Annotated in this window: 110 protein-coding genes and 2 tRNA genes (1 of these 112 only partly in view); 60 read left to right on the forward strand and 52 right to left on the reverse strand. The window is 67.9% G+C overall.

Features of this window, described 5'->3' with window-relative positions:
- A partial coding sequence (locus J2850_RS04920; protein ID WP_209979403.1) for a TRAP transporter large permease occupies positions 1-1017 on the forward strand: 1017 nt, incomplete at its 5' end.
- 198 nt (positions 1018-1215) lie between these two features.
- Here J2850_RS04920 and J2850_RS04925 read toward each other — a convergent pair.
- The 4 genes from J2850_RS04925 to metC form a co-directional block, all read right to left on the reverse strand.
- Positions 1216-1686: a PRC-barrel domain containing protein gene (locus tag J2850_RS04925; protein WP_209979405.1), complete on the reverse strand. Its 471-nt coding sequence runs from the start codon at positions 1684-1686 to the stop codon at positions 1216-1218.
- Between the two features lie 126 nt (positions 1687-1812).
- The gene (locus tag J2850_RS32030) at positions 1813-2493 is read right to left on the reverse strand and encodes a calcium-binding protein (protein ID WP_209979407.1); all 681 of its coding nucleotides are present in this window, start codon (positions 2491-2493) and stop codon (positions 1813-1815) included.
- Positions 2494-3051: 558 nt separating this feature from the next.
- Positions 3052-3546 (reverse strand): phosphoribosyl-AMP cyclohydrolase, encoded by a 495-nt coding sequence (gene hisI / locus J2850_RS04935; RefSeq protein ID WP_209979409.1) that lies wholly within the window; start codon positions 3544-3546, stop codon positions 3052-3054.
- Between the two features lie 29 nt (positions 3547-3575).
- On the reverse strand, positions 3576-4754 hold the full coding sequence (gene metC / locus J2850_RS04940) for a cystathionine beta-lyase (RefSeq protein WP_209979411.1): 1179 nt from the start codon (positions 4752-4754) through the stop codon (positions 3576-3578).
- Between the two features lie 316 nt (positions 4755-5070).
- Between metC and J2850_RS04945 the strand changes: the two genes are divergently transcribed.
- The 5 genes from J2850_RS04945 (at position 5071) to J2850_RS04965 (ending at position 10674) form a co-directional block, all read left to right on the forward strand.
- Entirely contained in the window at positions 5071-6090 is a 1020-nt protein-coding gene (locus tag J2850_RS04945) for an amino acid ABC transporter substrate-binding protein (RefSeq protein WP_209979413.1), read from the forward strand.
- Between the two features lie 207 nt (positions 6091-6297).
- Positions 6298-7497, forward strand: a complete 1200-nt coding sequence (locus J2850_RS04950; RefSeq protein ID WP_209979416.1) for an amino acid ABC transporter permease — start codon at positions 6298-6300, stop codon at positions 7495-7497.
- Between the two features lie 5 nt (positions 7498-7502).
- The gene (locus tag J2850_RS04955; RefSeq protein WP_209979419.1) at positions 7503-8609 is read left to right on the forward strand and encodes an amino acid ABC transporter permease; all 1107 of its coding nucleotides are present in this window, start codon (positions 7503-7505) and stop codon (positions 8607-8609) included.
- Between the two features lie 26 nt (positions 8610-8635).
- Positions 8636-9424: an amino acid ABC transporter ATP-binding protein gene (locus tag J2850_RS04960; protein WP_211113789.1), complete on the forward strand. Its 789-nt coding sequence runs from the start codon at positions 8636-8638 to the stop codon at positions 9422-9424.
- A gap of 164 nt (positions 9425-9588) precedes the next feature.
- Complete coding sequence (locus tag J2850_RS04965) at positions 9589-10674, forward strand: pyridoxal phosphate-dependent aminotransferase (RefSeq protein WP_209979421.1); 1086 nt, start codon at positions 9589-9591, stop codon at positions 10672-10674.
- Between the two features lie 182 nt (positions 10675-10856).
- Here the strand turns inward: J2850_RS04965 and J2850_RS04970 are convergent, their stop codons facing one another.
- The 8 genes from J2850_RS04970 to J2850_RS05005 all read right to left on the reverse strand — a co-directional run bounded on the left by J2850_RS04970 (position 10857) and on the right by J2850_RS05005 (position 16851).
- Complete coding sequence (locus tag J2850_RS04970) at positions 10857-11102, reverse strand: hypothetical protein (protein ID WP_209979423.1); 246 nt, start codon at positions 11100-11102, stop codon at positions 10857-10859.
- Between the two features lie 147 nt (positions 11103-11249).
- Entirely contained in the window at positions 11250-11867 is a 618-nt protein-coding gene (locus J2850_RS04975; protein WP_209979424.1) for a GNAT family N-acetyltransferase, read from the reverse strand.
- Positions 11843-12277: a GNAT family acetyltransferase gene (locus J2850_RS04980; RefSeq protein WP_209979427.1), complete on the reverse strand. Its 435-nt coding sequence runs from the start codon at positions 12275-12277 to the stop codon at positions 11843-11845. The genes J2850_RS04975 and J2850_RS04980 overlap by 25 nt, the downstream gene beginning before the upstream one ends.
- Positions 12274-13203, reverse strand: coding sequence for a sulfurtransferase (locus J2850_RS04985; protein WP_209979429.1), 930 nt, complete (start codon positions 13201-13203; stop codon positions 12274-12276). The genes J2850_RS04980 and J2850_RS04985 overlap by 4 nt, the downstream gene beginning before the upstream one ends.
- A 37-nt stretch (positions 13204-13240) precedes the next feature.
- Positions 13241-13945 (reverse strand): alanyl-tRNA editing protein, encoded by a 705-nt coding sequence (locus J2850_RS04990; protein ID WP_209979431.1) that lies wholly within the window; start codon positions 13943-13945, stop codon positions 13241-13243.
- 18 nt (positions 13946-13963) lie between these two features.
- Complete coding sequence (locus J2850_RS04995) at positions 13964-14965, reverse strand: cysteine synthase A (protein ID WP_209979433.1); 1002 nt, start codon at positions 14963-14965, stop codon at positions 13964-13966.
- A gap of 129 nt (positions 14966-15094) precedes the next feature.
- Positions 15095-15706 carry an NUDIX domain-containing protein gene (locus J2850_RS05000; protein ID WP_209979435.1) on the reverse strand — a complete coding sequence of 204 codons (612 nt, stop codon included), beginning with the start codon at positions 15704-15706 and terminating at the stop codon, positions 15095-15097.
- 122 nt (positions 15707-15828) lie between these two features.
- Complete coding sequence (locus J2850_RS05005) at positions 15829-16851, reverse strand: S1C family serine protease (protein ID WP_209979437.1); 1023 nt, start codon at positions 16849-16851, stop codon at positions 15829-15831.
- A gap of 270 nt (positions 16852-17121) precedes the next feature.
- Here J2850_RS05005 and J2850_RS05010 point away from each other — a divergent pair, with 270 nt between their 5' ends.
- Positions 17122-17298, forward strand: coding sequence for a hypothetical protein (locus J2850_RS05010; RefSeq protein WP_209979439.1), 177 nt, complete (start codon positions 17122-17124; stop codon positions 17296-17298).
- Between the two features lie 73 nt (positions 17299-17371).
- Complete coding sequence (locus tag J2850_RS05015; protein WP_209979441.1) at positions 17372-17614, forward strand: hypothetical protein; 243 nt, start codon at positions 17372-17374, stop codon at positions 17612-17614.
- Positions 17615-17728: 114 nt separating this feature from the next.
- On the opposite strand, the gene J2850_RS05020 is transcribed toward J2850_RS05015, so the two are convergent.
- The 3 genes from J2850_RS05020 to J2850_RS05030 form a co-directional block, all read right to left on the reverse strand.
- A complete protein-coding gene (locus J2850_RS05020) occupies positions 17729-17974 on the reverse strand; it encodes a hypothetical protein (protein ID WP_209979443.1) in 246 nt (81 codons plus the stop codon).
- A gap of 274 nt (positions 17975-18248) precedes the next feature.
- Positions 18249-18324, reverse strand: a tRNA-Asn gene (locus tag J2850_RS05025).
- A 223-nt stretch (positions 18325-18547) separates the two neighbouring features.
- Positions 18548-18621 (reverse strand) — tRNA-Cys (locus tag J2850_RS05030).
- A gap of 374 nt (positions 18622-18995) precedes the next feature.
- On the opposite strand from J2850_RS05030, the gene J2850_RS05035 reads away from it, so the two are divergent.
- The 5 genes from J2850_RS05035 to J2850_RS05055 all read left to right on the forward strand — a co-directional run bounded on the left by J2850_RS05035 (position 18996) and on the right by J2850_RS05055 (position 25062).
- The gene (locus J2850_RS05035) at positions 18996-19652 is read left to right on the forward strand and encodes a protein-L-isoaspartate O-methyltransferase family protein (RefSeq protein WP_209979445.1); all 657 of its coding nucleotides are present in this window, start codon (positions 18996-18998) and stop codon (positions 19650-19652) included.
- Positions 19653-19855: 203 nt separating this feature from the next.
- Complete coding sequence (locus J2850_RS05040) at positions 19856-20182, forward strand: rhodanese-like domain-containing protein (RefSeq protein WP_209979447.1); 327 nt, start codon at positions 19856-19858, stop codon at positions 20180-20182.
- Between the two features lie 2 nt (positions 20183-20184).
- Positions 20185-21585, forward strand: a complete 1401-nt coding sequence (locus J2850_RS05045) for a TolC family outer membrane protein (protein WP_209979448.1) — start codon at positions 20185-20187, stop codon at positions 21583-21585.
- Positions 21586-21681: 96 nt separating this feature from the next.
- On the forward strand, positions 21682-22362 hold the full coding sequence (locus tag J2850_RS05050) for a DUF2497 domain-containing protein (protein WP_209979450.1): 681 nt from the start codon (positions 21682-21684) through the stop codon (positions 22360-22362).
- A gap of 51 nt (positions 22363-22413) precedes the next feature.
- Positions 22414-25062 (forward strand): valine--tRNA ligase, encoded by a 2649-nt coding sequence (locus tag J2850_RS05055; protein WP_209979453.1) that lies wholly within the window; start codon positions 22414-22416, stop codon positions 25060-25062.
- 120 nt (positions 25063-25182) lie between these two features.
- On the opposite strand, the gene J2850_RS05060 is transcribed toward J2850_RS05055, so the two are convergent.
- The 3 genes from J2850_RS05060 to purM all read right to left on the reverse strand — a co-directional run bounded on the left by J2850_RS05060 (position 25183) and on the right by purM (position 27139).
- Complete coding sequence (locus J2850_RS05060; RefSeq protein ID WP_209979455.1) at positions 25183-25326, reverse strand: hypothetical protein; 144 nt, start codon at positions 25324-25326, stop codon at positions 25183-25185.
- Between the two features lie 87 nt (positions 25327-25413).
- Positions 25414-26067 carry a phosphoribosylglycinamide formyltransferase gene (purN, locus tag J2850_RS05065; RefSeq protein ID WP_209979457.1) on the reverse strand — a complete coding sequence of 218 codons (654 nt, stop codon included), beginning with the start codon at positions 26065-26067 and terminating at the stop codon, positions 25414-25416.
- Between the two features lie 10 nt (positions 26068-26077).
- Positions 26078-27139, reverse strand: coding sequence for a phosphoribosylformylglycinamidine cyclo-ligase (gene purM, locus J2850_RS05070; RefSeq protein ID WP_209979459.1), 1062 nt, complete (start codon positions 27137-27139; stop codon positions 26078-26080).
- A 142-nt stretch (positions 27140-27281) separates the two neighbouring features.
- Here purM and J2850_RS05075 point away from each other — a divergent pair, with 142 nt between their 5' ends.
- The 7 genes from J2850_RS05075 (at position 27282) to J2850_RS05105 (ending at position 34541) form a co-directional block, all read left to right on the forward strand.
- Entirely contained in the window at positions 27282-28619 is a 1338-nt protein-coding gene (locus J2850_RS05075) for a DUF2066 domain-containing protein (protein ID WP_246512821.1), read from the forward strand.
- Entirely contained in the window at positions 28616-29176 is a 561-nt protein-coding gene (locus J2850_RS05080; protein WP_209979463.1) for a CDP-alcohol phosphatidyltransferase family protein, read from the forward strand. Before J2850_RS05075 ends, J2850_RS05080 begins: the two co-directional genes overlap by 4 nt.
- Positions 29173-30240 (forward strand): AI-2E family transporter, encoded by a 1068-nt coding sequence (locus J2850_RS05085; RefSeq protein ID WP_209979464.1) that lies wholly within the window; start codon positions 29173-29175, stop codon positions 30238-30240. The genes J2850_RS05080 and J2850_RS05085 overlap by 4 nt, the downstream gene beginning before the upstream one ends.
- A 13-nt stretch (positions 30241-30253) precedes the next feature.
- Positions 30254-30961 (forward strand): HdaA/DnaA family protein, encoded by a 708-nt coding sequence (locus J2850_RS05090; protein WP_209979466.1) that lies wholly within the window; start codon positions 30254-30256, stop codon positions 30959-30961.
- A 35-nt stretch (positions 30962-30996) separates the two neighbouring features.
- A complete protein-coding gene (locus J2850_RS05095) occupies positions 30997-31776 on the forward strand; it encodes an SDR family oxidoreductase (protein ID WP_209979468.1) in 780 nt (259 codons plus the stop codon).
- A gap of 159 nt (positions 31777-31935) precedes the next feature.
- Positions 31936-32424, forward strand: coding sequence for a MarR family transcriptional regulator (locus J2850_RS05100; protein ID WP_209979470.1), 489 nt, complete (start codon positions 31936-31938; stop codon positions 32422-32424).
- A gap of 470 nt (positions 32425-32894) precedes the next feature.
- Positions 32895-34541, forward strand: coding sequence for an AAA family ATPase (locus J2850_RS05105; protein ID WP_246512822.1), 1647 nt, complete (start codon positions 32895-32897; stop codon positions 34539-34541).
- Between the two features lie 243 nt (positions 34542-34784).
- On the opposite strand, the gene hutG is transcribed toward J2850_RS05105, so the two are convergent.
- A complete protein-coding gene (gene hutG, locus J2850_RS05110) occupies positions 34785-35609 on the reverse strand; it encodes an N-formylglutamate deformylase (protein ID WP_209979472.1) in 825 nt (274 codons plus the stop codon).
- Positions 35610-35977: 368 nt separating this feature from the next.
- On the opposite strand from hutG, the gene J2850_RS05115 reads away from it, so the two are divergent.
- From J2850_RS05115 to J2850_RS05135, 5 genes are all read left to right on the forward strand, one after another.
- Positions 35978-36481, forward strand: a complete 504-nt coding sequence (locus J2850_RS05115; protein ID WP_209979474.1) for a hypothetical protein — start codon at positions 35978-35980, stop codon at positions 36479-36481.
- Positions 36482-36566: 85 nt separating this feature from the next.
- On the forward strand, positions 36567-37799 hold the full coding sequence (locus J2850_RS05120; protein WP_246512823.1) for a hypothetical protein: 1233 nt from the start codon (positions 36567-36569) through the stop codon (positions 37797-37799).
- Between the two features lie 42 nt (positions 37800-37841).
- Positions 37842-39080, forward strand: coding sequence for a glycosyltransferase family 4 protein (locus J2850_RS05125; RefSeq protein WP_209979479.1), 1239 nt, complete (start codon positions 37842-37844; stop codon positions 39078-39080).
- Between the two features lie 25 nt (positions 39081-39105).
- On the forward strand, positions 39106-40038 hold the full coding sequence (locus J2850_RS05130) for a hypothetical protein (RefSeq protein ID WP_246512824.1): 933 nt from the start codon (positions 39106-39108) through the stop codon (positions 40036-40038).
- Between the two features lie 19 nt (positions 40039-40057).
- Positions 40058-41023 (forward strand): glycosyltransferase family 2 protein, encoded by a 966-nt coding sequence (locus tag J2850_RS05135; RefSeq protein WP_209979481.1) that lies wholly within the window; start codon positions 40058-40060, stop codon positions 41021-41023.
- On the opposite strand, the gene J2850_RS05140 is transcribed toward J2850_RS05135, so the two are convergent.
- The 3 genes from J2850_RS05140 to J2850_RS05150 form a co-directional block, all read right to left on the reverse strand.
- Positions 40933-41400, reverse strand: coding sequence for a helix-turn-helix domain-containing protein (locus J2850_RS05140; protein ID WP_209979482.1), 468 nt, complete (start codon positions 41398-41400; stop codon positions 40933-40935). The two genes, J2850_RS05135 and J2850_RS05140, sit on opposite strands and share 91 nt — an antisense overlap.
- Before the next feature lie 135 nt (positions 41401-41535).
- Positions 41536-42333, reverse strand: a complete 798-nt coding sequence (locus J2850_RS05145) for a glycosyltransferase (protein ID WP_209979485.1) — start codon at positions 42331-42333, stop codon at positions 41536-41538.
- Positions 42330-45392 carry an SLBB domain-containing protein gene (locus J2850_RS05150; protein WP_209979487.1) on the reverse strand — a complete coding sequence of 1021 codons (3063 nt, stop codon included), beginning with the start codon at positions 45390-45392 and terminating at the stop codon, positions 42330-42332. Before J2850_RS05150 ends, J2850_RS05145 begins: the two co-directional genes overlap by 4 nt.
- 251 nt (positions 45393-45643) lie before the next feature.
- On the opposite strand from J2850_RS05150, the gene J2850_RS05155 reads away from it, so the two are divergent.
- Entirely contained in the window at positions 45644-46678 is a 1035-nt protein-coding gene (locus J2850_RS05155) for a histone deacetylase family protein (RefSeq protein ID WP_209979489.1), read from the forward strand.
- Between the two features lie 245 nt (positions 46679-46923).
- On the forward strand, positions 46924-47409 hold the full coding sequence (locus tag J2850_RS05160) for a putative metalloprotease CJM1_0395 family protein (protein ID WP_209979492.1): 486 nt from the start codon (positions 46924-46926) through the stop codon (positions 47407-47409).
- An 80-nt stretch (positions 47410-47489) separates the two neighbouring features.
- On the opposite strand, the gene aguB is transcribed toward J2850_RS05160, so the two are convergent.
- A complete protein-coding gene (aguB, locus tag J2850_RS05165; protein ID WP_209979494.1) occupies positions 47490-48386 on the reverse strand; it encodes an N-carbamoylputrescine amidase in 897 nt (298 codons plus the stop codon).
- Between the two features lie 541 nt (positions 48387-48927).
- Here aguB and J2850_RS05170 point away from each other — a divergent pair.
- On the forward strand, positions 48928-49467 hold the full coding sequence (locus tag J2850_RS05170; protein WP_209979496.1) for a MarR family winged helix-turn-helix transcriptional regulator: 540 nt from the start codon (positions 48928-48930) through the stop codon (positions 49465-49467).
- Between the two features lie 79 nt (positions 49468-49546).
- Here the strand turns inward: J2850_RS05170 and J2850_RS05175 are convergent, their stop codons facing one another.
- Positions 49547-50863: a pentapeptide repeat-containing protein gene (locus tag J2850_RS05175; protein WP_209979498.1), complete on the reverse strand. Its 1317-nt coding sequence runs from the start codon at positions 50861-50863 to the stop codon at positions 49547-49549.
- 210 nt (positions 50864-51073) lie between these two features.
- Between J2850_RS05175 and phoU the strand changes: the two genes are divergently transcribed.
- Both phoU and J2850_RS05185 read left to right on the forward strand, forming a co-directional pair.
- Positions 51074-51805: a phosphate signaling complex protein PhoU gene (phoU, locus tag J2850_RS05180; protein WP_209979500.1), complete on the forward strand. Its 732-nt coding sequence runs from the start codon at positions 51074-51076 to the stop codon at positions 51803-51805.
- Positions 51806-52062: 257 nt separating this feature from the next.
- On the forward strand, positions 52063-54312 hold the full coding sequence (locus J2850_RS05185; protein ID WP_209979502.1) for an anthranilate synthase: 2250 nt from the start codon (positions 52063-52065) through the stop codon (positions 54310-54312).
- 45 nt (positions 54313-54357) lie between these two features.
- Here J2850_RS05185 and J2850_RS05190 read toward each other — a convergent pair whose 3' ends face one another.
- On the reverse strand, positions 54358-54606 hold the full coding sequence (locus J2850_RS05190) for a DUF2312 domain-containing protein (protein WP_209979504.1): 249 nt from the start codon (positions 54604-54606) through the stop codon (positions 54358-54360).
- 394 nt (positions 54607-55000) lie between these two features.
- On the opposite strand from J2850_RS05190, the gene J2850_RS05195 reads away from it, so the two are divergent.
- The 9 genes from J2850_RS05195 to J2850_RS32195 all read left to right on the forward strand — a co-directional run bounded on the left by J2850_RS05195 (position 55001) and on the right by J2850_RS32195 (position 62271).
- Entirely contained in the window at positions 55001-56149 is a 1149-nt protein-coding gene (locus J2850_RS05195; protein WP_209979506.1) for a Re/Si-specific NAD(P)(+) transhydrogenase subunit alpha, read from the forward strand.
- Between the two features lie 25 nt (positions 56150-56174).
- Positions 56175-56609: an NAD(P) transhydrogenase subunit alpha part 2 gene (locus tag J2850_RS05200; protein WP_209979508.1), complete on the forward strand. Its 435-nt coding sequence runs from the start codon at positions 56175-56177 to the stop codon at positions 56607-56609.
- 4 nt (positions 56610-56613) lie between these two features.
- Positions 56614-58008 carry an NAD(P)(+) transhydrogenase (Re/Si-specific) subunit beta gene (locus J2850_RS05205; protein WP_209979510.1) on the forward strand — a complete coding sequence of 465 codons (1395 nt, stop codon included), beginning with the start codon at positions 56614-56616 and terminating at the stop codon, positions 58006-58008.
- Between the two features lie 108 nt (positions 58009-58116).
- Positions 58117-58404 carry a DUF1330 domain-containing protein gene (locus J2850_RS05210; protein ID WP_209979513.1) on the forward strand — a complete coding sequence of 96 codons (288 nt, stop codon included), beginning with the start codon at positions 58117-58119 and terminating at the stop codon, positions 58402-58404.
- Positions 58405-58554: 150 nt separating this feature from the next.
- Positions 58555-58683 (forward strand): hypothetical protein, encoded by a 129-nt coding sequence (locus tag J2850_RS32035; protein WP_281414954.1) that lies wholly within the window; start codon positions 58555-58557, stop codon positions 58681-58683.
- A gap of 168 nt (positions 58684-58851) precedes the next feature.
- Complete coding sequence (locus J2850_RS05215; protein ID WP_209979515.1) at positions 58852-59883, forward strand: ABC transporter substrate-binding protein; 1032 nt, start codon at positions 58852-58854, stop codon at positions 59881-59883.
- 23 nt (positions 59884-59906) lie between these two features.
- The gene (locus J2850_RS05220; protein WP_209979517.1) at positions 59907-60659 is read left to right on the forward strand and encodes an ABC transporter permease; all 753 of its coding nucleotides are present in this window, start codon (positions 59907-59909) and stop codon (positions 60657-60659) included.
- The gene (locus tag J2850_RS05225) at positions 60647-61414 is read left to right on the forward strand and encodes an ABC transporter ATP-binding protein (RefSeq protein WP_209979519.1); all 768 of its coding nucleotides are present in this window, start codon (positions 60647-60649) and stop codon (positions 61412-61414) included. Before J2850_RS05220 ends, J2850_RS05225 begins: the two co-directional genes overlap by 13 nt.
- Before the next feature lie 305 nt (positions 61415-61719).
- On the forward strand, positions 61720-62271 hold the full coding sequence (locus J2850_RS32195) for an acyloxyacyl hydrolase (RefSeq protein WP_209979521.1): 552 nt from the start codon (positions 61720-61722) through the stop codon (positions 62269-62271).
- A gap of 146 nt (positions 62272-62417) precedes the next feature.
- Here J2850_RS32195 and J2850_RS05235 read toward each other — a convergent pair whose 3' ends face one another.
- The 3 genes from J2850_RS05235 to J2850_RS05245 form a co-directional block, all read right to left on the reverse strand.
- Complete coding sequence (locus J2850_RS05235; protein WP_209979523.1) at positions 62418-63632, reverse strand: threonine ammonia-lyase; 1215 nt, start codon at positions 63630-63632, stop codon at positions 62418-62420.
- Positions 63629-66055: a penicillin acylase family protein gene (locus tag J2850_RS05240; RefSeq protein ID WP_246512825.1), complete on the reverse strand. Its 2427-nt coding sequence runs from the start codon at positions 66053-66055 to the stop codon at positions 63629-63631. Before J2850_RS05240 ends, J2850_RS05235 begins: the two co-directional genes overlap by 4 nt.
- Before the next feature lie 729 nt (positions 66056-66784).
- Positions 66785-69091: a hybrid sensor histidine kinase/response regulator gene (locus tag J2850_RS05245; protein WP_209979525.1), complete on the reverse strand. Its 2307-nt coding sequence runs from the start codon at positions 69089-69091 to the stop codon at positions 66785-66787.
- A gap of 263 nt (positions 69092-69354) precedes the next feature.
- On the opposite strand from J2850_RS05245, the gene J2850_RS05250 reads away from it, so the two are divergent.
- Positions 69355-69819 (forward strand): hypothetical protein, encoded by a 465-nt coding sequence (locus tag J2850_RS05250; protein ID WP_307354160.1) that lies wholly within the window; start codon positions 69355-69357, stop codon positions 69817-69819.
- A gap of 62 nt (positions 69820-69881) precedes the next feature.
- Here J2850_RS05250 and cbiB read toward each other — a convergent pair whose 3' ends face one another.
- Positions 69882-70844: an adenosylcobinamide-phosphate synthase CbiB gene (gene cbiB / locus J2850_RS05255; protein WP_209979529.1), complete on the reverse strand. Its 963-nt coding sequence runs from the start codon at positions 70842-70844 to the stop codon at positions 69882-69884.
- 102 nt (positions 70845-70946) lie between these two features.
- Between cbiB and cobD the strand changes: the two genes are divergently transcribed.
- Both cobD and J2850_RS05265 read left to right on the forward strand, forming a co-directional pair.
- Positions 70947-72023, forward strand: a complete 1077-nt coding sequence (cobD, locus tag J2850_RS05260) for a threonine-phosphate decarboxylase CobD (protein ID WP_209979531.1) — start codon at positions 70947-70949, stop codon at positions 72021-72023.
- Between the two features lie 168 nt (positions 72024-72191).
- Entirely contained in the window at positions 72192-73829 is a 1638-nt protein-coding gene (locus J2850_RS05265; RefSeq protein ID WP_246512826.1) for a sensor domain-containing diguanylate cyclase, read from the forward strand.
- Positions 73830-73921: 92 nt separating this feature from the next.
- Here J2850_RS05265 and J2850_RS05270 read toward each other — a convergent pair whose 3' ends face one another.
- Both J2850_RS05270 and J2850_RS32200 read right to left on the reverse strand, forming a co-directional pair.
- On the reverse strand, positions 73922-74839 hold the full coding sequence (locus J2850_RS05270) for a response regulator (protein ID WP_209979535.1): 918 nt from the start codon (positions 74837-74839) through the stop codon (positions 73922-73924).
- Between the two features lie 135 nt (positions 74840-74974).
- A complete protein-coding gene (locus tag J2850_RS32200) occupies positions 74975-78295 on the reverse strand; it encodes a response regulator (RefSeq protein WP_209979537.1) in 3321 nt (1106 codons plus the stop codon).
- Positions 78296-78829: 534 nt separating this feature from the next.
- Between J2850_RS32200 and J2850_RS05280 the strand changes: the two genes are divergently transcribed.
- On the forward strand, positions 78830-79456 hold the full coding sequence (locus tag J2850_RS05280; RefSeq protein WP_209979539.1) for a glutathione S-transferase family protein: 627 nt from the start codon (positions 78830-78832) through the stop codon (positions 79454-79456).
- 85 nt (positions 79457-79541) lie between these two features.
- Here the strand turns inward: J2850_RS05280 and J2850_RS05285 are convergent, their stop codons facing one another.
- From J2850_RS05285 to J2850_RS05295, 3 genes are read right to left on the reverse strand one after another with little or no spacing between them, the layout of a single operon-like run.
- Positions 79542-79874, reverse strand: coding sequence for a DUF1244 domain-containing protein (locus tag J2850_RS05285; protein WP_209979541.1), 333 nt, complete (start codon positions 79872-79874; stop codon positions 79542-79544).
- A gap of 39 nt (positions 79875-79913) precedes the next feature.
- Positions 79914-81143 (reverse strand): DUF2478 domain-containing protein, encoded by a 1230-nt coding sequence (locus J2850_RS05290; protein WP_209979543.1) that lies wholly within the window; start codon positions 81141-81143, stop codon positions 79914-79916.
- A 55-nt stretch (positions 81144-81198) separates the two neighbouring features.
- Positions 81199-81420: a sulfurtransferase TusA family protein gene (locus J2850_RS05295; RefSeq protein WP_307354156.1), complete on the reverse strand. Its 222-nt coding sequence runs from the start codon at positions 81418-81420 to the stop codon at positions 81199-81201.
- 189 nt (positions 81421-81609) lie between these two features.
- Here J2850_RS05295 and J2850_RS05300 point away from each other — a divergent pair, with 189 nt between their 5' ends.
- Positions 81610-82605 (forward strand): SDR family oxidoreductase, encoded by a 996-nt coding sequence (locus J2850_RS05300; RefSeq protein WP_209979547.1) that lies wholly within the window; start codon positions 81610-81612, stop codon positions 82603-82605.
- Between the two features lie 22 nt (positions 82606-82627).
- On the opposite strand, the gene plsY is transcribed toward J2850_RS05300, so the two are convergent.
- The 4 genes from plsY to J2850_RS05320 form a co-directional block, all read right to left on the reverse strand.
- Positions 82628-83227, reverse strand: coding sequence for a glycerol-3-phosphate 1-O-acyltransferase PlsY (gene plsY, locus J2850_RS05305; RefSeq protein ID WP_209979549.1), 600 nt, complete (start codon positions 83225-83227; stop codon positions 82628-82630).
- A 4-nt stretch (positions 83228-83231) separates the two neighbouring features.
- Positions 83232-84527: a dihydroorotase gene (locus J2850_RS05310; RefSeq protein WP_209979551.1), complete on the reverse strand. Its 1296-nt coding sequence runs from the start codon at positions 84525-84527 to the stop codon at positions 83232-83234.
- Positions 84524-85501 (reverse strand): aspartate carbamoyltransferase catalytic subunit, encoded by a 978-nt coding sequence (locus J2850_RS05315; RefSeq protein WP_209979553.1) that lies wholly within the window; start codon positions 85499-85501, stop codon positions 84524-84526. Before J2850_RS05315 ends, J2850_RS05310 begins: the two co-directional genes overlap by 4 nt.
- A gap of 79 nt (positions 85502-85580) precedes the next feature.
- Positions 85581-86468 carry a transcriptional regulator GcvA gene (locus J2850_RS05320; protein WP_209979555.1) on the reverse strand — a complete coding sequence of 296 codons (888 nt, stop codon included), beginning with the start codon at positions 86466-86468 and terminating at the stop codon, positions 85581-85583.
- Between the two features lie 180 nt (positions 86469-86648).
- On the opposite strand from J2850_RS05320, the gene J2850_RS05325 reads away from it, so the two are divergent.
- From J2850_RS05325 to J2850_RS05335, 3 genes are read left to right on the forward strand one after another with little or no spacing between them, the layout of a single operon-like run.
- Entirely contained in the window at positions 86649-86879 is a 231-nt protein-coding gene (locus tag J2850_RS05325) for a DUF1127 domain-containing protein (RefSeq protein ID WP_209979558.1), read from the forward strand.
- 3 nt (positions 86880-86882) lie between these two features.
- Positions 86883-87341, forward strand: a complete 459-nt coding sequence (locus J2850_RS05330) for a GFA family protein (protein WP_209979560.1) — start codon at positions 86883-86885, stop codon at positions 87339-87341.
- Complete coding sequence (locus J2850_RS05335) at positions 87338-87757, forward strand: GFA family protein (RefSeq protein ID WP_209979562.1); 420 nt, start codon at positions 87338-87340, stop codon at positions 87755-87757. Before J2850_RS05330 ends, J2850_RS05335 begins: the two co-directional genes overlap by 4 nt.
- Positions 87758-87785: 28 nt before the next feature.
- Here J2850_RS05335 and J2850_RS05340 read toward each other — a convergent pair whose 3' ends face one another.
- The 3 genes from J2850_RS05340 to J2850_RS05350 form a co-directional block, all read right to left on the reverse strand.
- Positions 87786-88583 carry an ABC transporter ATP-binding protein gene (locus J2850_RS05340; protein WP_209979564.1) on the reverse strand — a complete coding sequence of 266 codons (798 nt, stop codon included), beginning with the start codon at positions 88581-88583 and terminating at the stop codon, positions 87786-87788.
- On the reverse strand, positions 88580-89488 hold the full coding sequence (locus tag J2850_RS05345) for an ABC transporter permease (RefSeq protein WP_209979566.1): 909 nt from the start codon (positions 89486-89488) through the stop codon (positions 88580-88582). Before J2850_RS05345 ends, J2850_RS05340 begins: the two co-directional genes overlap by 4 nt.
- A gap of 98 nt (positions 89489-89586) precedes the next feature.
- Entirely contained in the window at positions 89587-90567 is a 981-nt protein-coding gene (locus tag J2850_RS05350) for an ABC transporter substrate-binding protein (protein WP_209979569.1), read from the reverse strand.
- A gap of 166 nt (positions 90568-90733) precedes the next feature.
- Here J2850_RS05350 and J2850_RS05355 point away from each other — a divergent pair, with 166 nt between their 5' ends.
- Entirely contained in the window at positions 90734-91117 is a 384-nt protein-coding gene (locus tag J2850_RS05355; RefSeq protein WP_209979571.1) for a DUF983 domain-containing protein, read from the forward strand.
- A gap of 115 nt (positions 91118-91232) precedes the next feature.
- Here the strand turns inward: J2850_RS05355 and J2850_RS05360 are convergent, their stop codons facing one another.
- From J2850_RS05360 to J2850_RS05370, 3 genes are all read right to left on the reverse strand, one after another.
- A complete protein-coding gene (locus J2850_RS05360) occupies positions 91233-91409 on the reverse strand; it encodes an RSP_7527 family protein (protein WP_209979573.1) in 177 nt (58 codons plus the stop codon).
- Positions 91410-91656: 247 nt separating this feature from the next.
- A complete protein-coding gene (locus J2850_RS05365; RefSeq protein ID WP_209979576.1) occupies positions 91657-92022 on the reverse strand; it encodes a hypothetical protein in 366 nt (121 codons plus the stop codon).
- A 66-nt stretch (positions 92023-92088) separates the two neighbouring features.
- The gene (locus J2850_RS05370; protein WP_209979578.1) at positions 92089-92904 is read right to left on the reverse strand and encodes a hypothetical protein; all 816 of its coding nucleotides are present in this window, start codon (positions 92902-92904) and stop codon (positions 92089-92091) included.
- Between the two features lie 62 nt (positions 92905-92966).
- On the opposite strand from J2850_RS05370, the gene J2850_RS05375 reads away from it, so the two are divergent.
- The 4 genes from J2850_RS05375 to mobB all read left to right on the forward strand — a co-directional run bounded on the left by J2850_RS05375 (position 92967) and on the right by mobB (position 97338).
- On the forward strand, positions 92967-93737 hold the full coding sequence (locus tag J2850_RS05375; RefSeq protein ID WP_209979580.1) for an SDR family oxidoreductase: 771 nt from the start codon (positions 92967-92969) through the stop codon (positions 93735-93737).
- Positions 93738-94141: 404 nt separating this feature from the next.
- The gene (gene uvrC / locus J2850_RS05380) at positions 94142-96100 is read left to right on the forward strand and encodes an excinuclease ABC subunit UvrC (protein ID WP_246512827.1); all 1959 of its coding nucleotides are present in this window, start codon (positions 94142-94144) and stop codon (positions 96098-96100) included.
- 105 nt (positions 96101-96205) lie between these two features.
- Entirely contained in the window at positions 96206-96808 is a 603-nt protein-coding gene (gene pgsA, locus J2850_RS05385; RefSeq protein ID WP_209979582.1) for a CDP-diacylglycerol--glycerol-3-phosphate 3-phosphatidyltransferase, read from the forward strand.
- 29 nt (positions 96809-96837) lie between these two features.
- On the forward strand, positions 96838-97338 hold the full coding sequence (mobB, locus tag J2850_RS05390; RefSeq protein ID WP_209979584.1) for a molybdopterin-guanine dinucleotide biosynthesis protein B: 501 nt from the start codon (positions 96838-96840) through the stop codon (positions 97336-97338).
- Positions 97339-97362: 24 nt separating this feature from the next.
- Here the strand turns inward: mobB and J2850_RS05395 are convergent, their stop codons facing one another.
- Positions 97363-98355: an SDR family oxidoreductase gene (locus J2850_RS05395; RefSeq protein WP_209979586.1), complete on the reverse strand. Its 993-nt coding sequence runs from the start codon at positions 98353-98355 to the stop codon at positions 97363-97365.
- A gap of 275 nt (positions 98356-98630) precedes the next feature.
- Between J2850_RS05395 and J2850_RS05400 the strand changes: the two genes are divergently transcribed.
- From J2850_RS05400 to moaE, 5 genes are all read left to right on the forward strand, one after another.
- Complete coding sequence (locus tag J2850_RS05400) at positions 98631-99296, forward strand: HAD hydrolase-like protein (RefSeq protein WP_209979588.1); 666 nt, start codon at positions 98631-98633, stop codon at positions 99294-99296.
- Positions 99297-99371: 75 nt separating this feature from the next.
- A complete protein-coding gene (locus J2850_RS05405) occupies positions 99372-100235 on the forward strand; it encodes a hypothetical protein (RefSeq protein ID WP_246512828.1) in 864 nt (287 codons plus the stop codon).
- Between the two features lie 62 nt (positions 100236-100297).
- On the forward strand, positions 100298-101551 hold the full coding sequence (moeA, locus tag J2850_RS05410) for a molybdopterin molybdotransferase MoeA (RefSeq protein ID WP_209979592.1): 1254 nt from the start codon (positions 100298-100300) through the stop codon (positions 101549-101551).
- 10 nt (positions 101552-101561) lie between these two features.
- The gene (gene moaD, locus J2850_RS05415) at positions 101562-101813 is read left to right on the forward strand and encodes a molybdopterin converting factor subunit 1 (protein ID WP_209979594.1); all 252 of its coding nucleotides are present in this window, start codon (positions 101562-101564) and stop codon (positions 101811-101813) included.
- Between the two features lie 4 nt (positions 101814-101817).
- Complete coding sequence (gene moaE, locus J2850_RS05420; RefSeq protein ID WP_209979597.1) at positions 101818-102270, forward strand: molybdopterin synthase catalytic subunit MoaE; 453 nt, start codon at positions 101818-101820, stop codon at positions 102268-102270.
- A 33-nt stretch (positions 102271-102303) separates the two neighbouring features.
- On the opposite strand, the gene J2850_RS05425 is transcribed toward moaE, so the two are convergent.
- Complete coding sequence (locus J2850_RS05425; protein WP_209979600.1) at positions 102304-102894, reverse strand: YqgE/AlgH family protein; 591 nt, start codon at positions 102892-102894, stop codon at positions 102304-102306.
- A gap of 197 nt (positions 102895-103091) precedes the next feature.
- On the opposite strand from J2850_RS05425, the gene J2850_RS05430 reads away from it, so the two are divergent.
- Positions 103092-105173 carry a protein-disulfide reductase DsbD family protein gene (locus tag J2850_RS05430; RefSeq protein WP_209979602.1) on the forward strand — a complete coding sequence of 694 codons (2082 nt, stop codon included), beginning with the start codon at positions 103092-103094 and terminating at the stop codon, positions 105171-105173.
- A 121-nt stretch (positions 105174-105294) separates the two neighbouring features.
- Entirely contained in the window at positions 105295-105777 is a 483-nt protein-coding gene (locus J2850_RS05435; protein ID WP_209979604.1) for a peroxiredoxin, read from the forward strand.
- 54 nt (positions 105778-105831) lie between these two features.
- Here the strand turns inward: J2850_RS05435 and rnhA are convergent, their stop codons facing one another.
- Genes rnhA through cysQ form a run of 4 tightly spaced genes read right to left on the reverse strand, consistent with a single transcriptional unit; the run spans position 105832 to position 108916 of the window.
- Entirely contained in the window at positions 105832-106308 is a 477-nt protein-coding gene (gene rnhA / locus J2850_RS05440) for a ribonuclease HI (protein ID WP_209979606.1), read from the reverse strand.
- Positions 106309-106312: 4 nt separating this feature from the next.
- Entirely contained in the window at positions 106313-107296 is a 984-nt protein-coding gene (locus J2850_RS05445) for a homoserine kinase (RefSeq protein WP_209979608.1), read from the reverse strand.
- A 13-nt stretch (positions 107297-107309) separates the two neighbouring features.
- On the reverse strand, positions 107310-108143 hold the full coding sequence (locus tag J2850_RS05450; RefSeq protein ID WP_209979610.1) for a ferritin-like domain-containing protein: 834 nt from the start codon (positions 108141-108143) through the stop codon (positions 107310-107312).
- Positions 108140-108916, reverse strand: coding sequence for a 3'(2'),5'-bisphosphate nucleotidase CysQ (gene cysQ / locus J2850_RS05455; RefSeq protein ID WP_209979612.1), 777 nt, complete (start codon positions 108914-108916; stop codon positions 108140-108142). Before cysQ ends, J2850_RS05450 begins: the two co-directional genes overlap by 4 nt.
- 90 nt (positions 108917-109006) lie before the next feature.
- Here cysQ and J2850_RS05460 point away from each other — a divergent pair, with 90 nt between their 5' ends.
- On the forward strand, positions 109007-109651 hold the full coding sequence (locus tag J2850_RS05460; RefSeq protein ID WP_209979614.1) for a GNAT family N-acetyltransferase: 645 nt from the start codon (positions 109007-109009) through the stop codon (positions 109649-109651).
- Here J2850_RS05460 and J2850_RS05465 read toward each other — a convergent pair.
- Positions 109582-110343, reverse strand: a complete 762-nt coding sequence (locus J2850_RS05465; protein ID WP_246512829.1) for an EAL domain-containing protein — start codon at positions 110341-110343, stop codon at positions 109582-109584. The two genes, J2850_RS05460 and J2850_RS05465, sit on opposite strands and share 70 nt — an antisense overlap.
- Before the next feature lie 130 nt (positions 110344-110473).
- Positions 110474-112065, reverse strand: the 3' portion of a protein-coding gene (locus J2850_RS05470) for a xanthine dehydrogenase family protein molybdopterin-binding subunit (RefSeq protein ID WP_209979616.1). It continues 742 nt past the right edge of the window; the window shows 1592 of its 2334 coding nt (coding positions 743-2334); the start codon falls outside the window, past its right edge — the gene reads right to left on this strand; the stop codon is at positions 110474-110476.

Genomic DNA, 112065 nt, shown 5'->3' on the forward strand with positions numbered 1-112065 from the left:
TCGCTGGTCCTGATCGTCCTGGCCGACCAGCTCGGCCGCTCGGTCGGCGACATGTATGCCGGCGCCCTGATCCCCGGCCTCGTGCTGACCGCGCTCTATGCCGGCTACATCCTGGTGACCAGCATCGTCCGCCCCTCGGCGGTTCCGGCCCTGCCGCCGGAGGCCCGCACGCTGCGCGGCTTCAAGCTGCTGCTGCGGGTCTTCACCTCGCTGGTGCCGCCGCTGGTGCTGATCTTCCTGGTGCTGGGCACCATCTTCATCGGCATCGCCACCCCGACCGAGGGCGGCGCCATGGGGGCGGCCGGGGCGCTGCTGCTGGCGCTGGCCAAGCGCCAGCTCAGTTGGTCGCTGATGCGGCAGGCGATGGACTCGACCGCAAAGCTCTCGTCCTTCGTGGTGTTCATCCTGATCGGCTCGACAGTGTTCGGCCTGGTGTTCCGCGCGGTGAACGGCGACCTGTGGGTCGAGCATCTGCTGATCGGCCTGCCGGGCGGCGAGCTGGGCTTCCTGATCGTCTGCAACATCCTGGTCTTCGTGCTGGCCTTCTTCCTCGACTTCTTCGAGCTGGCCTTCATCATCGTGCCGCTGCTGGGACCGGTCGCCGACAAGCTGGGCATCGACCTGATCTGGTTCGGCGTGCTGCTGGGCGTCAACATGCAGACGAGCTTCATGCACCCGCCTTTCGGCTTCGCGCTGTTCTTCCTGCGGTCGGTGGCGCCGAAGACCGACTACATCGACAAGATCACCGGCAAGACGATCGGCAAGATCACCACCGGCCAGATCTACTGGGGTGCCGTGCCGTTCGTCTGCATCCAGATCATCATGGTCGCCCTTGTCATCGCCTTCCCGCAGCTTGTCGATGCCGGCCGCGACAAGGGGCCGTCGATCAACCTGAACGATGTCAAGATCGAGATCCCGGCCTTCGACAACCAGGAGGCGCCGCCGCCCTTCGGCACCCCCAGCCAGCCGGAGGAGAACCCGGCCGACGACATCATGAAGCAGCTCCAGGGCAAGTAACCCCGGGCAGTCGCTTCCTGCCCGGGATTTCCGGGCAGGGGCGGGTGCGGTGGGCGGCACGAAGTGCCGGAGCAAAAGGAAAGGGGCCGGTTGAACCGGCCCCTTTCCGCATTTCAGAGTCTGCCGTGTGAGTCACGTTTCAAGCGATACCGGTTGAAAGGACCAGACGCTAACGATGGTATCCCCGGATATCCGCCGTCAGCGCCGCTGGGTTGCGCCATACCAGTTCGTCGGAGCGGTGCCGACGGATGCCGGGGCACCGCCGCCCATCGACATCATGCGGTCGTTGCCTTCGACGGCGGGCAAGGCGGCAAACTGTTCCGGCGTCATGCCGACCAGGATCACGGCCTGGCGATTGCGGGCATAGCGCAGGTCTGCGGTGTTGATCGTCACCTTATGCTCGGTCGGGAAACGCGGGGCGCCGACGGTGACGATCGCCTGCTCCACCCGGTTGGTCGGACCGATCACGAGATCGCTGACGTTGCCGAGAATGCGCGAGCCGTCGGGCGGCTGTACGGTCAGCCCGACCAGTTCGATCGGCGGCTTGTCCGCCACCTCCGCCGATGGGACGCCGCCCATCTCGGTGTGCGCGCAGCCGCCGAGCGCCAGGAGCGCGCCTGCCGAAAGAACGGTGAGGAATGGCGGGAGGAGGGAGCGGCGATTGTGCATAGGGTGTTTGCCTTCTCTCTGACGACGCACGGGTGACTGCGGCGTCAACAGCGCAACCACGGCTCCGGGTCCGTCGCGCCGATGGGGTGATCCCATCGTCCGCCGCTTCCTCCCCCTCCGGATGGGTCAGGTGAACAGGTAGTCGTGCCCCGCCGTCAGACCGATCTGGTCCACCGTCAGCGACGAGCCGTCATTGAACGAGAAGATGGTCGACGCGCCGTTGGTGGTCATGGCCATCTGCGAGGCCGTGTATCCGTGGAACTCGATCTGGTCGATTCCCTTCTCGAAGTAGTTGATCTGGTCCTGCCCGAAACCGCCGGTCGCCTGTTCCATCAGGAACCTGTCCACCTGACCGTCGTAGTAGCTGACCATGGTGTCGTTGCCGGTCCCCGGCTGGAAGAGGTCAGCGCCGTCGTCGCGGTAGGTGTCGTACAGGATGTCGTTGCCGGCGCCGCCGATCATCGTATCGTTGCCGCGCATGCCCTTCAGGATATCGTCGCCGGTGCCGCCGTCGAGCCAGTCGTTGCCGGCCCCGCCGAAGAGCTGGTCGTTGCCGGCGTCGCCCCACATCTTGTCATCGCCGGCGTCGTTGCCGTACGGGTCGCCGAGCCAATCGTTGCCATCGCCGCCGTGTAGCTGGTCATTGCCGAGGCCGCCGATCAGACTGTCGTTCCCGCGCTCTCCATAAAGCACGTCATTACCGCCGGCGCCGTCGATGCGGTCATCGCCATCGAGACCGTCCAGGCGGTCCTCATAGGCGGTGCCGCTGATGATGTCGTTCTTGGCAGTCCCCCAAAACTGGCGCATGGCGTCTCTCCGTCAGTACGTTAACCGCTCGTTAACGATTAACCAGATGTTAACCATGGGTGGCGGCCCTCCGAAAAGAGATAAAGGAGCAATACAAACGAGATTTGAGGAAATGACACAGATATTCATATATTGATCAAATAGTCGTCCCGATCTGTTTCCGTTTTCGAAGCATTTGTGACTGAAGTGGGAAAGATTTTGTGACAATCTTGGTGTTTTCTCCCCTGACCGTGCAGGTTGAACTGTACGAAGGGGAAAGAGAGGGTCGGTCGAAGGCCGTGTGGCCGGAATGCCACGGTAGACCGCGGGGAGGGCGCTCAGGCCGTAGCGGATCGGTCGAAAGAAGCCGGGTGTCCACCGGGCGCCTTGGCCGCATCACGCCGAATGCGCACAAAAAATTACCGGGCGTTCGAGGAACGCCCGGCACAGTCGTATACAGGGAGGGTTAGAGACAAGCGACTGTCTATTCCCTTCGATGGAGGGGCGCGTTGATGTGGATCAACAATCGGCCGAGGCTGCGCTCATCCTCATCTTCCGCTCCGTTCTTCGGGGAGCCTGTCAATCGTGGCTGTGGCCGGCGTGCCCGCCATAGAGGATTGCCGGGTCGGTTTCGATCTCCTGGATGACCTCCAGGCGACCGTCGCGCCAAGCACGATAGAAGCAGCTTCTGCGACCGGTGTGGCAGGCGACGCCATCCTGCTCGACCACCAGCAGCAGGGTATCGCCGTCGCAGTCGATGCGGAAATCCTTCAGCCGCTGCACCTGGCCGGAGGTCTCGCCCTTGCGCCACAATCCGCCGCGGGAACGCGACCAGTAGCAGACGCGGCCGGTGGCCAGCGTTTCGAGAGCGGCCTCACGGTTCATCCAGGCCATCATCAGGATCTCGCCGGTGCCGTCGGCCTGCGCGATCGCCGGAACCAATCCGTCGGCGTTGAAGCGGATCGCCGCCAGCGCTTCGGCGTAGGGTGACGCGTCGACAGCCGGGGCAGGGGTCCCCGGTCCACCTCCGGTGGGCTTCGGGTCTTTGGAATCGATCTTTGGTGATTGGGGCATGGAATGTCTCTCGAAGCCGTGGGGCCTCGTCAAAGGGCGGCAGCCATCCGGCGGAAGCCGGCATCGAGATCGCGGATGAGATCATCCGGGCTTTCCAGCCCGGCATGCAGGCGCAGCACCTGCCCGGGTTCCGTCCAGCGGGTGGCGGACCGCACGGCGGCCGGCCGCGTCGGCAGGATCAGGCTTTCGAAACCGCCCCAGGAATAGCCCATGCCGAACAGCTCCATTCCGTCCAGCATCGCCGCCAACGCCTGCCGCGGCACCTGGTCGATGATGATGGAGAACAGGCCGCTCGACCCGGTGAAGTCGCGCTTCCACAGCGCGTGTCCGGGGAAATCGGGGCGGGCGGGATGCAGCACGCGACGGACCTCCGGCCGCGCGCCCAGCCAGTCAGCCAGGGCCAGCGCGCTCTCCTGATGCTGCCGCAGCCGGACCGACAGCGTCCGCAGGCCACGCAGGCCGAGATACAGGTCGTCCGGCCCGGCACAGGCGCCGAAACGGGTCGCGGTCTTCTTCACCGCCGTCCACGTCTCCTCGTTGCGGCAGGTGACGACGCCCAGCATCGCATCGGCATGACCCACCATGTATTTGGTGGCGGCATGGATGGAGACGTCGACACCGTGATCGAAGGGGCGGAAGAACAGCGGCGTCGCCCAGGTGTTGTCCATCAGCACGACGGCGCCCGCCTTCCTCGCGGCGGCGGAGATGGCGGCGGTATCCTGGACCTCGAAGGTCAGGGAGCCGGGAGACTCGAGGAACACCACGCTGGTGTTCGGGCGGAGCAGCGACGCGATGCCGGCGCCGACGCAGGGATCGTAGAACTCCACCTCCACCCCATAGGGCGCGAGGGTTTCCCTGGCGAAGCGGCGGGTCGGGCCATAGGCGCTGTCGGTGATCAGCACATGGTCGCCAGCCTTGGTGAAGGCGGACAGGGCGATGGCGATGGCCGCCAAGCCCGAACCGGTGTTCACCGCCCGGTAGCCGCCTTCCAGCGCTGCGGCCGCCTCCTCGAAGGCGAAGGTGGTGGGAGTGCCCATGCGGCCGTAATGCACGCCCTCCAGCGTGTTGCGGTCGCTTTCCTCCAACGCGTCCAGCGTCGGGAACAGCACGGTCGAGCAGTGATAGACCGGCGGATTGACGATGCCGTGGTTGTTCCGCGGATCGCGGCCGGCATGCACGAGAACCGTATCCTGTGTGACGTCCTTCATCGACTGTCCGTTTCGCTGGAGCGGCAACTGCGGCCGCGCCGGCCCTGTCGAGGACCCCCGCGGCGGAGCCGGCTATTGTGGCATCCCGCAAGCCCGGCTGCCATCGCCGTTTGCACGACCGCCCCGGACGGTGCTCGCGGTAATTTGCCAACGCCATCAACGCACAGAGGATTCGACAAGCCGGATCAAGTTGATGCACTCTTGTTACACGCGCATGGCTGCGTCGCGATCCCCACAGGGTTGGTCGGCCGGCGCGAGCGGCGCGTCGTCAGACCGCTCCAATGCGAAGAACGCAAGAACAGGGTGGAGTATAAAAATGAAAACGGGATTCCTGGCCACCGCCGCGGCGGCCGTGGTCGTTACTGCCAGCGTCGCCGCCGGGGCCGCCACGCTTGATACGGTCAAGCAGCGCGGCTTCGTGCAGTGCGGTGTCAATGCCGGCCTGCCGGGCTTTGGCAACCCGGACAGCGCCGGCAACTGGACCGGCCTGGATGTCGATTACTGCCGTGCCGTCGCCGTCGCGATCTTCAACGATCCGAACAAGGTCAAGTTCACGCCGCTGTCGGCGCAGCAGCGCTTCCCCGCCATCCAGTCGGGCGAGGTCGACCTGCTGTCGCGCAACACCACCGCCACGCTGACCCGCGACACCTCGGTCGGCCTCAACTTCGCCCCCGTCACCTATTATGACGGTCAGGGCTTCATGGTGACGAAGAAGCTGGGCGTGAAGAGCGCCAAGGAGCTGAACGGCGCCACCGTCTGCGTGCAGTCCGGCACCACGACCGAACTGAACCTCGCCGACTATTTCCGCTCCAACAACATGAGCTACAACCCGGTCGTCATCGAGTCGAACGACGAGGTGAACGCCGCCTACTTCGCCGGCCGCTGCGACGTGCTGACCACGGACATGTCGGGTCTCGCCGGCACCCGCGCGGGCGTCGCGCCGGTTCCGGACGACCACGTCATCCTGCCGGAGGTCATTTCCAAGGAGCCGCTGGCCCCGGCGGTGCGCCATGGCGACGACCAGTGGTTCGACATCGTCAAGTGGACGGTCTACGCGACCATCCAGGCCGAGGAGTTCGGCATCAACTCCAAGAACATCGACGAGTTCGGCAACTCGCAGAACCCGGACATCCAGCGCTTCCTCGGCACCTCGCCGGGCATGGGAAAGGCGCTCGGGCTGGATGAGAAGTGGGCCTACAACGTCGTGAAGAAGATCGGCAACTACGGCGAGATCTTCGACCGCAACGTCGGTCCGGGCACCCCGCTGAAGCTGGAGCGCGGACTGAACGCCTTGTGGACGAAGGGCGGCCTGATGTACGCCGAGCCGTTCCGGTAAGCAGCCGTGCAAGGGCCGGCCGGCGCCCCTTCGGTGCCGCCCGGCCCTTCGACGACGAGAGTGGCCGTGCAGGACGCCGTCGAAGCGTCCGCGTGACATGCCGCATTCGACACATGTCGCATCCCGACGGTGTGGGAAATTGCCCGGAAGAACGTCCGGGGCGCGTGGGCACCGTTCAGGAGCGCGACGGTTGGGGGAGAGTAGTCCGTGGCGACCCAGACCCGGACCACCCAAGGCGCTCCGCCGCCGGGTGGCGTATCGTTTTCCCTCAGCGACCCGACGTTCCGCAGCATCGTCTACCAGATCCTGGTGGTCGGCGCGGTCATCGCGGTCGGCTGGTTCCTGATCCACAACACGCTCGACAACCTCGCACGGCGGTCGATCGCGACCGGTTATGATTTCCTCGGGCGTGAGGCCTCCTTCGGGATCGGCGAATCGCTGATCGACTATTCGCCGAGGGACACCTATGGCCGGGCCTTCCTGGTCGGCGTGCTGAACACGCTGAAGGTGTCGGTCATCGGCATCATTCTGGCCACCATCATCGGCACGGTCGTCGGCGTCGCGCGCCTGTCCAGCAACTGGCTGATCGCCAAGCTGGCCTCGACCTACGTCGAGATCATCCGCAACATCCCGCCGCTGCTGCAGCTCTTCTTCTGGTACGCGCTGGTGTCGGACAGCATGCCGCCGGTGCGCCAGGCGCTGAACCCGCTGCCGGGCGTGTTCCTGTCGCAGCGCGGCCTTCGCGTGCCGGTGCCTGCCCCCGATCCGGTCTGGACCACCATGGGCATCGCGCTGGTGGTCGGCATCGCCGCCGCCTGGGGCGTGTCGCGCTGGGCGCGGGCGCGGCAGGCGCGCACCGGGCAACCTTTCCCGGCGGGCTGGGCGGGCCTCGGCCTGATCATCGGCCTGCCGATCCTGACCTGGCTCGCCGGCGGCGCCCCGCTGGCGATGGACGTGCCGAAGCTGGCCGGATTCAACTTCACCGGCGGTGCGGCCATCTCGCCGGAATTCTTCGCCATCCTGACCGGACTGACGGTCTATACCGCCGCCTTCATCGCCGAGGTGGTGCGCAGCGGCATCAAGGCGGTCAACTGGGGACAGACCGAGGCGGCCCGCGCGCTCGGGCTGCCGGGCGGCCCGACCCTGCGGCTGGTGATCCTGCCGCAGGCGCTGCGGGTCATCGTGCCGCCGCTGACCAGCCAATACCTGAACCTGATGAAGAACAGCTCGCTGGCGCTGGCCATCGGCTACCCCGACCTGGTGTCGATCGCCAACACCACCCTGAACCAGACCGGCCAGGCGATCGAGGGCGTGACGATGATCATGGGCACCTACCTGGTCATCAGCCTCAGCATCTCGATCTTCATGAACTGGTACAACAAGCGCATCGCGCTGGTGGAGCGGTAACGGCCATGACCGACAACGTGCGAAGCGTCGGACTGCCGGACGAACGTCCGCCGTCCAACACCGTCGGCCCGCTGGCGTGGCTGCGGAACAACCTGTTCAACACCTGGTACAACGCCGTCCTGACCGTTCTGGTGCTGGCGCTCCTGGCGACGGCGATCCCGCCCCTGTTCAACTGGCTGGTCGTCAAGGCGCACGGGTTCGGCGCCGACTCCACCGCCTGCCGCCAGGGTGCCGGCGGCGCCTGCTGGGGCTTCATCGGCGAGAAGCTGCGCTTCATCCTGTTCGGCACCTTCCCCTGGGAGGAGCAGTGGCGTCCGCTCGCCACCATCGCGGTCTTCATCGCGCTCCTGGTGGCGAGCTGCGATCGCCGGCTTTGGAAGCCCTGGTTCGGGCTGGTCTGGGCGGCCGGTCTGGCGGTGGTGGCGATCCTGATGTGGGGCGGCGTCTTCGGCCTGACCTACGTCGAGAACACGCTGTGGGGCGGCCTGCCGCTGACCATCATCCTGTCGGTGATCGGGCTGGCGGTCGCCTTCCCGGCGGCGATCCTGCTGGCGCTCGGGCGGCGGTCGAACATGCCGGCGGTGAAGGTGCTGTGCGTCACCTACATCGAACTGATCCGCGGCGTGCCGCTGATCAGCCTGCTGTTCATGGCCTCGGTCATGCTGCCGCTGTTCCTGCCCAACGGCGTGTCGATCGACAAGCTGCTGCGCGCGCAGATCGCCTTCATCATGTTCGCCGCCGCCTACATGGCCGAAGCCATCCGCGGCGGCCTGCAGGCGATCCCGAAGGGCCAGTACGAGGCGGCCGACGGGCTGGGCCTGACCTACTGGCAGAAGATGCGCAAGATCATCCTGCCGCAGGCGCTGGCCATCTCGATCCCGCCGCTGGTGAATACCTTCATCAGCTTCTTCAAGGATACCTCGCTGGTCATCATCATCGGCCTCTACGACCTGCTCGGCACCGCCAAGGCTGCGCTGTCCGATCCGTCCTGGCGCGGTTTCTATCGAGAGGCCTATCTGTTCATCGGCGTGATCTACTGGATCTTCTGCTTCAGCATGTCGAAGTACAGCCAGAAGCTTGAACGCGATCTGAACCGCGGCCACCGCCGCTAGCCACGCCGTCCGAGGGAGTACCATCCATGTCCCAGGCCGTTTCCCAGGCCCCCAACCAGACCCGGCACTTTCCCGGCGGCGAGGAGATCATCCGCTGCACGGGCGTGAACAAGTGGTATGGCGAATTCCACGTCCTGAAGAACGTGAACCTCACCGTCCAGAAGGGCGAGCGCATCGTCGTCTGCGGCCCGTCGGGGTCCGGCAAGTCGACGATGATCCGCTGCCTCAACCGGCTGGAGGAGCATCAGAAGGGCACGATCGTCATCGACGGGATCGAGCTGACCAACAACCTGAAGAACATCGAGCTTGTCCGGCGCGAGGTCGGCATGGTGTTCCAGCACTTCAACCTGTTCCCGCACCTGACGGTGCTTGAGAACTGCACGCTCGCCCCGATCTGGGTCCGGAAGAAGCCGAAGGCCGAGGCGGAAGAGATGGCGATGAACTACCTGAAGCGGGTGCGCATCGCCGAGCAGGCACACAAGTATCCCGGACAGCTTTCGGGCGGCCAGCAGCAGCGCGTCGCCATCGCCCGCTCGCTGTGCATGAACCCGAAGATCATGCTGTTCGACGAGCCGACCTCGGCGCTCGATCCGGAGATGGTCAAGGAAGTGCTGGACGTCATGATCGGCCTCGCCGAGGACGGCATGACCATGCTGTGCGTCACCCACGAGATGGGCTTCGCCAAGTCGGTGGCCGACCGGGTCATCTTCATGGACCGCGGGGAGATCGTCGAGCAGGACACGCCCGAAGAATTCTTCTCCAATCCGAAGTCGGAGCGTACGCGCCTCTTCCTCAGCCAAATCCTGAACCACTGACCGGCGGCCCGGGACCAGCGGTTCGATCCGGTCTGTCATTCGGAAACAAAACGCCTCCATCTCCGGTGCGCGGCGCAATGTCCTGTGGCGTTGCGCACCGGTTTGAGGTTCAATCGGTCCCGTGACGTGCTGTTCGACCGTTTAGAACCACGGAGACCGAGGTCATGGACGTGCTGAGCCCCCGCCCCAGCGTTGGCCAGATCAAACCTTACCGTCCCCAACGTCCGCCGCGTGACGGCCGCCGATGGATCGACCTGTCGCTCACCCACAACCCGCTCGGCCCCAGCCCGCTGGCGCTCGACGCCTACTGCGAGGCGGCCGGACGGATCCACTGCTATCCCGACTGGGGTCAGGATCCGTTGCGCCATGCCATCGCCCGGCGCCATTCCGTCGATGCCGACCACGTCGTCTGCACGGCGGGGTCGGAGGAACTGATCCATCTGGTCGCCCAGGCGTTTTCCGGTCCCGGTGACGAGGTGCTGTGCCACGAGCGCGGCTATCGCGGCTTCCTCAAGGCGATCCGCGCCAGCGGCGCCACCGCCGTGGTCGCCGCGGAGCGCGACATGGTCGTCGACGTCGAGGCGATGATCGATCGCGCAAGCGAGCGCACGAAGATCTGCTTCCTCGCCAACCCGAACAATCCGACCGGCACCTACATCCCGACCGAGGCGGTGCTGCGCCTGCGGGCCGGTCTGCCGGCGCACACGCTCCTGGTCCTCGACTCGGCCTACGCCGACTATTGCCGGCTGCCCGATTACAGCGATGGTACGGAGATCGTCGAGAACTCCGACAACGTGCTGATGCTTCGCACCTTTTCCAAGATGCACGGCCTCGCCGGGCTGCGGGTGGGATGGGGCTACGGTCCAACGGCGGTGATCGAGGCGGTGAACGCCATCCGCGGCGCCTTCAACGTCTCGCTGCCGGCCCAGTTGACAGCGGCGGCGGCGCTGGCCGACGCCGGGCACGAGGAGGCGACCTACGCCCACAATGCCCAGTGGCTGCCCTGGCTGTCGCGCGAGCTGGAGCGGGTGGGACTGCGCGTCTATCCCAGCGTCTGCAACTTCGTGCTGGCCCGCGTGCCGACCGATCCGTCGCTCGGCATCCAGGCGGTGATCGACCATCTCGCCCACCGCGGCATCCTGGTCAAGCCGGTGGCCGATTACGGGCTGCCGGATTGCCTGCGGATCACCATCGGCCGGGAAGAGGAGAACAAGGCGCTGGTCGCCGCGATGGCCGAGATCCTGGGGTGAGTGCTGAAAGGAAAAGGACGAAGGAGAAGGAAAGAACTCGCGTGCCTTTGATATGGATCAACGAAGGGACAACGAGCGAGGTATAGGGTTCCTCTCGTCTCTAACCCTCCCTGTATCACTGAACCGGGGCATCCACACGGATGGCTCCGGTTTTTTCTTTCAGCCTGGTCGGCAGGGGAGATTCAGGACCGCGGACCGCTTCGCCTCCAGTTCAGGATCAGGGCGATGACGGACAGCGGAACCACCACCACGGCGCCGATCAGGATGTAGGGCAGGGCCCAACTGCCGGCATCGACCAGCAGCGACACGATGTTCTGCACCGTCTGCCAGCTATCGGTCAGGATGCTTGCCGGGTCGATGTGCAGGAACGACAGCGCCAAGCCGACGACGAAGCACAGAAACAGCGTTCGGATGATCCAGCCAACCAAGGCCCCACCTCGCGGTCGCCACGGCGCCGCTTGCGCCGTCGTTGAGAAAACGCGACCGGACCACGACGGGTTCCGGCGCCTGCCGGGGAGATGGGGAGGGGGTAGGGCGGCGGTCAAGGGGCGGGAGCGTCCGTCCGCCGCCGATCGTCACCCGACGATCGGGATGTGCGTACCCGCGCTCCGCGGCAGCACGCCGTCGATACGCGGATCGCGCACCTCGCGGACGACGTGGCGCACCGGGGTGAAGCCCATGCTCTGGTACAGCGGCAGCGCCTTGGGATGGTCGAAGGTGCAGGTGTTGACGGTCAGCCTCTTCGCTCCACCCTCCCATGCCTTGCGGATGGCGCTATCGAGCAGCCAGGGGCCGAGCTTGTGGCCGATGAAGTCCGGGATCAGGCCGAAATAGGACAGATCGGTGTCCGCCATGCGGCGGTCGAGTTCGGCGAAGCCCGCCGGCGTGCCGTCGACGTGCAGCACCCAGACCTCGACCAACGGGTCGAGGATCGAGCGCTCCAGTTCCTTGCGTGGCATCCGCCGCCGCTCGTGCCACAGCCAGGGCTCGCCCACCGTGTCGTAGAGATAGCGGTAGAAGGACCAGGTCGGCGGGTTCGCCCGGACGAGCTCAAGGTTGCCGGGCGGACGGCGCAGCGGTTCGTGGGCCGGCGGTGCCGCCATCTCCAGATAGGTGACGATCACCGACAGGTGGCCGCGCCGCGTCGAGGCGGGCAGGGCGGGACGGGTCAGGGAGAAGGATTGGTCAGCCATTTCTGCATCAGCATCGTGGGGGGCTTGGCATAGCCCAGCCGTTCGTAGAAGGCCAGCACCCGCTCGTTGGTGTTCCGCACCAGGAGTTGCACCTTGGGCATGCCGGCGGCGGCGAGCCAGGATTCCGCCTCCGCCACCATGCGGCGGCCGAAGCCGCGGCCTTGGTGGGTGGGATCGACGGCAAGGTAATAGATCCAGCCGCGGTGGCCATCCTGCCCGACCATGACGCTGGCGACGACGCGTCCGTCAAGGACGCCGGCCAGCACGGCCGAATTGTCCTTCGACAGGGCAAGGACGAAGTCAGCCGCAGGATCGTTCCAGGGCACCACCAGCCCGCAGGCGGACCACAGCGCCACCACGGCGTCGCGGTCCGCATCCACGCAGGGGCGAATGTCGAGGGTGGCGGTCATGCGCTTGCCGCCTTGGAGGTGTGCCGGCCCGTTTCGCGCGGCCCGGTTTCGATGGGCAGGTCGGGGCGGAGTCCCCATTCGGCCCAGGAGCCGTCGTAGATCGCCACATCGGTCTTGCCGGCGCTGGCGAGGCCGAGCGCGATGACGCATGCCGTGATGCCGCTGCCGCAGGAGGCGACGACCGGCCGATCCATGTCGAGCCCGGCCGCGCGCGCCCTGGCGGCGATGGCGTCGGGCGGCAGCAGCGTCCTGGTGTCGGCGTCGATCAGGTCGGTGTGCGGGATGTTGAAACTGCCCGGGATGCGGCCGCTTCGCCGTCCCGGCCAGGGCTCCGCCACCGCGCCCTCGAACCGGGCGGCGGCGCGGGCGTCGGTCACCTGGTCCCTGCCACCATCGATGTTGGCGAGCACCTGGTCGACGCTGCGGATCAGCTCCGGCCGCCTGCGGGCGGTGAACGCGGCCGGCCGTGCGGGCGCTGCCTCCCCCGCCTCGGTCGGCCGACCCTCGGCCGTCCATTTCGGCAAGCCGCCATCCAGAACCGCCACCCGGTCGAAGCCGAACAGGCGGAACAGCCACCAGACCCGCGCGGCCGCGGTCGCCAGCCCGGCGCTGTCATAGGCCACCACCGTGTCGCCGTCGCCGATGCCGAGCGCACCGATCTTCGCGGCGAAGGTCGCTTCGTCCGGCGCCATGTGGGGCAGCGGATGGGTGTCCGGCGCCGCCACCTCGTCGACGTCGCAGAGGCGGGCACCGGGGATGTGCCGTTCGACGAAATCGGCGCGGATGTCGCGCTTCAGGCTGGGCATATGCCAGGAACAGTCGAGGATCCGCAGCCCCGGCCGCCCGAGGTTGCGCGCCAGCCAGTCGGTGGAGACGACAGGTCCGGGCAATGGATCGGGCATGGGGTCGGCAGTGGCGTCCGTCATGATGCGCGTCCTTCCGAAGGAGTCAGTGCCGGGCGGTTCAGTCCTTCAGCGCGATCACCACGCGCCGGTTCTGCTTGCCCTTGTTCTCGATCTTGGTCACTTCGATGCCGCCGATCTCGCCGGTGCGGGCGACATGGGTCCCGCCACAGGGCTGCAGGTCGACGTTCTCGACGCTCAGCAGGCGGACGCGGCCGCTGCCGGTCGGCGGCTTGACCGACATGGTCCGCACCAGTTCCGGCTTGGCCGCCATCTCCTCGTCGGTGATCCACTGCGTGCCGACCGGGGAGTCGGCGGCGATCAGCCGGTTGACCGCCTCGGCGATGGCATCCTTGTCGAGGCTCTCGGCCGGGACATTGAAATCGAGGCGGCTCTTGTCGGCGCCGATCTGGCCGCCGGTCACCGAGCCCGGAACCACCGCGCACAGCAGATGCAGGGCGGTGTGCATGCGCATGTGGCGGTAGCGGCGCTCCCAATCGATCACCGCCTCCACCGCGGTGCCGGGGGCGGGAAGGGGCTGCCCCTCCTCCGGCACGTGGATGATGTCGTCGGCGCCGTCGCCCTTCACGGTGTCCCTGATGCGGACTTCGAGCCCGTCGAACCGCAACGCCCCGCTGTCGCCGGGCTGGCCGCCGCCGGTCGGATAGAAGACGGTGCGGTCGAGCCGGATGCCGCGCTCGTCCACCGCCGTGACGGTGGCGATGCAGTCGCGGGCGTAAGCGTCCTCACGGAATAGCGTGTCCATGTCCCCCCTCGGACGGAATCAGGCCAGCCAGTCTGGCACAGGAAGATTCTTCTCACGGAGGAAGTCCGGATTGAAGAGCTTCGATTGGTAACGCTGCCCCCCGTCGCACAGGATGGTCACAACGGTATGCCCGGGACCGAGGTCGCGGGCCACCCGCATCGCCGCCGCGACGTTGATGCCGCTGGAGCCGCCGAGCACCAGGCCCTGGGTCTTGATCAGGTCGAAGATGACCGGCAGCGCCTCCTCGTCGGGGATCTGGATGGCGTCGTCGATGGGGGCCTTTTCCAGGTTCGCGGTGATGCGGCCCTGGCCGATGCCTTCGGTGATCGAACTGCCTTCCGACTTCAGTTCGCCCTTCGTGTAGTAGCTGAACAGGGCCGCGCCCATCGGATCGGCCAGCGTGATGCGGACATCCGGCTTGCGTTCCTTCAGCGCCATCGCGATGCCGGCGAGGGTGCCGCCGCTGCCGACCGCGCAGGTGAAGGCGTCGATTCTGCCGCCGGTCTGGTCCCAGATCTCCGGGCCGGTGGTGAGGCGATGCCCCTCGCGATTGGCGACATTGTCGAACTGGTTGGCCCAGACCACGCCGTTCGGCTCGGTCTTCGCCAGCTCCTCGGCCAGGCGGCCGGAGTAGCGGACATAGTTATCGGGGTTGGAATAGGGCACGGCCGGCACCAGCCGAAGGTCGGCGCCGATCAGGCGCAGCATGTCCTTCTTTTCCTGGCTCTGCGTTTCGGGCATGACGATGACCGTGCGGTAGCCCAGCGCGTTGCCGACCAGCGCCAGCCCGATGCCGGTGTTGCCGGCCGTTCCCTCCACGATGGTTCCCCCGGGACGCAGCAGGCCGCGCGACTCGGCGTCGCGGACGATCGCGAGCGCCGCGCGGTCCTTGACCGATCCGCCGGGGTTCAGGAACTCCGCCTTGCCCAGGATCTCGCACCCCGTCGCCTTCGAGGGTCCTTCCAGGCGGATCAGCGGCGTATTGCCGATGGCGCCGATGAAGCCGTTGCGGATGTCCAAGGCAGGTACTCCTGACGTCGAATGTGGAATGTCGACGTTACTATCTGGATTGGGTGAAGCGCTTTCAAGGCGACGCTGTGAAATGCTGCATTGAACGGCCGATGATTGTGAAAAACGGCGCCCGCCGCCTCACCGCTTCGCGTGCCAGCGCTCGCGCAGCGAGGCGCGATGGCGGGCGAGCCAGCCGACGGCGATGATGGACACCGAATTGCGCAGGCGGTTCTCGTCCATCATGCGGATCGCCTCGTCGGTGGGCATGACGAGGATGCGGATGTCCTCATGCTCCTCGGCCAGCCCGCCGGTCGCGGCGAGGCCGCGGCTGTCGACCCTGCCGCAGAAGACGTGGACCACCTCGGTGAAGGCGCCCGGGCTGACATAGTAGTCGCAGACCTCGGCGATCTCGCCGATGGCGCAGCCCGCCTCCTCCATGGCCTCGCGGCGCGCCACCTCTTCCGGCGATTCGCCCTCGCCGACCATGCCCGCGACGATCTCCGTCATCCAGGCCGGCCCGCCGGCGGCGGCGGAGCCGACCCGGAACTGCTCGATCATCACCACCGCCTCGCGGTCGGGATCGTACAGCAGCACGCCCACCGCCGGGCCGCGGTCGCAGACCTCGCGCGGCGGCAGCACATCGGTCCAGGTGCCGTCGAACTTCCTGTGGCGCAGGCGGTAGACGTCGACGGTGAGGAAACCTTTGTAGGCGGTCTTCTTGTCGAGGATCTCGATGTCCTGATGGTTCATGGTCGGAGTGGTCCTGCTGGTCGCCGTGTGGCCCGTCCGGCACGGGCCGTGGGCGACAGGGTGCAACGCCGCGGGGCACGCCACAAGCCCGGTGGAGAAAGGGGGGCGGACGCGAGGCGGCTTCACAGGGTCGGGGTGAGCCGGAGGAAGCGCACGCGATCGCCGGAGGTGACCGGCACGGGCGTCAACGCCTCGCCCCGCATGACGTCCAGCGGAACGACCGTCCCAGCCGGACCGAGGCTCCAAAGCTTGCGGTAGAAATCCGCCAGGCCGCCGACACCCTGCCCGCCGACACCGACAATCCAGTCGCCCGGACGCACGCCCGCCGTCTCGGCCGGTCCGCGCGGCGAAACCTTCTCAACCAGGATGCGGCCCGTCTCCTCGCGCAGGGTCACGCCCAGCCACGGCCGCGGCGGTTCCTGACGGCGACCATAGGCCAGGAGGTCGGCCAGGATGGGCTCCAGCGCCGAGACGGGCACGAACATGTTGCCAGGCACGCCGCGTCCCTGCACCGCCTCGCCGACCAGGAGAGAGCCGACACCGACAAGGCGCCCGTCGCCGTTGACGAGGGCAGCCCCATTGAAGGCGCGGATCGGCGGGAAGGTGAACAGCGCCTCGTCCAGCAGGTATTCCCAGTACCCGGCGAACTCGCGCTTGCCCACCACATGGACGGCGGCGGCGCCACGGGCCTCGCCGCCGGTGACCACCAGCAGGGTGTCGCCCTCCTTCACCTGATGCGAATCGGCGAGTCGCAGCCAGGGAGCCTGGAAGCCCAGTCCCGCCCGCAGCAGGCCGAACCCGCTGACCGGGTCGTAGGCGGAGAGCGTTGCCGGGAAGTCCCGCCCGTCCGCCGCGGTGACGGTGATCTGTGAGGCTTCCATCACGGTGTAGCCGATGGTCAGGATCAGACCCGACCCGTCTATGACGACGCCGCTGCCGGTTCGTTCGGTTCCCAGTGTCTGCGAGCTTTGGCTGTCCGGCGGAACCACGGCACGGATGCCGACCACCGAGCGCACGACCCGCTCGGGGTCGATGCGCTCGGCCTCCGCGGCCCTGGCCTGATCGCCGACCGTGACCAGGAGCAGAGCCAGCATGAGGAAGCCGACGGTCCGCCATGATCCGACCGGTGTTGCGACAACGCGCATGACGCCGCCCTCCCGCGCAAGGCATGGGCCGAGGGAACCCCGCGGCCGCACCGCCCTGTCCGGCGCGACTCGGGTGACATGAGGATGAGATTGCGTTCGGGCCGCTTCCCATCAAGTCGTCCGTTCAGGCTGTCCGCGATCGGTGTGCGGCCCCGCAAGCACCCGACGGTTTATCCGGGGGAAACGTGGGGAAACATAGCGGCACCGGCCGGTGTTGTTCGTTCGACAAGTCAGATGCGACCCGTCATACCCGGAAGGAGACGCCGACCCATGCCCATCAACAGTGAAAACGAACTGGAGCGCGCCGTTCAGGAGTTCCAGCGCCTGAGCGACGCACCGGACGATTCGGAGGAGGCGCGGCGCCGCAGCGTTCTGGACGCGGACATCAAGGCGTATTACGCCAGGTGCGCCGACACGCTTCGACCCGCCAAACCGCCCGCGAGCTGATCCTGCGGTACGGGGGCGCCGACCTTCGAAGGTCGGCGCCGGGCGGTCGGGAACGCAAGGGAGACCGGCCGCGATGAAACGACTCGACACCTGCTACACCTGCCGATTCTGGGAGGGGCAGGGACTCCGCCAGCGTGGGCCGAAGGGCACCTGCCGGCGCTATCCGCCGGTGGTGACCGCGCGCAGCCCCGAAGGCGACTTTCCCATCACGCTCTCCACCGACTGGTGCGGTGAATGGAAGCGGGTCGCGGTCGCCTCTGGCGTCGGCGATCCGGCGGATCCCGATGCCACCATCTATGACGATCTTGTGGAATAGACTTAAGCCCGGCCCCGGCCCCGGCCGCTGCCGGTCCGCCAGGCAAGTCCATCGAACCTGCCCTTAGGCGGCAGTCGGGCGGCATTCGCCGGATCCCGCGGCGGAGTGGCGCCGTCAGCGTGGATTCGGCAGGATGACCATGACCGGCGTGTTCTCGTACGCCCGGAGCCTTGATTCCGGTGATGTTTCATTCCAGTTGGCGCTCAACGCCAGCAGGGCCAGCAGAACGGCGGTCACGAACACCAGGATCGCGGTTACGCAGTCCACGGTCCTGACATGATCATCATCGTGCCGTGATGGCGCGTGTCGCTCGACCGACGGGGCTGTGCGCAAGCGTTCGGAGTTGATCGGCAGAAGCACGGCGGTCCTCCATCGGCTGGAGACGCCCGACCGACAGTACGGTCCGGAATTGTCATCAAGTCTACGCCCGTGATGCGCTGCGGGGCATTTCGCTTCCGGCAGGTCTGGATCGTCTTTTGGGTCTAGCCCATCTTTGAAGAACGGACGATTGCTTGCCAAGCCGTCTTAGTCCAGGCGCCGTAAACCGAATTCGGATGCCGATGCGCCACAGTCAAGCTTCAAGATGTCGGAAAGAAGAAAGGCCGGATGCGTGTTGCATCCGGCCTTTCTGATCTGGCTCCCGGTGCTGGACTCGAACCAGCGACAAGCGGATTAACAGTCCGCTGCTCTACCAACTGAGCTAACCGGGATCGGAGGCCAAGCCTAGGGCGGCCGCCGTTGTCGGCGTGGGCGGCTATATAGCGGAACGGTTCGGGACTGCCAAGCACTTTCCGACAAGGAAACCGATTTCCGTTCCCCCTGCGGACCGCCCGGTCTTCGCTCCGGGTTGCGGAGCCGGCGTCCAAATGCAAAAAGCCCCGCGGGAGCGGGGCCGGCAATCGACAGTGCGTCACGCCATATGCATTGTCAGGATGGAGGCACGGGCGGGAATCGAACCCACGTACACGGATTTGCAGTCCGCTGCATCACCACTCTGCCACCGCGCCATCCTGACCGGCTTCGGCGCGCCGTATCCGGTGCGCCGCGGTGTGGAGCGCTGGTATAACGACATGGAACGTGGCGGTCAAGGCGGTTGGTGACGATTTTCGAACATCCTTCGCCAAGCGGCCCGGAGGCGGAGGAAGGGCGGCCGGGCGCGGACGCAGGTGGCGCCGGCGGGCACCCCTTGCGGCACCCCTTGCTGTTGGTCGCGGCAGGCGGTCGTGGCAGGCGCTGGTGAAGGCACAGGGCGCGCCGGTTCCCCCGGTCCCTGTGACGTTGTGTTCACCGGAGCTTTGCGGCTATATACCGCCATGGCAGGAAGCCGTCCGTTGTTCGGCTTGGTGCCGGTGTCGTCACAACACATCAATAAGCGACCGCCATGACCGATTTCGCCGCCGCACGCTATTTCATGGTCGAGGGACAGATCCGCCCCAACAAGGTGACGGACCACCGTCTCGTCGATGTCCTGTCCGAGCTTCCGCGCGAAGCCTTCGTTCCTGAGTCGGCGCGTGGCGTCGCGTATGTCGACGACGATCTTCCCATCGGCAAGGGGCGTTTCCTGCTGGAACCGATGGTCTTCGCCCGCATGCTGCAGGCCGTCGCCGTGCAGGAGACCGACCGCGTCCTCGACGTCGGCGCCGCCGGCGGCTATTCGACGGCCGTGCTGGCCCGGCTGGCGGGTTCGGTGGTGGGGCTGGATTGCGACGAGGACCTCACCGCCGCCGCCGCCGCGGCGCTGGCCGGTCAGGGCATCACCAACGCCAAGCTGGTCACCGGCCCGCTGGCGGAGGGTTACGCCCAAGGCGCCCCTTACGACGTCATCGTCATCGAAGGTACGGTGCCCGAGGTGCCGGCGGCGATTGCCGAACAACTGGCGGAGGAGGGGCGCCTCGTCGCCGTGGTCCAGGGTGGCCGTGGCGTCGGCGAGGTCCGCCTGTTCCAGCGCACGGGTGGCGTCGTGTCGAGCCGGATCCTGTTCGAGGCGCAGCCTCACGGGCTGCCGGGCTTCGAGAAGAAGGCCTCGTTCGTGTTCTGATGGCGGCGGCGCCGTCCCGAACGGCGTGGCCGATGCACGCGGCTGCACCCGGGTGGCGTGCACCGCGAGCGCCGGAAGTGCGTGCGTTCTGGCCGGTCTGCTGACCGGACATGCCTTGAACTGAACCGTGCAGTTCACATCTGGGCGGTTCTGAGTTACCGTCGCCGCCACCCTTGCACGACCTGGCACGAAAGTGAGTTCCCATGGCCGCACCGTTTGAGATCGAGGTGGAGGAGTTGGACCGCCGCCGCAAGGCTGGCGACGATCCGGCCGTTCTCGACGTGCGTGAGCCTTGGGAATTCGCCCTGTGCGCCATCGACGGCAGCATGCACATCCCGATGAACGGTCTTCCCGGCCGGGTGGACGAGCTGCCGACGGACCGCGACCTCGTCGTCGTGTGCCATCACGGCGGCCGCAGCGCGCAGGTCACCATGTGGTTGCGTTCCAAGGGCTTCGACCGCGCCATCAATCTGGACGGCGGTGTGGATGCCTGGGCGCGCCGAATCGACCCGAACATGAAGGTCTACTGAACATGACCGTGCGAAGCCGTTATGCGCACCGTTGGCTGCTGGCGACGGCCCTGACCCTGACCCTGACGGCCGGCGTTGCCGGCGGTTCCGGCGCGGCCCGGGCGCAGTCGCTCGAACAGGCCCTGGCCCAGGCCTACGCCAACAACCCGACCATCGGCGCCCAGCGCGCCCGACTGCGCGCCGTCGATGAAAGCGTGCCGCAGGCGCTGTCCGGCTACCGTCCGACCGCCCGGGTCACCGCCGGGGTGACGCGCTCGATGGGCGAGAGCAAGTTCGACGGCGGCTCGGCGGGGTCGGAAGCAAACGCCAAGAGCGTCGGGATCACCGCCACCCAGCCGATCTACGACGCGACCGTCGCCCCGGCCGTCCGCCGTGCCGAACGCCTGGTGGAGGCGCAGCGCGCCACCCTGATCGCGTCGGAGCAGTCGGTGTTGCTGGGCGCCGCCCAGGCCTATCTGGACATCGTCCAGAACCAGGCGATCCTGCAGCTCCAGACCAACAACGAGCAGGTGCTGCGCCGCCAGCTCGAAGCGGCCCGCGACCGCTTCCGCGTCGGCGAGTACACCCGCACGGACGTCAGTCAGTCCGAGTCCCGCCTGTCGGCCGCCCTTGCCTCGCGCATTTCCGCCGAAGGCACGCTGCGCGCCTCGCGCGCGACCTACGAACGTCTGGTCGGCGCCGCTCCCGGCGAGCTGAAGGCGCCGAAGCCGGCCTTCCGCCTGCCCAAGAACCTGGACGAACTGGTCGAGCTGGCCCGCTCCAACAACCCCAACGTCCTGTCGGCCAGCTATACCGAGGCCGCCCAGCGCGAAGCCGTCGACCAGCAATATGGCCGCCTGCTGCCGTCTGTCGGCGTGTCGGCCAGCGGCACCCGCACCTTCGATCCCGGCCGTTCGTCTGGCGTGGAGCTGAACCGGAGCGACAGTGCGCAGATCACCGCGCAGGTGACCATCCCGCTCTATCAGGCAGGCCTGCCCGAAGCCCAGGTCCGCGAAGCCAAGCAGACCGCCAACCAGGCCCGCCTGCAGATCGAGGAAACCCGCCGTCAGGCGACCGAGGCGGCGGTCAGCGCCTGGCAGTCGCTTCAGACCGCCCGCGCCAGCATCGAGTCCTACAAGGCGCAGATCCAGGCGGCCCAGATCGCCCTGGAAGGCGTGCGCCAGGAGGCTCAGGTCGGATCGCGCACCGTTCTGGACGTGCTGAACCAGGAACAGGAACTGCTGAACGCCCGCGTGTTCCTCGTGCGGGCCCAGCACGACGAAATGGTCGCAGCCTTCAATGTTCTGTCGGCGAGCGGACAATTGACCGCGGACCGGCTCAATCTTCCGGTCCAGAAATACGACCCGCAAGCGAATTACGAAAAGACGCGGGGCAAGTGGTTCGGCACTTCGGTGACCGAATGAACGAAGCGGCCCGCGAAAGCGGGCCGTTTTTGTATTATGGCTTTTTTGCCAGTCCTGCCCTAGGTTTGGGTCAGGTTGACGTCTCGGGTTGCCAAGATGAGCGATAAGGGCCAGCAAGAACCTTCGATGGAGGAAATCCTCGCCTCCATCCGGCGGATCATTTCCGAGGACGGCGATACGCCGAAGGCGGAGGCCCAGGCGCCGTCTCCACCTCCTCCCCCGGCGGCCCCGGTACCGCCCCCGCCGCCTCCGCCGATGGAGGAGGAGGACGACGTACTGGAACTGACGCAGATGGTGGAGGACGAGCCGGCCGACGAGCGTCCCGGCTTCGCCATGCCCGATCCCGAACCCTGGCCCGACGAGCCCGCCTTTCCGGAGCCGTCACCTCCGCCTCCGCCTCCGCCCCGCTGGGAGGAGCCCGAGCCGGAGCCGCCCCCGCCGCCGCGTCCTGCGCGCCGTCCGGCACCGGCTTTCGATTTCGAGGACGAGGAACCGCCGCCGCGCCCCCGGCGCCGCGCCGTCAGCGACGATGACGGGCTGATCTCACGCCGTACGGCGGAGGATGCCTCGCATCACCTGACGCACCTCGCCCGTGAATTGGGCGATGATTTGTCCATCGGCCCGATGCCGATCGGCATCCGCACGGTGGAGGAAGTCGTGCGGGAACTGCTGAAGCCGCTGTTGAAGGAGTGGCTGGACGAGAACCTGCCGACGGTGGTCGAGCGGCTGGTCCAGCAGGAGATCGACCGCATGATCCGGCGGTCGCAGAAGTTCTGATCGCGCGTTCCGTACCCCCGGTTGAGACGTTTTGAGCGAAAGTCCCTGGTGATGTTGGAAAAGACGTACCGGCCCGCCGAGGTCGAGGAGAAGCACTACCGCCTGTGGGAAGAGTCGGGCGCCTTCGCGGCCGATCCGCAGTCGGACGGCAAGCCCTACACCATCATGATGCCGCCGCCGAACGTCACCGGCAGCCTGCACATGGGCCATGCGCTGACCTTCACCATCCAGGACGTGCTGACCCGCTACAACCGGATGCGGGGCCGCGACGCCCTGTGGCAGCCGGGCACCGACCATGCCGGCATCGCCACCCAGATGGTGGTGGAGCGCAATCTGGCGAAGGAGGGCAAGACCCGCCACGATTTCGGCCGCGATGCCTTCATCGACAAGGTCTGGGAATGGAAGGCCGAGTCGGGCGGCACGATCACCCGCCAGCTTCGCCGCCTCGGCGCCTCGCCCGACTGGCCGCGCGAGCGCTTCACCATGGACGAGGGGCTGAGCCGCGCCGTCCGCAAGGTGTTCGTCGAACTGCACCGCCAGGGGCTGATCTACAAGGACAAGCGGCTGGTCAACTGGGACCCGAAGCTGCACACCGCGATCTCCGACCTCGAAGTCGAGCAGAAGGAGATCAAGGGCAATCTCTGGCACTTCCGCTATCCCATCGACGGGGAGGAGGGGCGCTTCATCACCGTCGCCACCACCCGTCCGGAAACCATGCTGGGCGACACCGGTGTCGCGGTGCACCCGGAGGATGACCGCTACAAGGACCTGATCGGCAAGATGGTCCGCCTGCCGCTGGTCGGCCGGCTGATCCCGATCGTCGGCGACGAATATGCCGATCCCGAGACCGGCTCGGGTGCCGTGAAGATCACGCCGGCCCACGACTTCAACGACTTCGAGGTCGGGAAGCGCTGCGGGCTCGAGCAGATCAACATCATGGACCGCGACGCCCGGCTGAACGACAACGTTCCCGAGGCCTATCGCGGGCTCGACCGCTACGAGGCGCGCAAGAAGGTCGTCGCCGAGCTGGAGGCGCTGGAGCTTCTGGAGAAGATCGAGCCGCACACCCACATGGTCCCGCACGGCGACCGCTCCGGCGTCGCCATCGAGCCGTGGCTGACCGACCAGTGGTATGTCGACGCCGCCACGCTGGCCAAGCCGGCGATCGAGGCGGTGGAGGCCGGCAAGACGGTGTTCGTGCCCAAGCAGTGGGAGAACACCTATTTCGAATGGATGCGCAACATCCAGCCCTGGTGCATCAGCCGCCAGATCTGGTGGGGCCATCAGATCCCGGCCTGGTACGGTCCTGACGGCACCTTCTTCGTCGAGGAGAGCGAGGAGGAGGCCCGCGCCGCGGCGACGGCCCATTACGGCAAGGACGTCGAGCTGACGCGCGACCAGGACGTGCTCGACACCTGGTTCTCGTCGGCGCTGTGGCCGTTCTCCACGCTCGGCTGGCCCGACCAGACGCCGGAGCTGGACCGCTATTACCCGACCGACGTGCTGGTGACCGGCTTCGACATCATCTTCTTCTGGGTCGCCCGGATGATGATGATGGGCCTGCACTTCATGAAGGACGTCCCCTTCCGCACCGTCTACATCCACGCCCTCGTCCGTGACGAGAAGGGCCAGAAGATGTCGAAGTCGAAGGGCAACGTCATCGACCCGCTGGAGATCATCGACCAGTACGGCACCGACGCGCTTCGCTTCACGCTGTCGGCGATGGCTGCCCAGGGCCGCGACATCAAGCTGGCGGTGAACCGGGTCGAGGGCTACCGCAACTTCGCCACCAAGCTGTGGAACGCCGCCCGCTACTGCCAGATGAACGGCTGCGAGCCGGTCGCCGGCTACAAGCCGGTCGGCCTGACGCAGACGGTCAACCGCTGGATCGTCGGTGCCCTGGCTGACGCGGCGAAGAAGGTTGCCGAGTCGATCGACGCCTACAAGTTCAACGAGGCCGCCGGCGCCGCCTACCAGTTCACCTGGGGCACCTTCTGCGACTGGTACATGGAGTTCACCAAGCCGATCCTCGCCGGCACGGACGAGGCGGCGAAGGCGGAGACGCGTGCCACCACCGCCTGGGTACTCGACCAGATCCTGCACATCCTGCACCCGCTGATGCCGTTCATCACGGAAGAGCTTTGGGAGCAGCTTTCGCCGGCCCGCGGCAACCGCCTGATCTCGGCGGAATGGCCGGATTTCGCCGACGACATCGTCGACCCGGCGGCCCGCGACGAGATGGACTGGGTGGTGCGGCTGATCTCCTCCGTCCGCTCGATGCGGTCGGAGATGAATGTTCCGCCGGCAGCGCAGATCGAGCTGAAGCTGAAGGATGCCGGCGATGCCAGCCTGCAGCGGCTCGATACCCACCGCGACCTGATCCTGCGCATGGCCCGTCTGGCGAGCGCCGAGCCCTTGCAGGGAGCGGTGCCGAAGAGCAGCGTCCAGGCCGTGCTGGACGAGACCACCCTGGTGCTGCCGCTCGAAGGCATCGTCGACCTCGACAAGGAGAAGGCGCGCCTGTCCAAGGAGATCGACAAGCTCGCGGGCGAGATCAGGAAGATCGACGCCAAGCTGTCGAACGAGCAGTTCGTCGCCAAGGCTCCGGAAGAGGTGATCGAGGAACAGCGCGACCGCCGCGAGGCGGCGGACCTGGCGCGCGACAAGCTGCAGAAGGCGCTTGAGATGCTGGCCGGCTGATAGCCGCCGGGAGGCCTTTGCCTTTGGGGTGGGGACGTCGCGTCTCTCCCCCTCCCAAACCCTCTCCCGCTAAGGCGGGGGAGGGCGGGGGGCAACGCCGCAAGGCGCCGAAGATGCCCTCTACAGCGTGAAGATCGCCAGCAGCACCAGCACGGCGATCACCCCGGCGATGCTGAGTTTCATGAACTTGGTGAAGGCGATCCAGCCCGCCATATGGGCGCGGACGGTTTCTTCACTGACCGGGTTGGGAGTCACGGCCGCCATATCGATGAGCCCTCCAATGGTTTCTTTTGCCCGCAATTTTGACGCAGGCGCACAGAAACGCAACAGATTCCGGGCGGAATAGTCCGTTCAGAATGGCGGGTTCAGCATGGCCGCCAGTTCCGGCGCCGGTCCCTCGATCCGGACCAGATCGCCGTCGATGCGGGCGCGACCTTCGGCGATCAGCCGGACGGCGTGCGGGTAGAGCTTGTGCTCGGCGTCGAGCACGCGCTGGCCAAGGCGAGCGGCGTCGTCGCCGGGCAGCACCGGCACCGCGGCCTGGGCGATGATGGGACCCTCATCCATTTCCGGACGTACGAAATGGACGGTGCAGCCGTGGAAGCGGACGCCCGTCGTCAGCGCCCGCTGGTGGGTGTCCAGCCCCTTGAAGGAGGGCAGGAGCGACGGGTGGATGTTGATGAGCCGGTCCTGCCAGCGCCCGACGAACCAGGGCGACAGCAGGCGCATGAAGCCGGCGAGGCAGATCAGCTCGACACCGGCATCGCGCAGCGTGGCGTCCATAGCCGCCTCGAAGGCGGCCTTGTCGCCGGCATGGTCGCGGTGGCTGACCACCGCGGTGGCGATGCCGGCGCCGGACGCGCGCTCCAGGCCGAGGGCGTCGGCCTTGTTCGAGAGGACCAGCGCGATCTCGGCCGGGAAGTCCGGCGCGGCACAGGCGTCGATCAACGCCTGCAGGTTGCTACCCCGCCCCGAGATCAGGACGCCGAGCTTCAGCTTGCCCATCGCCCCGTCCTCAGGCCGTCCAGGCCGCATCCATGCCGGTGACGGTCACGCGGGCGTCGCCGTCCTTCAGCGCGGTGACGCTGCCGATCACCGACACCGTCTCGCCGGCCGCGCGCAGGATGGCAGCCGCCTCCTCGGCCTTGTCGGCCGGCACGACGACGGCCATGCCGATGCCGACGTTGAAGGTCCGGGCCATCTCGTAGGGCGCGATGCCGCCCGTCTTCATCAGCCAGGAGAACACCGGCGGCAGCGTCCAGGCCGAGGCATCGAGGCTGACGCCCAGCCCGTCGGGCAGGACACGCGGAATGTTCTCGATCAGGCCGCCGCCGGTGATGTGGGCCATCGCCCGCACCATGCCGGCGCGTACCGCCTGAAGCGTGCTCTTCACATAGATGCGGGTCGGGGTCAGCAGCGCCTCGCCCAGCGTCTTCGAGGCGTCCCAGGGGCAGGCGGCGTCGTATCCGAGGCCGGATTTCTCCACCAGCTTGCGCACCAGCGAGTAGCCGTTGGAATGGACACCGGTCGAGGCGAGGCCGAGCACGACGTCGCCGGCCTGCACCGCCGAACCGGTCAGGGCGTGCTGGCGTTCCACGGCGCCGACCGCGAAGCCGGCGAGGTCATAGTCGCCTTCGGCATACATGCCCGGCATCTCGGCGGTCTCGCCGCCGACCAGCGCGCAACCGGCTTGGCGGCAGCCCTCGGCGATGCCGGACACGATGGCGCGGCCGGCGGCCACGTCGAGCTTGCCGGTGGCGTAATAGTCGAGGAACAGCAGGGGTTCGGCGCCTTGGACCACCAGGTCGTTGACGCACATCGCCACCAGGTCGATGCCGACGGTGTCGTGGCGGTCGGCGAGGATCGCCACCTTCAGCTTGGTGCCGACGCCGTCGGTCGTCGCGACCAGAAGCGGGTCCTGGTAGCCGGCGGCGCGCAGGTCGAACAGCGCGCCGAAGCCGCCCAGACCCGCGTCGGAGCCTGAACGCGCGGTGGAGCGGGCAAGGGGCTTGATCGCTTCGACAAGCGCGTTGCCCGCGTCGATGTCCACACCGGCCTGCTTGTAGGCGTCGGACATGTTATAGGACTGGGTGCTGATGGTATCCTCGCTTGGGCTGAGCTATATACCGGGCCTTGGGCTCGGGCCGAACATACTCGAATCGGAAGGCTTTGCAATGCTCCACCGCCGCCGCGCGCCGTACCTCGCCGGTCTTGCTGCCATGTCCGTCGCTCTGGCCATTTCCATGGCCGGTCCGGCGGCCGGGCAGACCGGCTCACCGCCGCCGGCCGCCGCTTCCGCCCCGCCGTCCTCGGCCGATCCCTTCGCGGTGTCGGGCGTCAAGGTCGACATCAGCGGCAGCAACCCGACGACCATCCGGGACCAGGCGATCCGCGAGGCGCAGGCCAAGGCCTGGGCGGAACTTTACCGTCGCCTGGTCCCCGGCGGGGGCAACCCGCCGCGCCTGTCGGACAACGACGTCGCGCGGCTGGTCCAGGGATTCGAGATCGACGAGGAGAAGGTTTCGGCCAGCCGCTACCTCGGCTCCATCACCGTGCGCTTCCGCCCGAACGCCGTGCGTGACGCGCTCGGCCAGGGCGGGGGCACCGCGCAATACGTGGAGCCGCCGTCGCGGCCCTTCGTCCTGCTGCCGGTGACGATGACCGATGGTCGCACCATCCTGTGGGAGGATCGTACCCCCTGGCGTGCGGCATGGGAGGCGCGGCAGCCCGCCGCATCCCTGGTGCCGCTGGTGGTTCCGGACGGCGAACTGGCGGATGCGCAGGCAATGGGGGCGGACGACGCGGTCAGCGGCAACGCCGACGCGGTCACGCGCATGGCCCAGCGCTACAAGGCCGGCGGCGTGGTGGTCGCCCGCACGGAGCTTCCGGCCAATGGTCCCGACCCGGCACGCGGGCTGACGGTGGACGTCACCCGCTACGGGCTGGACGGTGCACACGAAAGCCAGACCGTCCAGGTGAAGGGCGGCGGCACCGCCGACGATCTGCTCGCCCGGGCCGTGGCCTCGGTTTCCGGCCAGCTCGACGAGTCCTGGCGGGCCGCGCATACAACCCCGACGGGGCCGGAGCAGACCACGCTCGTCCGCGTGCCCCTGACCGCGGTCAATGACTGGGTGGAGACGCGCAAGCGGCTGAGCGCTGCCACCGCGGTATCGCGCACGACACTGGTGTCGATGAGCCGGACGGAGGCTCTGGTCAACCTGACCTATCGCGGCGGTCCCGACCAGCTCGCCCAGACGCTGGCGCGCAACGATCTCAGCCTGACGCGTGCCGCGGCTGCCGTCCCGATGCAGGGGGCCTACCCCGGTGCCCCCGTGCCGGCGGCCACCGACTGGCAGCTCACCCTGCTGCCCAGGGGAATGGGCGCTTCGATGCCGGCAACGCCGGCCGCCTTGCCCGCCACGGGCAACCCGTCCGTGCTGGCGCCTTCCGCACCGCTGGGGACTGCGCCCGCCTACGGCGCACCGCCGGCGGGCGGCGCGATGACGGGCGCCCCGCCGCGCAATCTTGGCACGCTGCCGGCGAAGGGTGTGCCGTGAGCATTCCCAACATCATCACCTTTCTGCGCATCGTTGCGGTCCCCGCGGCGATGTACATGATCCTCACCGCCAACATGGAATGGGCCTTCGCCCTCTTCGTGGCCGCCGGTGTCTCCGACGCGCTGGATGGCGCCATCGCCCGCATGTTCCGGGCGCGCACCGTGCTGGGCGGCTACCTGGACCCGCTGGCCGACAAGGCGCTGATCGTCGGCGTCTATGTCGCCCTGGCTTGGACCGGGGCGATCCCGCTGTGGCTGGCCATGATGGTCGTCTTCCGCGACGTCATGATCATCGGCGGTGTCATCCTGCTGTTCACCCTGAAGGAGACGCTGGCGATGCAGCCGCTCTACATCAGCAAGGTGAACACCGTCGTCCAGATCGCGCTCGCCGCCGCCGTGCTGGCGCCGCCGGCGCTCGGGCTGCCGGAGATCCATCTGGGCGGATGGGAGCTGGTCGAGCTGCTGGTCTATGCCTGCGCGGTGACGACCGTCCTGTCCGGCGTCCTGTACGCCCGCCGCGGCGCGCTGCTGTTCAACCGGCTCGGCGGCGTGCCGTGACGCCTTCCAAGCAGCTACGGTTCTGGCTGATCGGGTTGGGCCTGTTCGTCCTGGCGCTATGGCTGCTGTCGGAGATGCTGCTGCCGTTCGTGGTCGGGCTGGCGGTGGCCTATCTGCTCGATCCGCTCGTCGATCGCCTGGAGGGGGCGGGGCTGCCGCGCTGGCTCGGCACCTCGCTGGTCCTGCTGTTCTTCGCGGTCGTGCTGGTGCTGCTGGCCCTGCTGCTGCTGCCGCTGGTGCAGGGGCAGGTTTCCCATCTCCTGGAAGTGCTGCCGACCTATGCCACCGTGGTGCGGGAGCGGTTGATCCCCGCTCTCAACCAATTGATCCACCGGCTCCCCGCCGACGACGTCGAACGCTTGCGTGCCGCCGCGGGCAACTATGCCGGCGAAGTCGCCGGTCTGGTCGGCCAGGTGGTGACCCGGATCCTCTCCGGCGGGCTCGCGCTGTTCGACATCGTGACGCTGATGTTCATCACCCCCATTGTCGCCTTCTACATGATGCGCGACTGGGACCTGATGGTGAGCAAGGTCGATTCGTGGCTGCCGCGCCAGCATGCCGAGACGATCCGCGAGCAGGCCCGCGAGGTGAACGTCACCTTGTCCGGCTTCGTGCGCGGCCAGGCGACGGTGTGCGTGGTGCTCGGCGTGTTCTATGCCCTGGCATTGTCCGCCGCCGGCCTGGATTTCGGGCTGGTGATCGGGCTGGTGGCCGGGCTTCTGTCCTTCATCCCCTATGTCGGCAGCCTGTTCGGCTTCGTCGCCAGCACAGGCCTCGCCCTGCTGCAGTTCGACGAGTTCTGGCGCGTCGGGGTGGTGATCGGCATCTTCCTGTTCGGTCAGGCTGTGGAGGGGAATGTCCTGACCCCCAAGCTGGTCGGCGACAAGGTCGGGCTGCACGCAGTCTGGGTGATGTTCGCGCTGTTGGCCGGCGGCAGCCTGTTCGGGTTCGTCGGCGTTCTGCTGGCGGTTCCGGTCGCCGCGGTGATCGGCGTGTTGACCCGCTTCGCATTGCGCCAGTATCTCTCGAGTCCCTACTACCGCGGCTCCGACGCGGAACGCTGATGGGTAAGTCCGCATGAGCTTGCCGGCGCAGATACCGCTCGACCTCGGGCACCGGACGGCGATGGGAGGCGAGGATTTCCTCGTTGCGCCCAGCAACGCCGACGCGGTGGCCTGGCTCGACCGCTGGCCGTCCTGGCCGGCGCCGGCCTTGACCGTCTACGGCCCGGCGGGTTGCGGCAAGACCCATCTGGCCCAGGTTTGGCGCGCCCGCAGCCGCGCGGTGCTGGCCAACGGCGCCGCCCTCGATTCGGCCGACCTCCCGGCCCTGCTCGCGCCGGCCAACGCCGTGGTGGTGGACATGGCCGACGCGGTGGCCGGCCGCCCCGCTCGCGAGGAGGCTCTGTTCCACCTCTACAACCTCGCACGCGAACAGCAGGGGCACCTCCTGCTGCTGTCGCGACGGGCGCCGGCGCGCTGGCGCGTCCGGCTCGCCGATCTGCGGTCGCGCATCAAGGGCGCCCCGGCGGTGGAGGTGCAGCCACCCGACGACGCGCTTCTCGCGGCCGTGCTGGTGAAGCTGTTCGCCGACCGCCAACTGCGTCCGGGAATGGAGGTCATCACCTATCTGCTGGCCCGGATGGAACGGTCGCTGGACTTCGCCCGCCGGCTGGTGGCGGCGCTCGATCACGCGTCGCTCGCCGCCCATCGCGGCGTGACCGTTCCGTTGGCACGCGAGGTGCTGGTGGAACTGCAGCAGGCCGGCGCGGGAAAGCCCGGCTGAGCGAAAAACCGACACCAAGAGGGAAGGAGACGGTCATGGATCTGGGGATCGCCGGGCGGCAGGCCATTGTCTGCGCCGCCAGCAAGGGCCTGGGGCGCGCTTGCGCCTTTGCGCTGGCGCGGGAGGGCGTGCACGTCACCCTGACCGCCCGCAACGCGGAAATGCTGGAGGCGACGGCCGAGGAGATTCGCAAGGCCAGCGGCGTCACGGTGACCACCGCGGCGGGCGACATCGCGACGGAAGAGGGCAGGGCCGCGGCGCTCGCCGCCTGCCCGGAGCCGGACATCCTCGTCAACAATGCCGGCGGGCCGCCGCCCGGCGATTTCCGCGATTGGGAGCGGGACGACTGGATCCGTGCCCTCGACGCGAACATGCTCGCGCCGATCCTCCTCATCAAGGCCACAGTCGACGGGATGATCGGCCGCCGCTTCGGCCGGATCGTGAACATCACGTCGGCCGCCGTGAAGGCACCGATTCCGATCCTCGGCCTGTCCAACGGCGCGCGGACCGGGCTGACCGGATTCGTCGCGGGCCTGTCGCGCCAGACCGTGAAACACAACGTCACCATCAACAACCTGCTGCCCGGCCCCTTCGAAACCGACCGTCTGCGCAAGACGATGGAGGGCGGCGCAAAGGCGAATGGCCGCAGCGTCGAGGAAGAGATGGCGCAACGACGCAAGGACAATCCGGCCGGCCGGTTCGGCGATCCGGAGGAGTTCGGTGCCGCCTGCGCCTTCCTCTGCTCCGCCCACGCGGGCTTCATGACCGGGCAGAACGTCCTGCTGGACGGTGGGGCCTTCTCAGGAACGCTCTGAGGCCGTCGAAGGCCGCCTGGCGGACGGGGCCGGCGGGCGTCCCAAGTTTGTCCCTCCAATTCGCTTCAAAATCCGCCCATCGTCGCAGGCCATAGGACCGACCGGGGACCGGCAGCCGCCCAGCGCTGCCGCGGTCCCCGGTCCTTGGCGACAGGAACGATGAGCATGCAGCAGAGTGCGGCCACCCCGGCGGTGTACACTGACCTTGGTCGCGTCATGGAGAGCATCACGCGGCGCTTCCTCGACGTGCTCCGCATGGAGCTTGGCCGAATCGGCGTAACCGACCTCAGCCCGACGCAGGCGCTTATGCTGCTGCACATCGGCAACGAGGAGCTTTCCGTCCGCGATCTTCTGGAGCGCGGCTATTACCTCGGCTCGAACGCATCCTACAATCTGAAGCACTTGGTCGAGAGCGGCTACGTCGATCGCAGCGCATCGCAGCGCGATCGCCGGGCAGCACGGCTCCGCCTGTCGGATCTGGGATTGTCGACCTGCGAAGCGTTGCGACGCCTTGAGGCCATGCGTGCCGACGGCCTGTTGCGGTCCGAAAGCGACGGCGCCGATTTCGAGACGACCTACAGGACTTTGCGGCGTCTGGAACGTGCTTGGATGGATTTGATCCGTTACGACGACGTGGATGCTCCCTGACCCTCGTCTCGCGCCTCTCATTCGAAATAATATGACCAGTCGTCGTGCGCTTGGCGCTGTGACGGGAACATTTCACGCCCCTAATAAGAACGTATAAGGAACGTATCGATTGATGTTCCGTGTGCGTTCTGGTATCCATGGAGGAACAATACGCGAACGATGGAGGTTGGCATGTCGGTTCTGGCTTTCCTACGCGAATGCGTCACCCTGGCTGTGTTCCTCGCCGTGCTCTATGGCTGGGCAACGGTCGGCCCGATCCTGATGGGGTGAGCCCTGCGGCGGGCGGTATGCTCATCCGGAAGAGATACCCTTCGGAGGGATGTCGCGTCGGGGTGATACCCGAAATCCCAGGCTGTCCTTTCCGGCACAGCGCTTACATCGGGAACACGCGGAATCAGTTCCTGGCCAGTCGAGAAGCCGCGAACGGGAACGGTTCCGCGAACGCCGACAACGCGTGGGGATTGGGACGGATGCGGAATTTCTTTCGGAAGCGTCGTTCGGCTGCCGTGGCGGACGAACGGATGCCGGTGGCTGGCGGTGCCGGTCTCGGCAACGGAATAACTGGCGGACTTGGAACCGGTTCCCTGCAAGGCGCCGCCGGCACCGGGCAGTTGATGGGCGGTCCCACCATGGTCAATCCCGGCATGCAGGGTCCTGGTGCGGGTGGTGGCTTCACCAACGCGCCTGCTTTCGGCCGGCCGGGTAGTTCCCATCTTCGTCCGGTGGATGGAAGCCGCGGCGGGTTGGAGGCGATGCGCGGCCCTGTGGCGCCGCGTCCGCCCGACGTCATCGACAACAATGCGACCGGCGACCGCCGCGGCACGATGTTCCCGCCGCCGGCGGGAGGCGGAACCGAGAGCGAGCATGATTTGCCACGCTTCACCATGTCGGTGAATGGCGGCTACCGCGGGGGCATGGGCGCCAACGCACCGGCGATGCTGAAAGGCTTGACGCCGGAGCTGAACGGCCTGCTGCGCGAGGCCTTCACGCCGACCCGGCCGAAGCAGCAGTTGAACGGCCTGTTCATCGGCCGCAACGACACCCTGCGCCGGATCATCTCGGCGATCGAGGAGGAGCGCGCGCACGTCATCCTCTACGGCGATCGTGGGCGCGGCAAGACCTCGGTCGCCAACGCGATCGAGAAGATCGCCGGCCAGGCGGGATACCTGTCGCTGAAGCTGACCTGCAGTGGCGAACTCAGCTTCGAGGACATCTTCCGGCACTTCCTGAAGAAGATCCCGTCGACCTACTACAGGTCGTCGCAGGACAATCCCTTTGCCGCGCGGCGCAATTTCGCCAGCTTCAACGAACTCCTGCCGGAGGGCACCTTCAGCGTCACGGAACTGAACGAGGTTCTGTCCGGCATCCATGCCACCCATGTGCTGCTGATCCTCGACGAGTACGACCGCGTTACCGACGAGGATTTCCGCAACAAGCTGGCGGAGCTGTTCAAGAACCTGACCGACAGCTCGATCCCGGTGACCCTCCTGGTGGTGGGCGTGGCCGAGAATCTCGACCAGTTGCTCGGCAAGCACCCGTCGATCCAGCGCTCGCTGGTGCCGGTCCATCTGCCGCTGATGACCGATCAGGAGATCGGCCGCCTGATCCAGGCCGGCGCCCAGAATGCCGGCATCGAGTTCGCGCCCGACGTGGTGCGGCGGATCGCCGAGTTCGTCCGCGGGCTGCCCTACTACGCCCAGCTTCTGGGCCTGCATGCGGCACGCAGCGCGGTCAGCCGGGGAAGCAAGACGGTCGAACGGCCGGATCTCGCCTACGCCGTAGCCCGATGCCTGCAGGAGGCCGAGCGCGGCATCGTCGAGAGCTATGCCCGCGCGCTGGCCGCCGACCGCCGGATGGAACTGGAGGATGCGCTGCTCGCCGCCGCCCTGTGCCCGGCCGATGCCTACGGCGTCTTCGATCCGAAGGATCTGGCCGGGGAGGATGGTGAACCGCCGAGCGCGGCCACGCTCGATCTGCTGAAGCGCCTGACCCGCGAGGATCATGGCGGCGTCCTTGCCCCGGTGGTCGAGCCGGGCCGCGAACGCTACCGCTTCCGCAATCAGATGATGCGCCAGTATGTCCTGATGCGTCAGGCCAGTGAGCGCGGCCAGATCTGATCCATCCCCGATCAGGCCGTACTTCGGCCCTTCCCCGGCAACGGGGGAGGGCCATCTTTGATTCTCACCATTCAGGGACGGGCGATCCGCGCCAGTCCATCCCGGACGTGGCGCAGCCGGAAATGGCCGAGTACGGGACGCCGGTTCGGCAGCCTGCTGGAAACGATCGCAACGGCCATCCCAGACCGTCTGTCACCGCCGCCACCCAGTGTCTACCCCATCCTGGCGCCTGCAGACGGACACCTAGAGGTAGGCGGCCCTGCGGCGGCCGGTGGCCTTCTCCCAGGACCACTCGACGACGGCGCTCATCAGCCGTTCGAGCGACGGACGCACCTCGGCGGCAAGGTCGGGCCGGAACCGGTAGGGAGCTGCTTCGTCCATATAGACCGACTGCGTCAGCTCAAGCTGGATGGCGTGGATGTTGTCGTCGGGATCGCCATAGCTGCGGATGATGTATCCACCGCGCAGCCTGCCGTTCAACGCCGCCGAATAGCGTTCCGATGCCGAAAGGACGTTCATCAGGCGGACGACCAGAGGCTGGGCGGCGCTGCAGCCGTCGCCGGTGCCAAGATTGAAGTCCGGCAGCGGGCCATCGAAGAACCGTGGAACCTCGCTGCGCACGGAATGTGCGTCGAACAGGACAGCCACACCGAACCGGTCACGCAGAGCCCGGAGCTCGTCGCGAAGCCGCTCGTGGTATGGCCGCCAGTAAGCGCCCACTCGTCTCCCGATCTCCGCACCGTCCGGTTCGAGTCCCCGCTTGTAGACCGGTGACCGGTCGAAGGTGGTCAGCGGACACAACTCGGTCGGATCGGCGGCGGGATGTTGCTGGTTGCCTTCCGGATCCCGATTGAGGTCGATGACGTACCGCGAACAAAGCGACGTCAAAAATCCAATTCCGAGTGCCGGTGCGAAGTGGTACAACCGATCGAGGTGGCGATCAACGTCCGGCTGCGCCAGCGCCGTGTCCGTCATCGTTCCCGCGATGTCCGCCGGAATCATGGTTCCCATATGCGGGATGCTCAACAGGACCGGGGTTTCGCCCGGCTGGAAGCGAAAGGTTTCCATGGCTCGTCTCGTCACCGGAACGATTGGCGCTGGCCTGTGTGCGATGCCGCGGACGCAGCAACCGGACTATGGAATGTCTTGCCGCACCGCGTCAAACATATTGCTGTTTTACGAAATTTTCCTTCAGACGCCTGTCAGGGCGGGTGCACCTTCGCACCAGGGGCGTCATTCCGTCGCAGAAAATTGCCGGTTGATCTTGACCGTGACTTGCCGGACACTCCCGTGCAGCCGGCGAGCCCCCGCCAGAAGGTGCCGCCGCTTATCGGAGCACGCAGATCGCCGGCGACCGCGTTCGAGTCCGTCTCTGATGGCGGCGCCCCGCCTTCGCAGTTCCGATGACGAAGCAACGCATCAGGGGAGAAGCGTCCATGTCGACCGCCACCCGTCTTGGTGCCGCCCTGCCGGGCCGGCGCCAGATGCTCCTGCCGCTTGCACTCGCTCCGGTCGCGGGCTGGGCGATCTGGGCCGCGGGAGCGGCGGATGCTCCGGCGCATCCGGCCGGCCCGTTTCATCTTCCTGCCGACGAGACCACCGCCCTCTGGCGCGACCTCGCTGCGGTCCGGTTCGGCGGGCTGGCGGGCGATCCCCAATTCCCGATGAAAATCTCCGCCCTGGACGGGCGACCGGTGACCGTGCGCGGGTTCATGATCCCGCTGTCGGCCGGGGCGCTGCACAACCAGTTCATCCTGTCCGCCAACCCGATGGGATGTCCGGCCTGCCAGAGCCCGGCACCGTCGAGCATGATGCGCGTGCACAGCCAGATCGCGCTTCCGGCGACGCAGGATGCCGTGACGTTGACCGGTACGCTGCGACTGCGGCCCCAGGAGGGGCTGTACTACCGGTTGGACCGCGCCGAGCAGCGCTGGGCCTGAGGCGTCGGCCGCAGCTCTCCCGCTGGCCATGACGGAGAGGGCCGCTCCCCGTCGGCCGCGGTGGTGGTTCCCCGCCACCGCGATCATGGTGGCGCTGCTTCTCTATGGCGCGTTGAGCGTTCCGGCACCACAGGTGTTGCGCACGGCGGAAGCGGCGATCGGCTCGCTGATCGCCTTCGCGGTCGGCTGGCGCTGGCCGGCCATGATGATTTGCGGGCAGGCATTGCCGGCGTCGGGTGGATCGGCGATCCATGCGATGCCCATCCGGGCGTTCGCCCTGCTGCTGTGGTTGCCAATGTTGCGAGGGGCGGCGCTGGGTTGGCCGGCAACCGACATCCTGCGCGACATCGTTCCCTTGCTGTACCTGTTCCTGCCTCTCCTGCTTGCACCGGCACTGCGGGCTGGCGGTTCCCATACCCTTCGCATGCTTGGCGGCGCGCTTGCGCTGGCAGGCCTCCTGCTGGCTGTGCGCTGGTGGCGGCAGATGCAATGGGATCTTGCCGCCGTAGGGGTGCGGGCGATGGCCGACGGCAGCGTCTATCTTCTGAATGCACCGGCGGTGTTGTTCGCAGGCGTCGCCCTGCCGGCGCTGGGCCTCTCCCTGCTTGGAAGCGCGGCCTGGAAGCGCTCCGGATGCGGAACCACCGTAGGGTGGCAGATGCTGCTTCGATCGGCGCTGCTGGCCGGTGCGCTTGCCTGTGTGCTTGGCGGCCTCCTCTGTCTCGGCGCGCTGGCAGGGGCGGTCCATCGTACCGCCCTTGGTCTCGCGGTGGTCGCGTTGGCGGCGATCGGAGCATGGTGGGTTTGGCGGTCTCCGCGGCTCGCCTTGCCCATCCTGCTGGTGATCGCGGTCATGACGGGCGCCTCCGGTGACCCGTTGTCGGGCGCCTGGGATCAGGCCGCCGAGAAGACGCGTCTGACAGGCATGAACGCCCGCTTCGAGGAGGCGGCCGCGGTCATAGACGAGCTTACGGCTTCGCCCTGGACACTGGTGTTCGGAGAGGGCTGGGGTGCGCGCATCGCAAACCCCGCGGTGGGCGGATGGAGGGTGGGATACACACACACGCTGGCGAGCTATGCCCTGCTCAAGACCGGCATTCTCGGCACGTTCGCCCTGATCGCCTATCTGGGCTTCATGATGCAGGCGTGGTTCCGGTTGCTGGCCGCTGATCCGCCGCTTGCGCTGACGGTGATGCCTCCGCTCCTGATGGCCCTCGGCCTTCACACGAGCTTCAAGTACCTGGACACCGGCTTGATCCTGACATTGACCCTGCTCGGTGCCGATCACAGGAAAGGGTTGCCGATCAATCAGGGGTAACTCATACTAACGCGTGTATTGTTTCGGGCATGCGGGCCTGCAATGAGAGAGTCATCGATCCTTTTCGTCAACCGCGTGTTTCCGCCGGATCGCGGTGCGACCGGACGCTGCCTGTCCGACATCGCCGCACGAATGGCGGCGGCGGGTTGGCGGGTCTCCATTGTCGCCGACGGGCCGACGCGGCAGCCTGATCTTGCACCGGCCGGTGTGGTGGTGCATCGGACGGGTTCGGCGATGCCCGATGGCGGCGGGCCAAGCAGCCGGGCCTACCTGCGGTCTCTGCGCCGCCTTGCCGGCCAAGCCTTGCGGTTGCCGCGCCACGACGTCGTCGTGACCATGACGGATCCGCCGATGCTGGCCCTGGCCGGTCCCCTGCTGGCGGCCCGTCACCGGGCGGTCACTCTGCACTGGTGCCAGGACCTGTACCCCGATCTGCTGCCGGTGCTGGGGATCCGAATTCCGGCCGGGCTGCATCGGCTGGCGCGGGTCGGGATGGCGCAAGCCTTGCGGCGCCATGACGGTGTCATCGCCATCGGCGGCTGCATGCGCGACCGCCTGGCCGGGCTCGGAGTGCCTGACCGGTGCCTGACCGTTCTGCCGAACTGGCCCGATCCCGTCATCCGACCGTTGCCGCGTGCCGGCAATCGCTATCGCCGCTCGCTCGGGATGGATGATGGCGACGGTCGCTTCCTCGTCGTCTATTCCGGAGTCCTCGGGCTCGCCCACCCGATGGACGGGCTGCTGGATGCCGCAAGACGCCTTCAGGACAGCGATCCGGCGGTGATGGTCCTGCTGGCCGGCGATGGGCGAGGCATGGCCGCCGTCGAGCGCACGGCCTCGGCGCTGGGGCTGCGAAACCTGCGGCGCCTGCCATGGCAACCGGCGGCGCAACTGGGCGAACTCCTGGCCGCGGCGGACCTCCATCTGGTGTCGATGGCGTCGGATGCGCAGGGATTGCTGGTGCCGAGCAAGCTTGCAGGCATTCAGGCGGCTGGCCGGCCTTGCCTTTTCCTCGGGCCTTCCGGAAGCGAGTGTGCCCGGCGGATCGGGGGATGCGGCCTCACGGTCGATCCGTTCGACGGCGAGGCGATTGCCGCCGCGGTACGGGCTTATGCCGCCGATCCCGGCCGTGTGGCTGCCGAGGGGCAGCGCGCCGCTCGCCAAGCAGAAGCCTGGACCCTGGAGCAGGCCGCGGCGGCTTTCACCGCTCTTGCAGGTGCACGGCTTGCCGCTCCGCCGACCGCCGGCATCGCTGCGGGCTGGCGGGTGCCGCATGCCTGACGGCGTGGTGAAACCCGGTTCGGCGATGACGCTCCGCCTGTCCGGCGGGGAAGGCGATCCCGCACCGAAGGATATCGCCGCCATCATCGATGTCTTGCGCGGCGGCTGGGCGTGGCTGGCTGCCGGCGGGCTGATCGGACTGTTCCTTGCCGTGGCGGTGCTGTGGTCCGTTCCCCCCGTCTACAAGGCGGTGATGATCGTCGGGCCGACCGCCAGGACTGGGTCGGCGGCCATGGGCGCGCGGGTTCCCATGTTGAGCGGTCGCGAGTCGGCGCTGACTGCCGCCGAGCCTGGTGCCGGCGACGAGTCGCTGTCGGACTTCGCCCGCTACTTGGAGCTGTTCGGCGCCGGCCCAGTGGCGGAGCAGTTGGCGCGTGATCCGGTCCTGATGCGGAGGTTGTTTCCCGAACGCTGGGACGCCGCCGCCGACCGCTGGCGCCCGCCGACGGGGGTTTCGGCAATGGCCAGGCGATCGCTGCTGGCCCTGGTCGGTCGGGGCGACTGGGTGGAGCCCGACGGGGAGCGGGTCGCACACGACCTGCACAGGCGTTTGGCCGTCGATATCCTGAGGTCCGGGCCGATGCGCCGCATCACGCTTTCCGACGCGGATCGCTCGATGGCGTTGGCCTTGCTCGGGCGTATCGCCTCCGCGACGGACGATCATCTGCGGGCGGAAGCGGCACGGCGCAGCGCCGCGCAGATCGCGCACATCAAGGCGCGGCTTTCCGCCGTTACGCTGGCCGAGCACCGGCAGGCGCTCAACGACCTTTTGCTGGATCAGGAGCGCGTGGCGATGATGATCGGCGTCGATCTGCCCTTCGCTGCCGACGTCATCCAGCAGCCGTCCGCCTCCGTGCTTCCTGATTGGCCCGATCCGGCGTTGATGTTGCCACTGGGGCTTGTGGCGGGAGTGATAACGACTTTCTTCGGCCTTTTGGCCCGCCGCCCGGTGGCATGAGCGGGCCGGGAAAAAAGGAATGGACGCGATGATTCCGGTTTCGGTCGTGGTGATGACCAAGAACGAAGCAGCCAACCTGCGGTCCTGCCTGGAGTCGCTTGTTCGCTTCGCCGAGTGCTTCGTCGTCGACAGTGGCAGCGACGACGGCACGCCGGATATCGCGCGGATGCTCGGCGCCCGGCTGGTGCGCTTTCGATGGGACGGCCGCTATCCCAGGAAGAAGCAGTGGTGCCTCGACAATCTTCCCTTCACCCATCACTGGGTTCTGTTCGTCGATGCCGACGAACGTCCGACGGCGGCGCTGGTGGAGGAGATCGCACGGCTGGTCGACGGCGTGCCGGCCCACGCCGCCTATTGGGTCGACGGACGTCCGGTGTTGCACGGGCAGGCGTTGCGGTTCGGGTGCTGGAACCGCAAGCTTGCCCTGCTCGATCGCCGGCATGCCCGGTTCCCCGTCCAATCTGATCTGGACGTGGCGTCGATGTGGGAGGTGGAGGGGCATTATCAGCCCAGCGTCGACGGCACAACCGGCCGGCTGAGGCACCCCATGCTTCATCACGACGTGAAGCCGCCGGCAGCTTGGTTCGACCGTCACAACCGCTACTCCGACTGGGAAGCGGCGTTGAGATCCGACGGCCGTATGGATCGGTTGATCGACGGCGAACCGCGCGCCGGGCGGCTGGTGGACCGGAGGATGCTGAAGCGGCTGTTCCAGCATCTGCCCGCCCGCCCGCTCTGGGCCTTCCTGCATGCCTACATCCTGCGCTTTGGCCTTCTCGACGGCAGGGCGGGGCTGGATCACGCGTTGTCGCGCGCCTTCTATTACTGGCAGGTCGGTTACAAGATGCGGGCGTCGGCGCCAGGGCCGGGGTTGAGCGCCCCCCGGCCCGCGTCCTACTCGTCGAGTTGCGCGATGCGGTCGCCACCCAGCGCCTTCAACAGGTCGAAGGCGCGCTTGCGTACCCCCGGATCCTCGATGCGGTAATAGGCGCGCACCAGCTCCAGCGTCTCGCGGCGGGCCATCGACTCGAACTCGTCGCTTTCGCCTGGGCCTTCCTCCACCGCCTCGGCGGTGATCTGGTCGGGAGCCGGCATGTCGTCGAAGAAGTAGCTGACCGGCACGCCCAGCACCTGGGAGAGATTGTAGAGGCGGCTGGCGCTGATGCGGTTGGAGCCGCGCTCGTACTTCTGGAGTTGCTGGAAGGTGATGCCCACCGCCTCGCCCAGCTTTTCCTGGCTCAAGCCCAACAGGGTGCGGCGAAGCCGCAGGCGCGAGCCGACATGGATGTCGATGGGGTTTGGTCCTTCGCCGCGGCGCGACAGGGTATGGGCAGGGGCAAGTTTCGTCTTAGTCGCGCTCATAAGGTTTACCTCAAAACGGTAGTCGGGTGGGTGGGCGCCGCGAGAATGCTTAGTTCAGGAAGTAAATTCTATGCAACCTTTTGTGCGCATCAACGGTCCGTTTGGATGAAAGTGGGTAGACGAGTGCAAAAGACGTTAAATTTCCGGGCGTTCGAAACGTAATTTCGTGTAGGTTGCAGGAAACAGACGCCTGAAGGTCAGAGCCGTTCGCTGCGCGGACGCAATTGCCAACAGACGCAGACGTCCATACCCCATCATGTCCCGCCGGATGCGCGTCTGCTCGCGCCGGCCCTCATCCGCCTCTCGCTGTGAAAGCCCGCCATGCCGGAATTGGCAGACCGCCACCGGCAGCCGGACGGCATTGCCGCGGGCCAGCACGGCAAGGGTGAAGGCGTAGTCCGCGGCGATCCTGAAGCCGGTGTCGAACCGAATTCCTTGAAGGCATTCGATTCGGTAGATCATGGCCTGATGGTGGGTGAACATGCCGAAAGAGGCCAATCGATGGCTGCGCGCGCGCTTCAGCAGGATACGTCCGTCCTCCAGCCGTTCCAGCGCATCGCCGTACAGCAGGGCGCTTCCAGCGTGCCGCCCGATGGCGTCCAGCAGCCGCCCTATGGTGTCGCCGTCCGCCAGCCGATCGCCGGCATTGAGGAACAGGGCATGGCTGCACCCTGACCGGCGGGCCGCGTCCAGCGCATGATTCATCGCATCGTAAATGCCCGAATCGGGCGCCGACCGCCGCCAGTCGATAAGGGCGGCGTGGCGCTCCAGCCATTCCGACGTCCCGTCGCTTGAGGCACCGTCGGCAACGAACCAGGCAACCTGCGGTCCGAGTTGTCCGCGCAGGCTGTCACAGGTGTCGGCCAAGCCGGCACGGTCGTCGCGGACCACGGTGAGGATGGCGAGCCGGTGATGGCGCACTGTCGGGCTCATCGCGCGATCACCGAGACGGAAGCGGCGGTGATGGCAAGCTGGCTCAGGATGTTGCCGACGGCCTTGGTGATCTCCAGCGCATCGAAGGGCCGCGGATCGCGCGGCACCACCAGCACCGACCCCGGCGGGATGCCGTCCATGCGGTGGTTCCAGGAGGAGAGCGACAGCGGTCTTGCCCGGCCATCTGGCAGGATCAGAAAGCTGCGGCCGGTATCGGCGTCGCGGGTCGGGCCACCGGCTTCGGCCAGATAGTCCTCCGCCGACTTGCCGCTGATGAACTGGGCGCTGGTCGGGTGCAGCACCTCGCCCGCCACTGCGACGGTCAACGGCCGTTTTGGGATGACGATGCGGTCGCCGGGCTCCAGCAGCGGGTCCAGTTCGGGATGGGTGCGCAGCACGGCCGGGTCGGCCTCCACCACGACGCGGCCGAGCGGTCTGGCGCTGCGCAGTTGGGCGGTCAGCTCGCGCACCAGCGTGGCATTCTCGGCCTTCTCTCCCGCCAGTGCCTGGCCGCGTTCGAGATCGTCGGCCTGCCGGTTGAACTGCTCCTTCTCGCGGCGGCGCTCGCTCTCGCGCGTCAGCACGGCGCCGGCCGGGTAAGCGTCGGCGATAAGCCCCCCGGCGCGGGCGATCAGCGACGACAGGGTCTCACCTCGCCCGATGTCGTACCGCCCCGGCCGTTGCACCGCACCCTCCATCACCACCGCGCGGGCTTCCAATACCTTCGGGCGCGGATTGGCCCGCACGGCGTCCCCGGGTCCGACGGTCCGGCCGGCCGTGTGGGCGAGATCGACGATGCTGCGGGTGCCGCCGGCGTCGGTAACCTCGACCGACCTGGGATCGGCATCGGCCGAGAGGCCGCCCGCCGTGGTCAGGAGGGCGGACAAAGGCGTACGGTCCGCCACCGGATAGCCACCCGGCTCGCGCACCGCGCCGCGCACTTCGACCGTCCGTTCGCGGATCACCGACAGGATGCCGGGGTCGAGCAGGGCGGCCAGCATCGGCAATCCGTCCTGGCCGTCATCCGTCTCCGCATTCTCCTCGGCGGTGTCCGCGGTGGCCGACCCTCTGGTCGGCCTGGCGGTTTCCGCCGCCGGCTTTTCGTCTCCGGACCGGGGCTCGGCATCGGCCGGCTGAACGAGCGCATGGATGTCCTGAAGGGCGAACAGATGGATGCGGTCGCCATCGGCCAGACTGCGGTCGGCACGGCCTCCGGCCACCTCCTGAGGCGAAAAGGGAAGGTAGGCCCGGGAAAGCGATCGCCGATCGAACCGCTCGATGATGCCCAGCAGCGGATAGAGGTCACGCTGAACCTCCTTGCCGGCCAGCGCGCCACGCAGCGTGGTGCCGGAGGTCAGGGTCCGGGTGCCGGGATGCCGGACATGGCCGACCAGTTCGTAGCGTGCCGTACTGGATTCGATGATCGCCTCGCCGCCACCCCGCCCCGGCGCCCCGGCCATCGCCTTGCCGCCGGTGACCTGAGCGCCGGCTACGGGATAGAAACCGGGACGCGGACTTCCGGACAGCTTCAGAACGGAGTGGCGGATCGCCAGAGGCAGCAGGTCGGGGAGTTCCGTGAAAAGGGGCGGGCAGGGGCTGCGGGCTCCCGCCAGGCGGGCCGCCGCAGCCGCTTGCGGGCCAGCGGCCAGGGGGCCGTCCGGCTCGGCCGCCAATGCGCGTGCCAGCGCCACCAGCCCGTCGCAGGCATCCGCCGACGCCTGACGCTCGCCACCGAGCAGGGCCAGCACGGATTCGGAGGTCAGGAAATCGACGTCTTCCGTTCCCAGCACATACAGGGTGTCGCCATCGGCCAGCCGCCGACGGTCGCGCCCTCGCAGCACGGCCGCCAGATCGACCGGCAGCAGCAGCCGGGCGCCGGTCGTGGCATCCGTGGTTTCCAGCACGGCGAAGGGCAGATAGGGCGCAGGGCGCAGGTCGGCGCGGTCGACCAGATCGGCCAGCGTCCCGGTACGGGACAGCGCGCGCGGGCCGGGGCGCAGGACATGCCCTTCCAGCCTGACCTCGCCGCGGCGGTCTTCCCGCCGTGGCGTCAGCACCAGAAGGTCGCCGTCGCCGAACCGCCGAGCGTCGGGATCCGCAATCTCGTCGGTCGCTTCCTCCCCCGACGGACCGATGCCGAAGCGCAGCAGCCGCGACCCACCCGGGCGCAGCGGCCCACCGGCCAAGTCGCGCAGCTCGGCAGCGGAATGGGGAGCCGCTCCCGGCGGCAACTCGTAGATGCCCGGGTGCTTGACGGATCCGGCGACGGCCACCGTCGGCCCGAGCGGAGGCACGAACAGCCGGTCGCCGTCGCGCAGGCGCAGGTCGGCATTGCCGGCATCACGGCTCCCGGCGACCTGCAGGGCATAAAGATCGACGATGATCTTCTGTCCGCCGCGCACCAGCATGACGGTGCGTAGGGAGCCGTTGCGTTCGACCCCGCCGGCGGCCGAAAGGGCGTCCAGCACCGTTGCGAAGGCGCTGACCTCCTGCCGGCCCGGCCGGCGCACCGCCCCGGTGACCAGGGTAGCGATCCGCCGCATCTCCGCCAGCGAGACGAACGCCTCGGTGTTGGGCCAGGTCGCGGACACCGCCACCGTCAACTCTCTGCGGAGGTCGTCCAGCGTCAGGCCGGCGGCGGCGACCGGCCTCAACTCGTCGATCACCAGCCGGCCATCCCGGTCGATCGTGAATGGCTTGCTGAAGGATTTCTGGCCGCGCAGCGTCACCTGGAGGACGTCGCCGCTGTTGAGCGCGTAGTCCCCCTGAACGGCACCGGGAACGGCAGCATCGCCAAAGCCGCTTTCCCCACCGGGCAGGAACAGGTCGTAGCCGAATTGGCGCAGCGGCTCCGCAGCACGGGCGGAGAAGGCGGACTCGAGCGGCGAGGGCGGTGGCAGCTTCAGCGCCGACGCGGAGGGTAGAAGTGATCGGGACGCGGCGCCTGCCGGCTTCTGGTAGGGTGACGCCGTGCGCTGCGGCGACAAGGCCCGCCCGGCGGGCGGTGCCTCGGCCGGCAGCGCTTCGCACGCCCATGACAGCGGAGTCACCGCCGCCATCAAGGCGAGTATCCTGCAAGCAGCAGCAAGCATCGGATGTCGGGTTTCCCTGTTTTCTATTACCTGTTCGGAATCTGCGAATTCAAAACACTATTGCGTGCATGTCTCCGGAAGGCAATGCCCACCGTCCGGGGCGCCATGCAAAAGAGCCGGGGTTCACGGACGCCACGGCGGCGATAGGATGTCGCCACCGCCGTCCGCCCGCACCCCCGCGGCACCACAGGCGGACATCAAGCCAAGGGAACAGCGGCGTGATCGTCATCTACAGCGAAGAGCACCGGTTACAGGCCGGCAGGTCGGAACTCAACGACGGCCAACTCGTCCCCTGCTATGAGAAGCCCTCGCGCGCCGACATCGTGCATGCCAGGATCGACGTCGTCGGGCTGGGGCCGGTGGTCGAGCCGTCCCGCCACGGCCTCGCTCCGCTGGAACGGGTTCACGATGCGGGATATCTCGGCTTCCTCCAGTCGGCCTGGGACGAATGGGTGGTGGAGCATGGCGCCGAGATCGACGCCTTGCCGCTGAACTGGGTCGCGCCCGGCATGACGCGGCGGTCGGTGCCCCGGTCCATCGATGGACGACTCGGTTTCTACTCCTTCGATGCCGGCACACCGATCACCGCCGGCACGTGGCGCGCGGCGACGGCCGCCGCCGACTGCGCGCTGACCGGCGCCGGTCGGTTGCGCGAGGGCGACCGCAGCGCCTTTGCGCTCTGCCGTCCGCCGGGACATCATGCCGGCCGTGCCTTCTACGGCGGCTACTGCTTCCTGAACAACGCCGCGGTCGCCGCCCAGTCGCTGCGCGACGGCGGTGCCGCACGGGTGGCGGTGCTGGACGTCGACTATCACCATGGCAACGGCACGCAGGAGATCTTCTGGGATCGCGGCGACGTCCTGTTCGTGTCTCTCCACGCCGATCCCGCCGATGAGTTTCCCTACTTCTGCGGCCATGCCGATGAACGCGGCGGCGGGGCCGGCGAGGGGGCGAACCTGAACCTGCCGTTGCCCTGGGGTACCGACTGGAACGGTTATGCGCAGGCACTGGCAACCGCAGCCGGACGCATCGGGGCCTTCGCTCCCGATGCGCTTGTCGTGTCGCTTGGGGCCGACACCTACGGCGGCGACCCGATTTCCCGTTTCCGGCTGCTGTCGGAAGACTTCCTGCGCATGGGCGCGGCGATTGCCGGCATGGGCCTGCCGACCTTGTTCGTGATGGAGGGTGGCTATGCGGTCGACGATCTCGGCGTCAACGTCGCCAACGTGCTGACCGGCTTCCTGGAGGCATGACCGGTGTCAGCGGACCGTGCCGCGGCGGCGTCGTTGCCGCAGCGGCCGATTCGCTCTAGCTTTGCAACAAGTCCTGCTTGCTGGCGAGGGGACGGCCGTTGGTCGCGGACATCTCCGTTTCTGCATGGGCGCGTACATCCGTTCCCGACCCGCGTGGCCAGGCCCGGCCCGTCGACGGGCCGCCGGCGGTTGCCCGGAGCCGCGACGGCAAAGCCGGACACGGGCCGGCCGCCGGTTCCGGCAGGATGCCGTCCGGCGACACGGTCACCTTGTCCGAGGCGGCGCAGCAGCAACTCCGAGCGCTGAAGCAGGCGGATAGGACAGTCCGCCAGCACGAGGCCGCGCACCAGGCAGCCGGCGGCAGCCACGCCGGCGGCGCATCCTTCACCTACACCCGCGGCCCGGACGGCAAGAGCTACGCCACCGCGGGCGAGGTGCCGATCGACGCCAGCCGTGAAGCTGATCCGGCGGCGACGATCGACAAGATGGAGCAGGTGAAGGCTGCCGCCCTCGCTCCCGCGGATCCCTCGCCTCAGGACCTGCGGGTTGCGACCCAGGCCGACGCTGCGCGGCAGCAGGCGCAGTCGGAACAGCGGCGAGCCACCGGCACGGCCGGTGCCGATGGCGGTGCCATGCGGGCGTTGGCGGCCTATGGGGCCGCCCAGGCACTGCCGGGCGCCGGTGCCGGGTTTGCGCAGCGGCCGGGCCAAGGAACCATGCTGACCGTTTGATGCGTCAGGCGCGGGAGCCCGGCCAGCCCGACGGCGCGGCTGCGGGCTCCCGCACTTGGCCGGATGCTCTGCGGCGAGGGTCAGCGGCGAGGGGTCGTCTCGCCGTCCAGGGTCAGGAGGGCGCCATACAGATCCGGCCTGCGGTCGCGGAACAGTCCCCAGGACGCGCGCTGGGCGGCGATGCGGTCGAGGTCGAAACTGGCGGTCAGGACCGTCCGGCTTTCCCGGTCGGCCTGGGCCACGATCTCCCCCTGCGGGCCGGCGATGAAGGACGAGCCGTAGAAGGTCAGCGAGCAGCTATCCCCCTGCTCCACCCCGACGCGGTTGGAAGCGACGAGAGGCATCAGGTTGGCGCCGGCATGGCCCTGCATGACCCGCGTCCAATGGCCCTGGCTGTCGATCGACCCATCCTGCGGCTCCGAGCCGATGGCGGTGGGATAGAGCAGGATCTCGGCCCCCTTCAGCGCCATGACGCGCGCAGTTTCCGGGAACCACTGGTCCCAGCAGATCGCGCATCCGACCGTGGCATAGCGTGTCTTGAACACGGGAATGCCGGTATCGCCGGGGCTGAAATAGAATTTCTCCTGATAGCCGGGGCCGTCGGGAATGTGGGACTTGCGGTAGACGCCGAGCAGGCTGCCGTCTGCGTCGACCATGGCCAGCGAGTTGTAATAGGCGTTGCGGGCCTTTTCGAAGAAGCTGACCGGAATGACGACGGACAGTTCCCGCGCCAGCGCCTGCATCCGCCCGATCACCGGATGATCGTCGGCCGGCGCGGCGAGTTCGAACAGCGACTGCTTCTGGTCCTTGCAGAAATAGGGCGTTTCGAACAGCTCCTGCGGCAGGATGATCTGGGCTCCCCGACCGGCGGCTTCGCGAATCAGCGATTCGACACCGTCGACGTTGCCGGCGCGATCCCAACTGCAAGCCATCTGGGTTGCGGCCACGGTTACGATGCGGGACGAGGTTACGGTCATCGGCGGTGCTGGCTCCTGTGTTGAACTGTGTCGGCGCGAGGGTGAACCCGGCGAGATTGTGTGGCTAAAGGTCGCACCCGGAACGAAGGGACTCAAGGAATTGCTAAAATATTTGCAAAATGTTCACAATTGATCGCTTTCCCGAAGCGGGACGTCAAATATTCAAGCACAAAAATGAAATGGTCATTCCGTCACCCATATGCGGATATGGAACCTGTTACCCGGAGGAAAAGGATCGATACGGCATAACGTGGTAATTCCAAGAGTCGGGAGGCGTGTTTCGTTTGAAAATCCCGGCGCTTTCGCTGCTGCAGTGCGACATATCATTGCATGTCGTTGAGCTTGGGTTACGCAATTGATTTGCGCTTTCAGGGCAGAGCGTTATGATTGGATGGTGCAGCCGCTTACATACGATCAGAATGTGGCGTGGGTCCGAAGGAAGGCTCGGCAAACGCGACTTTCGGCGGAATGACCGATGTGTGTGGAGCTTGTCGGTTGGAATGGCTGCAGTCATAGGAACGACGATAGAGAGATTGTCGGTATGCGGGCGTCTGTCAAGGGGTGGGAGCCGGAGGCTCCGGGGGAGCCGGATGGCGTGGCGGGAGCGGCCGACGGTGCGTTGTCTTTCGTCGTCCGGACCGTGAACCGTGCCTTCGCCCGCGCCCTGCAACTGCGAATCGCGCAGTCCGGCGTCAGCATGGGCCAATGGTTCTTCCTGCGCGCGCTGTGGGATGAGGACGGCCTGACCCAGCGGGAACTGAGTCACCGGGTCGGCATGATGGAGCCAACCACCGTTACCGCCGTCAACGTGATGGAAAGCCAGGGGCTGGTGCAGCGCGTGCGCAACAGCGACGACCGGCGGAAGATGAACATCTTCTTGACGGAAAGGGGGCGCGCGCTGCGCGATGCGATGATGCCGACCGCCGACGAGATCAACGAGATCGCCATCCAGGGCATTGATCCGGATGACTTGGCGCGCACTCTCGACGTCCTGCGCCGCGTCGGTGCCAACCTCAATGCCGCCTCGTCCTCCAGCTTCGGCTCCGCCGCCATCGCCGGTGACGGGGACTTCAAGGATTGATCGGAGCCTGCGGCCCGGAAGCGGGCCGCGGACGCTTGTTCGTTCCCTCCCCGGTCCGTCCAAACGCCCGCCTTTCCGGTCAATCGTCCGGATCGGGGGGAGGGGGCAGGCTGGCGCCGGTCAGGTTGGCGCCCGAAAAGCGGGCGTCGCGGACATTGGCGTCGCTCAGGATGGCGCCCGTCAGGTCGGCGCCGCTGAAGTCGCAATCCGCCAGATTGGCGCCGCGCAGGTTGGTGCGGACGCAAGACGTGCCGGTCAGCTTGGCGCCGGTCAGGTTCGCCGCCCATAGCCGCCCGGTCGGCTGCCCATCCGGCCCCTTGATGTCGACCCAGCCGATACCGGCACCGTCCAGCCGCGCGTTTTCGAGGGTGGCGGCGCGCAGGTTGGCGCCGTCGAGGATGGCGCCGGTCAGGTCGGCGCCTGCCAGCACCGCCTCCGAGATGTCGCACATGATCAGCAACGCTTCGCGCAGCTTGGCGCCGGTGAGGTTGGCTCGTCTCAGGTTAGCACCGGAGAGGTTTACGCCGGAAAGATCGATGTGGCTGAGTTCGGCGCCGGTCAGGTCGGCGCGGGCGCCCATGGTGCCGTTGGTGTTGATCCAGGTGTAGTGGCTGTGCAGGGCCTGCTGGATCTGGACCGAGAAATTTTCCGCCGACCTTGCCAGATTGGCGCCCGTGGTGTCGGCGCCGCTCAGGTCGGCCCCTTCCAGCTTGGCACCATGCAGGTCGGCATTGCGCAGGTTGGCGCCGACCAGGACGGCACCGGTCAGGTTGGCGTCGCGCAGCACCGCTCCTTGCAGGTTCACGCCCGACAGATTGCTGCCGCGCAGATCGGCACGGGCGAGATTGCAGCTTTTCATGCTGGCGCGCATCAGCGTGGCGCCCGTCAGCAGTGCGCCCTCGCAGTCCGCGCCGTTCATGGACACGTCGGTGAGATCGGCGCCCGAGAGGTTGGCGTTGGTCAGCGAGGCGTCGTCGAAGTCGCTGCCAGCGAGGTCGGAGCGGACGAAGTCCAGCCCGTTACCGCCATTCTTTCCGCCGTGCGGGCCGCCGTAGAGCAGGGCGCCGCCGCGCAGGTCGGCCTCCTTGAGGATGGCGCGCTTCATCTTCGCGCCCCGCATGTGCGCGCCGCGCAGGTCCGCCCGGTACAGGTTGCAGCCCGACAGGTCGGCCTTGGTGAGGTGTGCGGCGAACAGGTCGGCGGTGCTCAGGTTGGCGTTGGACAGGTCGCAGTGGGCGAGCTTGGCGCCCGACAGCTTGCCCTGGGCCAAGTTGACTCCCGACAGGTTCGACCCCTCCATGTTGGCCATGGTCAGGTTGGCGCGTGCGCCGCCCGGCTTGTTCTTCAGCCAACGCTCGTGCTTTTCCAGCACGGCGACCAACTCGTGCGGCGTCATCGGCTTCGTCCGGTCTGTCTTGCCAGGATCGGCATGGATGGACCAATATCCGGAAATAATCTATGCCAAAGGTTAAGGCGCCGTCAGTTTTCGTGACCGGGCTGGCGTTCGGCCGGAATGCGGCTTGGCGAGGCGCGCAGGCCGCCCCATCTGCGGGGCGGCTGAACCGGCCGGCAGGATAGACGGCAGGATAGACGAAGGATGGGAAGCATGTCCGCTGGACATACGCTCTCGGCGTTCGACGCCGAACTGACTGCACTTCGGTCGACGATCGACCGGATGGGCGAGTTGGTGCAACGGCAGTTCGCGCTGGCGTTGGATGCGATCGCCGGACCCAATTCCGACATCGCGGCGGAGGTGGTCAAGGGCGACGCCGAGGTCGACCGGCTGGAAATGGAGGTGGAGGCGATGACCCTCCGTCTCCTTGCCCTGCGCCAACCGATGGCGAAGGATCTGCGCGAAGTCGTAGCGGCCCTGAAGATCGTCTCCAATCTGGAGCGGATGGGTGATTTCGCCGGTTCCGTCGCCAAGCGCGCCGTCACACTGTCGGCGCTTCCGGTGGCGCCGCCGGCCGCCTCGCTCCTGCGGATGGGGCGCCTGGTGCAGGAGATGATCGCGGACATGCGCCGCGCCTATGCCGAACAGGACGCCGATCTCGCAGCCTCCATCCGCGACCGCGACGGCGAGGTCGATGCGGCCTATACCAGCCTGTTCCGTGAGTTCCTGACCTACATGATGGAGACGCCGCTCCAGATCACCGGCTGCACCCACCTGCTGTTCGCCGCCAAGTCCATCGAGCGCATCGGCGATCACGCCACCAACGTCGCCGAGAATGTCAGTTTCATGGTCAAGGGGCGCCTGCCGGCGGAGGAACGCCGCAAGGAGGATCTCAGCAGCTACGCCGTCGCACCGCCGCCGGGCTTCTCTGAAGGCGGGGCTTGACAGGTCGGGAGCCTTGTGGTGCGCTGACCGCCATGAACATGACCTGCTCCCTGCCGTCGCACCGCTGGTGGTGGCCCGTCTCAAACGGGCCGGCCTGGCGACGCGCATGAGCGTGGATTGAACGAAAAGGCCGCCCGGTGCATCCGGAGCGGCCTTTTTCCTGACCCATGCGGTCGGAGCGAAATCGGACCAGACAGGCGGAAGCACCGGACGGCGTCCCTCCACAGGATGACCCCGATACCGGAGCCCGAACGATCATGCTTCCGTCCGACCTTTTCCTGGCCGACCCGACCCTTCTCGCGCCCTTCGCCCGCCGCACCGGAGGCGGCATCGGTCTTTCCCGCAGCGCCGAACCGGTCGCCGCCGCCGAAGCGCTCGACGACCTGACCGGGGCGCTCGACCAGTGCCGCGGCCTGCTGCTGTCCGGCGGGGTGGAAGCCCCCGGCCGGTATCGCCGTCAGGCGCTCGGGTTCGTCGACCCGCCGCTGGCGGTGACCGCCCGTGGCCGCACCGTCCGCATCGATGCCCTGAACCGGCGTGGCGCGCTGCTTTTGCCGGCGGTGGCGGAAGCCCTGCGGTCGCACGAGGCGCTGGCCGGTCTGGAAGCAGCGCCCTCTCGCGTCACCATGCTGGTCCGCCGCGCCGTCGGCGTGTTCGCCGAGGAGGAGCGCAGCCGCCAGCCCTCGGTCTTCAGCGTGCTGCGGGCCCTGATGGCGCTGTTCGAGGTCGAGGACGAGCCGTTCCTCGGCCTGTACGGCGCCTTCGGCTATGATCTCGCCTTCCAGTTCGAACCGGTCCGCAAACGGCTGGACCGGCCCGACGACCAGCGGGACCTGGTGCTGTATCTGCCGGACCGCCTGCTGGTGGTGGACCATGCCGCGGGGGTGGCGCGGCGCTTCAGCTACGAATTCACGGTCGATGGCGTCTCGACCCTCGGCGTCGCTGGCGGCGGGCGCAGTCACGGCTATCGGCGCGTGGTTGGTGCCGTGGGCGGCTGCGACCACGCCCCCGGCGAGTACCAGCGGGTGGTCGAGGCGGCGAAGGAGGCGTTCGGTCGTGGAGACCTGTTCGAGGTGGTCCCCGGCCAGACCTTCGCGGAACCCTGTTCGGACAGTCCGTCCACCGTCTTCCGCCGGCTGCGCGCTGCCAACCCGGCCCCCTACGAGGCGTTGATCAACCTCGGCGACGGCGAGTTCCTCGTCGCCGCCAGTCCGGAGATGTATGTGCGTGTCAGCCGTGGCCGGGTGGAGACCTGCCCGATTTCCGGCACGGTGGCGCGCGGCGCCGATGCGCTGGGCGACTCGGCCCAGATCCTGACGCTGCTGAATTCCGCCAAGGATGCCGCCGAACTGACCATGTGCACCGACGTCGACCGCAACGACAAGGCGCGGGTGTGCGAGCCCGGTTCGGTGCGTGTCGTCGGCCGGCGGATGATAGAACTCTATTCCCGGCTTATCCATACCGTCGACCATGTGGAGGGGCGCCTGCGCGAGGGCTTCGACTCCCTCGACGCCTTCCTTACCCATTGCTGGGCGGTGACGGTGACGGGGGCGCCGAAGCGTTGGGCGATGCAGTTCCTGGAGGACACCGAGCGTTCGCCGCGGCGCTGGTATGGCGGTGCATTCGGTCGCATCGGCTTCGACGGCGGCATGGACACCGGCATGACCCTGCGCACCATCCGCATGAAGGACGGCGTCGCCTATGTCAGGGCCGGTGCCACCCTGTTGTCGGACAGCGATCCCGATGCCGAGGACGCCGAATGCCGCCTGAAGGCTTCCGCCTTCCGCGATGCGGTGCATGGCAGGACGAACCCGGTCGGGCCGTCTGCGACCATCGTATCATCGCCCGGCATGGCGGCGTCCGCGGGGATGTTGCCCGGACAGGGACGGCGGGTGCTGCTGGTCGACCATGACGACAGCTTCGTCCACACCCTTGCCGACTATTTCCGCCAGACGGGGGCGAGGGTGATGACCTTGCGTCATACCCACGCGCGATCGGCCCTGCGTGACGAGCCGCCGGATCTGCTGGTTCTGTCGCCGGGACCCGGACGGCCGGAGGATTTCGACGTCTGCGGCACCATCGGAGCGGCGCTCGACCTCGGCGTGCCGGTCTTCGGCGTCTGCCTGGGGCTGCAGGGGGTGGCGGAGTATTTCGGTGCGTCGCTGGACCGCCTGCCGGAGCCGATGCACGGCAAGTCGTCCGAACTGAGCCACCAGGAGGGCAGCCTGTTCACCGGGCTGCCGGCCGGCATGCGGGTCGGACGCTACCACTCGCTGGTCGCGCGACGCGGCAGCCTGCCGCCGGTGCTGCGCGTGACCGCGGACGCCGGGGACAGCGTCGTCATGGCGATCGAACACCGGACGCTGCCGATCGCCGCCGTCCAATTCCATCCGGAATCGATCCTGACCCAGGATGGCGGGCATGGGCTGGCGCTGGTCGGCAACGCCATGGCGGCGCTCGCCGGGCGTCGGTGGACACCGGAGCTTGAACGCGAAGCGGCGGCCTGAGGCCGCCGCTTCGAGAGGAAGAAGCTGGAATGACGGGGGAACCCGTTATTCCAGCATGCCGAGCGCTTCCTTGTAGAGCTCCAGGATGGCTTCCTGTTCCTGGCGGTCGGCCTTGTCCATTTTCCGCAGACGGATGATCTGGCGGATGATCTTGGTGTCGAAGCCGGTGCCCTTGGCCTCGGCGTAGACTTCCTTGATGTCTTCCTGCAGGCCGCGCTTTTCCTCTTCGAGACGCTCGATGCGCTCGACGAAGGATTTCAGGCGATCCGCCGCGATGCCGCCGACGTCGGACATGGCATAACCTCAAACGATGGGGGTGTTCGGAAACGGGGCGGGACGATATCGGCGGGCGGAAGGAATGGCAAGCGGACGATGCGCACCGCAGCCGCGCTCACCGGTGACATCGCGTCCGGCCTGCGGCGCAGCGTCGCGGCTGCCGGCGCACGAGGGTCGATAATCAAGACGTATGTGAACAGCTCATGTCCGTTTTGTCTCGACGTCGGAAACAATCATACGATTGAACAAGGGCGTTATTCCCTTTGTTGCGATGCGGTGGATAGGCTGGTATTACCATCGGTGTGTTCGGCTTCACAAAGTCACACGAATCCGGCATGTATGCGCGTCGTCTTAGCCGATGGCCCAACGGGGGTGCCGGGGTCGGCGTATTCGAGGCAGGGGAGTTGCATTAATGAAAGTCGCCATTCCAAAGGAGCGACGTGCTGGCGAGCTTCGCGTGGCCGCCTCACCGGAAACGGTGAAGAAACTGAAGGGGCTGGGACTGGACGTCGTGGTGGAGAGCGGGGCCGGCCTCGGCTCCAGCATCACCGACGCCGCCTACGAGGCGGCCGGGGCGTCCATCGCCGCCGATGCCGCCTCGGCCCTGGCCGGCGCCGACATCGTGCTGAAGGTGCAGCGCCCGCTGATCGCCGGCGAAGGGGAACTGGACGAACTGGCGCTGATCGCCAGGGGCGCGCTGCTGTTCGCCATCCTCAATCCCCACAACAGCCGCGACCACGTGAAGGCCTACGCCGATGCCGGCGTCAACGCCTTCGCCATGGAGTTCATGCCGCGCATCACCCGCGCCCAGGTCATGGACGTGCTGTCCTCCCAGGCCAACCTCGCCGGCTACAAGGCGGTGGTCGATGCCGCCTCCGAATATGGCCGGGCCTTTCCGATGATGATGACCGCCGCCGGCACGGTGCCGCCGGCGCGCGCCTTCATCATGGGCGTCGGCGTCGCCGGCCTCCAGGCGATCGCCACCGCCAAGCGGCTGGGCGCCATCGTCTCGGCGACCGACGTGCGCCCGGCGGTGAAGGAGCAGGTGCAGTCGCTGGGCGGCAGCTTCGTCGCGGTGGAGAACGACGAGTTCCGCCAAGCGGAGACCGCCGGCGGCTATGCCAAGGAGATGTCGGACGACTACAAGCGCCAGCAGGCGGCGCTGGTCGCCGAGCACATCAGGAAGCAGGACATCGTCGTCACCACGGCGCTGATCCCCGGCCGCAAGGCGCCGATCCTGGTGACGGCGGAGCATGTGGCGTCGATGAAGCCGGGCTCGGTGATCATCGACCTGGCGGTGGAGCAGGGCGGCAACGTCGAGGGCTCCAAGCTGGGCGAGGTGGTGACCACGGCCAACGGCGTGAAGATCGTCGGCCATGCCAACTACGCCAGCCGCATCGCCGAGAGCGCCTCGCTGCTCTATGCCAAGAACCTGCTGGCGCTGCTGACGGCGCTGCACGGGAAAGAAACCGGCGTGGCCGTCAACTGGGACGACGAGATCGTCAAGGCCATCGCGCTGACCCGCGACGGCGCCGTCGTCCATCCCGCCTTCGCCGGCTGACCGGGCGCCCGAGGAGACTATCGCAATGGATCAGACCCAACTGTCCGCCCGTATTGCCGAGCTCAAGGCGAACCTCGCCGCGCTCAGCCAGCAGGCCGACCAGCTCGCCGCCCAAGTCGCCCACTCGGCCCAGCCCGTCGCCGAGGCCGCCGGCGGCCATGGCAGCTTCTTCGTCACCGGCCTGACGGTGCTCGTGCTCGCCTGCTTCGTCGGCTACTACGTCGTCTGGCGCGTCACCCCGGCGCTGCACTCGCCGCTGATGGCCGTCACCAATGCAGTGTCGTCGGTCATCATCGTCGGCGCCCTGATCGCCGCCGGCCCCGCAGGCCCAATCTTTGGCGATGGGGGCTTCTCCAAGGTCCTCGGCTTCCTCGCCGTCATCCTGGCAAGCGTCAACATCTTCGGCGGCTTCCTGGTGACCCAGCGCATGCTCTCCATGTTCAAGAAGAAGGGCAAGTAAGACCATGGAAACCTTGTCGGCCCTTCTCTATCTCGTCGCGTCGATCTGCTTCATCATGGCGCTGCGCGGGCTTTCCAGCCCGGAGACCTCGCGCCAGGGCAACATCTACGGCATGGTCGGCATGACCATCGCCATCCTGACCACGCTGGCCTCGCCCATCGTCCAGTCCTACTGGATGATCGTGCTCGGCATCGCCATCGGCGGCGCCATCGGCTATGTCGTGGCCAAGAAGATCGAGATGACGGCGCTGCCGCAGCTCGTCGCAGCCTTCCACTCGCTGGTCGGCCTCGCGGCGGTGTTCGTGGCGCTTGCCGCCTTCTACTCGCCGGAGGCCTACGGCATCGGCGTGCGCGGCGCCATCGCCAAGGGCTCGCTGGTCGAGATGGCGCTCGGCACCGCCATCGGCGCCATCACCTTCACCGGCTCCATCGTCGCCTTCGCCAAGCTCCAGGGTCTGGTCACCGGCAAGCCGCTGGTCTTCCCGATGCAGCACCCGCTGAACGCGGCGCTCGGCGTGCTGACGCTCATCCTGATCATCTGGCTGGTGCAGTCGAACTCGTCCGCCGCCATGTGGCTGATCGTCCTGGTGGCCCTGGCGCTCGGCTTCCTGCTGATCCTACCGATCGGTGGCGCCGACATGCCGGTGGTGATCTCGATGCTGAACAGCTATTCCGGCTGGGCGGCCTGCGGCATCGGCTTCACGCTGCAGAACAACCTGCTGATCATCACCGGCGCGCTGGTGGGCTCCTCGGGTGCGATCCTGTCCTACATCATGTGCAAGGGCATGAACCGCTCGATCTTCAACGTCATCCTCGGCGGCTTCGGCGGCGAGAGTGCGGCTGCCGGCGGTGCGGCCAAGGGGCCGCAGGGCTCGGTGAAGGCCGGCTCGGCCGAGGACGCCGCCTACATCATGAAGAACGCCCAGTCCGTCATCATCGTTCCCGGCTACGGCATGGCGGTTGCCCAGGCCCAGCATGCGCTGCGCGAGATGGCCGACGTGCTGAAGCACGAGGGTGTCGACGTGAAGTACGCCATCCACCCGGTGGCGGGGCGCATGCCGGGCCACATGAACGTGCTGCTGGCCGAGGCCAACGTGCCCTACGACGAGGTGTTCGAGCTGGAGGACATCAACCGCGACTTCGGCACGGCCGACGTGGCTTTCGTCATCGGCGCCAACGACGTGACCAACCCGGCGGCCAAGACCGACCCGGCCAGCCCGATCTACGGCATGCCGATCCTCGACGTCGAGAAGGCCAAGACGGTGTTCTTCATCAAGCGCGGCATGGCGGCCGGCTATGCCGGCGTCGAGAACGAGCTGTTCTTCCGCCCCAACACCATGATGCTGTTTGGCGACGCCAAGAAGGTCACCGAAGAGGTCGTCAAGGCGATGGAGGCCTGACCAGCCGTCAAAGTCCGGTCGGCAAGACGGTTTGACAGGACAGGGCGCGGGGAGCGAGGCTCCACGCGCCTTTTTTTTCGCTCACCGCACCGATAAGGATCCGGAGCCATGACTGCCTACATCATCGCGGATGTCCGTGTGACCGATCCTGTCGCCTATGAGGTCTACAAGTCCCTCTCTCCCGATGCGGTCGCCAAGGCCGGTGGCCGCTTTCTCAGCCGTGGCGGCGAGACGGCGGTGCTGGAAGGCGATTGGCTGCCCAATCGCGTGGTGATCCTCGAATTCCCCGACATGGCCGCCGCACTCGCCTTCTACGACAGTCCGGCCTATGTGCGCGCCCGCGAGGCCCGACGCGACGCCGCCGACTTCAGGATGATCGTGGTCGCCGGACTGTAGCGGCGAAGACGGCGGGCACCGTCGGTTACACGTTACCGTCGATTACACAAGGACCGAAGTCGGACACACGCCGGCAACACGGCCCTGCTAACGCTAGGCACCGGAAGCCGGCCGGACACGACGGACGGCTCGCCTGAGGGAGCCGGCGCCATGGACAAGTTCGACGATAGCGAACCCGCCGATTCGCAGATCGCCTTGTGGACCCGCATCGCCTTGGCGATCCTGCTGGTCGGCCTCCTGCTGTGCGGCGTGTCCCTCTATCTGCTGGCCGAAGCCTGACAGCCGCGGCGGGTTGGCTCGATCCAAAAACATGCCGGGGTGGGCGCCATAAATCACAATTGGGAAGCGCTATATACCCAATTCTCTTCGGCAATTATGTGAAAACAACTCTTCCCCCGCACCCTGTTCGTGCTAAATAGCGTCGGAAACCCAGCCGAGGATGATCCGATGCTCCGCTTGACCCGCCGCTCCACCCTTGCCGCCCTGATCGCCCTGGCGTCGGCTGCCGCCGCGGTGCCCGGCATCGCCCGTGCCGCTGATCCGGTGAAGCTGGAGATCGGTTACATCCCGATCCTGGCGGCATCCCCGCTGTTCATCGTCGACGGCAAGGGATGGGCGAAAGAGGCCGGGATCGAGCTGAAGCTGACCCGGTTCGAGTCGGGTCCGCATGCCATCCAGGCCATGGCGGCCGGTCAGATCGACCTGCTCTATGCCGGCGTGGCGCCGGTTCTGGTTGCCCGCACCAAGGGTGTGGACATCTCCGTCATCGCGAATTCGGCGGTGGAGGAAATGGTGGTTGCCGGCCGTGGTGCCTTCGCCAAGGCGGTTGGGGACAAGCCGACCGCAGACAGTTTCAAGAAGTTCGCCGCCGATACCGGCCGCAAGGTCAAGATTGGGACGCAGCCGCCGGGCTCGGTTCCGGATACCGTGCTGAAATACTGGTTGTTCAAGGTCGTGAAGGTCGACCCCGCGGATGTCGAACTCGTACCGATGGGCATTGAGAAGACCCAGCAGGCGCTGCTGGCCGGCGCACTCGATGCCGCCACCATCCGCGAGCCGACGGTGACCGTGACCCAGCAGATGGACCCCGGCGTCGTCCTGCTCGCCACCGGCGCCCAGATGTTCCCGGACCAACCCGGCACGGTGGTCTCGGCCCGCGGCGAGGTGCTGAAGAAGAACCCGGAGGCCATCAAGGCGCTCATCAAGGCGCATGTCCGCGCCGTCGATCTGATCAAGGCGGACCCGGCCGGGTCCGCCAAGCTGGTGAACAACTATCTGGGCAAGGGCCTGCTGGAGCCGGCGACGCTCGAAGCCGCCTTCAAGGGGCCGGGGTCCAACTTCGTCGCCGACCCGCACAAGGTCGTGCCGGCGGTCGAGCAGATGATGGCCTACACCAAGGAAATCGGGTCGGCCAGCGAGACGGTGCCGGTGGCCGAGGCCTTCGACTTCAGCTTCTATGACGCCGCGGCGGCCAAGTGAGTCGCGGAAGCCCGGATCATGCCATGAAGACCCGCAACAAGATCGCCCTGTCGGCGCTGGGCGTCATCGTCTTCCTGCTGATGTGGGAAGCGCTGGCCCGCAGCGGCGTGGTGCCGGCCCGGCTGCTGCCGTCGCCGAGCGCGGTGCCCGCAGCCTTCCTGACCGAGTTCAGAAGCGGAACCTGGCAGCAGATGGTCCTGGCCAGCCTGTCCCACTATCTGGTCGGCCTGGGGCTCGGCACCCTGCTCGGCGTGTCGTTCGGCACGGCGGCGGCACTGTGGGGACGTTGGGACGCCTTCCAGGCCTGGGTCGTGCGCATGCTGCGCCCGATCCCGGCGATCGCCTGGATCCCCTTCGCGATCATCTGGTTCGGCGTCAGCGAGGGAGCGGCATCCTTCCTGATCTCGCTTACGGTCTTCTGGATCAACTATTATGCCAGCTATGCGGCGGTGCGCGCGGTCGACAAGGACCTGATCGAACTCGGTTACGCCTTCGGGCAGGGCGGGCTTATCCCGCGCCTGTTCAAGATCGTGCTGCCGGGGGCTCTGCCGGGCATCCTGTCCGGCGTGCGTGCCGGGCTGGGGCAGGGATGGATGACCGTGGTCGCGGCCGAGCTGTTCGGCATCTCCGGGCTCGGCATGCGGATGATGGAGGCGTCTGGGCTGCTGGCAACCAACATCGTCGTGCTCTACATGGTCACCATCGCGCTGCTCTACGGCGTGTCGGATTTCCTGTTCATGCAAATTCAGTCGCGGGTTCTGTCATGGCAGCGGTGACCCTTTCCACAAAGCCCGCGGCTTCGGTCATCGACCTGGAAGGCGTGTCCATCGGCTACGGCAAGGACGCGCCGCCGGTCCTGGTCGACGTCGACCTGTCGGTGGAGCGCGGCAGCTTCGTCGCCATCGTCGGCCCCTCCGGCGTCGGCAAGTCCACCCTGCTGCGCGTCGTCGCCGGCCTGCACACCGCACGCGGCGGCAAGGTCACCATCCACCAGGATCAGCGGCCGGGTCACCGGCCCGTGGGGCTGGTCTTCCAGGATTCGCGGCTTCTGCCCTGGCGCCGGGTGATCCGCAACGTCGAGTTCGGGCTGGAAGGACTGCCGGTCAGCCGTGACGAGCGCCGGCGCCGCGCGGAGGCAGCGCTCAAGCTGGTCCGCCTGGAAGGCTATGCGGGCCGATGGCCCTACGAGCTGTCCGGCGGCCAGCGCCAGCGAATCGGCATCGCCCGCGCCATGGCCGTCGATCCGGACATCCTGCTGATGGACGAGCCCTTCGGAGCGCTCGATGCCATCACCCGTCACAACCTGCAGGACGAACTGCGCCGCATCCACCAGGAAACCGGCAAGACCGTCCTGTTCGTCACCCATGACCTGGAAGAGGCGGTTCACCTGGCCGACCGCATCATCGTGCTCGGGGGTACGCCCGCCCGGGTGGTGCGCGACGTCCGCAACTCGGCCGGACGCGACGGGTCGGTCTTCCGCGACCAGGTCGAGCAACTGCGGTCGGAGATCGCCGACAACTACAGCATCTGAGGGACACCCTCCCGGAGTGCCGGCACACTGTCCGATTTGCGCAGGGCAGGGGGCCGTCACGGCTTTGATTCGTCGGTCCCCTCGGCTTGTCCCAAAGTCTGGTGACAGGGCATCGGCCAAGCCGCGGGCACGCCTTGGTCTCGACCTCCGACCATCTTTCCGCCCGCCACGCTTATGCTGTTTGGCCGGATTGGCAGCGTGCGGCGTCTCAACCCATTGTGAAGATCCTAATCCATTTGAGTTGCCCGCCGTGCGCCCGTGAGGCGGCATCGCGCAGCGCGGGTGGCCACCAAGAGGGGATCGCTGTGAAAACAGCCCTGTGTGCCATCGGTCTGGCAATCTCTGCCGCATTAATCCCGATCGCCGCGCAAGCGGCCTCCGACCAAAACGAAAACGTTCCGCTCCTGACCCTGGGCTTGGGCGGCTTCGACCAGAATGCGTTCTGGGCCTCGTCCAAGGGCCGGCACAAGTCGGTCGAGGGGCGGATCGAATACCGTTTCGGTACCTCGCTCATCCCGTTCCTGGAACCCGTCACCACGATGCGGCCATGGCTGGGTGCGGACGTGAACACCGATGCCGGTTTGTGGACGGGCGGCGGCTTCCTGCTGGATTTCACCTTCGGGAACTTCGTGGTGACGCCGAGCGTCGGCGTCGGGCTGTGGAGCCGTGGAAACAGCAAGGATCTCGGCTACCCGGTCGAATTCCGGACCACGCTGGAGGGCGGCTACCGGTTCGATGACCAGTCCAGGCTGACCGTTTTCTACTCCCACAAGTCAAATGCCGGGTTCAGCGACGACAACCATGGCGTCGACAGCTTCGGGCTTTCCTACCACATCCCGGTGTCCAAGCTGTTCTGAGCAGCGATACCGAAGCCTGGAGTCTGTCCGGTGCTAATTGAAGCACCGGACAGACTCCAGGCTTTTGGTTTTCCGTGTGATCGTTTCAAGCGATACCGCTTGAAACGGTCACATTCTAGGGGGCGCCTGCCACCGGAGGCGGCGCCTCACCCGACCTCGACCATCAGGTTGGTGGGATAGCCGGCCTCGCGCATGCGCCGGATCAGCGCCTCGACATGCGTCTGGTTCCGCGTTTCCAGCACCACGTCCACCTCCGCCATCTTGACCGGAACATTGTGGAAAAGGCGCTGGTGGTGGACCTCGACGATGTTGGCGCCGGCTTCGCCCAGCAGGCGGGTAACGCGGGCCAGGGTGCCGGGTGCGTCGGTGATGCTGATGCGCAGCCTGACGATCCGCCCCTCGTAGACGAGGCCGCGCATCAGCACCTGGGCAAGGATGCGCGAGTCGATGTTGCCGCCGGACAGCACGATCCCGACCTTGCGGCCCCTGAACCGCTCGGGATCGTTCAGCACGGCGGCCAGGGCGGCGGCACCGGCGCCTTCGGCCACCTGCTTCTGCACGGTCGCGAGCAGGTAGACCGCCTCCTCCAGCCGCGCCTCTTCAACCTCCACGACATCCTCGACGAGGTCGCGGATGATCGGCAGGGTCAGGGCTCCCGGCGCCTTCACCGCGATGCCCTCCGCCACCGTGGCGCCGCCGCAGGTGATCGGCTGGCCGGCAAGCGCCTGGCGCACCGCCGGATAGAGGCTGCACTGCACGCCGAGGATGCGCAGGTCCGGGCGCAGCGCCTTGGCGGCCGTCGCCATGCCGGCAATCAGCCCGCCGCCGCCGATCGGCACCACGAGCATGTCGAGGTCCGGCACCTCGTCCAGCAGCTCCAAGGCCGCGGTGCCCTGTCCGGCGGCGACCAGGGGATCGTCATAGGGATGGACGAAGACCAGGCCGTCGCGACGGGCGAGGTCATGGGCGAAAGCCGCCGCCTCGCTCAGCGTCTCGCCGTGCAGTTCGACGGTCGCGCCGAGATTTTCCGTGCGCTCGACCTTGGTGAAGGGCGTGAAGGCCGGCATGACGATGGTCGAACGGATGCCGAGGCGGGTCGCATGGCAGGCCACCGCCTGTGCGTGGTTGCCCGCCGACATGGCGATGACCCCGGCCGCGCGCGCCGCATCATCCAGCGACAGCAGCTTGTTCAGTGCACCACGTTCCTTGAAGGAACTGGTGGCGTGCTGGTTTTCCAGCTTCAGGTGCAGCCGGCACCCCACCATGTCCCCCAGGCGGGGCGCGGGCACGGCGGGGGTCGGGGACAGGTGTCCCGCGATGCGCGCGGCGGCGGCGCGCACATCATCCAGGGTAAGGGTCATTTTTCGGCTGTCCCAGTGTTGCGTGGGGTGAGCGTCAGCACCTCCGCCCCGGCCTCCACCAGCGTGCCACGGTCGCCGGCCAGACGCAACGAACCGCCATCGCGCCACAGCTCCACCAGATCGCCCCAGTGGCGCGACCAGATGTTGCCTGACTGGCCGGTGGCGATGATGAACCGCGAGTTGCTGAGGTCGGACAGGTCGTAGACCGCGCGAAGGCCGGCGCCATGGACGTGCGCGAAAGGGTTCGCCGCATCGCGGATCGCCGTGGTTCCCCGGTTGACGGTGAAGAAGTCGCCGTCGGTTCCGACCGACAGGTCGGCCGTGCCGCCGACCAGCGGCAGGCGGCCCAGCATCTTGTGGGTCAGCGCCGCCTTATGGTCGTCGCCCCAGCGCCAGTCCCTCGGATCGGAGCCCTGGCGATCGGAGAGCAGGGCCACCGCGGCTTCCAGGGACCGGCCGATGATCTCGCCGCAATTCTCCTTCTGTGGCGTCTTCGTGTCGTCGCACCATTCCGGCCGCTCGGCGATGACATGGCGCAACGCCTCGGCCCGCAGATCCCAGTAGGCGGCGAAGTCGGCGCCGAGCTCGTCGGCGAAGACCGCCCGTACCAGCTCTCGCATCCAGGCGGTGAAGATCAGCGGCTCCGGACGGTTGCGGTCCATCCGGCCGTCCCACCCGCGCAGGAGCGCCGCGGCATCCCCGGCACGGCCGGGCGGCATCGGGTATTTCAGCAGCTCCGGCAGGAGGTCGCGGGCCGGCAGGGAAACGATGTCCATCTGCTGGCGGGCCACGTCCTCCACCGAATGCCGGCCGGTCCCCAGCATCTCGACGATGCGCTTGGCACGGGAGGGATCCGGCCATTCGGTGGCGAGGCGGTAGGGATAGTCGCGCCCGATAACCGCATTGTTGGCGTTGACGAACTGGCCCGACGGAGGGTTCACGGACTGCGGCAGCGCGTAATAGGGCAGGAAGCCGGTCCAGTCATACTCGCCGGTCCATCCCGGCACCGGCACGCGGCCGTCGCCCTTGGGGCGGATCGGCACGCGGCCGGGCGTGATGAATCCGACTTCGCCGCCGACATCGGCATAGACGACGTTCTGCTGCGGGGCGACGTGCAGGCGCAGGGCGTTGCGCACGGCCTCGGCGTTCTCCGCATGGTTCAGGCGGTAGAGCGCTTCGGCCGAGCTGTCGTCTTCCGCAAGCCCCGGGAAGGACAGCGCCAGCGCAGTCCCGGACGCCGTTCCTCCGCCGGCATCGAGATCGGAGATCACCGGGCCGTGGCGGGTGCTGCGCACCGTCAGGGTTTGCGACGCCTCGCCGGCGACGGCGATGGTCTCGCCCCGCGCCTCGAAGGGCTGGCTGCCCTCCGGCGTCAGGTAGCGGGACGGGTCCTGCGGGTCCGGTTTCTCGACGAACAGGTCCTGGGTGTCGCTGTGGGTGGTGGTGAAGCCCCAGGCGACCTTGGCGTTGTGGCCGAGGATGGTCAGCGGCACGCCCGGAACCGTGGCGCCGGAGATGGTGAAGTCGGGCGTCACGATGCGGGCCAGATACCACAGGATCGGGGCGTCCAGCCCGAGGTGCGGATCGTTGGCGATGATCGGCTTGCCGGTGGTGGTGCGGGCACCGGTCAGGACCCATTCGTTCGATGCGGTGTCGACACCGGCCGTGGGAAGGGCGGCCAGGGTGCGCCTGACCGTATCCTGAAGGTCCATGCCGTGCAGTTCGCTTGCCAGGGTCGTCGGCGCACCCGGCGCGTCCGGCGGGAAAAGGTCGTCCACCTGCTGCGGCGACAGCCGCTCGAGCACGCGGGACCGGAACAGTTCGTCACGGTAATTGGCGGAGAGCTGAAGCCCCATCAGCTTGGCCCATACGAGGCTGTCTGCGATCGTCCAGGGCTCCGGCGTGTGGCGGAGGAGTTGGAATTCGACCGGCAGGGCTTCCGGCCGGGTCTCAAGATAGGCATTCACCCCCTCGGCATAGGCATCGAAGGCGGTGCGCGCCTCGGACGACAGGGTGGCAGCCATTGCCTGGGCGGCGCGATAGACGCCGAGCGTGCGCATCAGCCGATCGCTGCGCAGCGGGAAGTCGCCGTATTTGGTGCCGATCAGCTCGGCCAGCCGCCCGGCGCCGGCTCGGCGCATCGTCTCCATCTGCCACAGCCGGTCCTGCGCATGGGCATAGCCCAACGCCCGATAGGCGTCCCGTTCGTTCGCAGCGAAGATGGTCACCACGCCATGGGCGTCGCGCACGATGTCCGCCGGCGCGCCGCGTCCGGGAATGCTCACTTGGCCATGGGTCTGCGGCTGCTGCGCGCGCATCCACAGGAAGGCGGCGAGCCCGACCGCGGGCGGCAGCAGGACCAGGAGGCCGACCCCGAACGCGACCCGCCGCCAGGGGCCGCGGGGCATCGGGAGGCCGCGCATGGGGAACCCCCGTTTCGGCTGCCGGGGGGGCGGGTAGGCGGCTGCCGGTTGCTGCGCCGGAGGCGACTGATGCGGCGGCAGCGGCGCCGTCATCTGGTGCGGCGGGTAATAGGCGCCGGGAGGGGAGCCTCCGGCGGGTGGCGGATGCTGGCCGGTCTGCCATGACGGCGCCGGAGCGGCGCCCGGAGGCCAGGGCGCGGGCGGCGCGATGTTGGGGTCGGCCGCCGTCGGGTAGGCCCCGTATACCGGCTGGCCATGGAGTGGCTGGCCGTGAGGCAGTTGACCGTAGGGCGGCGCGCCGTAAACCGGCTGCGATCCGGGACCCGGCTGGACGCCGGGATACGGCATCGTCGTTTGCGGAGGAGGCGCAGCACCCGGATAGGTACCGGGGTGGCCGGCCATCGGCGGAACGGATCCGGAAGTCCGGCGGGAGACGGAACGCGCGAGGGCGGTGCGGAGAAGGACGGCGCAGGTTTGGCCGGCGCAGGACAGGAAACGGCGCAGCATCACGGTCCGTGGAAGGTGAGGGGGCGGCGACGGGTGTGGGGCGCCGCGGGCACGGGTCGGGTCGCGGATGCTAGTCCCCCGGCCGCCGCCGCGTCCAGCGGTGCGTCCGGGGGATGTGCCCTGGCCTTCGCATAGCCGCTCAGCGGTCGGACGGCCGGGTCGTCCTGTGCCGGCGCGCCGCCGGCCGGCCGGCGGCGGCCGCTGCTTGCCGGACGATGGCTTTCAGGCCGCCGCCGTCAGGATGTCGCGCAGAATCGGTGCGGAAACCGGCTTGTGGAGCAGGTGGTGGCCGCTGCGCTGAACTTCCGCGATGCGGGCCGGGTCGGTATCGCCGGTCAGGACCACAGCCGGAACGCGGACGCCGCAGACACCGTAGATGTCCCGGATCGCCTCGACCCCGGTCCGCCCCTCGCGCAGGCGGTAATCGGCGACGATCATCGCAGGCTGCCGCCCCAGGTTCAGCAGCGACTCGATTGCCTCGTCCGCCGAGACGGCGGCGACCACGTCGTAGCCCCATTCCTCAAGCATCGCCCGCATGCTGAGCAGGATGATGGTGTCATCGTCGACCACCACGATCAGGCCCTTGCCCCGCGGCAGGTCGATCGGCGCACGCGCCGGCTTGGGGATCGGGCGCGGCACCGCCGGCGACAGGTCGAGGAAGAATCCGCTGCCGCGGCCGGGGACCGACCGCACGGCGACGCCGTGCCCGAGCAGGCCGGCCAGCCGCCGCACGATGGCGAGCCCCAGCCCCAGCCCCTTGCGGCGGTCGCGCTCCGGGTTGGCGAGCTGGGTGAACTCCTGGAAGATGTCCTGCGTCTTCTCCGGCGGAATGCCGATGCCCTGGTCGATCACCGCCAGCCGCAGCGCGTCGCCGCGGTGGAGGCAGCCGATCAGGATGCTGCCCTGCTCCGTATAGCGGATGGCGTTCTCGATCAGGTTGCGCAGGATGCGTTCCAGCAGGGCCGGATCGCTCCGGACCCAGGCGGAGCTGCTGACATGACGCAGGCCGAGGCCGACCTCGCCGGCGCGAAGCCGGTACTCCTCGGCGAGCCGGTCGAGCAGCGGGCCGAGCGCGAAATCGGTGACGCTGGGCTTCACCACGCCGGCATCGAGGCGCGAGACGTCGAGCAGGCTGTCCAGCATCACGCGCAGCCCGCTTAGCGACTCGGTCATGCTGGCGAGGAGCGGTGCCGTCGGGTGGTCTTCGAGCTTGTCGGAAAGTGCATGGGCGAAGAAGAACAGCGACTGCAGCGGCTGGCGCAGGTCGTGGCTGGCGGCGGCCAGGAACTTCGTCTTGGCACGGTCGGCGCGTTCGGCGGCATCACGGGCGGCAACCGCCTCGATCCTTGCCGCCTCAGCCTCGTCGCGGGCGCGCAGTATGGCGTCCTCCGCAGCGCGGCGGGCCGTGATGTCGCGCATGATCCCGGTGTACATCCGTCGCCTGCCGACCTGCCACTCGCCGACCGACAGGTCGAGCGGAAAGACCGACCCGTCCTTGCGCCGGCCCTCGACCTCGCGACCGATGCCAACGATGCGCCGTTCGCCGGTCCGATGGTACCGGCTGAGATAGCCATCATGGGCGCTGTGGAAGGGTTCCGGCATCAGCATCGACACGTTGCGGCCGATGACCTCGGTGGATTGGTAGCCGAAGGTCTGCTCGGCGGCACGGTTGAAGGATTCTACGAGCCCCTCCTCGTTGATGACGACGATCGGATCGACCGCCGTATCGACGATGGCGCGATAACGCGCGTCCTGCCCGGCCGTCTGTTCCGCCTGATTGCGGCGACCGAGCAGGGAGGATATGAAGGCCAGTGCGAGCAGCAGCAGCGTCGCGCCGCCGGTGAGCACCGCCAGCAGGTTGGCGGACAGCCCGGGTGCGGGTGCCGCAGCGGCGATCGTGTGGGGCATTGCAGTGGTGCCAGCGAGTTCCGTTGCGGGTTCCATTCCTGCGGCCGCCATGCCGGTGTAGTGCATCGCCACCACGCCGATGCCGAGCAGTGCGGCGCCGGCCACCCTCTCCAGCGGACGGCTGGTCCGAAAGGCAAGCCACAGCGCCGCCGTGGAGGCGGCGATCGCGATCACGATGGAGGCGACGATCAAAAGCGTGTCGTAGGACAAGCGAGCCTCCATGCGCATGCCGGCCATCCCCACGTAATGCATGCTGACGATGCCGAACCCCGTCAGGGTTCCGGCGACCGGCAGGGTGAAGCGGCGCGGCCGGTTGCGGGCTACGGAGAACAGGCCGGCTCCCGACACCGCCACCGCCAGCAGGAAGGACAATGCCGTCATGCCGGGGTCGTAATTAATGGGCATGGCGGTGCGGAAAGCGAGCATCCCGACGAAATGCATCGACCAGATACCGGCACCGAGCGCCAGGGCCGCACCCGCCAGTCTCCGGCTGTCGACCTTGCTCTTCTTGCCGTCGCGCGCGCCGTGGGCATGATGGGCGAGGTCGAGCGCCACGTAGCCGCCGAACACGGCGATCACGTAGGATAAGGCGACGAGAAGAGGATCGTAATAGCCGGGCACGGTCGGAGGACCCGTCGTCAGGATAAGGTTGCGGAAGGAGGGGCGGGGTTCGCCTCTTTCAGAGAACAATTTGGGAGAGGGTGCCAGTCCCTCCCATCGAACGAAAGGCGCCCCTTGGTGGTAGAAATGGGCCTAGAACCTCCGTCCGGGTATCCCGAATGAATAGGCTCCCTCCTGCGGCACCTCGTGAGGGTAATCGGCCGGCGCGGACCGCCCGACGGAATTCCGGCCGCCTTGCGTCCCTGCTGCGCCCGATCGCCACCGTGTTCGCGCTCGCCTACTTCCTGCTCGATGCGCTGGCCTACTGGGTGGTGCGGCCGGTCCTGCGCAGGATCGGGCGGATGCGGGTGTTCGCCCGCATCGGCGAGTGGATCGGCCGGCTGGGTCCTTATCCGTCGCTGCTGCTCGTCCTGGTGCCCCTCGGCCTGCTGGAGCCGGCCAAGCTGCTCGGCCTGTGGCTTCTCGCCGCCGGGCGCCCGGCGCTGGGCGTCGGCGTGACCGTCGGGGCGGAGCTGACGAAGGTCATCCTGGTGGAGCGGCTTTTCCACCTCACCAAGCCGAAGCTGTTGACCATCGGCTGGTTCGCCCGCTGCTATGGGGCGGTGACCGGATGGATCGCGTGGCTGAAGGCCACGGCGCCCGCCCGTGCGGCCTACCGGCTGCTCTTGCGCCTCCGCCAAACGGGGCGCCGGCTGGTCCTGCTGGCGCGGCGGGCGATGCGGGCATGACCGGAAGGGCGGGGTGAGCCGGTCCACCGGCCGTCATCACCCGCCGTCGTCACCCTCTGTGGTCATCCTGCGGCCGCGAGCACCAGCGAGGAAGCGATCAGCAGCAGGCAAGCGCGGCGGTAGAGCCGCAGCGCCTGTCCGATATCGGCCGGCGTCGCCGCCGTCCGGCCGGCACCCAGCCACACGTCCTCGATCCGGATCGAGCCATAGACCCGCGGGCCGCCGAGCCGAAGGTCGAGCGCGCCTGCCATCGCCGCTTCCGGCCAGCCGGCATTGGGCGAGCGGTGGCGGTGGGCATCCAGCCGCACCGAAGCCCAGGCCTGCCGCGCGGCGGCGGCGCCCGTGGTCCAGGCCGCCGCCACCAGAAGCAGGGCGGTCAGGCGGGAGCCCGGTAGATTCACCAGATCGTCGAGGCGTGCGGCCGCCCAGCCGAAGGCCTCGTGCCGCGGGGTGCGGTGACCGATCATGCTGTCGGCGGTGTTCACAGCCTTGTAGAGCGCCAAGCCGGGCAATCCGCCGACGAGCAGCCAGAACGCCGGGGCCACCACCCCGTCGGAGAAATTCTCCGCCAAGCTCTCGATGGCGGCGCGGGCGACCGCGGGCTCGTCGAGGGTCGACGGGTTGCGGCCAACGATCATCGACACCGCCTTGCGCGCTTCCTCCAGCCCGCCCGTGCGGAAGCCCTTGGCGACCGCAGCGACATGGTCGTGCAGGCTGCGCTGGGCCAGCAGCGTCGAGGCCAGTGCCGCTTCCAGGAGCCAACCGAATGGCAGCAGCCGGCAGACCCACGCCACCGCCACGGCGATGCCGCCCACGGTCACCAGCACCACCACCAGGGCCAGCACGCCGGCTGCCTTGCGCTTGGCGAATCCGTCATGCTCATGGTTGAGCGCGCGGTCTAGCTGCGCGATAAGCGCACCGATCCACACCACGGGATGCCGGAAGCGGGCGTAGAGTGGGTCGGGATAGCCGGCTGCCGCCTCGATGATCAATGCGGTGGCGAGCAGGAAGGGATGCAGCAGCACGGTCGGGTCGTTCCAGGGGATGGGGCGGCCGGCCGGCCGCTCGGGTGACGGAAGGGGCGGGGCGCGATCATGGCGGAAGACGGCGCGGGGACCAAGCAGGGGATGGCTCGTGGTACGGATGCGGCGCCGGATGCGGCCCGGCAGACGCCCCTGCATGGCGGTGATCTGGGCGCGGCGCGGGCGGCCTTTCCCCATGCGCCCGAACCCTGGCTCGACCTGTCGACGGGCATCAATCCCTGGTCCTATCCCTTGCCACCGCTGTCTGCCGACGCCTGGACCCGGCTGCCCGGCCAGGACGCCGAGGCCGCGCTGCTCGCATCGGCCGGGGATTGCTACCGGGCGCCGTCGCCGGGCGTGATGGCCGCTGCACCGGGATCGCAGGCGCTGATCCAGATCCTGCCGCGCCTGCGTCCGCCCGGACGGGTGGCGGTGCTCGGCCCCACCTATGCGGAGCATGCAAGGTGCTGGACGCTCGCCGGCCATGAGGTCGTCATGGTCGACGGCATCGGCACGGATGACGGTCCTGGCGATGCCGACGTGGTCGTCGTCGTCAACCCGAACAATCCCGATGGCCGAACCCTGGCACCCTCCCGCCTGCTGGCGCTTGCCGACAGCTTGGCGGCGCGAGGCGGCTGGCTGGTGGTGGATGAGGCGTTCGCCGACATGCGGCCGGAGGACAGCCTGGCCTCGGTCGCCGGGCGGCCCGGTCTCGTGGTCTTGCGGTCATTCGGCAAATTCTTCGGTCTGGCCGGGCTCCGCCTCGGCATCGCGCTCGCGCCGCGCGCGGTCGCGGCGGCCTTGCGCGAGGCGGTCGGACCCTGGGCGGTTTCCGGTCCCGGCCTTACCATTGCCGCCGCCGCGCTCGCCGACCGGTCCTGGATCCTGGCGATGCGCAGCCGGCTTTCGCAGGCGGCGGCAGACCTGGACCGGCTGCTGGAAGCGGCCGGCCTGCGCGTGGTCGGCGGTACGGACCTGTTCCGTCTGGTCGAGGATCCGCGTGCGCCGATGATCTTCCGGCAACTCGGTGCCGCCGGCATCCTGGTGCGCCGATTCGAGCACCGTCCCGACTGGCTGCGTTTCGGGCTACCGGGCGAGGACGGGGAGTGGCAGCGACTTCGTGTCGCACTCCGGTGGGAGCGTGGGGGACCGCACCAAGCGCCCGCTCTGCCAGACTCTTGAGCGGGCGACAAAAATTCCTTAAACTCAACTTTTTCTAGAATGACGCCGATCCTGCTCTCCGACTCCGGGATCATCCGCCATTGGAAGGAAATATAGTTTTATGAAACACTGGCAGCCATGCTGGATTCGGATAGCGTGGCAATGATGTCTGGGCGTGGCGCGCAGGACATGCGGTATTCCGCATGGTCGGCTTTCGACTTTCTACCAATCGGTGTCTGCCTTGCCACGGGGGCAGGGACCATCCGCTATGGCAACCCGGCGCTCGAAGACCTTCTCGGCAACCACGCCGCCGGGCTCGCCGGACGCACCCTTCGGGATCTCGGGCTGGAGGGGAATGTCGACGCGAGGACGGAAGACAGGAGGGCGGCCAGCTTGCGGGCGGCCCGCACGGCCGATGGCGCCCGGCGCTGGGTGGCCGTTGCGGAAAGCGCCTGGACCGGCGGCCTTGCGGATGACGAGGTGTTGCGCCTTCTGACCGTGACCGATGCAGGCGGAGTCCGTGCGGAGGCCCCGCCCTTCGTCAACGGGCCGGCTTGGCGCTCCGGGGAGGCGTCGGTCGTTGCCGCCATGATGGCTGCGACGCCGGTGCCCCTGTTCGTCAAGGATGCCGTCGGGCGGTACATCGCCGTCAACGATGCCTTCGAGCGCTTCACCGGCATTGACCGCGACGAGATGATGACGCGGGACAGCTTTGCCGTGGCCGGTCCTGGCGATGCCGAGCAGCATTGCGGACAGGACCAGATGGTGATGGATCGGGCGGTGACGGGCTGGCAGGCAGGGGGCGGCACCGAAGGCGTGCACTACGAGGCGGCTGTGCGAACCGCCGAGGGAGCGCCGCGGATGGTCTGCCTGACGAAGGCCGCGTTCCTCGATGCAGCCGGCAACCCGGCCGGCATCGTCGGCGCCATCCATGAACTTGCCGATATCCGCCCTCAGGAAGAGAGGCTGGAAGCGATTCTGGAACAGAGCCCGATCGGCGTGTCGGTGTCGCGTCGTGAGGATGGGAGGATCATCTTCGTCAACAGCCGCTTTTCGGACCTGATCGGCTTGCCGCGCGAGCGGCTGGTCGGCAGTTGCGCCCGCGACTACTATCTGGACAGTCACCAGCGCCAGCGGGTGGTGGAGCGGCTTCGTGACGGCGGCGGCGTCACCAACATGGAGGTCCAGTTCAAGCGGGCCGACGGGTCGCCCTTCTGGGCACTGTTCACCGTCAACCAGGCGGTGATCCAGGGCGTGCCGGTGAACCTCGCCTGGATCTACGACTATACCGAGCGGCGCGGGATGGAGGAGGCGTTGCGCGACATGGCGTCGCGAGACCCCCTGACCGGAATCTTCAATCGCCGCTCCTTCATGGACATGGCGCGCGCCCAGCTCGCCCGGGCCCATCGCTTCCATGAGCCGCTCTCGGTTTTCGTGCTGGACGTCGACCACTTCAAGCGCATCAACGACACGTTCGGCCATGCGTCGGGCGACGACGCCCTGCGCATGGTGGCGGCGGGTTGCCAGGCGATCCTGCGCGAATACGACATTCTGGGGCGGTTGGGCGGGGAGGAGTTCGTCGTCGTTCTGCCGGGTGCCACCGCCGACGAAAGCCGGGTTGTCGCCGAACGGGTGCGCAGGCATCTTGCGCGGATGCAGATCGAAACGGCTGACGGGAGTTTCCGCCTCACCGCCAGCATCGGCATTGCCGGTCTGGAGGGAGCGACCGATACCCTGGAGCGGGCGATCCACCGTGCCGACCTGGCCTTGTACCGGGCGAAGCACATGGGCCGGAACCGGGTCGCGGTCTACGAACCCGGATTATGAGCGGGTGCGCTCTCGAGAATGGCGCGTGCCGGCGCGGTTGGAGTCCTCGGCGTGCTTCACGTTTCAAGCGATACCGCTGAAACGATCACACTCTAATCGGCCATGGCGGCCGTACGCTCGACCTCCACGATCCCAACCACGCGGTTTCCAGGGCCGAGATAGCTGAGGCGGTCGAAGCTCACGCTGCGGGCAAGTGCGATGCCGCGACCGTGCGTGGCGGTCGACTGGAAGGCGTCGACGGTCATGTAGCGGTCGAAGTCGAAGCCCTGTCCCATGTCGGTGACGGTGAAGGCGATCCGGCCGTCGCAGCGCTCCACATGCAAGGTGGCGTATTTGTCGCGGTGATGGATGGAGTCCAGCCGCATTTCGATCTCGCGCCCCAGCATTCCATTCGCTTTCAGGCGTTCCTTGGCCTCGAAGCCGATCCCGAGATTGCCATGCTCCACAGCGTTCACCAGGAGTTCGGACAGCCCGAAGATCAGGTTGGGCGCAGCCTCCACCATCGACGACAGCGCGATGGCCAGATCCCGTGCCTCCTGCGGCGTACGGAAGCGGAAGCGTGCCTCCTGCAGAAGGGTGATCGCGTCGTTGCGCGAACGGAGGTCACCCCTCAGGCTCTTCAGCCGTTCCGCAGCCTCGGCGGCTGCCCTGACGACAGACCGGAGCAGGGCGCCGCCGTAGGGCTTGACCATGTAATAGAAGACGCCAGCCCGGATCGCCGCCGCGATGTCGGCGCTGCTGTCGGAGATCGTCTGTACGATGACCGGGATATCGGCCAGCTCCGGAACCGCCTTCATGCGCTCGTGCAGTTCGAGCCCATCGCCGTCAGTCAACCTGCGATCAAGCAGCACCACGGTGATGGAGTCGCCCTGGGCGGCCAGGATGTCCCAGGCCCGCGCCTTGCTGTCCGCCTCCAATGTCCTGTAGCCGATGCGGGCGAGGTATCCGGCGGCAATGGCGCGGCTCATCTCTTCGTCGTCGACCACCAGAGCGGTGCAGGCTTCGGCCATGGCAGGCGTTTACTCCAGCGGGCAGGCTGCACAGGGAGCAGCCGCGAAACTACCCACATTTTATCAAAAATTTACCTAAGCACAATTCCGAGCGGCATTACGCCGCGGCCGATGGCCATAGACAATGGTACAGGGTCAGCGGTGCGGTACCGGCAGTGTGGCAAAGGCGTTTCTGGCGGCAGACAGCTCTTCGGCGAGGCGGATGCCCGCCTCTTCCGTCATCGCTGCGTCGTAGTGGTAACGCGCGGCGGCGACCAGCCGGTTCGCAGCGGCCGATAGGCGGTCGAAGCCGAGGTTGGCGGACGAGCCCTTAAGGATATGGGCTTCCCGTTCGATCGCTCCACGGTCCCGCCGCCTGATCGCGGCGTGCAGCAGGTCCAGATGGGTCGAGCCGTCGGAGAAGAACGTGTCGATCAACAGGGCAAGACCATCGTCGCCGAGCGTGTCGCGCAGGTCCTCGACCTTTGCGGTGTTGAGGATCGGCGGTTCCGGTGCTTCCCGCACCGTTTCCGGGACCGACACCGGTTCACGGCGGCGCGTGAAGCCTGCCACCACGTCCAGGAGTTTGCCGGGGCTGACCGGTTTGGCCAGATAGCCGTCCATCCCGGCATTCAGGCAGATGGTGTCGTCGCCCTGCATGGCATTGGCGGTGAGAGCGACGATGGGAATGGAACCGGCCTGTCCCGGCAGGCGCCGGATGCGCCGGGTGGCCTCCAAGCCGTCCATCACCGGCATCTGCACATCCATCAGCACGAGGTCGTAGGACTGGGAGGACACCGTTTCGACGGCTTCCGCCCCGTTCGAAACCACCGCTGCGTGATGGCCGGCACGGCGCAGGACGGCGAGGGTGATCTGCTGATTGACGGGGTTGTCCTCGGCCAGGAGCACACGGATTCGTGGTTCTCCGGCGGCAGGTGCCGCCAAATCCGCAGGCCCGGTGTCCACGGGCCGGTTAGGCCGGACAGGCCGTGCGGGCAGGGCCCGGACATCGGGCGCGTCCAGAAGGCGGACAAGGCATTGCCGTAGGTCGGCGAACCGGACTGGAATTGCCAGATGGGCATCGACCCCGGCCGACGCCTCCTCGCGGCCTTCAGAAGGGGACGAGGCGATCGCCAAGCGCACTCCGGCAAGCGCCGGTGTCGAGCGGATGCGGATCGCCGCCTGCAGGCCGGACGGCTCCTCTTTGCCTTGCCAGAGGATGACCGCGTCGAAGGGGCGTTCGGCCCCTACCTCCGCCCGTATCGCGGCATGCAGGCGCCGCAAGGCTTCGTCACCGGTGTCGGCGGTCGTGACCTGGATGCCGAAATCCTTCAGGTGGCGGATCAGCAGGTCATGGCCCGTGTGGTGTCGATCGGCCGCCGTACCGGCCACCAGCAGGATGCGACGATCCACCCAGCCGCCGTTCGCCGCGATGTCCGCCACGGGGGCGCCACGTTGCAGTGGAACCTGCAGGAGGATGGCGCTGCCGGTATCGGGCCGGCCGCCGATGCTGATGTGCGCACCCATCATTGCCAGCAGCCGTCCGGCAGTCGCCGCCCCTGATCCTGCACCGCCGGATTGCGGTATCGGCGGGACACCGGGCTGTGCAGCCTCGGCGAAGAGGCGGAGGCGATCGGCCGCAACACGTCCGATTCCGGTTGCGCGCACCTCGATACGGACAGGAACCCTGTCGGCCGGCTGGTCCGGGAGCGATTGCTCCTCCTCCGCGAGGATGAGGACGCCGCCAGTATCGGCAAACTCCACCATGTTGCCGGCGAGGGTGAGAAGGAGTTGACGCAGGCGCGCCTGATCACCCGCCAGCGGAACCCGCAGGGACCGCGGGACGAAGCCGGCGATGTCCAGACCCTTCGCAGACGCGCGTGCGGACAGAAACTCCACAACGCCTTCTACCAGCGACAGGAGATCCACCACGCCGACCTGCAAGCCCGACCGTTGGGCATGAAGCAGGGATGGGTCGGCAGATGTGGCGGGATTGTCGTCGAAGAACGCCGGGAGCGCACCCGTGGGCTCGCGTTGGGCTGCGGCGTGGGCTTGCCTGCCGTCAGCCGGCGGGGGCGCCGACTGTTCGGTCTCCGTTACGCCGCTCAGGTCGCGCAAGACGGCGGTCAGGACCGGGCCAGATGCCGTCTGCCCCGCCTTCATCGAACAGGCGAGCGGGAAGAACTCTTCGCCGCCGTTCGGTGACCGTCTGCATCCGATGATCTCCCAGACCTCACCCTCGACCCCGGTATGGCGGCCTCGGGCGATGTCCGAAAGCCTTTGGGCCATGGCACGGCGGGTGGCGGGTGCCAGCAGTTCCAGCACGGAGCGGCCGGTAAGGCCGTCCGGCGGGCACCGGTACATGTCGTGGACGGCGGGAGTCGCGGTTTCGATGAGGCCATCGGGACGAATGGTCAAGGTCGCCTCGCCAACACGGTCGAGGCCGGCAGAAAGCCGCGCATGCGCCTCGGCCAGCGCGTCGTACCGCCGACGCTGAATTTTCATGGCGCGCACGAACACGGCGGCGCCGAGCCCGATCAGCAGGATCAGCGATCCACACGACAGGAACACCGTCTCCAGGCCGTAACGCCAGTCGGCGAGAACAAGATCCTGCTCCACGCTGACCGACAGCACCAACGGCCAGGCCGGCATGGCTTGGTAGGCGGCGATGCGTGTTCCTCCGTCGGCGTCCTCCCGCCGCAGAGCACCCTCTTTCCCTGCGGCAAGCAGGGACTGGAAGAAATCGGTGTTCCTGGCACTGCGGCCGATCTCATCGGCCGTCACCGGCTGCGCGGTCAACAGGGTTCCATCACCCAGGTAAAGGCCGACACGCAACCCCAAGGAACCCAACGCGTCGCCGCTCTGGACGGTTCGGAAGAGGTTCTGGAAATAGCTGGTGTCGACGGAGGCGACGATCACCGCCAGCAGCGTGCCGTCTGCGTCCCTGACGGCCCTGCTCATCGGCACCAGCCATCCTCCCCCCTGTGCGCCGTCGATCTCTTGATCGAGCAACCCCCGGCCGGGGCGGGGCATGCCGATGGCCAGACCGGTTCCCTGGCCGGACACATGGAAGCGGTAGACGTCCAGTTCGCTCAGGAAGGTGATGGCCGGCGGCATGCCATCGGTGGCAGCGATGACGCGTCCGGTCCGGTCGAGCAGGGTCAGGGCGCGCAGTTGGGGCGACCGGCGCAGGCGGTCCAGCAGCGCATCGGGATCCAGGACCGGCCGGCTGCCGGCCTGCCGGCCTGCCGGCACGGCGTCGTCGCCGCTCCATCCATGGCGTGACAGGGAGTCAGCGATGGCCGCCAACGTGCCGTCCACCACCTGAACGGTCCGGGAGGCCGAAAGCTCAAGCGCCCCGGCAAGGGCACGGAGAGTCGCTTCCGACGCCGTCAGCGCAGCCTGCCGGCTGGAGGCCACCTGGTTGGCCTGGATGAGGAGGAATACGGAGAGGATCAGCACCGCGAAGGCGATCACTCCGCCTTCGAGCCGGGAGAAACCCTTCGGATCCTTGGGAGAGGGCGGCGACAGGGCGGCGTTCCGGCTGATCACATGTGAAAGAACGGAAACATGTCGGGCGCCGGGTGCATGGGCAATGCGCCAGCCGCATCGATGTCCACAGTCCCCACGATAGCAGGGTTTCATATGTTTTCCAAGCATATGCTGCGGCAGATGCTTGGTGGGCTTTAGTATGATGCCAGGATTCACATTCGTTACATCTCGTTCACCAAGACGAAATAATAAAATCTGGGCACGATAAGCGGCAAGATGTCACGGTCATTTTCGAACAAGGCGTTGATAATTCCATTTCTCTCGATGCCTTGCTGCGCGATTTCGAGGGCGGATGTTCGACAGAGTCTTCCAGTCATCGAGAAACCGTAAGAGGCCACGGTCGCGTCGACCGGTTTTCCATCACGGTGCGGACCCCGCCCATGCCATTTTTATACAAGTTCGGGATAAATCCGATATAGGATGTATCTGGGGCAAATCGCCCTGGCATGGGAGGATGGAATGATCTTGATCGGGCAGTATGATTCGCCATTCGTGCGACGCGTCGCCATTGCGCTCCGCCTCTACGGCATGCCGTACGAGCATCGCCCCTGGTCGGTCTTCTCCGACGCGGCCGATGTGGCGCGCTACAACCCGCTCAAGCGCGTGCCGACGTTGCTGCTCGACGACGGTGAGGTGCTGATCGAGAGCGGTGCCATCCTCGACTGGCTGGACGAGGCGGCAGGGCCGGAACGGGCACTGATCGCCTCAGGCGGGCCGGAAAGGCGCAAGGCACTGAAGCTGTGCGCGCTGGCGACCGGCATGGCCGACAAGGCCGTCAGCCTCGTCTATGAAAGGGTGCTGCACAAGGAGAGTTCGGCGGCATGGGTGGAGCGCTGCAGCGGCCAGATTGCCGCGGTGCTGGATATGCTGGAAGCCGACCGTGCGGTCCGGCCGGGACCCTGGTGGTTCGGCGACCGGATCGGCCATCCCGATATCGCAGTGGCCTGCGCCCTGCGCTTCATCGGCGAAGCGCATCCCGGCGTCTTCGATCCGGCTCGCTGGCCGGCGCTTGCCGCCCACGCGTCCGGCTGCGAGGACATGGACGAATTCAGCGGGGCGGTGCAGCCCTTCAAACTGGCGGACTGAAGCAATGGCGTGAGCGGGCATCGCCCGCCATTTCCCCGTCGGGTCCGGCCGGACGTGTGGGAAATGGCGGGCGAGGGGGCAAAGCTCAGCGTGCGGTGTGCCCGCTGATCTCCGCATGCAGCGGCTTGGTGTCCTCGAACGTCTGCTGCTGCTCAGGCGTGGCTTCCTTCTGGTGCTTCTGCTTCCATTCGGAATAGGGCATGCCGTAGACGGCGATTCGGGCCTCCTCGTCGGACAGCGGTACGCCGCGCTCCTTGGCGGCGGCGGCATACCATTTGGACAGGCAGTTCCGGCAGAAGCCGGCAAGGTTCATCAGGTCGATGTTCTGAACATCGGTGCGTTTGCGCAGATGATCGACCAATCCGCGGAAGGCGGCGGCTTCCAGCTCGATGCGGGTCTGATGGTCCAGCTCGGCCATGGGGATCAACTCCTCCGGTATTCTTCTTCGGATATCGTCTTAAGAATGGGGTGGGCGGTGCAGAGTGACCATCCGGCCATAGGGAAGAAAGTCGCGTGACCCGCCTCCGTCGGCGATCGTCCGGATGACCGCCTCCCGGTCGGTCGCCACGAAGCCGGCGAGCGACTCGACGCCGTAATCGAACAGGCGGGGCGTCAGCGGTGTCCCCGGGCCGATCATGGCCACCCTGGCCCCCGCCGAAAGGCGCAGCAGGCGCGGCAGGGTGCGGTTGGCGAAGGAGGATGCCGTCATCGCCACGGCCTCCGCACCGGGAAGCAGCCATTCGCAGGCCGCCTCCGGATGCTCGCCGTCCTGCGGATGCATGTCGATGACCTGCGCGCGCGGCAGCCGGCGGGAGATCTGCGGGAAGCTGCCGATCACCACGACCCGCCCCTCTACCGCGGTGAACAGATCCAGCCCGTTGCCGGCGGCGCCCTCCAGCTCCGGCCGGTTGTAATGGGCGTTGAGTGCGGCCGCCCCGACGGCGATCTCCACCGGATCCCAGGATCCGGAAACCCCGGCTGCAAGGTCGCGCAGGCTGCGTCCCGCCCAGCGTTGCGGACCTTCGCCCGCCGACGGCGGCGCCTGCCGGGCCGCGACGCCCAGTCCGCCGGCGGTTTCCACCAGCACCCATTGCGCGCCGGTGACCACGCGGAGCACCTCGGCATCGGCAACCCCGTGGACCAGATCCTCGTACAGCCTGTGCGGCCCCCACCAGCGCCACAGGGCGTCGGCGGTCGGCGACAGCAGGTCGCAGAAGCCGCCGGTGGCTGTCTGCCATTCGTTGAGGTAGCGGCTGCCGACGCTGGTCAGGACCGGTATGCCATCGGCAATGGCGGCCAGCATCTCATCCGACAGACCGTCGCCGGCCGACTCAAGTCCCGCGAACTTGTTGACCACCAACAGGTCCACGCGTTCCGCGACCGCATTGCGGATGGCCTGGCTCGCTTCCGCGACACCGGTGGGGTCGACCCGGCAGGATTGCGATTCCCGTCCCAGCTTCTGCGTGATGTCGTAGGCGCGGCCGGTGGCGACGTCGACCAGTTCCATGCGCTCGGCACAATCGTCGCCCGGTCCGTGGTTGCGCTGCACCAGGCCGCCGACGCGGAAGCCGCGCCGCTTCAGCTCGGCGGCGAAGCCGTCCAGCAGCACGTCCACGCCGAGCGAACCGGGTCCGTGGATGACGGCACCAGGGCGCAGCGGCGGCGGGGAGGCGGGCGGCAGCGGCATGGGCATGGTCCTTCGTCGTTGGACTGGGGCGGTCGTCGGGGGACGGTGCGGCGCGTCATCCGCCCCGGCGGATGCGGTAGACGAAAACCGTCTGGTGGATTTCGTCCGGCAGCATCTCGTGCGACAGCAGCTCGTTCTCGGTCGTGTTGCAGAAATGCCGGAAGTCGATGACCGAAGCCGGATCGGTCGCATAGACCACCAGTTCCTCGCCCAGGCTCATGCCGTTCAGCAGCGCCCTGGTGCGCAGGATCGGCAACGGGCAATGCAGCCCTTTCACGTCAAGCTCTTTGGCCGGCACCGTGCCCGCTCCATGCTGATTAAGAGGCAAAACCCTACTTCCGGCATGACTGTAGCGGGTTCGGCCTGCCATCTCCACAGCGCCGGGCGGGTCGGTGGGCCGCGACTTTTGCAGGAGAAGCCTGTTGTACGCCGCAACGGAGTAAAACCTGACGAAAGGACGGCTGTCATGGCGAAGCGGCTTGACGACAAGGTGGTGGTCATCACGGGCGCGTCCAGCGGCATCGGCCGGGCGACTGCCCTGGAGTTCGCCCGCCAGGGAGCGGCGGTGGTCCTGGCCGCACGCCGCATGGCCCCGCTTCACGAAGTGGCGGAGGAGTGCGTCGAGGCCGGCGGCCGGGCCATGGTGGTGCCGACCGACGTCAACGACCAGCATGCCATGAAGCAGCTTGCCGACCGGGCGATCGACGCCTTCGGAGGCATCGACATCTGGGTGAACAACGCCGGCGTCATCGCGTTCGGCCGGTTCGAGGACATCCCGGACGAGGTGTTCGAGCAGGTGGTGCGCACCGACCTGTTCGGCACGGTCCATGGCTGCCGCGCCGTGCTGCCGCATTTCCTCGACCGCGGCGAGGGCATCATCATCAACACCGCGTCGATGGTGTCCAACATCGGCCAGCGCTATGCCACCCCATACACCGCGGCCAAGTTCGCCGTTCGCGGCTTCACCGAGTCGCTGCGGCAGGAACTGGTCGACGAGCCGGGCATCCATGTCTGCATGGTGATGCCGGCCTCGATCGACACGCCGCTGTGGCAGCACGCCGCCAACTACACCGGCCGCGCCGTCAAGCCGCTGAACCCGATCCATCCGCCGGAGCAGGTCGCCTCTGCCATCCTGTCCCTCGCCCGCACTCCGCAGCGGGAGATGTTCGTCGGAACCGAGGGCCGACTGGCCGCCGTCGGCAACGCCATGGCCCCCCAGTTGACCGAACGCGCGCTCGCCCACACCATCGAGCGCGACATGTTCACCAACCGGTCGGCCGCACCGACGTCGGGCGGGGTGATGCAGCCGATGCCCGAATACCAGGGGGCCAGTGGCGGGTGGATCGAGCCGAAGCCGAAGCGGCCCTTCTCCTGGACCAATTTGACCCTGTTCCTGCTGCCGGTGCTGCTGGCCAGCCGCCCGTTGGCCAGCCGTTCGGCGGGGAGGCGGCACGCGTGGTGAGCCTGCGCACCGCCCCCTGAGGTCAGGCCGCCTTCTTCTTGCCCGCGCCGATCTTCGGCTCCTCACCCTTCAGCAGGCGGCGGATGTTGGCCTCGTGGCGGATGAAGACCAGGACGGCGATGAACAGGCAGAGGCCGCCGACCAACGGGCCGCCGAAATACCAGCCCGTCAGCGGGCTGAGCGCGACCGCGACCAGCGCCGACAGCGACGAGATGCGGAACAGCGCCGCGGTCAGCAGCCAGGTCAGGCAGGCCAGCAGGCCGGCCGGCCAGCACACCGCCAGCAGCACGCCGATGGCGGTGGCGACGCCCTTGCCGCCGTTGAAGCGCAGCCAGACCGGGAAGGTGTGCCCCAGCATGGCGCCGCCGGCGGCGAAGACTGCGGCCTCCGGCCCGGCCCACCACAAGGCCAGCAGGGCGGCGATGGCGCCCTTGCCGCTGTCGAGCAGCAGGGTCGCCAGCGCCAGCGGCTTGTTGCCGGTGCGCAGCACGTTGGTGGCGCCGATGTTGCCCGAGCCGATCTGGCGGATGTCGCCGAGCCCCGCGAGGCGCGTCAGCACCAGCCCGAAGGGAACGGAGCCGAGCAGGTAGCCCAGCAGGGCTGACAGAAGGAAGGTCGCCAACGGGTCAGCCCTCCGCCTGCCACACGGTGCGGCCGTCGACGATGGTGCGCAGCGGCCGTCCCTGGACCGGGCGGTTCTCGAAAGGCGAGTTCTTCGACTTCGACTGGAAGCGCGTGACGTCGATCTGCCAGGGCGTATCGACGTCGAACGCCACGAGATCCGCCGGGCCTCCCTTGGCGATGCGGCCGACCGGCAGGTCGAGGATGCCCGCCGGCTTGGAGGTGACGCAGGCCAGAGCCTTCAGCAGGGGCATCTTGCCCTTGTGGACCAGTTCCAGCACCAGCGGGAACAGGGTTTCCAGGCCGATCACGCCACAGGCGGCCTGCGCGAAGGGCAGTCGCTTCTGGTCCTGGTCCTGCGGCACATGGTCCGACGCGATGGCGTCGATGGTGCCGTCGGCCAGACCCTCGACGATCGCCCGGCGGTCCATCTCGCCGCGCAGCGGCGGCGCCACCTTGGCGTAGGTGCGGTAGTCGCCGACGTCGGTTTCGGTCAGGGCGAAATAATGCGGGGCGGTGTCGCAGGTGACGCGCAGTCCACGCGCCTTGGCGCGGCGGATGAGCTCCACCGATTCGCCGGTGGTGACGTGGGCGAAGTGCAGACGCCCGCCGGTCAGCTCGACCAGGCGCAGGTCGCGCTCGATCATGATGATCTCGGCTTCGCGCGGGATGCCGACGAGACCGAGCCGGGTGGCGATCTCGCCGGAGTTCATCATGCCGCCGGAGGCCAGCGACGGCTCCTCGGGGTGCTGGACGATCAGCTTGTCGAAGGTCTTGGCGTAGCCGAGCGCCCGGCGCATGGTCTTGGCGCTGGCGATCGCCTTGGTGCCGTCGGTGAAGGCGACCGCACCGGCGCGGGCGAGCAGGCCCATCTCGGTGATCTCGTTGCCGTTCGTGCCGCGGGTGGCGGCGGCGTAGGCGAACACCTTGACCAGCTTCACCTCGCGGGCGCGGCGGGCGACGAACTCAAGGCCGGCCACCTCGTCCAGGACCGGGGACGTGTTGGGCAGCAGCGCCATGGCGGTGATGCCGCCGGCCGCCGCCGCCCGCGACGCGCTCTTGATCGTGTCCTTTTCCTCTTCGCCGGGCTCGCCGATCAGCACGCGTATGTCGACGAGGCCGGGCGCCAGGCAGAGGCCGGCCAGGTCGACCACCTCCGCGCCCTCGGGCAGCGATCCGGAGAACAGCCCCGGGCCGAAGTCGGCGATGGTTTCGCCGTCGGTCAGCAGGTCGGCCTGCTGGTCCAGGCCGGTCGCCGGGTCGAGCAGGCGGGCGTTGCGGTAGACGACACGGGCGTTCATCGGGCGGCTCCCGCATTGTCGGACTGGCGGCGTTCACGGGTCAGGAGGTCGAGCACGGCCATGCGGACCGCGACGCCGAGTTCCACCTGGTCGAGGATCATCGAGCGCTTGAGGTCGTCGGCGACCTCGGAGTCGATCTCCACACCGCGGTTCATCGGGCCGGGATGCATGATGACGGCATCCGGCTTGGCAAGCTCCAGCTTCTCGTAATCGAGGCCGTAGAAATAGAAGTACTCGCGCGTGGACGGCACATACTGGCCGCTCATCCGCTCGGTCTGCAGGCGCAGCATCATCACCACGTCGGCGTCGCGCAGGCCGGTCTTCATCGAGTGGTGGACCTCGACGCCGAGCCGTTCGATCTGCGATGGCAGCAGCGTCGGCGGCGCCACGCAGCGCACCCGGGCGCCCATGGCGTTCAGCAGGTGGATGTTGGAGCGCGCCACCCGGCTGTGCAGGATGTCGCCGCAGATCGCCACGATCAGCCCATCGAGCCGGCCGAGTCGTCGGCGGATCGCCAGGGCGTCGAGCAGCGCCTGGGTCGGGTGTTCGTGATGGCCGTCCCCGGCATTGATGACCGAGCAGTTGACCTTGTCGGCCAGCAGCTTGACCGCTCCCGAATCGGCGTGCCGCACCACCAGCGCATCGAGGTGCATGGCGTTCAGCGTCATCGCCGTGTCGATCAGGGTCTCGCCCTTCTTCACCGAACTGCTGTCGGTCGACATGTTGATGACGTCGGCCCCCAGCCGCTTGCCGGCCAGCTCGAAGCTGGTGCGGGTGCGGGTGGAGTTCTCGAAGAACAGGTTCACCTGCGTGCGGCCGTCCAACAGGCTGGACTTCTTCACGGGGCGCCGGTTCTGCTCGACATAGCCGTCGGCGAGGTCGAGGATCTGGGTGATCTCGCCGGCCCGCAGCCCCTCGATTCCGAGGAGATGACGGTGCGGGAAGACCGTGTCGGGGGACGGGTTCGCGCTCATGGCCGCGGACTATAGGAGCGGTCCCTGGCGCCCGCAAGCCGTTCACGTCGCGCGCCGCCGGCACGTGGCGCAGCCCGCTTCAGGTGCTTTCCGCCTCCTCGAACAGCCAGTCGCGGAAGGCCTTCACCTTGGGCCGGGAAAAGTAATGAGGGGGCGCCACGACGTAGTAGGCGAGGCTGCCGGGAAGCCGCACGTCGAACAGGCGCACCAGGCGTCCGGCGGCGATGTCGTCGGCCACCAGGACGCCGCGTGCCAGCGCGATCCCATGGCCGTTGATCGCGGCCTGCAGGGTGAAGGACGAGTCGTCGAAACGCAGCCCGCGGTCTGTGTCGACCCCTTCGGTTCCCGCCGCCCGGCACCAGACTGCCCAGGAAATGTTGTAGTCGTCGTGCAGCAGCGTGTGATTGCAGAGATCCTCCGGACAGACGAGCGGGTGGTCGCCGGTCAGCAGCGACGGGTGGCCGACCGGGTAGATGTCCTCCGTCAGCAGCCGCTCGACCCGCAGGTCGGGCCACAGCCCGTTTCCGAAGCGGATCGCCAGGTCGACGTCGTGGCGGGCGAAGTCCACGACCTGCGCCGTGCTGTGGACACGCACATCCATCTCGGGATGGCGCTTCTGGAACCGCATCAGCCGCGGCACCAGCCACTTGGAGGCGAAGCTGGGCATGGTCGAGATGGTCAGCGTGCCGCTGCTGTCGGCGCGGATCAGCCGGTCGGTCGCCTGGGACAGCGTGTCCATGGCTTCGCGCACCGGCGGCAGATAGTTCTGCCCGGCCTCGGTCAGGGCCAGCGCCCGGTTCATTCGGCGAAACAGGGGTAATCCGAGCCACTCTTCCAGCGCCTTGATCTGGTGGCTCACGGCAGCCTGGGTGACATGCAGCTCGTCGGCCGCCTTGGTGAAGGACAAGTGGCGTGCGGCGGCTTCGAAAGCGCGGAGCGCATTCAGGGGAGGCAGGCGGCGGGACATCGCGGCGGCATCGTCGGGGCTGTTTTCGGATTAGGAATGCTAATCGATCCTATGAGAAAGCGTCGTTTGTCGGCAAGCACCGTCTGACCCATTCTCTGTTGCGGAAACGATCACTGCACCATTGCAACGGGAGCGGCGAGGCACATGCCCCATTCCCCTCATCCAGATGGAGGCCGAATCATGGCACATGGGACGAACCAGACGATGACCCGGTCGAACGCGGCGCGGCGCGACAGCATCCCGGGGATCGGCGAGCGGCTGGTCATGCTGTTCGACCGGCTGGCGACCTGGAGCGAGCGCAGGCGCCAGCGCCGGGCGCTGGAGGCTCTGCCCGACCACCTGCTGGCCGATATCGGCATCTCGCGCGCCGATGCGGCGACCGAAGCGGAAAAGCCCTTCTGGCGGGGGTGAGGCATGACCGGGCAGGAAGCAGGGCAGGATGGCGGCACCGCGACGGTTCGGACCGGCGGCTGCCTCTGCGGCGGCGTCCGCTATGCACTCGACGCGGAGCCGGAGCCGATCTCCATCTGCCATTGCGGGCAATGCAGGCGCCAGCACAGCCACGTCGGCGCCTACACCGGCCTGCCTCGCGCGGCCCTGCGCATTCTCAGCCAGGACACGCTGACCTGGTACGTTTCGTCCAGCCACGCACGCCGCGGATTCTGTGGGCGTTGCGGCGCCGGCTTGTTCTGGGAGGCGCTGGACCAGGCGGCTGGCGGTGAACCGCGGATCACTGTCACCGCCGGCAGCCTGGACGATCCCGACGGCCTGCGGGTGGATCGCCACATCTTCGTGGACAGGAAGGCTTCCTATTACGACATCGGAGGGGATGGCGTCGAACGCCGGACCAGCACGGGGGAGATTTCCGGATGAGCGAAGGCGCGAAGGCGAACGGATTGGCCGGCGGCTGCCTGTGCGGCGGCGTGCGCTTCCTGGCGGCGGAACGGCCCGATGGGGTCATCACCTGCCATTGCGGGCAGTGCCGCCGCTTCCATGGGCATTTCGGGGCCTACGTCACCGTTCCGCGCGACACCGTCTTCTTCGATGCCGACGGGACGCTGGCCTGGTACCGCTCCTCCGATTTCGCCGAGCGGGGATTCTGCAGCCGGTGCGGTTCGTCGCTGTTCTGGAAGGGCGATGCCAGCGACCAGATCGAGATCGCCGCCGGCAGCCTCGACCAGCCCACCGGCCTGGTCACGCTGAAGCACGGCTATGTCGCCGACAAGGCCGATTACTACGAGATCCGCGACGGGCTGGAGCAGGCGCCCGGCTCGACCGAAGCCGTGTAGGCCCTGAGGCTGGCCACCTCGGTGCATCTTACCCCATCAGCAGACTGTCGTCGCTGATCTCCAGGCCGCCGCGCTGCCGGGCGAACAGCGCCAGCAGATGCGGCACGTCCAGTCCGGCGCGCTCGTCGCCGGCGACGTCCAGCACGACGCGCCCTTCGTGCAGCATCAGCGTGCGGTCACCGTAATCCAGCGCCTGCCGCATCGAATGGGTGACCATCAGCGTGGTCAGCCGGTTGTCGCGAACGATGCGCCGCGTCAGGTCCAGCACGAAGTCGGCGGTCGCGGGATCGAGCGCGGCCGTATGCTCGTCTAGCAGCAGGATCCTGGAGCCCGCCAGCGTCGCCATCAGCAGGCTGACCGCCTGCCGCTGACCACCCGACAGCAGCCCCATCCGGTCATGCAGCCTGTTCTCCAGCCCCAGCCCGAGCGCGGCGATGCGGTCGCGGAACCCGTTGCGGCGGTCGCCTCCGAGTGCCAGGGCCAAACCGCGGCGGCGGCCGCGCGCGGCGGCCAAGGCCATGTTCTCCTCGATGGTGAGGGCGGCACAGCTTCCGGCCATCGGGTCCTGGAAGACGCGGGCGACCAGCCCGGCCCGTCGCGGCGTGTCCCACCGCGTAACATCGGTTCCATCGATGGAGATGCGGCCCGTCTCGGCCAGGACGTCGCCGGCGAGCGAGCCGAGGAAGGTCGACTTGCCGGCGCCGTTGGAGCCGATGACGGTGACGAACTGTCCTTCCGGGATCGTCAGGCCGATGCCGCGGAGCGCGTGCTTTTCCAGCGGCGTGCCGCGGCCGAAGGTGACGTGGATATCGTCGACGACGATCATTTGGCGGTTCCCGTGCTGCGGGCGGTGCCGCGGGCGGCCTTCGCCTTGAGGCGCGGCAGGATCAGTGCGACGGCGACCAGCACCGCGGTGACCAGGTTGAGGTCGGATGCCTGGAGGCCGATGGCGTCCGCCGACAGCGCCACCTGCACGGCGAGGCGGTAGAGGATCGATCCGGCGACGCAGCCGACCAGCGCCAGCACCAGGGCGCGCGACGGCAGCACCGTCTCGCCGACGATGACCGCCGCCAGCCCGACGACGATGGTGCCGATGCCGGTGGTGACATCGGCAAAGCCGTTGGTCTGGGCAAACAGGGCGCCGGCAAGGCCGGCCAGCCCGTTCGACAGCGCGATGCCGGCATAGATGTGGGCGTCGGTGTTCACCCCCTGGGCCCTCGCCATGCGCGCGTTCACCCCGGTCGCCCGCATCGCCAGGCCGAACTCGCTGGCGAGGAAGCGCGCCAGCACCAGGACCACCACCGCGACGACCAGCCCGACGACCAGCGGCCGGACGATGTGGTCCGGCACGCCGAGCCCGTAGAAGGGCGTCAGCACCGTATCCTGCATCAGCAGCGCGACGTTGGGCCGTCCCATCACCCGCAGGTTCACCGAGAAGAGAGCGATCATCGTCAGGATGCTCGCCAGCAGGTGCAGGATCTTGAATCGGACGTTCAGGGTCGCCGTCACCAATCCGGCCGCCGCCCCGGCCAGCCCGGCCGCCAGGGTCGCCAGCCACGGGTTCAGGCCGGCGATCAGCAGCACGGCACAGACGGCGGCGCCCAGCGGAAAGCTGCCGTCGACCGTCAGGTCCGGGAAGTCGAGGATGCGGAAGGACAGATAGACGCCGACGGCGACCAGCGCATAGACGAGGCCGATCTCGACGGCGCCGAAGAAGGCGATTTCGGTCATGGAGGGTGCTTTTGCAGGGCTGCGTATCGGGATGATCGGCCGTCCCCATGCCCCGTCCGGCCCGATGGCTGGCAAGGCATGGGGAGTGCGCCTTAGCCTTACTGTCCGACCACCTTGGTGGCGCGCGTCATCACGGACTCCGGCAGGGTGACCCCCATTGCGGACGCCGACGTCGGGTTGACGAACAGGTCGGCGCCCTTGGCATGCTCGACCGTGATGTCTCCCGGCTTCTCGCCCTTCAGCACGCGGGCGACGATGGCGCCGGCCTGCTTGCCGACCTGGAAATAGTCGAAGCCGATCGAGGCGACGGTACCGCGGGCGACGCTGTCGGTATCGGCGGAAAAGACCGGCAGCTTGGCCTGCCGGCCGACCGCGATCACGCTTTCCAGCGCCGAGATGACGGTGTTGTCCAGCGGGATGTAGACGGCGTCGGCCTTGCCGACCAGGCCGCGGATCGCCTGCTGGGCGTCGGACGATTTCTGGACCGCTGCCTCGACGACCGTCAGGCCGGCCTTCCCCGCCTCGTCCTTCAGTGCCTTGACCAGCACGATGGAGTTCGGTTCCCCGGGATTGTAGAGCACGCCGATGCGCTTGGCCTGGGGCAGGATCTCGCGGATCAGCGCCACATGCTCGCCGACCGGCGCCATGTCCGAGAGGCCGGTGATGTTGGCGCCCGGCTTGTCCATCGACTTGACGAGCTGCGCCGAAACCGGATCGGTCACCGCGGTGAAGACCACGGGAATGTCGCGGGTCGCCGCCGCGACCGCCTGGGCGGACGGCGTCGAGATCGGGACGATCACGTCGGGGCGGGAACCGGCGAACTGGCGGGCGATCTGGGCGGCGGTCGCCGGGTTGCCCTGGGCGCTCTGGTACTCGACCGTCAGGGACTTGCCCTGGATCCAGCCGGCCTCCTTCAGGGCTTCCACCACGCCATCACGGGTGGCGTCGAGCGACGGATGCTGGACGATGGCGGTGATGGCGACGGTCTTGTTCTGCGCCATTGCCGGCACGGACACCGCGAGCGGGGCCGCGACGACGGCGAGGGCGCCCGCGGCGCGCAACAGACGGGTGACGGACATGGCTGGAAATCTCCCGGACGCAAAGGTCTTCCCCTAGACCGCAAGCGGTGCCGGCGTCAACTCGGCTGCGATGTCGCATCCGGCGCGTCCGGCGGACCCGTTGCGATCGGGGGGTGCGGTTTCGTGGCTGTGAGCCTATATTGTGGGCACCACGGAAGGAATGGCCATGACCGTCGAAACAGCCGCCGCTCCCTCGAAATTCCTCGCCTCGTTCCGCGGCCTGCTCGGCTGCTGCCCCAACTGCGGGCGCGGGCGGCTGCTGCGCAACTTCCTGAAGCCGGTCGAGCGCTGCTCGGCCTGCGGCGAGGCGTTCGGCCATCTGCGCGCCGACGACGCGCCGCCCTGGATGACGATCCTGATCGTTGGCCACATCGTGATCCCGGCCCTTCTGTCGGTGGAGCAGAGCTATGAACCGCCGACCTGGGTCCATCTCACGGTCTGGCCCCTGCTGACCCTGGTGCTTACCCTCCTCCTGCTGCCCCGCTGCAAGGGCCTCGTGCTGGGCCTGCTCTGGAGCACCGGCGCTCCGGGGTCGGAGCAGGAGGGATAGGACGGCCTGCCGTCCGGCGACTGGCGAAACGATGAAAGGCGCCGCGGAGCAGTCCGCGGCGCCTTTTCCATTCCGGCGGGATGGCCAAGCCCTGAGGCGGGCTTCCGTGCCTGCTTCAGCGTGCGCTCGGCGTCAGGGCGGGCCCAGGATGAGCGGCACGACCGCCGAACAGGCTGTTGCGCAGCTTCCCGAACAGTTCGCGCAGGTATTCGGCGCGCATGCGGCGGGCAGCCATCATGATTTCGTCATGGGTACGAACGTCGCGGTCTTCGGTAAGCAGCATCTTCGACATGACCATGGAATCTCCACTTGGGGTGAGAGACGTCCACTCCCTTTTGGATTTCTGTGTTTGGTAAAATCCAAAATAGGGCAGAGCTTCTGTCCTAGGAAGTGCTGTCCACGCAAGGCCGCCTGACGTTTTCCGTATCAGCTTCTCCAATTAATAGATGTACGAACGATTGTGCCGCCACATTTGTGGCGGCACCGGCCGGCGCCGATTGTGCGCCTTGGTCCGTCGCGCCGGCTGTTCAGCTTCGCGACTACCGGCCGTCCCGGGCACCGTCGACGGCGACATTGCGGTCGGAGACGATGCGATCGTCGGGCAGTCCGTCCGGCCGTCCGGCCGGGCGTTGCGGATGGTCCGGCTGGCGCGGCGGCAACGGGCCGGTGCCGAGACCACCCTCTTCCTCGCTGCCGGGAATGCCGAAGTCGTCCTCGGCCGGCCGGTCGGCGGCGGTGCCGGCACCAGGGCCGATGATCCGCTGGAACCCTTCGACCTGCTCGTCGACGTCGGGATGGTCGCGGGTCTCGCGGATGTCGAGCGGAATCCTGCGCTCGTCGACACCGTCACTGTCGTTGGGGCCGCCGCGAACGGGGCGGTCGTCGCGTCGATCGTTGGTTGCCATCGGTGGTCTCCCGTCTGTTGCGCGCGCTGCCGCGCCACATCTTGAGTAACGACGTATCGAGCAACCTCAACAGGGCGGGACGGAACTCGTCACCGTCTGGACATCGAACCAGCCGGCGACGCCGTGGCGCAGGTCGCGCCGGCGATCCTGTTCGGGGGCGGGGGCGATCTCCCAGAGCCAGGACATGTCGGGGGCGGGCAGGGAAAGGCCCCAGCTTGAGTCCTCCACCTCAAGGATCTCTCCGCCCCGCAGCCAGCAACTGTCGATGTCGGTGAACAGCGCGGCCCTATCCGCGACCCGCAGCAGCCAGTCGAGATGGCCGTGCACCATCCGACCGGCGAAGGCCAGGCGTTCGCCATCGGGAGTGTCGGGGAGATGGCGCTCCACCGCGTCCAACGGCAGCAGCGGCAATTGGGACAGCAGGTTGCAGGAGACCGCGAAGCGGAAAGGGGCGCCGTCGGGAAGTGGTGCCGTGAACCGTTCCGGCAGCGGCCCGCCGCGGTCGAGAGCCGCCGCCAATGGCGCCAGGGCTCCGGTGATGTCCATCTCCAGCAGTTCGACGTTGGGAAAGCGGGCCACGCGGCGCCGGACGGCACGGGGGTGCAGGAGGTCGAGAAGGACCACCCGGTCGAAACGGGCCGCCAGCGGTTCGAGCGGGATTTCGATCAGCCGGCCGGAGCCGGCGACCAGGGCCTGGCCGCCCGGCTCGACGCGCTCCATCGCCTTGTCGATGAAGCGCCTGCAGGCGGCGACATGCGGTGCCCAGGCACGCCGCTGCCGCCGGTAACGGGCACCCAGCGCCACCATCTCCGCCAGGTAGCCGAAGCGTCGGGCCAGCGGATCGCAGGGCGTGGTCAGGTATTCGAAGGCTTCTCGCAACATCGCCGGTTCCGGCCTCCTCTCTCCCCCTTGACCCGCGGCGGTGGCAAGGTACCTATGGCGGCATGGTGGAGATCAAGAGGAAAACGGCCCTGGTCACCGGGGCCGGCAAGCGCATCGGGCGGGCAATCGCGCTCGATCTGGCCGGGCGGGGCTGGGAGGTCGCCGTCCATTACCGTCAATCCCGCGACGAGGCGGATGCCGTGGTCGCCGAGATCGGCCAGGCGGGCGGCAGGGCCATGGCGTTTGCGGCGGACCTGGACCGCGAGGAGGACATGCAGGCGCTGGTGCCGGCTGTGGCCGCCGCCCTGGGGCCGCCGACCCTGCTGGTCAACAATGCCTCGCGGTTCGAACGCGACGAGGTTTCCGATGCCAGCAGGGCCTCCTGGGATGCCCACATGGAGGCCAACCTCCGCGCTCCCTTCGTGCTGTCGCAGTGCTTCGCCGCCAGCCTGCCGGACGGCGAGCAGGGGCTGATCGTCAACATGCTCGACCAGCGCGTCTGGAACCCGACGCCGCACTTCGTGTCCTACACCCTGTCGAAGATGGGGCTGTGGGCGCTGACCCGCACGCTAGCGCTGGCGCTGGCGCCACGCATCCGGGTGAACGGCATCGGCCCGGGGCCGACCCTTCGCAACGACCGCCAGAGCGAAGAGGAGTTCGCCGCACAGTGGGAGTCGACCCCGCTGAAGCGCGGGACCACGCCGGAGGAGGTCTGCGCGGCGTTGCGGTTCCTGATCGACGCGCCGGCGATGACGGGCCAGATGCTGGCGCTGGACGGTGGCGAGCATCTGGGATGGGCGCAGCCGGCGCATGGCTTCGTCGCCGTCGAATAGCCGCCGGCTTCCGGCGCGTGACGTGTCCCGGAACGGGGCGGCAACCGCCGGGCTGGACGGAAACTTGTGCGCCGCGGTGAAAAGGACCGCGCGTTTTACACAGGTGGCCCTACCGGCGCAAGCGTCGCCTTTCCGTGGCGGAGAAATTTGTGGTGGCGCGACAAATGCCTCCATTGACTCGGAGCTGACTTAAGGAAATCAACGCTTTAGCAAAAATGCACAAAAAACAGGCAGAAGTCAGCGAGCCCTTGCGGCGCCTTGCTGCGAACAGTCTACTCCCTTTGTTATCGACAAACTTATCCACAGGAATAGTGGATAGTCTGATCGGACGGTGAGTCGCTCCTTCTGCGCCGCGCCCCCACCCGACGGTTGACCCGCGCAGCCCGGTCTACGACATTCTGGTCATGTCCGACACGCAACTCTCCGCCACCGGAACGCCCGTCTCCGAAGGCCAGTCTTCCGGCGCCGACACGGCGCCGAACGCCTCGCCCGCGCGTCCGAAGCGGCGCCCCGCCGACATCGACCGCGGGGTGGAGACCATCCGCGAGCATCTGAAGACACTGCCGCAGACGCCGGGCGTCTATCGCATGCTCGCCGGTGACGGTGCCGTCCTCTATGTCGGCAAGGCCCGCAACCTGAAACGGCGGGTGACCAACTACACCCAGGTCGGCAAGCTGCCGGTCAGGCTCCAGCGCATGGTCGCGGAGACCGAGACGATGGAGTTCGTCAACACCCACACCGAGGTGGAGGCGCTGCTTCTCGAATCGAACCTGATCAAGAAGCTGATGCCGCGCTACAACGTCCTGTTGCGTGACGACAAGACGTTCCCGCACATCATGATCACCAAGGACCACGACTACCCGCAGCTCACCAAGCATCGCGGCGCCCGCGGGCGCGACGCCGACTATTTCGGCCCCTTCGCCTCGGCCGGTGCGGTCAACCGGACGATCACGGCGCTGCAGCGCGCCTTCCTGCTGCGCAACTGCGCCGACACCGTGTTCGCCGCCCGCACCCGGCCGTGCCTGCAGTACCAGATCAAGCGCTGCACGGCCCCCTGCGTCGGCCGGGTCACCCCGGCGGAATACCAGGCGCAGGTGAACCAGGCCCGCGCCTTCCTGTCGGGCAAGAGCCGGGATATCCAGACCGAGTTCGCCGACAGGATGATGGCGGCCTCGGAGGCGATGGATTTCGAGACGGCGGCGCGATACCGCGACCGTATCCGTGCGCTGACCGCCATCCAGGCGCATCAGGACATCAATGTCGAGGGGGTGGTGGAGGACGCCGACGTCGTCGCTGCCTATGGCGAGGGCGGGGTCACCTGCATCCAGGTCTTCTTCTTCCGCGGTGGCCGGAACTACGGTAACCGGGCCTACTTCCCCAGCCACGACAAGGCGGCGGAAACCGAGGAGGTCGTGGCGGCCTTCATCGCCCAGTTCTACGAGAACAAGGCGGCGCCGCCGCTGGTCCTGGTCAGCCACGCCCTGCCGGAACTCGACCTGCTGACCGAGGCGCTGGCGGTGCGTGCCGGCCACAAGGTCGAACTGGTCGAGCCGAAGCGGGGCGAGAAGCGCCGGATCGTCGAGCACGCGCTGACCAACGCGCGCGAGGCGCATGGACGCCGGCTGGCCGAAAGCTCGTCGCAGGCCCGCCTGCTGGAGGGGGTCGCCGCCGTGTTCGGCATGGATGCGCCGCCGGAACGCGTGGAGGTCTACGACAACTCCCACATCCAGGGGGCGCACGCCATCGGGGCGATGATCGTCGCCGGCCCGGACGGCTTCATCAAGAACGCTTACCGGAAGTTCAACATCCGGGCGCCGGAAGCAGCCGGGGATGACTTCGCCATGATGCGCGAGGTGCTGACCCGCCGATTCGGCCGCGCGGTCAAGGAGGACCCGGAACGGACGCTGGGAAGCTGGCCCGACCTCGTGCTGATCGACGGCGGGCTCGGGCAGCTCAATGTGGCGCTGGAGGTGTTCGCCGAACTCGGCATCGACGACGTCGCGCTGGTCGGCATCGCGAAGGGACCGGACCGCGATGCGGGGCGCGAGCATTTCTTCATGGAGAACCGTCCGCCCTTCCAGATGGAGCCTCGCGATCCGGTCCTGTATTTCCTGCAGCGCCTGCGCGACGAGGCGCACCGGTTCGCCATCGGCACCCACCGGGCGAAGCGGACCAAGGCCATCGGCAAGTCGCCGATCGACGAGATCGCCGGAATCGGGCCGGCCCGCAAGAAGGCGCTGCTGCACCATTTCGGCAGCGGGGCGGCGGTGGCACGGGCCGGGCTGGCCGATCTGGAGGCCGTCGAGGGGATCAATCGCGCCGTTGCGAAAAAGATATACGATCACTTCCATCCCGATGGTTAGAATGCAGGCACCGGCAAACGGCCGGCGGACCGGCCGGCGCTCTCAGGGGATGCCGCAACCGGCGCGCCGATCAGCGACAATCACCAGCGGTTCGAGTTCCCCGTCATGCTGACCAGCCTGCCAAACCTGCTGACCCTGTCGCGCATCGCGGTGATCCCGCTGGTCGTCGGGCTGTTCTATGTGCCGGAGGCGTGGGCGGCCTACACCGCCTGCGCGCTCTATGCCGCCGCCTGCATCACCGATTGGTTCGACGGCTATCTGGCGCGTGCCTGGGCCCAGGAGAGCGTGATCGGCAAGTTCCTCGACCCGATCGCCGACAAGCTGCTGGTCGCGGCCACCCTGATCATGCTCGCCGGCTTCCACCGGCTGACGGGGCTTTCGATCCTGCCGGCGGTGGTGATCCTGCTGCGCGAGGTGCTGGTCTCCGGCCTGCGCGAGTATCTGGCCGGGCTGCATGTCGGCGTGCCGGTGACCTGGCTGGCGAAGTGGAAGACCACCATCCAGATGATCGCGCTGGGATTCCTGATCGTCGGCGACTATGGCCCGGTGGAGGTGCCGGTCACCTTCATCGGCACCGTCGGATTGTGGATTGCCGCCGCCCTGACCTTCTACACCGGGTGGGACTACATGCGCGCGGGCATGACCCACATGATGGCGGCCCCGCCGCCGAAATCGCCGGCGGCCCGGTCCGCCCGCAGCGCCGGCTGACCCCGCCAAGACAGAGAGAATTTCCGCCGATGAAGATATTCGGGCTGACCGGCTGGAGCGGCAGCGGCAAGACCTCGCTGATGGTGCGCCTGATCCCGGCGCTGACGGCGCGCGGACTCCGGGTGTCGACGGTCAAGCATGCACACAAGGGCTTCGACATCGACCATCCCGGCAAGGACAGCCACAATCACCGGCTGGCCGGCGCCACCGAGGTGCTGGTCAGCTCGCCACTCCGTTGGGCACTGATGCACGAACTGCGCGACGGCGATCCAGAGCTGACGCTGTCGCACCTGCTGACCAAGGTTGCTCCCGTCGACCTGCTGCTGATCGAGGGATTCAAGCGCGAACCCCATGAGAAGATCGAGGTCTGGCGCGCCGAGGTCGACAAGCCGCTGATCGCCCCCGACGACGACAGCATCGTGGCGGTGGCCAGCGACGGCCCGGTGCCCGGCTGCCCGGTGCCGGTGCTCGATCTCAACGATGCCGAGGCGATCGCGGCGTTCGTGGTGGGACGCTGCAACCTCGCGTGACCAAATCCTGCCGGAGATCCGGTGTCAGCGTCGGCGCAGGCGCCCGTCCGGCCCGCGCGCGAAGCTGCCATAAGCCGCCGCAGCGGCGACAGCGACCCCGGCCATCAGCACGGGCGATATCCAGGCGGGCATCGGGGTGCGGAAGCCGCCGGTGATCCCACGCCCTTCCACCACCGGGCGGAACAGGTTGCCGTCGGTGGTGGAGGCGGGCGGCTGCTTCTCGAAATGCCGCCGCGCGCCGTGGCCCGCCACCCGTTCGACGACCCGCGGCACGGTGGCGTGCCCGAGGCGGGTCAGCGGGGTGAGCGCTCCGACCATCGCGCGTGCGCGCGGCCGGCGGGCGACGGCCACCATGGTCTTCGCAACGTCTTCGGGATCGTCGTAGAAAGGGCTTTCCGGCGCCAGCTCGTGCCCGGTGTAGTTGGCGGCATGGCTCATGCCGGGCGTGTCGGTGAAGGACGGATAGACGCCGCAGACATGCAGGTCCGGGCTGTCCACCAGTTCCGCCCGCAGGCTTTCCAGCAGCCCGTCCAGCCCGAACTTGCTCGCCGCGTAGGCCGCCGCGTATGGCGCCGGTGCCCAGGCCCCGACCGAGACCGTGGCGATGAAGGTCCCGCGCCCCTGGCGGCGGAAGACGGGAAGCACCGAATGGGCGCCATGGAGCGGCCCCAGCAGATTGGTCTCGATCACCCGGCGGTGCGCCTCGACCGGGGTGTCGTCGAACCGTCCGAGCGCGCCGACCCCGGCATTGGCGATCCAGACGTCGATCGCGCCGAACTCTTCCACTGCGCGGTCGGCAAGGCGCCTCACCGCCTCGGGATCGGTGACGTCGGTGGGCAGGGCGACGGTGTCCGCACCGAGGCCGCGGCAGTCCTCCGCCACCTCGTCGAGCAACTCTTCCCGGCGGGAGGCCAGCACCAGCCGTGCGCCCTCGCGGGCAAAGGCCAGTGCGGTCGCCCGTCCGATTCCGCTCGATGCTCCTGCCACCACGACCACAGCTCCATGCAGGTTCCGCATCCCTCGTCCCTCTCGCGCCGACATCGTTCCGGTAGCTTCAACAGGAAGCCGCGCCGGTCGTCGCGACGGTGGCGGTGGTCGGCGGCAGTGACGGTGCTCCTTCGATCCGGCCGGCGCGGGAGCCTGGAGGTGGTACCGCCGGCATCCCGGGTGCACGGCATGCCGGCAAGGCTTACGACGTCGAGGAGGATCGACCCGCCTGGGGAGCCGGGTGCCGGGGGACACCGTTCGATTTATCGTGTTCCCGGAACACAGGGGCTGTATCCAGGGGCACCATGAGCACCTCCGCCATCATTGCCCCGGCGAATCCCGGACCGTCCCGCCACCGGCTCGCCATCTTCGATTTCGACGGGACCCTGGCCGACTCGTTTCCCTGGTTCATCAGCGTCCTCAACGGGGTGGCCGACCGCTATGGCTTCAACCCGGTCTTGCCGGATGAGATGGAGATGCTGCGGGGCTATGATGCCCGGCAGATCATGCGCCATCTGCGGGTTCCCGGATGGAAGCTTCCGCTCATCGCCAACCACATGCGGCGGCTGATGGCGCGCGATATCCATGCGATCAGGCTGTTCGACGGCGTTCCGGCATTGCTGCGCACACTCGACGAGCGCGGCGTGGCGGTCGCCGTCGTCAGCTCCAATTCGGAAACGAACATTCGCCGGGTGCTGGGGAGGGAGAATGCCGCCCTAGTGGCGCATTTCGCCTGCGGCTCGTCGCTGTTCGGTAAGGCGGCCAAGTTCCGGGCCTTGCTGCGCCGTACCCGCCTGCCTGCGGGCTCCGTGATCGCCATCGGCGACGAGATCCGCGACATCGAGGCGGCTCGCCGCGTCGGTATGGCATGCGCCGCGGTGACCTGGGGCTATTCGCGGGGCGACGCACTGGCCGCGCACCGCCCCGACCACCTCGTGGACCGTATAGCGGAGATCGCCGCGCTTTTCTGATCGGCGGCGTCTTCTCAACCGTCGGGCGGTCCCATAGGGTGGAAGACCGAAGCCAACCCATTTCCATTGCCGTTGATGACGACACCGCTCCTTCCCCAGCAGATCGCTCCCGTCGACGACCGTCAGTCGGAGTTGACCCGACGTTATCTGACCGGCGATCACAAAGCCTTGTTCGGCTACTTCATGGCCCTGCGGGCGGAAACCGACCGCCACCTCGCGTCGGCCCTGCCTGCCGTGGGAGGGAAGCCGTACCCTTATGGCCGCTGCGAAGAGATCACCCGTGACCTGTTCGCCCGGCTGGCGCAGCGTCTGCAACGGCCGGATTGCGCCGTCGAGCAAGGGCTGCGCGCATTCGCCGATGCGGGCGGCATCCTGCGCAGCGTCTGGGGCGTGCTGCGCGATCAGTATTTCCAGAACGCGCTCCAGCTTGGCGGCCTTTATGTGGATGTCTCCAACGACACCGTGGTCGTCACCAAGCCGAAGATCGAGATCCTGCCGATCGACGCCTGCGGCCTCGTCCCGGTGCGCGACCTCGACCACTTCCGGCGGACGGCGCAGGCCTATTGGGGGGCCGAGCTCTACGCCAACCATCTGGTGCCGACGCTCGCGCCGTTGCTGCCGATCCTGTCGGTCAGCCCGGGGAAGCTGGCGCCGGGACTGCAATCCGCCTGCGATTACATGATCGCCCTGATGCGGCTCGACCGCTTCCGGCAGGCGGAAGCATGGCTGGCCGAGGGTCCGCCACCGCCTGAGGCCCTCACCGCCAGCTTCCTTGCAGGCGTCCCCGCCGATCTGCACCCGCTCACCGGCCAGCGGAGGGAGGAGGCGCTGCTGGTCTGCCGGCGTGCACAGGCGGCCGGCTGCTGGGGCGACGACGGCTGGCGCAACGCGCGGGTGCTCGATTACCTGCGCCTGCTGCGGGAGGCAGGGCACCGGTGACGGCCGGCGGGTGCGGCATTTCCCTCTTCGCACCGGACGCCGCGGCGGACTAGAGTGCCGGTATGGTGCAACTCGACAACGACTGCTTCGCCTTCGGCGGGCCGATGATGGCGGTGGGGCCGGCACTGGCGCTCCTCGCCGGCCGTGTCGGCCCGGTGACGGCGACCGAAACGGTGGCCCTGGGCGCCGCGCTCGGGCGGGTGCTTGCGACCGATCTGGTGGCTCCTTTCAACGTCCCGCCGCACGACAATGCCGCGGTCGACGGCTACGCGGTTTTCCATGAGGATCTGGCTGCCGACGGGCCGACCGTGCTTCCCGTCACGGCGCGCGTCGCGGCCGGGCAGGCCCTCGGCAGGCCGGCGGCGCGCGGGGAGGCGGTCCGCATCTTCACCGGGGCGCCGATGCCGCCGGGCATGGACACCGTCTTCATGCAGGAGGACTGCCGCAGCGACGGCACCAGCGTCACCCTGCCGCCCGGCATCCGCCGCGGCGTCAACCGCCGGCTGTCCGGCGAGGACGTCACCAAGGACAGCGTCGTGCTGCGCACCGGGCGCCGGCTGCGGCCGGAGGACGTCGCGCTCGCCGCCTCGCTCGGTTTTCCCGCATTGGACGTTCACCGGCCCCTGCGCGTCGCCGTCTTTTCCACCGGCGACGAGTTGCGGCAGCCGGGGCAGGCCCTGGCGCCCGGTGCCGTCTATGACGCCAACCGCTTCTCGCTGGTCGCGCTGCTGACCCGGCTCGGCTGCGCCGTCACCGATCTCGGCATCCTGCCGGACCGTTTCGAGGCAATCCGCGACGCCCTGGCCGGGGCGGCCGCGAGCCATGACGCGCTCATCACCTCAGGCGGCATGTCGACCGGAGAGGAGGACCACGTCAAGGCGGCGGTGGAGGCCAGCGGCCGGCTGGATTTCTGGCGGTTGGCCATCAAGCCCGGCCGCCCGGTCGCCCTGGGACGGGTGGGGGAGGCGGTGTTCATCGGACTGCCCGGCAATCCGGTCGCGGTGGTCGTCACCTTCCTGCGCATCGCGCGGCCGATCCTGCTGCGGCTGATGGGGGCGGCGGACGACCCGCCGACGATGATCCCGGTGCGTGCCGCCTTCGCCCACAAGAAGAAGCAGGGCCGCCGCGAATTCCTCCGCGGGTCGCTGCAGCGGGGAGAGGACGGCGTGCTTTCCGTCACCAAATACCCGCGGGACGGGGCGGGCGTCCTGTCGTCGCTGGTGGATTCGGACGGCCTGATCGAGTTGCCGGAAGACCTCGAACGGGTCGAGCCGGGCATGACCGTGGACTTCGTGTCCTTCAAGGACTTCCAATAGGAACGGATCGATGAAGATTCTCTATTTCGCCTGGTTGCGCAGCCGGATCGGCGTCCCGAGCGAGACGGTCGAGCCGCCGGCCGACGTCACCACCGCCGGGGCGCTGGTCGAGTGGCTGAAAACCCGCAGCCCGCAACATGCCGAGGCGCTGGCGAACAGCAAGGTGGTCAAGGTGGCCGTCAACCAGGAGCATGTGCCCTACGACCACCCGGTGTCGCCGACCGACGAAGTGGCGCTGTTCCCGCCGGTGACTGGGGGCTGACGCCATGGCCATCCGTGTCCAGGCCGACGATTTCGATGTCGGTGCCGAATATGCCGCCTTCACCGCCGGACGCACCAGCATCGGCGGCGTGGCGATGTTCGTCGGGCTCGTGCGCGACGTCGCCGGCGGCGAGGCGGTCAGTGCCATGACGCTGGAACACTATCCCGGCATGACCGAACGGCAGTTGGAAACCATCGAGTCCGAAGCGCGCCGCCGCTGGCCGCTGGACGACGTCCTGGTCATCCACCGGCATGGCCGGCTTGAGCCGGGCGATCGCATCGTGATGGTGGCGACGGCATCGGCGCACCGCGACGCCGCCTTCGAATCCTGCCGCTTCCTGATGGACTGGCTGAAGACGAAGGCGCCGTTCTGGAAGCTGGAGGCCACGCCAGGCGGCGAGCGATGGGTCGACGCGAAGGACAGCGACGATGCCGCCGCTGCCCGCTGGGCGGAATGACTGGAGAAGAATGACCGGACCGCGGTGAGCCCGTCAGGCGTGACCGGCTTCGCCAGACAGCATCGAGACGCTGACGCCCAGCTTGCCGATGGCACGCTCCCACTTCGCTTCCAGGTCGGTGTCGAACAGGAGCTGTTCGTCGCACGGGACGTTCAGCCAGCCGTTGGCCTGGAATTCCGCGTCGAGCTGTCCGGGACCCCAGCCGGCGTAGCCGAGCAGCAGCAGGTTGCGGCGCGGCCCGCGGTCTTCGGAGATGGCGCGGAGGATGTCGATGGTGGCGGTCAGCGCCACCTCGTCGTCGACCACCAGTGTGCCGTCGCGGACATAGTCGGTGGAGTGGAGAACGAAGCCGCGGCCGGATTCCACCGGCCCGCCGTAATGCACCGGCAGATTCTGGGTCGGCTGTGGGATGTCCATTTCGAGCTGTTCAAGCAGATCCTCGAAGGTGATCGAGCCGAACAGGCGGTTCACCACCAACCCCATGGCCCCGTCCTCGTTGTGGGCACAGACATAGATGACCGTGCGCTGGAAACGCGGATCTTCCATTCCGGGCATGGCGATCAGCAACTGGCCGGTCAGCGATTCCGTGGTCTTGGAGTCCGGAGACTTGGTCAGGCGCGGCATGGGCGGTTATCCTTGGTCGTCCGGCCGGGGCGGTTGGTCTGCCCTGTCCGAACCGTCGGTTGTGGTTGGCGCTCTGGCGACGCTTTCACCGGAGTGTGACAGCACCGGTCGAGCTTTGTCACCTGTATATGAGCTATCATATAGGGCATTGGCGGCGCGGATGCGCCCCCTCGCCCGGATAGAGAACAGTGCGCGCGATGAAAAAACATGCCTCGGCAATCCTGCTGCTGCTGACCCTCCTGGCCGGTTCGGAGTCCGCGCTGGCACAGGACGGGGCCGGCTCCTGGGTCAAGGCCGGGCCGGTGGAGGCGCGGCTCGTGTCGGCCGTCCGCGGGACCGGCGACCTGAACGCCCTGCCGCTCGGGTTGGAACTGCGGCTGGAGCCTGGCTGGAAGACCTACTGGCGCTCTCCGGGTGATGCCGGTTTCGCACCGCGCCTGGACTGGGGCCGGTCGGTGAACCTGAAGGAGGCGACGCTCGCCTATCCGGCGCCGCACCGCTTCTCCGTCCTCGGCTTCGAGACCGCGGGATACGACACCGCGGTGGTGCTTCCCATCCAGGGGGTGCCGGAGACCGCCGGCAAGGCCGTGGATCTGGCGCTCACCGCCGAACTGCTGGTCTGTTCGGAGATCTGCGTGCCCCAGACGCTGGACCTGGGCCTCGCCCTGCCGGCCGCCCCGGCCGATCCGTCGGATTCGGCCAATGACATCGCCCGCGCCCAGTCGCTGGTGCCGAAGGGTCCCAATGGCCTACTGCAGGTCGACGCCGTGCGCGGTCAGGGGAGCACGCTGGAGGTGGAGGCGACCGCCGCCGACGGGTTCGTCACTCCCGACCTGTTCGTCGAGAGCGATCCGCCCCTGGCCTTCTCGGCGCCGAAGACGGTTTTTTCCGACGGTGACCGCCATGTCCGCATGAGCATGGCGGTGACCGATCCGCAACCGGGACTTGACCTCGCCGGGCGCGCCCTCACGTTGACGCTGGTCGACGGTGACAAGGCGGTGGAGGTCCCGGCGACCGTCGCCGCCACTTGGAGCGCTGCGGCGCCCGGCGGGAACCTGTTGGCGATGCTGGGCGTGGCGCTGCTGGGGGGCCTGATCCTCAACCTGATGCCCTGCGTGCTTCCGGTGCTGTCGCTGAAGCTGATGTCGGTGGTCAAGCATGGCGGGCAGGCGCCGGCGGCGGTCCGGACCGGCTTCCTGGCCAGTGCCGCGGGGATCCTGACCTCCTTCCTGCTGATGGCCTCGGCGCTGGTCGCGGTCAAGGCGGCCGGCGGCGCCGTGGGGTGGGGCATCCAGTTCCAGCAACCGCTGTTCCTGGTCTTCATGATCGTCCTCGTCACCCTGTTTTCCGCCAACCTGTGGGGCCTGTTCGAGGTGCCGCTGCCGCGGCTGCTGGCCGATCGGCTTGGCGGGGACGGGCTGGCGGGGCCTTTCGCGACCGGTGCCTTCGCGACGCTGCTCGCCACCCCCTGCTCGGCCCCCTTCCTGGGCACGGCGGTGGGATTCGCGCTGGCAAAGGGGCCGGCGGAGATCTTCGCCATCTTCGCGGCGCTGGGGATCGGGCTGGCTCTGCCCTATCTCGCAGTGGCCGCCTGGCCGCGCCTGGCCGGCTGGCTGCCGCGGCCCGGTCGCTGGATGGCGAAGCTGAAGCTCGTGCTCGGCTTCGCACTGCTGTTGACGGCGCTGTGGCTGCTGTCGGTCCTGGCGATCCAGATCGGCGAGGTGGCGGCTGGCACCGTGGGGGCGTTGATGGCGGCACTGGTCCTGGCCTTGTGGACCGGCCGCAGCCTGCGCGGCGCCGGGCGGCGCGTCGGCCCGGCGCTGGCCGGCATCACAGCCGGTGTCCTTGCCGCCGCCGCCTTCGCCATGCCGGCGGCGGTCGGTCCGTCGGCCGGCGCCCTCCCGGTTGCCGGCGAGACCAAAGCCCGTTGGGAGCCTTTCGCCGAATCGGCCATCCGCGACCATGTGGCCGCAGGACGCACCGTCTTCGTGGACGTCACCGCGGAGTGGTGCATCACCTGCCAGGCGAACAAGAAGCTGGTGCTGAACCGGGGCGACGTCGCCAAGCGTCTGGAGGACGCCTCGGTGGTGGCGATGCGCGCCGACTGGACCCGCCCCGACGCGGCGATCGCCAAATATCTGGCCGACCACGGCCGCTACGGAATTCCCTTCAACATCGTCTATGGGCCGGGCGCGCCGGGGGGAATTGCCCTGCCGGAGCTGCTCAGCGAGGGCGCGGTGCTGGAGGCGCTTGCCAAGGCGGCTGGACGCTCATCCTGACGGACCGTCGGTGATGCCGACGGTGCCTTGCAGCCGACCGCTGCGGGGACTAGAAGGGTTGGCAAGGCGGGTCCCGCAACGAGGGCCCGGCCGCACCCAAAAAAGGGAAGGGTTAGAGACGATGACCATCCAGGTTGGCGACACCATTCCGTCGGTCACGCTGAAGTGGCTCACCGACAACGGCATGCAGGAAGTGACCACCGACGAGCTGTTCAAGGGCAGGAAGGTCGTGCTGTTCTCGGTCCCAGGCGCCTTCACCCCGACCTGCTCGGCCAAGCATCTGCCCGGCTTCGTCCAGAAGGCGGATGCCATCAAGGCGAAAGGCGTCGACGAGGTCGTCTGCCTGGCGGTCAACGATCCCTTCGTGATGCGGGCCTGGGGCGAGAAGAACAACGCATCCGGCAAGGTTGCGATGCTGCCGGACGGGAACGCGACCTTCACCTCGGCACTGGGCCTGACCATGGATGGTTCCGCCCATGGCCTGGGCACCCGGGGCCAGCGCTTCGCCTTGGTGGCGGAGGACGGCAAGGTGACCCAGCTCGCGGTCGAAGCCCCCGGCAAGTTCGAGGTGTCGTCGGCCGAGGCGATCCTGGAAAAGCTGTAAATGCCAGGGATCCCTCTCCGCGGGGAGGGGGATCCAGGCACGGCTGCGGGACGGCTACGGCCGTGCCCGCATGTCGGCGACGCCGCGCCGGGCCAGTTCGTCGGCGCGTTCGTTCTCGGGATGGCCGGCGTGGCCACGGACCCAATGGAACTGGATGTCGTGCTGTCTCTTCGCCTCGTCCAGGCGCTGCCACAGGTCGACGTTCTTCACCGGCTTGTTGTCTGCGGTCTTCCAGCCCTTGGCCTTCCAGCCATGGATCCACTTGGTGATGCCGTTCTTCACATACTCGCTGTCGGTGAACAGCCGTACGGTCACCGGGCGCTTCAGTGCCTCCAGGGCCATGATGGCGGCCATCAGCTCCATGCGGTTGTTGGTGGTGGTGGGCTCGCCGCCATAAAGCTCCTTCTCAACCTCGCCGAAGCGCAGGATGGCACCCCAGCCGCCCGGGCCGGGATTGCCGCTGCAGGCGCCGTCGGTGAAGATGTCCACCGATTTGGCGGCGCGAAGCTCCGTCGATGACTCGTCCGACATCGGTTCAGGCCTCCCCGGTGGCGGAATCATCGAGGAAGTAATCGCCGAGGCCGCGGACCGACTGGTGGAAGCGCAGCTTGCGGAGATATTCCAGCGGGTCCTTCGGGCGCACGAAGGCGCCGGGCGGGTGGTTCAGCCAGTCGTAGAGGCGGGTCAGCAGGAAACGCACCGCGCTGCCGCGGCAAAGCCAGGGCAGCGCGTCCAACTCCGCCCGCGACAGCGGCCGGACCTTGCGGTAGTTCGCCAGCAGCAGCCGCGCCTTGGTGGCGTTGAAGGAGCCGTCGATCTCGAAGCACCAGGCGTTGATGCAGATGGCGATGTCGTAGGCGAGGAAGTCGTTGCAGGCGAAGTAGAAGTCGATCAGGCCGGACAGGCTGTCGCCGCGAAAGAAGACGTTGTCGGGAAACAGGTCGGCATGGATGACGCCGGCCGGCAAGTCCGCCGGCCAATTGGCCTCCAGCGCCGCCAGTTCGTCGGCCAGCGTCGTCCGCAGCCCGACCGCCACCTCGTCCGCGCGCTCCGCCGATTTGGCGAAGAGGTCCTTCCAGCCGTTCAGCGCCAGGGCGTTCGGCCGCTCCATGCGGAAGTCGCCGACCGCAAGGTGCAGGCGGGCCAGCGCCTCTCCGAGCTGCGCGCAATGCTGCGGCGAGATCCGGCGCGGCCACATGCCGGCCAGGAAGGTCACGATCACCGCCGGACGGCCGGACAGCTCGCGCAGCGCCACGCCGTCGCGCCCGGCGACCGGCAGCGGGCAGGCGATTCCCTTCTCCGCCAGATGCTCCATCAGGCCGAGGAAGAAGGGCAGGTCCTCCTTCCGCGTGCGCTTCTCGTAGAGCGTCAGGATGTAGGGGCCACGCTCGGTCACCACCAGGAAGTTGGAATTCTCCACCCCCTCCGCGATGCCCTTGCAAGACAGCACCGCGCCCAGATCGTACTGGGCGATGAAGGCGCTGAGTTCCTCGTCGGTGACTTCGGTATAAACGGCCATGATGCCCTGCGCCTTACCGGGATTCGGGGCGGCGGTCAATTTCCGGCGTGATCGGCTCGTAATATTCCGGACCGAACCCGGCGAGGCTGCGGCTGGCGACGTTGAAGGGGCGCTTCAGGCCGCCGCGGAAATGCCGGCCGACGAGCTCCTGCCACAGCGTCACCGGCTCCGCACCGCGTTCGCGGCAGAGGTGGACGAACCAGCGCCGGCCGGCGGCGACATGGGTGATTTCCTCGTCGTGGATGGTCTGGAGCAGGTCTGCGCTTTCCCCATCGCCAAAATCGCGCAGGCGCCGCACCGTCTCCGGCGTGACGTCCAGGCCGCGGGCTTCCAGCACCATCGGCACCACCGCAAGGCGGGCAGCCAGATCGTGCGCGGTTTCCGCCGCCGCCTGCCACAGGCCGTCATGGGCCGGCAGGTCGCCATAGGACGAGCCGAGCGCGTTCAGCCGCGCCTCCAGCATCCGGAAGTGCCGGGCCTCGTCGTCGGCCACCTGGACCCAGTCGTCGGTGAAGCCTTTCGGCAGGCCAGCCCCGGCGAAACGGGCGACGAGATCCCAGGCGAGGTCGATGGCGTTCAGTTCGATATGCGCAAGGGCATGCAGAAGAGCGATCCGGTTCTGGGCGCTGCCGCCGCGCCCGCGTTTGGGCATGTCGCGCGGCAGCTTCAATTCCGGGCGCGCCGGGCGGGCCGGACGACCGGGCGGCGGGACCGGGACTTCGGGAGACAGCCGCCCGGCGCGCCAGTCCTCCGCATAGGCGTGGGTCAGGCGCACTTTCTCCAGCGGCGCGGCGGCGGTCAGGACCGCCGCCGCCGCCTCGCCCAGGCACGAGACAGCCGACGTCATTTCCAGCCGTAGGCGACGAAGTTCGGGTTGAGGATGTCGTCCTTGCCGTAGACCAGCGGCTTGCCGTCGGGCTGCTCGACGCGGCCGCCCGCACCGACCAGCACGGCGTGGCCGGCGGCGGTGTCCCATTCGCTGGTCGGTCCGAATCGCGGATAGAGATCCGCCTTGCCGCTGGCGACCGTGCAGAACTTCAGCGAACTGCCGCAGGACACGCGATCCTTCACGCTGAAGCCGGCGAGGAAGTCCTCCAGCACCGATCCGCTGCCGTGCGACCGGCTGGCGACGACGGTCAGGCCGTCGGCCGGCGGGGTGCGGACGGTGATCGGATGGTCGTGCCGCCCCTCGGCGCAGTGAACGGCGGTACCGGGACCGGCGGCGGCATACATGTCTCCGGTCGCCGGGGCATAGACGACGCCCAGCACCGGGACTCCGTCGTCGATCAGGGCGATGTTGACGGTGAACTCGCCGTTGCGGGAGATGAATTCCTTGGTGCCGTCGAGCGGGTCGACCAGCCAGAACCGCCCGCCGGAGATGTCGGGCTTGTGGCCGGCGGACATCGCTTCCTCCGCCACCACCGGCACGCCCGGCGTCAGGTGGTGCAGGGCGGGCAGGATCACCGCCTCCGCCGCTTGGTCGGCCTGGGTCACCGGGCTTCCGTCGACCTTGGTGGCGACATCGATGCCGTCATTGTAGAAGCGCAGGATGACCTGACCGGCCTCGTGGGCGATCGTGCGGACCGTCGGCAGCAGGGTCGCCACAGCGGCATCGGGCATTGGGTTGTCTCCCTATGGTATGAAGGGTGAGCATAACGTGCCCGATGACGGGCCGAAAGCTCTTGAACGGGTGTTGAGTGGAGAAGGCGGATGACGGCCGATGACCGTGTGACCGAAGACTGGACGGACTGCACTCAGCGGCAGGGCATATGGCGGCCGATGCGGGAATCCGACCTGGATGCGGTGCTGGCCGTCGCCGATGTCGTTCACAGGGACTATCCGGAAGACCGCAGCATCTTCGTCGAGCGTCTGGCGCTCTACAGTCCCGGATGCCGCGTCGCCCAGGTGGATGGCCTGATGGATGGCTTGGCGGATGGCGGGATCATCGGCTACGGCATCATGCATCCGGGGCGGCTGGGGGCGCCGCCGCCGCTCGATACGCCGTTGGGCAGGCTGCCGGCCGATGCCGATTGCCTCTACATCCACGACATCGCGCTGCTGCCCGCCGCCCGCGGATCCGGCCTCGGAGCGGCAGTGCTCGATTACGCCCACGCCCTGGCGACGCGGGAGGGATGGGACCGTCTGGCGCTGACGTCGACGCCGGGCGCGCGGAGCTATTGGGACCGTGCCGGCTTCCTCGTGCACGAGTCCGGCGGGCAGGCGCTGGCGGCGAAGCTCGCGAGCTACGGCGAGGGGATGGCGTACATGACGGCGCCCGTCCGCCGTCAGGCGGCGAATGCCGACAGCTCCGGATCCGTCACCACCGCCTGGAAGGCCGGCTTGGCGAACAGGTAGCCCTGCATCAGCGTGACGCCGAGGTCGCGCAGCGCTTTCGCCTCGCCGGCGGTCTCCACGCCTTCGGCGACCGGGATGATGGCGAGGTCGTCGCACACCGCCAGGATGCCCTTGACGATGCTGCGCCGCGCGCGTTCGCTGTCGATGTTGCGGGTCAGCTCCATGTCCAGCTTGATGATGTCGGGCTGGAATTCCGCCAGCAGGTTGAGACCGGAATAGCCGGACCCGAAATCGTCGATCGCCGTCAGGAAGCCCTGCCGCTTGTACTCGTTGAAGATGCCCTTCAGGTGGTCATGGTCGACCACCCGTTCGTTTTCCGTCACCTCGAAGATGATGCGGTTGGTGGGAAAGCCGGTGCGGCGGGCGGCGGCGAGCGTCGCCCGGATGCAGGCTTCCGCCTTGTAGACCGCGTTGGGGAGGAAATTGATCGACAGCCGCGCGCCGTTCATCGGCAAGCCGGCGGCGAGTTCGATGGCCTTCACGCGGCAGGACTGGTCGAAGGCGTAGCGGGTGGAATCGGTGACCTGGCCGAGCACCCAGCCGGCGCCCTGTCCGGCGACGCCGCGGACCAGCGCCTCATGCGCCCAGACGCCGCCGGCGGCGACGTCGACGATCGGCTGGAAGGCCATCGTGAAATCCAACTCGAACCGCTCGGCGCATTGGCCTCCGCATCCGCCGTCACCGAACGCCATCACGTTACCCCTTCCGCATCGATCCCCATCATTAGGTAAGCTACAATGCCACGCTTTTTATCGGACGGAGGTGTGGCAACTGCCGCACCTTCCGCCTAGGACCATCCCTAACCCTCCGGCGAATGCCGTTTCACTCGGCGGCAACCGGCAGTTCCGCCCGCCGGATCGCCGCCCAAACCGCTTCCGGGGTGGCGGGCATGTCGATGTGGGTGATGCCGAGGTCGGACAGGGCATCCACCACCGCGTTGATGATGGCCGGCGGCGCGCCGATGGCCCCGGCCTCGCCCGCACCCTTCATGCCGAGCATGTTGGTGGTGCTGGGGACGGAGTTCAGCCTCACCTCGATCGGCGGCATATCGACCGCACGCGGCATCTGGTAGTCCATGAATGACCCGGTCAGGAGCTGCCCGCTGTCGGGATCGAACACCACACGCTCCTGCAGGGCCTGCCCCAATCCCTGGGCGACGCCGCCGTGGATCTGTCCGATCACCAGCATCGGGTTGATGACCGTGCCGAAATCGTCGACGACGCTGTAGCGCACCACCTCGACGATGCCCGTCGCAGGATCGATCTCGACCTCGGCGACATGGCAGCCGTTGGGGAAGGTGCTGGCCGGCGGCGTCCAGCGCGCCATTTCGGAAAAGGCGATCCCGCCGCCGCCCGCCGCCGCCTTCGCCGCGACGTCCTTCAGGGAGACCGCACGGTCGGTGCCGACGACGGTGAAGCGGCCGTCGGCGAACTCGACGTCGACTTCGGCGGTTTCCAGCAGGTCGGCCGCGACCGCCGTCGCCGCCACCACCACCTTGGCCGCCCCCTCCGCCAGCGCCGAGCCGCCGACCGGGACCGACCGGGAGCCGCCGGTGCCCGAACCCCAGGAAACGCGGTCGGTGTCGCCCTGGACCACCTCGACATCCTCGGGCGGCACGCCCAGCCGGTCGGCCAGGATCTGCTTGTAGGCGGTCTCGTGTCCCTGGCCATTGGTCTGGGTGCCGATCAGCAGAACCACCCTGCCGTCGCCGTTGACCTGCACCGTCGCCTGTTCCGGTCCGCCGCCGGAGCAGGCTTCGATGTAGGTGGAGAGGCCGGCGCCGCGCAGCCTGCCGCGGGCCTTGGCTTCCGCCTTGCGGGCGGGGAGCCCGGCCATGTCTGCGAGCGCCAGCCCGTCCTCCAGGTTCTTGGCGAAGTCGCCGGTGTCATAGACCTGGCCCATCGGCGTGGCGTAGGGCATGGCCGAGGGCGGGATGAAGTTGCGCCGCCGGATCTCCGCCGGGCCGAGGCCGCTGACGCGCCCGGCATGGTCGATCAGCCGTTCCAGCAGATAGGCGGCCTCGGGGCGGCCCGCTCCACGGTAGGCATCCACCGGCTGGGTGTTGGTGAAGACGCCCTTCACCCGCACGTAGACCACCGGCGTGCGGTATGACCCCACCAGCATCGCCGACCCCGCATCGGTCGGGATGAAGGGGCCGTAGTTCGACAGATAGGCGCCGAGATTCGCCACGGTGTCGACCCGCAGCCCGAGAAAGCGGCCGTCGGCGTCGAGCGCGAGCCGCGCCCGGCTGACATGGTCGCGGCCGTGGTCGTCGCTGATGAACCCCTCGATACGGTCTGCGGTCCATTTCACCGCACGGTTCAGCCGGCGGGCGGCGAACAGGCAGGCGACATATTCCGGGTAATTGAACAGCTTCATGCCGAACCCGCCGCCGACATCGGTGGTCAGCACGC

The sequence above is a fragment of the Azospirillum picis genome (genome assembly GCF_017876115.1).
GTDB classification, from domain to species: domain Bacteria; phylum Pseudomonadota; class Alphaproteobacteria; order Azospirillales; family Azospirillaceae; genus Azospirillum; species Azospirillum picis.

Coding starts and splice junctions, on each gene's coding strand:
- J2850_RS04955 (WP_209979419.1), top strand. CDS start 7,503: ATGACCGACAACGTGCGAAGCGTCGGACTGCCGGACGAACGTCCGCCG.
- J2850_RS05150 (WP_209979487.1), bottom strand. CDS start 45,392: ATGGCGGCGGTGACTCCGCTGTCATGGGCGTGCGAAGCGCTGCCGGCC.
- J2850_RS05225 (WP_209979519.1), top strand. CDS start 60,647: ATGGCAGCGGTGACCCTTTCCACAAAGCCCGCGGCTTCGGTCATCGAC.
- J2850_RS05075 (WP_246512821.1), top strand. CDS start 27,282: ATGTCCGTCGCTCTGGCCATTTCCATGGCCGGTCCGGCGGCCGGGCAG.
- rnhA (WP_209979606.1), bottom strand. CDS start 106,308: ATGTCGGACGAGTCATCGACGGAGCTTCGCGCCGCCAAATCGGTGGAC.
- J2850_RS05035 (WP_209979445.1), top strand. CDS start 18,996: ATGACCGATTTCGCCGCCGCACGCTATTTCATGGTCGAGGGACAGATC.
- J2850_RS05365 (WP_209979576.1), bottom strand. CDS start 92,022: ATGGCAACCAACGATCGACGCGACGACCGCCCCGTTCGCGGCGGCCCC.
- J2850_RS05145 (WP_209979485.1), bottom strand. CDS start 42,333: ATGAGCCCGACAGTGCGCCATCACCGGCTCGCCATCCTCACCGTGGTC.
- metC (WP_209979411.1), bottom strand. CDS start 4,754: ATGAAGGACGTCACACAGGATACGGTTCTCGTGCATGCCGGCCGCGAT.
- J2850_RS04980 (WP_209979427.1), bottom strand. CDS start 12,277: ATGACCGCCACCCTCGACATTCGCCCCTGCGTGGATGCGGACCGCGAC.
- J2850_RS05450 (WP_209979610.1), bottom strand. CDS start 108,143: ATGACGTCGGCTGTCTCGTGCCTGGGCGAGGCGGCGGCGGCGGTCCTG.
- J2850_RS05235 (WP_209979523.1), bottom strand. CDS start 63,632: ATGACCCTTACCCTGGATGATGTGCGCGCCGCCGCCGCGCGCATCGCG.
- J2850_RS05115 (WP_209979474.1), top strand. CDS start 35,978: ATGTCGACCGCCACCCGTCTTGGTGCCGCCCTGCCGGGCCGGCGCCAG.
- J2850_RS05215 (WP_209979515.1), top strand. CDS start 58,852: ATGCTCCGCTTGACCCGCCGCTCCACCCTTGCCGCCCTGATCGCCCTG.
- J2850_RS05010 (WP_209979439.1), top strand. CDS start 17,122: ATGCCCATCAACAGTGAAAACGAACTGGAGCGCGCCGTTCAGGAGTTC.
- purM (WP_209979459.1), bottom strand. CDS start 27,139: ATGTCCGACGCCTACAAGCAGGCCGGTGTGGACATCGACGCGGGCAAC.
- J2850_RS05000 (WP_209979435.1), bottom strand. CDS start 15,706: ATGAACCATCAGGACATCGAGATCCTCGACAAGAAGACCGCCTACAAA.
- uvrC (WP_246512827.1), top strand. CDS start 94,142: ATGTCCGACACGCAACTCTCCGCCACCGGAACGCCCGTCTCCGAAGGC.
- J2850_RS05095 (WP_209979468.1), top strand. CDS start 30,997: ATGGATCTGGGGATCGCCGGGCGGCAGGCCATTGTCTGCGCCGCCAGC.
- moaE (WP_209979597.1), top strand. CDS start 101,818: ATGGCCATCCGTGTCCAGGCCGACGATTTCGATGTCGGTGCCGAATAT.
- J2850_RS05130 (WP_246512824.1), top strand. CDS start 39,106: ATGACGCTCCGCCTGTCCGGCGGGGAAGGCGATCCCGCACCGAAGGAT.
- J2850_RS05200 (WP_209979508.1), top strand. CDS start 56,175: ATGGATCAGACCCAACTGTCCGCCCGTATTGCCGAGCTCAAGGCGAAC.
- J2850_RS05060 (WP_209979455.1), bottom strand. CDS start 25,326: ATGGCGGCCGTGACTCCCAACCCGGTCAGTGAAGAAACCGTCCGCGCC.
- J2850_RS05375 (WP_209979580.1), top strand. CDS start 92,967: ATGGTGGAGATCAAGAGGAAAACGGCCCTGGTCACCGGGGCCGGCAAG.
- J2850_RS05425 (WP_209979600.1), bottom strand. CDS start 102,894: ATGCCGCGCCTGACCAAGTCTCCGGACTCCAAGACCACGGAATCGCTG.
- J2850_RS05090 (WP_209979466.1), top strand. CDS start 30,254: ATGAGCTTGCCGGCGCAGATACCGCTCGACCTCGGGCACCGGACGGCG.
- J2850_RS05335 (WP_209979562.1), top strand. CDS start 87,338: ATGAGCGAAGGCGCGAAGGCGAACGGATTGGCCGGCGGCTGCCTGTGC.
- J2850_RS05175 (WP_209979498.1), bottom strand. CDS start 50,863: ATGACGCCGCACGAGTTGGTCGCCGTGCTGGAAAAGCACGAGCGTTGG.
- J2850_RS05290 (WP_209979543.1), bottom strand. CDS start 81,143: ATGCCGCTGCCGCCCGCCTCCCCGCCGCCGCTGCGCCCTGGTGCCGTC.
- J2850_RS05240 (WP_246512825.1), bottom strand. CDS start 66,055: ATGCGCGGCCTCCCGATGCCCCGCGGCCCCTGGCGGCGGGTCGCGTTC.
- J2850_RS05400 (WP_209979588.1), top strand. CDS start 98,631: ATGAGCACCTCCGCCATCATTGCCCCGGCGAATCCCGGACCGTCCCGC.
- J2850_RS05195 (WP_209979506.1), top strand. CDS start 55,001: ATGAAAGTCGCCATTCCAAAGGAGCGACGTGCTGGCGAGCTTCGCGTG.
- hisI (WP_209979409.1), bottom strand. CDS start 3,546: ATGCCCCAATCACCAAAGATCGATTCCAAAGACCCGAAGCCCACCGGA.
- J2850_RS05045 (WP_209979448.1), top strand. CDS start 20,185: ATGACCGTGCGAAGCCGTTATGCGCACCGTTGGCTGCTGGCGACGGCC.
- J2850_RS04975 (WP_209979424.1), bottom strand. CDS start 11,867: ATGGCTGACCAATCCTTCTCCCTGACCCGTCCCGCCCTGCCCGCCTCG.
- J2850_RS05055 (WP_209979453.1), top strand. CDS start 22,414: ATGTTGGAAAAGACGTACCGGCCCGCCGAGGTCGAGGAGAAGCACTAC.
- pgsA (WP_209979582.1), top strand. CDS start 96,206: ATGCTGACCAGCCTGCCAAACCTGCTGACCCTGTCGCGCATCGCGGTG.
- J2850_RS05320 (WP_209979555.1), bottom strand. CDS start 86,468: ATGTCCCGCCGCCTGCCTCCCCTGAATGCGCTCCGCGCTTTCGAAGCC.
- moeA (WP_209979592.1), top strand. CDS start 100,298: ATGGTGCAACTCGACAACGACTGCTTCGCCTTCGGCGGGCCGATGATG.
- cobD (WP_209979531.1), top strand. CDS start 70,947: ATGGCTCGTGGTACGGATGCGGCGCCGGATGCGGCCCGGCAGACGCCC.
- J2850_RS05310 (WP_209979551.1), bottom strand. CDS start 84,527: ATGAACGCCCGTGTCGTCTACCGCAACGCCCGCCTGCTCGACCCGGCG.
- J2850_RS32035 (WP_281414954.1), top strand. CDS start 58,555: ATGGACAAGTTCGACGATAGCGAACCCGCCGATTCGCAGATCGCCTTG.
- J2850_RS05465 (WP_246512829.1), bottom strand. CDS start 110,343: ATGGCGTTCGGTGACGGCGGATGCGGAGGCCAATGCGCCGAGCGGTTC.
- J2850_RS05355 (WP_209979571.1), top strand. CDS start 90,734: ATGACCGTCGAAACAGCCGCCGCTCCCTCGAAATTCCTCGCCTCGTTC.
- J2850_RS05445 (WP_209979608.1), bottom strand. CDS start 107,296: ATGGCCGTTTATACCGAAGTCACCGACGAGGAACTCAGCGCCTTCATC.
- J2850_RS05105 (WP_246512822.1), top strand. CDS start 32,895: ATGCGGAATTTCTTTCGGAAGCGTCGTTCGGCTGCCGTGGCGGACGAA.
- J2850_RS05210 (WP_209979513.1), top strand. CDS start 58,117: ATGACTGCCTACATCATCGCGGATGTCCGTGTGACCGATCCTGTCGCC.
- purN (WP_209979457.1), bottom strand. CDS start 26,067: ATGGGCAAGCTGAAGCTCGGCGTCCTGATCTCGGGGCGGGGTAGCAAC.
- J2850_RS05005 (WP_209979437.1), bottom strand. CDS start 16,851: ATGCGCGTTGTCGCAACACCGGTCGGATCATGGCGGACCGTCGGCTTC.
- J2850_RS04985 (WP_209979429.1), bottom strand. CDS start 13,203: ATGACGGACGCCACTGCCGACCCCATGCCCGATCCATTGCCCGGACCT.
- J2850_RS05140 (WP_209979482.1), bottom strand. CDS start 41,400: ATGAGCGCGACTAAGACGAAACTTGCCCCTGCCCATACCCTGTCGCGC.
- J2850_RS05395 (WP_209979586.1), bottom strand. CDS start 98,355: ATGCGGAACCTGCATGGAGCTGTGGTCGTGGTGGCAGGAGCATCGAGC.
- J2850_RS05160 (WP_209979492.1), top strand. CDS start 46,924: ATGCCGTCCGGCGACACGGTCACCTTGTCCGAGGCGGCGCAGCAGCAA.
- J2850_RS05185 (WP_209979502.1), top strand. CDS start 52,063: ATGCTTCCGTCCGACCTTTTCCTGGCCGACCCGACCCTTCTCGCGCCC.
- hutG (WP_209979472.1), bottom strand. CDS start 35,609: ATGGAAACCTTTCGCTTCCAGCCGGGCGAAACCCCGGTCCTGTTGAGC.
- J2850_RS05190 (WP_209979504.1), bottom strand. CDS start 54,606: ATGTCCGACGTCGGCGGCATCGCGGCGGATCGCCTGAAATCCTTCGTC.
- phoU (WP_209979500.1), top strand. CDS start 51,074: ATGTCCGCTGGACATACGCTCTCGGCGTTCGACGCCGAACTGACTGCA.
- J2850_RS05435 (WP_209979604.1), top strand. CDS start 105,295: ATGACCATCCAGGTTGGCGACACCATTCCGTCGGTCACGCTGAAGTGG.
- J2850_RS05120 (WP_246512823.1), top strand. CDS start 36,567: ATGGTGGCGCTGCTTCTCTATGGCGCGTTGAGCGTTCCGGCACCACAG.
- J2850_RS05330 (WP_209979560.1), top strand. CDS start 86,883: ATGACCGGGCAGGAAGCAGGGCAGGATGGCGGCACCGCGACGGTTCGG.
- J2850_RS05265 (WP_246512826.1), top strand. CDS start 72,192: ATGCGGTATTCCGCATGGTCGGCTTTCGACTTTCTACCAATCGGTGTC.
- J2850_RS05040 (WP_209979447.1), top strand. CDS start 19,856: ATGGCCGCACCGTTTGAGATCGAGGTGGAGGAGTTGGACCGCCGCCGC.
- J2850_RS05125 (WP_209979479.1), top strand. CDS start 37,842: ATGAGAGAGTCATCGATCCTTTTCGTCAACCGCGTGTTTCCGCCGGAT.
- J2850_RS05370 (WP_209979578.1), bottom strand. CDS start 92,904: ATGTTGCGAGAAGCCTTCGAATACCTGACCACGCCCTGCGATCCGCTG.
- J2850_RS05460 (WP_209979614.1), top strand. CDS start 109,007: ATGACGGCCGATGACCGTGTGACCGAAGACTGGACGGACTGCACTCAG.
- J2850_RS05350 (WP_209979569.1), bottom strand. CDS start 90,567: ATGTCCGTCACCCGTCTGTTGCGCGCCGCGGGCGCCCTCGCCGTCGTC.
- J2850_RS05315 (WP_209979553.1), bottom strand. CDS start 85,501: ATGAGCGCGAACCCGTCCCCCGACACGGTCTTCCCGCACCGTCATCTC.
- J2850_RS05285 (WP_209979541.1), bottom strand. CDS start 79,874: ATGGCCGAGCTGGACCATCAGACCCGCATCGAGCTGGAAGCCGCCGCC.
- J2850_RS05050 (WP_209979450.1), top strand. CDS start 21,682: ATGAGCGATAAGGGCCAGCAAGAACCTTCGATGGAGGAAATCCTCGCC.
- J2850_RS05300 (WP_209979547.1), top strand. CDS start 81,610: ATGGCGAAGCGGCTTGACGACAAGGTGGTGGTCATCACGGGCGCGTCC.
- J2850_RS32030 (WP_209979407.1), bottom strand. CDS start 2,493: ATGCGCCAGTTTTGGGGGACTGCCAAGAACGACATCATCAGCGGCACC.
- J2850_RS05015 (WP_209979441.1), top strand. CDS start 17,372: ATGAAACGACTCGACACCTGCTACACCTGCCGATTCTGGGAGGGGCAG.
- J2850_RS04965 (WP_209979421.1), top strand. CDS start 9,589: ATGGACGTGCTGAGCCCCCGCCCCAGCGTTGGCCAGATCAAACCTTAC.
- J2850_RS05360 (WP_209979573.1), bottom strand. CDS start 91,409: ATGTCGAAGATGCTGCTTACCGAAGACCGCGACGTTCGTACCCATGAC.
- moaD (WP_209979594.1), top strand. CDS start 101,562: ATGAAGATTCTCTATTTCGCCTGGTTGCGCAGCCGGATCGGCGTCCCG.
- J2850_RS05405 (WP_246512828.1), top strand. CDS start 99,372: ATGACGACACCGCTCCTTCCCCAGCAGATCGCTCCCGTCGACGACCGT.
- J2850_RS05430 (WP_209979602.1), top strand. CDS start 103,092: ATGAAAAAACATGCCTCGGCAATCCTGCTGCTGCTGACCCTCCTGGCC.
- J2850_RS04990 (WP_209979431.1), bottom strand. CDS start 13,945: ATGGACACGCTATTCCGTGAGGACGCTTACGCCCGCGACTGCATCGCC.
- J2850_RS05170 (WP_209979496.1), top strand. CDS start 48,928: ATGCGGGCGTCTGTCAAGGGGTGGGAGCCGGAGGCTCCGGGGGAGCCG.
- J2850_RS05100 (WP_209979470.1), top strand. CDS start 31,936: ATGAGCATGCAGCAGAGTGCGGCCACCCCGGCGGTGTACACTGACCTT.
- J2850_RS05220 (WP_209979517.1), top strand. CDS start 59,907: ATGAAGACCCGCAACAAGATCGCCCTGTCGGCGCTGGGCGTCATCGTC.
- J2850_RS05325 (WP_209979558.1), top strand. CDS start 86,649: ATGGCACATGGGACGAACCAGACGATGACCCGGTCGAACGCGGCGCGG.
- cysQ (WP_209979612.1), bottom strand. CDS start 108,916: ATGCCCGATGCCGCTGTGGCGACCCTGCTGCCGACGGTCCGCACGATC.
- J2850_RS05280 (WP_209979539.1), top strand. CDS start 78,830: ATGATCTTGATCGGGCAGTATGATTCGCCATTCGTGCGACGCGTCGCC.
- aguB (WP_209979494.1), bottom strand. CDS start 48,386: ATGACCGTAACCTCGTCCCGCATCGTAACCGTGGCCGCAACCCAGATG.
- J2850_RS04960 (WP_211113789.1), top strand. CDS start 8,636: ATGTCCCAGGCCGTTTCCCAGGCCCCCAACCAGACCCGGCACTTTCCC.
- J2850_RS05340 (WP_209979564.1), bottom strand. CDS start 88,583: ATGATCGTCGTCGACGATATCCACGTCACCTTCGGCCGCGGCACGCCG.
- J2850_RS05135 (WP_209979481.1), top strand. CDS start 40,058: ATGGACGCGATGATTCCGGTTTCGGTCGTGGTGATGACCAAGAACGAA.
- J2850_RS05270 (WP_209979535.1), bottom strand. CDS start 74,839: ATGGCCGAAGCCTGCACCGCTCTGGTGGTCGACGACGAAGAGATGAGC.
- J2850_RS05205 (WP_209979510.1), top strand. CDS start 56,614: ATGGAAACCTTGTCGGCCCTTCTCTATCTCGTCGCGTCGATCTGCTTC.
- J2850_RS04925 (WP_209979405.1), bottom strand. CDS start 1,686: ATGCACAATCGCCGCTCCCTCCTCCCGCCATTCCTCACCGTTCTTTCG.
- J2850_RS05345 (WP_209979566.1), bottom strand. CDS start 89,488: ATGACCGAAATCGCCTTCTTCGGCGCCGTCGAGATCGGCCTCGTCTAT.
- J2850_RS04945 (WP_209979413.1), top strand. CDS start 5,071: ATGAAAACGGGATTCCTGGCCACCGCCGCGGCGGCCGTGGTCGTTACT.
- mobB (WP_209979584.1), top strand. CDS start 96,838: ATGAAGATATTCGGGCTGACCGGCTGGAGCGGCAGCGGCAAGACCTCG.